Origin of the sequence: Sulfitobacter sp. THAF37 (assembly GCF_009363555.1) — a bacterium.
GTDB lineage: Bacteria > Pseudomonadota > Alphaproteobacteria > Rhodobacterales > Rhodobacteraceae > Sulfitobacter.
Map to the genome: position 1 here is coordinate 2,681,254 of NZ_CP045372.1, position 112,189 is coordinate 2,793,442.

At 65.5% G+C, this 112,189-nt stretch carries 104 protein-coding genes and 1 tRNA gene (2 of these 105 running past the window's edge); 57 read left to right on the forward strand and 48 right to left on the reverse strand.

Features of this window, described 5'->3' with window-relative positions; all coding sequences use genetic code 11:
- From ureC to FIU94_RS13185, 7 genes are all read left to right on the forward strand, one after another.
- Positions 1-17: the 3' portion of an urease subunit alpha gene (gene ureC, locus FIU94_RS13155; protein WP_152466220.1), read on the forward strand. The gene continues 1,693 nt to the left of window position 1, outside the view; only the last 17 of its 1,710 coding nucleotides appear in the window; the start codon falls outside the window, past its left edge; the stop codon is at positions 15-17.
- A 15-nt stretch (positions 18-32) separates the two neighbouring features.
- The gene (locus FIU94_RS13160; protein ID WP_152466221.1) at positions 33-527 is read left to right on the forward strand and encodes an urease accessory protein UreE; all 495 of its coding nucleotides are present in this window, start codon (positions 33-35) and stop codon (positions 525-527) included.
- The gene (locus FIU94_RS13165; RefSeq protein WP_152466222.1) at positions 517-1,164 is read left to right on the forward strand and encodes an urease accessory protein UreF; all 648 of its coding nucleotides are present in this window, start codon (positions 517-519) and stop codon (positions 1,162-1,164) included. Before FIU94_RS13160 ends, FIU94_RS13165 begins: the two co-directional genes overlap by 11 nt.
- Positions 1,161-1,802, forward strand: a complete 642-nt coding sequence (gene ureG / locus FIU94_RS13170; RefSeq protein ID WP_152466223.1) for an urease accessory protein UreG — start codon at positions 1,161-1,163, stop codon at positions 1,800-1,802. Before FIU94_RS13165 ends, ureG begins: the two co-directional genes overlap by 4 nt.
- Before the next feature lie 170 nt (positions 1,803-1,972).
- Positions 1,973-2,674, forward strand: a complete 702-nt coding sequence (locus tag FIU94_RS13175; RefSeq protein ID WP_152466224.1) for a VIT family protein — start codon at positions 1,973-1,975, stop codon at positions 2,672-2,674.
- 186 nt (positions 2,675-2,860) lie between these two features.
- Complete coding sequence (locus FIU94_RS13180; protein WP_152466225.1) at positions 2,861-3,799, forward strand: pirin family protein; 939 nt, start codon at positions 2,861-2,863, stop codon at positions 3,797-3,799.
- 242 nt (positions 3,800-4,041) lie between these two features.
- Positions 4,042-4,118, forward strand: a tRNA-Asp gene (locus FIU94_RS13185).
- A 46-nt stretch (positions 4,119-4,164) separates the two neighbouring features.
- Here the strand turns inward: FIU94_RS13185 and FIU94_RS13190 are convergent.
- Entirely contained in the window at positions 4,165-5,073 is a 909-nt protein-coding gene (locus FIU94_RS13190; RefSeq protein ID WP_152466226.1) for an alpha/beta fold hydrolase, read from the reverse strand.
- 70 nt (positions 5,074-5,143) lie between these two features.
- Between FIU94_RS13190 and FIU94_RS13195 the strand changes: the two genes are divergently transcribed.
- Positions 5,144-6,100: a DMT family transporter gene (locus tag FIU94_RS13195; RefSeq protein ID WP_152466227.1), complete on the forward strand. Its 957-nt coding sequence runs from the start codon at positions 5,144-5,146 to the stop codon at positions 6,098-6,100.
- Here FIU94_RS13195 and FIU94_RS13200 read toward each other — a convergent pair.
- Positions 6,083-7,003, reverse strand: a complete 921-nt coding sequence (locus tag FIU94_RS13200) for a LysR family transcriptional regulator (protein WP_152466228.1) — start codon at positions 7,001-7,003, stop codon at positions 6,083-6,085. The genes FIU94_RS13195 and FIU94_RS13200 overlap by 18 nt on opposite strands.
- 137 nt (positions 7,004-7,140) lie before the next feature.
- Here FIU94_RS13200 and FIU94_RS13205 point away from each other — a divergent pair, with 137 nt between their 5' ends.
- Entirely contained in the window at positions 7,141-7,371 is a 231-nt protein-coding gene (locus FIU94_RS13205; protein ID WP_152466229.1) for a DUF1127 domain-containing protein, read from the forward strand.
- Positions 7,364-7,618 carry a DUF1127 domain-containing protein gene (locus FIU94_RS13210; protein WP_152466230.1) on the forward strand — a complete coding sequence of 85 codons (255 nt, stop codon included), beginning with the start codon at positions 7,364-7,366 and terminating at the stop codon, positions 7,616-7,618. Before FIU94_RS13205 ends, FIU94_RS13210 begins: the two co-directional genes overlap by 8 nt.
- A gap of 214 nt (positions 7,619-7,832) precedes the next feature.
- Here FIU94_RS13210 and FIU94_RS13215 read toward each other — a convergent pair whose 3' ends face one another.
- Positions 7,833-9,203, reverse strand: coding sequence for a M20/M25/M40 family metallo-hydrolase (locus FIU94_RS13215; protein WP_152466231.1), 1,371 nt, complete (start codon positions 9,201-9,203; stop codon positions 7,833-7,835).
- Positions 9,204-9,272: 69 nt separating this feature from the next.
- The gene (locus FIU94_RS13220; RefSeq protein WP_152466232.1) at positions 9,273-10,469 is read right to left on the reverse strand and encodes a multidrug effflux MFS transporter; all 1,197 of its coding nucleotides are present in this window, start codon (positions 10,467-10,469) and stop codon (positions 9,273-9,275) included.
- Between the two features lie 213 nt (positions 10,470-10,682).
- Here FIU94_RS13220 and hemA point away from each other — a divergent pair, with 213 nt between their 5' ends.
- From hemA to ispG, 3 genes are all read left to right on the forward strand, one after another.
- Positions 10,683-11,906 carry a 5-aminolevulinate synthase gene (hemA, locus tag FIU94_RS13225; RefSeq protein WP_152466233.1) on the forward strand — a complete coding sequence of 408 codons (1,224 nt, stop codon included), beginning with the start codon at positions 10,683-10,685 and terminating at the stop codon, positions 11,904-11,906.
- A gap of 122 nt (positions 11,907-12,028) precedes the next feature.
- Entirely contained in the window at positions 12,029-13,318 is a 1,290-nt protein-coding gene (locus tag FIU94_RS13230; protein WP_152466234.1) for a helix-turn-helix domain-containing protein, read from the forward strand.
- Positions 13,319-13,395: 77 nt separating this feature from the next.
- Complete coding sequence (ispG, locus tag FIU94_RS13235; protein ID WP_152466235.1) at positions 13,396-14,529, forward strand: flavodoxin-dependent (E)-4-hydroxy-3-methylbut-2-enyl-diphosphate synthase; 1,134 nt, start codon at positions 13,396-13,398, stop codon at positions 14,527-14,529.
- On the opposite strand, the gene FIU94_RS13240 is transcribed toward ispG, so the two are convergent.
- Positions 14,530-15,015 carry a disulfide bond formation protein DsbA gene (locus tag FIU94_RS13240; protein WP_254702540.1) on the reverse strand — a complete coding sequence of 162 codons (486 nt, stop codon included), beginning with the start codon at positions 15,013-15,015 and terminating at the stop codon, positions 14,530-14,532. It abuts the gene before it with no gap.
- Positions 15,016-15,018: 3 nt separating this feature from the next.
- A complete protein-coding gene (locus tag FIU94_RS13245) occupies positions 15,019-15,762 on the reverse strand; it encodes a DsbA family protein (RefSeq protein ID WP_152466236.1) in 744 nt (247 codons plus the stop codon).
- 78 nt (positions 15,763-15,840) lie between these two features.
- Here FIU94_RS13245 and FIU94_RS13250 point away from each other — a divergent pair, with 78 nt between their 5' ends.
- From FIU94_RS13250 to FIU94_RS13270, 5 genes are all read left to right on the forward strand, one after another.
- Entirely contained in the window at positions 15,841-16,983 is a 1,143-nt protein-coding gene (locus tag FIU94_RS13250) for a pyridoxal phosphate-dependent aminotransferase (protein ID WP_152466237.1), read from the forward strand.
- A 62-nt stretch (positions 16,984-17,045) separates the two neighbouring features.
- Positions 17,046-18,260 carry an N-acetylmuramoyl-L-alanine amidase gene (locus tag FIU94_RS13255; protein WP_152466238.1) on the forward strand — a complete coding sequence of 405 codons (1,215 nt, stop codon included), beginning with the start codon at positions 17,046-17,048 and terminating at the stop codon, positions 18,258-18,260.
- Between the two features lie 126 nt (positions 18,261-18,386).
- The gene (locus tag FIU94_RS13260) at positions 18,387-20,939 is read left to right on the forward strand and encodes a penicillin-binding protein 1A (RefSeq protein WP_152466239.1); all 2,553 of its coding nucleotides are present in this window, start codon (positions 18,387-18,389) and stop codon (positions 20,937-20,939) included.
- A 104-nt stretch (positions 20,940-21,043) separates the two neighbouring features.
- Entirely contained in the window at positions 21,044-22,168 is a 1,125-nt protein-coding gene (prfB, locus tag FIU94_RS13265) for a peptide chain release factor 2 (RefSeq protein WP_152466240.1), read from the forward strand.
- 95 nt (positions 22,169-22,263) lie between these two features.
- Positions 22,264-23,673: an amidase gene (locus FIU94_RS13270; RefSeq protein WP_152466241.1), complete on the forward strand. Its 1,410-nt coding sequence runs from the start codon at positions 22,264-22,266 to the stop codon at positions 23,671-23,673.
- Here the strand turns inward: FIU94_RS13270 and FIU94_RS13275 are convergent.
- The 3 genes from FIU94_RS13275 to FIU94_RS13285 all read right to left on the reverse strand — a co-directional run bounded on the left by FIU94_RS13275 (position 23,666) and on the right by FIU94_RS13285 (position 25,986).
- On the reverse strand, positions 23,666-23,908 hold the full coding sequence (locus FIU94_RS13275; RefSeq protein ID WP_172975904.1) for a hypothetical protein: 243 nt from the start codon (positions 23,906-23,908) through the stop codon (positions 23,666-23,668). The genes FIU94_RS13270 and FIU94_RS13275 overlap by 8 nt on opposite strands.
- On the reverse strand, positions 23,905-25,065 hold the full coding sequence (locus FIU94_RS13280) for an aromatic ring-hydroxylating dioxygenase subunit alpha (protein ID WP_152466242.1): 1,161 nt from the start codon (positions 25,063-25,065) through the stop codon (positions 23,905-23,907). The genes FIU94_RS13275 and FIU94_RS13280 overlap by 4 nt, the downstream gene beginning before the upstream one ends.
- Before the next feature lie 123 nt (positions 25,066-25,188).
- Positions 25,189-25,986, reverse strand: a complete 798-nt coding sequence (locus tag FIU94_RS13285) for a helix-turn-helix domain-containing protein (RefSeq protein WP_152466243.1) — start codon at positions 25,984-25,986, stop codon at positions 25,189-25,191.
- 247 nt (positions 25,987-26,233) lie between these two features.
- Here FIU94_RS13285 and FIU94_RS13290 point away from each other — a divergent pair, with 247 nt between their 5' ends.
- Positions 26,234-26,587, forward strand: a complete 354-nt coding sequence (locus FIU94_RS13290; RefSeq protein ID WP_254702660.1) for a hypothetical protein — start codon at positions 26,234-26,236, stop codon at positions 26,585-26,587.
- Between the two features lie 45 nt (positions 26,588-26,632).
- Here the strand turns inward: FIU94_RS13290 and ilvN are convergent, their stop codons facing one another.
- Together ilvN and FIU94_RS13300 are read right to left on the reverse strand one after the other, a co-directional pair.
- Entirely contained in the window at positions 26,633-27,193 is a 561-nt protein-coding gene (gene ilvN, locus FIU94_RS13295) for an acetolactate synthase small subunit (protein WP_152466245.1), read from the reverse strand.
- A 78-nt stretch (positions 27,194-27,271) separates the two neighbouring features.
- Entirely contained in the window at positions 27,272-29,026 is a 1,755-nt protein-coding gene (locus tag FIU94_RS13300; protein ID WP_152466246.1) for an acetolactate synthase 3 large subunit, read from the reverse strand.
- A 653-nt stretch (positions 29,027-29,679) separates the two neighbouring features.
- Between FIU94_RS13300 and FIU94_RS13305 the strand changes: the two genes are divergently transcribed.
- From FIU94_RS13305 to FIU94_RS13320, 4 genes are all read left to right on the forward strand, one after another.
- The gene (locus FIU94_RS13305; RefSeq protein ID WP_152466247.1) at positions 29,680-30,771 is read left to right on the forward strand and encodes a TRAP transporter substrate-binding protein; all 1,092 of its coding nucleotides are present in this window, start codon (positions 29,680-29,682) and stop codon (positions 30,769-30,771) included.
- A gap of 129 nt (positions 30,772-30,900) precedes the next feature.
- Entirely contained in the window at positions 30,901-31,791 is an 891-nt protein-coding gene (locus FIU94_RS13310) for a TRAP transporter small permease subunit (protein WP_152466248.1), read from the forward strand.
- A gap of 27 nt (positions 31,792-31,818) precedes the next feature.
- Positions 31,819-34,173 (forward strand): TRAP transporter large permease subunit, encoded by a 2,355-nt coding sequence (locus FIU94_RS13315; RefSeq protein ID WP_152466249.1) that lies wholly within the window; start codon positions 31,819-31,821, stop codon positions 34,171-34,173.
- Between the two features lie 180 nt (positions 34,174-34,353).
- The gene (locus FIU94_RS13320; RefSeq protein ID WP_152466250.1) at positions 34,354-35,346 is read left to right on the forward strand and encodes an LLM class flavin-dependent oxidoreductase; all 993 of its coding nucleotides are present in this window, start codon (positions 34,354-34,356) and stop codon (positions 35,344-35,346) included.
- 7 nt (positions 35,347-35,353) lie between these two features.
- On the opposite strand, the gene FIU94_RS13325 is transcribed toward FIU94_RS13320, so the two are convergent.
- The 5 genes from FIU94_RS13325 to metA are packed head-to-tail and all read right to left on the reverse strand — an operon-like array spanning position 35,354 to position 39,139.
- Positions 35,354-35,725, reverse strand: coding sequence for a hypothetical protein (locus FIU94_RS13325; protein ID WP_152466251.1), 372 nt, complete (start codon positions 35,723-35,725; stop codon positions 35,354-35,356).
- A complete protein-coding gene (locus tag FIU94_RS13330; protein ID WP_152466252.1) occupies positions 35,718-36,335 on the reverse strand; it encodes a TetR/AcrR family transcriptional regulator in 618 nt (205 codons plus the stop codon). Before FIU94_RS13330 ends, FIU94_RS13325 begins: the two co-directional genes overlap by 8 nt.
- Positions 36,328-37,197: a polyphosphate kinase 2 gene (gene ppk2, locus FIU94_RS13335; protein ID WP_152466253.1), complete on the reverse strand. Its 870-nt coding sequence runs from the start codon at positions 37,195-37,197 to the stop codon at positions 36,328-36,330. Before ppk2 ends, FIU94_RS13330 begins: the two co-directional genes overlap by 8 nt.
- A 48-nt stretch (positions 37,198-37,245) precedes the next feature.
- On the reverse strand, positions 37,246-38,217 hold the full coding sequence (locus tag FIU94_RS13340; RefSeq protein WP_172975905.1) for an alpha/beta fold hydrolase: 972 nt from the start codon (positions 38,215-38,217) through the stop codon (positions 37,246-37,248).
- Between the two features lie 4 nt (positions 38,218-38,221).
- The gene (metA, locus tag FIU94_RS13345) at positions 38,222-39,139 is read right to left on the reverse strand and encodes a homoserine O-succinyltransferase (RefSeq protein WP_152466254.1); all 918 of its coding nucleotides are present in this window, start codon (positions 39,137-39,139) and stop codon (positions 38,222-38,224) included.
- Between the two features lie 152 nt (positions 39,140-39,291).
- Between metA and FIU94_RS13350 the strand changes: the two genes are divergently transcribed.
- Positions 39,292-39,867: a hypothetical protein gene (locus FIU94_RS13350; protein ID WP_152466255.1), complete on the forward strand. Its 576-nt coding sequence runs from the start codon at positions 39,292-39,294 to the stop codon at positions 39,865-39,867.
- A gap of 6 nt (positions 39,868-39,873) precedes the next feature.
- Here FIU94_RS13350 and FIU94_RS13355 read toward each other — a convergent pair whose 3' ends face one another.
- Genes FIU94_RS13355 through guaA form a run of 4 tightly spaced genes read right to left on the reverse strand, consistent with a single transcriptional unit; the run spans position 39,874 to position 44,204 of the window.
- Positions 39,874-40,725: an ATPase gene (locus tag FIU94_RS13355; RefSeq protein WP_152466256.1), complete on the reverse strand. Its 852-nt coding sequence runs from the start codon at positions 40,723-40,725 to the stop codon at positions 39,874-39,876.
- 12 nt (positions 40,726-40,737) lie between these two features.
- Positions 40,738-41,670, reverse strand: coding sequence for a DMT family transporter (locus FIU94_RS13360; RefSeq protein WP_152466257.1), 933 nt, complete (start codon positions 41,668-41,670; stop codon positions 40,738-40,740).
- A gap of 41 nt (positions 41,671-41,711) precedes the next feature.
- Complete coding sequence (locus FIU94_RS13365; RefSeq protein WP_254702541.1) at positions 41,712-42,605, reverse strand: DMT family transporter; 894 nt, start codon at positions 42,603-42,605, stop codon at positions 41,712-41,714.
- A gap of 24 nt (positions 42,606-42,629) precedes the next feature.
- Positions 42,630-44,204, reverse strand: coding sequence for a glutamine-hydrolyzing GMP synthase (gene guaA / locus FIU94_RS13370; protein ID WP_172975906.1), 1,575 nt, complete (start codon positions 44,202-44,204; stop codon positions 42,630-42,632).
- Between the two features lie 198 nt (positions 44,205-44,402).
- Here guaA and FIU94_RS13375 point away from each other — a divergent pair, with 198 nt between their 5' ends.
- Positions 44,403-45,947 carry a trimethylamine methyltransferase family protein gene (locus tag FIU94_RS13375; RefSeq protein WP_152466258.1) on the forward strand — a complete coding sequence of 515 codons (1,545 nt, stop codon included), beginning with the start codon at positions 44,403-44,405 and terminating at the stop codon, positions 45,945-45,947.
- A 50-nt stretch (positions 45,948-45,997) separates the two neighbouring features.
- On the opposite strand, the gene FIU94_RS13380 is transcribed toward FIU94_RS13375, so the two are convergent.
- Positions 45,998-46,303 carry a DUF6477 family protein gene (locus FIU94_RS13380; RefSeq protein ID WP_152466259.1) on the reverse strand — a complete coding sequence of 102 codons (306 nt, stop codon included), beginning with the start codon at positions 46,301-46,303 and terminating at the stop codon, positions 45,998-46,000.
- A 290-nt stretch (positions 46,304-46,593) separates the two neighbouring features.
- On the opposite strand from FIU94_RS13380, the gene FIU94_RS13385 reads away from it, so the two are divergent.
- From FIU94_RS13385 to FIU94_RS13400, 4 genes are all read left to right on the forward strand, one after another.
- The gene (locus FIU94_RS13385) at positions 46,594-47,694 is read left to right on the forward strand and encodes a DUF6456 domain-containing protein (protein WP_152466260.1); all 1,101 of its coding nucleotides are present in this window, start codon (positions 46,594-46,596) and stop codon (positions 47,692-47,694) included.
- A gap of 134 nt (positions 47,695-47,828) precedes the next feature.
- The gene (locus FIU94_RS13390; RefSeq protein ID WP_152466261.1) at positions 47,829-48,302 is read left to right on the forward strand and encodes a cytochrome c; all 474 of its coding nucleotides are present in this window, start codon (positions 47,829-47,831) and stop codon (positions 48,300-48,302) included.
- 16 nt (positions 48,303-48,318) lie between these two features.
- Positions 48,319-49,191 carry a cytochrome c gene (locus FIU94_RS13395; protein WP_152466262.1) on the forward strand — a complete coding sequence of 291 codons (873 nt, stop codon included), beginning with the start codon at positions 48,319-48,321 and terminating at the stop codon, positions 49,189-49,191.
- A gap of 142 nt (positions 49,192-49,333) precedes the next feature.
- Entirely contained in the window at positions 49,334-50,386 is a 1,053-nt protein-coding gene (locus FIU94_RS13400; RefSeq protein WP_172975907.1) for an NAD(P)/FAD-dependent oxidoreductase, read from the forward strand.
- A 5-nt stretch (positions 50,387-50,391) separates the two neighbouring features.
- Here FIU94_RS13400 and lipA read toward each other — a convergent pair whose 3' ends face one another.
- From lipA to hpt, 3 genes are all read right to left on the reverse strand, one after another.
- The gene (lipA, locus tag FIU94_RS13405) at positions 50,392-51,345 is read right to left on the reverse strand and encodes a lipoyl synthase (RefSeq protein ID WP_152466264.1); all 954 of its coding nucleotides are present in this window, start codon (positions 51,343-51,345) and stop codon (positions 50,392-50,394) included.
- Between the two features lie 103 nt (positions 51,346-51,448).
- A complete protein-coding gene (locus FIU94_RS20900; RefSeq protein WP_172975908.1) occupies positions 51,449-51,622 on the reverse strand; it encodes a hypothetical protein in 174 nt (57 codons plus the stop codon).
- Positions 51,619-52,155: a hypoxanthine phosphoribosyltransferase gene (hpt, locus tag FIU94_RS13410; protein WP_152466265.1), complete on the reverse strand. Its 537-nt coding sequence runs from the start codon at positions 52,153-52,155 to the stop codon at positions 51,619-51,621. Before hpt ends, FIU94_RS20900 begins: the two co-directional genes overlap by 4 nt.
- 69 nt (positions 52,156-52,224) lie before the next feature.
- On the opposite strand from hpt, the gene FIU94_RS13415 reads away from it, so the two are divergent.
- Both FIU94_RS13415 and FIU94_RS13420 read left to right on the forward strand, forming a co-directional pair.
- Positions 52,225-52,674 (forward strand): type II toxin-antitoxin system RatA family toxin, encoded by a 450-nt coding sequence (locus FIU94_RS13415; RefSeq protein ID WP_152466266.1) that lies wholly within the window; start codon positions 52,225-52,227, stop codon positions 52,672-52,674.
- Positions 52,674-53,951, forward strand: a complete 1,278-nt coding sequence (locus FIU94_RS13420) for an MmgE/PrpD family protein (protein WP_152466267.1) — start codon at positions 52,674-52,676, stop codon at positions 53,949-53,951. The genes FIU94_RS13415 and FIU94_RS13420 overlap by 1 nt, the downstream gene beginning before the upstream one ends.
- On the opposite strand, the gene FIU94_RS13425 is transcribed toward FIU94_RS13420, so the two are convergent.
- The 4 genes from FIU94_RS13425 to FIU94_RS13440 all read right to left on the reverse strand — a co-directional run bounded on the left by FIU94_RS13425 (position 53,933) and on the right by FIU94_RS13440 (position 57,348).
- Positions 53,933-55,114 (reverse strand): ammonium transporter, encoded by a 1,182-nt coding sequence (locus FIU94_RS13425; protein WP_152466268.1) that lies wholly within the window; start codon positions 55,112-55,114, stop codon positions 53,933-53,935. The two genes, FIU94_RS13420 and FIU94_RS13425, sit on opposite strands and share 19 nt — an antisense overlap.
- Positions 55,115-55,253: 139 nt before the next feature.
- Entirely contained in the window at positions 55,254-55,730 is a 477-nt protein-coding gene (locus FIU94_RS13430) for a CinA family protein (RefSeq protein ID WP_152466269.1), read from the reverse strand.
- Positions 55,727-56,221, reverse strand: coding sequence for a phosphatidylglycerophosphatase A (locus tag FIU94_RS13435; protein ID WP_152466270.1), 495 nt, complete (start codon positions 56,219-56,221; stop codon positions 55,727-55,729). The genes FIU94_RS13430 and FIU94_RS13435 overlap by 4 nt, the downstream gene beginning before the upstream one ends.
- Entirely contained in the window at positions 56,218-57,348 is a 1,131-nt protein-coding gene (locus tag FIU94_RS13440) for a bifunctional 2-C-methyl-D-erythritol 4-phosphate cytidylyltransferase/2-C-methyl-D-erythritol 2,4-cyclodiphosphate synthase (protein WP_152466271.1), read from the reverse strand. Before FIU94_RS13440 ends, FIU94_RS13435 begins: the two co-directional genes overlap by 4 nt.
- 178 nt (positions 57,349-57,526) lie before the next feature.
- Between FIU94_RS13440 and dusB the strand changes: the two genes are divergently transcribed.
- From dusB to FIU94_RS13465, 5 genes are all read left to right on the forward strand, one after another.
- Positions 57,527-58,513: a tRNA dihydrouridine synthase DusB gene (gene dusB / locus FIU94_RS13445; protein ID WP_152466272.1), complete on the forward strand. Its 987-nt coding sequence runs from the start codon at positions 57,527-57,529 to the stop codon at positions 58,511-58,513.
- Entirely contained in the window at positions 58,510-59,583 is a 1,074-nt protein-coding gene (locus FIU94_RS13450) for a nitrogen regulation protein NR(II) (protein WP_152466273.1), read from the forward strand. Before dusB ends, FIU94_RS13450 begins: the two co-directional genes overlap by 4 nt.
- Before the next feature lie 3 nt (positions 59,584-59,586).
- Entirely contained in the window at positions 59,587-60,960 is a 1,374-nt protein-coding gene (locus tag FIU94_RS13455; RefSeq protein WP_152466274.1) for a response regulator, read from the forward strand.
- Between the two features lie 139 nt (positions 60,961-61,099).
- Positions 61,100-63,319, forward strand: coding sequence for a PAS domain-containing sensor histidine kinase (locus FIU94_RS13460; RefSeq protein WP_152467058.1), 2,220 nt, complete (start codon positions 61,100-61,102; stop codon positions 63,317-63,319).
- Positions 63,316-64,728, forward strand: coding sequence for a sigma-54 dependent transcriptional regulator (locus tag FIU94_RS13465; RefSeq protein WP_152466275.1), 1,413 nt, complete (start codon positions 63,316-63,318; stop codon positions 64,726-64,728). The genes FIU94_RS13460 and FIU94_RS13465 overlap by 4 nt, the downstream gene beginning before the upstream one ends.
- 694 nt (positions 64,729-65,422) lie before the next feature.
- On the opposite strand, the gene FIU94_RS13470 is transcribed toward FIU94_RS13465, so the two are convergent.
- Complete coding sequence (locus FIU94_RS13470) at positions 65,423-65,896, reverse strand: hypothetical protein (RefSeq protein WP_152466276.1); 474 nt, start codon at positions 65,894-65,896, stop codon at positions 65,423-65,425.
- 124 nt (positions 65,897-66,020) lie between these two features.
- Between FIU94_RS13470 and trkA the strand changes: the two genes are divergently transcribed.
- The 5 genes from trkA to FIU94_RS13495 all read left to right on the forward strand — a co-directional run bounded on the left by trkA (position 66,021) and on the right by FIU94_RS13495 (position 71,120).
- Entirely contained in the window at positions 66,021-67,406 is a 1,386-nt protein-coding gene (gene trkA, locus FIU94_RS13475) for a Trk system potassium transporter TrkA (RefSeq protein ID WP_152466277.1), read from the forward strand.
- A gap of 3 nt (positions 67,407-67,409) precedes the next feature.
- Positions 67,410-68,960, forward strand: a complete 1,551-nt coding sequence (locus FIU94_RS13480) for a TrkH family potassium uptake protein (protein ID WP_152466278.1) — start codon at positions 67,410-67,412, stop codon at positions 68,958-68,960.
- A gap of 130 nt (positions 68,961-69,090) precedes the next feature.
- On the forward strand, positions 69,091-69,330 hold the full coding sequence (gene hfq, locus FIU94_RS13485; protein ID WP_007119530.1) for an RNA chaperone Hfq: 240 nt from the start codon (positions 69,091-69,093) through the stop codon (positions 69,328-69,330).
- Positions 69,327-70,625, forward strand: coding sequence for a GTPase HflX (gene hflX, locus FIU94_RS13490; RefSeq protein ID WP_152466279.1), 1,299 nt, complete (start codon positions 69,327-69,329; stop codon positions 70,623-70,625). Before hfq ends, hflX begins: the two co-directional genes overlap by 4 nt.
- 93 nt (positions 70,626-70,718) lie before the next feature.
- The gene (locus FIU94_RS13495; RefSeq protein ID WP_152466280.1) at positions 70,719-71,120 is read left to right on the forward strand and encodes a DUF2177 family protein; all 402 of its coding nucleotides are present in this window, start codon (positions 70,719-70,721) and stop codon (positions 71,118-71,120) included.
- A 278-nt stretch (positions 71,121-71,398) separates the two neighbouring features.
- Here FIU94_RS13495 and FIU94_RS13500 read toward each other — a convergent pair whose 3' ends face one another.
- Positions 71,399-71,962: a pseudouridine synthase gene (locus FIU94_RS13500; protein WP_152466281.1), complete on the reverse strand. Its 564-nt coding sequence runs from the start codon at positions 71,960-71,962 to the stop codon at positions 71,399-71,401.
- Positions 71,959-74,427 (reverse strand): penicillin acylase family protein, encoded by a 2,469-nt coding sequence (locus FIU94_RS13505; RefSeq protein WP_152466282.1) that lies wholly within the window; start codon positions 74,425-74,427, stop codon positions 71,959-71,961. The genes FIU94_RS13500 and FIU94_RS13505 overlap by 4 nt, the downstream gene beginning before the upstream one ends.
- 92 nt (positions 74,428-74,519) lie before the next feature.
- On the opposite strand from FIU94_RS13505, the gene FIU94_RS13510 reads away from it, so the two are divergent.
- A complete protein-coding gene (locus FIU94_RS13510; protein ID WP_152466283.1) occupies positions 74,520-75,392 on the forward strand; it encodes an NAD(P)-dependent oxidoreductase in 873 nt (290 codons plus the stop codon).
- A 99-nt stretch (positions 75,393-75,491) separates the two neighbouring features.
- A complete protein-coding gene (locus tag FIU94_RS13515; protein WP_152466284.1) occupies positions 75,492-76,148 on the forward strand; it encodes a glutathione S-transferase family protein in 657 nt (218 codons plus the stop codon).
- Positions 76,149-76,266: 118 nt separating this feature from the next.
- On the opposite strand, the gene FIU94_RS13520 is transcribed toward FIU94_RS13515, so the two are convergent.
- From FIU94_RS13520 to hemB, 3 genes are all read right to left on the reverse strand, one after another.
- Positions 76,267-76,833 (reverse strand): YSC84-related protein, encoded by a 567-nt coding sequence (locus tag FIU94_RS13520; RefSeq protein ID WP_152466285.1) that lies wholly within the window; start codon positions 76,831-76,833, stop codon positions 76,267-76,269.
- A gap of 103 nt (positions 76,834-76,936) precedes the next feature.
- Positions 76,937-78,439: an ATP-binding protein gene (locus FIU94_RS13525; RefSeq protein ID WP_152466286.1), complete on the reverse strand. Its 1,503-nt coding sequence runs from the start codon at positions 78,437-78,439 to the stop codon at positions 76,937-76,939.
- A 222-nt stretch (positions 78,440-78,661) separates the two neighbouring features.
- The gene (gene hemB / locus FIU94_RS13530; protein WP_152466287.1) at positions 78,662-79,663 is read right to left on the reverse strand and encodes a porphobilinogen synthase; all 1,002 of its coding nucleotides are present in this window, start codon (positions 79,661-79,663) and stop codon (positions 78,662-78,664) included.
- A gap of 119 nt (positions 79,664-79,782) precedes the next feature.
- On the opposite strand from hemB, the gene FIU94_RS13535 reads away from it, so the two are divergent.
- Both FIU94_RS13535 and mfd read left to right on the forward strand, forming a co-directional pair.
- Positions 79,783-80,310, forward strand: coding sequence for a component of SufBCD complex (locus FIU94_RS13535; protein ID WP_152466288.1), 528 nt, complete (start codon positions 79,783-79,785; stop codon positions 80,308-80,310).
- 31 nt (positions 80,311-80,341) lie between these two features.
- On the forward strand, positions 80,342-83,833 hold the full coding sequence (gene mfd / locus FIU94_RS13540) for a transcription-repair coupling factor (protein ID WP_152466289.1): 3,492 nt from the start codon (positions 80,342-80,344) through the stop codon (positions 83,831-83,833).
- Positions 83,834-83,858: 25 nt separating this feature from the next.
- Here mfd and FIU94_RS13545 read toward each other — a convergent pair whose 3' ends face one another.
- The 5 genes from FIU94_RS13545 to FIU94_RS13565 form a co-directional block, all read right to left on the reverse strand.
- Entirely contained in the window at positions 83,859-85,061 is a 1,203-nt protein-coding gene (locus FIU94_RS13545) for an MFS transporter (RefSeq protein WP_152467059.1), read from the reverse strand.
- Positions 85,062-85,201: 140 nt separating this feature from the next.
- Complete coding sequence (locus FIU94_RS13550; RefSeq protein ID WP_152466290.1) at positions 85,202-85,609, reverse strand: glycerol-3-phosphate cytidylyltransferase; 408 nt, start codon at positions 85,607-85,609, stop codon at positions 85,202-85,204.
- Positions 85,606-85,791 (reverse strand): hypothetical protein, encoded by a 186-nt coding sequence (locus FIU94_RS13555; protein ID WP_152466291.1) that lies wholly within the window; start codon positions 85,789-85,791, stop codon positions 85,606-85,608. Before FIU94_RS13555 ends, FIU94_RS13550 begins: the two co-directional genes overlap by 4 nt.
- Positions 85,792-85,922: 131 nt before the next feature.
- Positions 85,923-86,564 carry a DsbA family protein gene (locus FIU94_RS13560; protein WP_152466292.1) on the reverse strand — a complete coding sequence of 214 codons (642 nt, stop codon included), beginning with the start codon at positions 86,562-86,564 and terminating at the stop codon, positions 85,923-85,925.
- Positions 86,542-88,059 (reverse strand): class I adenylate-forming enzyme family protein, encoded by a 1,518-nt coding sequence (locus FIU94_RS13565; RefSeq protein WP_152466293.1) that lies wholly within the window; start codon positions 88,057-88,059, stop codon positions 86,542-86,544. Before FIU94_RS13565 ends, FIU94_RS13560 begins: the two co-directional genes overlap by 23 nt.
- A 64-nt stretch (positions 88,060-88,123) precedes the next feature.
- Between FIU94_RS13565 and FIU94_RS13570 the strand changes: the two genes are divergently transcribed.
- Positions 88,124-88,741 carry a helix-turn-helix domain-containing protein gene (locus FIU94_RS13570; RefSeq protein WP_152466294.1) on the forward strand — a complete coding sequence of 206 codons (618 nt, stop codon included), beginning with the start codon at positions 88,124-88,126 and terminating at the stop codon, positions 88,739-88,741.
- A gap of 87 nt (positions 88,742-88,828) precedes the next feature.
- On the opposite strand, the gene FIU94_RS13575 is transcribed toward FIU94_RS13570, so the two are convergent.
- Complete coding sequence (locus FIU94_RS13575) at positions 88,829-90,562, reverse strand: extracellular solute-binding protein (RefSeq protein WP_152466295.1); 1,734 nt, start codon at positions 90,560-90,562, stop codon at positions 88,829-88,831.
- Positions 90,563-91,025: 463 nt separating this feature from the next.
- Between FIU94_RS13575 and FIU94_RS13580 the strand changes: the two genes are divergently transcribed.
- The gene (locus FIU94_RS13580; protein WP_152466296.1) at positions 91,026-91,811 is read left to right on the forward strand and encodes a 3-hydroxybutyrate dehydrogenase; all 786 of its coding nucleotides are present in this window, start codon (positions 91,026-91,028) and stop codon (positions 91,809-91,811) included.
- A complete protein-coding gene (locus FIU94_RS13585) occupies positions 91,811-92,857 on the forward strand; it encodes a patatin-like phospholipase family protein (protein WP_152467060.1) in 1,047 nt (348 codons plus the stop codon). The genes FIU94_RS13580 and FIU94_RS13585 overlap by 1 nt, the downstream gene beginning before the upstream one ends.
- A gap of 17 nt (positions 92,858-92,874) precedes the next feature.
- Here FIU94_RS13585 and FIU94_RS13590 read toward each other — a convergent pair whose 3' ends face one another.
- From FIU94_RS13590 to FIU94_RS13605, 4 genes are all read right to left on the reverse strand, one after another.
- Positions 92,875-93,612, reverse strand: coding sequence for a DUF502 domain-containing protein (locus tag FIU94_RS13590; protein ID WP_152466297.1), 738 nt, complete (start codon positions 93,610-93,612; stop codon positions 92,875-92,877).
- A 101-nt stretch (positions 93,613-93,713) separates the two neighbouring features.
- A complete protein-coding gene (locus FIU94_RS13595) occupies positions 93,714-94,631 on the reverse strand; it encodes a pseudouridine-5'-phosphate glycosidase (RefSeq protein WP_152466298.1) in 918 nt (305 codons plus the stop codon).
- Entirely contained in the window at positions 94,628-95,518 is an 891-nt protein-coding gene (locus tag FIU94_RS13600) for a PfkB family carbohydrate kinase (protein WP_152466299.1), read from the reverse strand. Before FIU94_RS13600 ends, FIU94_RS13595 begins: the two co-directional genes overlap by 4 nt.
- 51 nt (positions 95,519-95,569) lie before the next feature.
- Positions 95,570-96,388, reverse strand: a complete 819-nt coding sequence (locus FIU94_RS13605; protein ID WP_152466300.1) for a DUF4198 domain-containing protein — start codon at positions 96,386-96,388, stop codon at positions 95,570-95,572.
- Between FIU94_RS13605 and FIU94_RS13610 the strand changes: the two genes are divergently transcribed.
- Complete coding sequence (locus FIU94_RS13610; protein WP_152466301.1) at positions 96,387-97,577, forward strand: HupE/UreJ family protein; 1,191 nt, start codon at positions 96,387-96,389, stop codon at positions 97,575-97,577. The two genes, FIU94_RS13605 and FIU94_RS13610, sit on opposite strands and share 2 nt — an antisense overlap.
- A gap of 25 nt (positions 97,578-97,602) precedes the next feature.
- Here FIU94_RS13610 and FIU94_RS13615 read toward each other — a convergent pair whose 3' ends face one another.
- On the reverse strand, positions 97,603-98,223 hold the full coding sequence (locus FIU94_RS13615) for a thiamine phosphate synthase (RefSeq protein ID WP_152466302.1): 621 nt from the start codon (positions 98,221-98,223) through the stop codon (positions 97,603-97,605).
- Between the two features lie 101 nt (positions 98,224-98,324).
- On the opposite strand from FIU94_RS13615, the gene FIU94_RS13620 reads away from it, so the two are divergent.
- From FIU94_RS13620 to FIU94_RS13635, 4 genes are all read left to right on the forward strand, one after another.
- Entirely contained in the window at positions 98,325-99,080 is a 756-nt protein-coding gene (locus tag FIU94_RS13620) for an RNA methyltransferase (RefSeq protein WP_152466303.1), read from the forward strand.
- A gap of 740 nt (positions 99,081-99,820) precedes the next feature.
- Positions 99,821-100,975, forward strand: a complete 1,155-nt coding sequence (gene ctaA / locus FIU94_RS13625; protein WP_152466304.1) for a heme A synthase — start codon at positions 99,821-99,823, stop codon at positions 100,973-100,975.
- On the forward strand, positions 100,972-102,447 hold the full coding sequence (locus FIU94_RS13630) for a carboxypeptidase M32 (protein WP_152466305.1): 1,476 nt from the start codon (positions 100,972-100,974) through the stop codon (positions 102,445-102,447). The genes ctaA and FIU94_RS13630 overlap by 4 nt, the downstream gene beginning before the upstream one ends.
- Before the next feature lie 161 nt (positions 102,448-102,608).
- The gene (locus tag FIU94_RS13635) at positions 102,609-102,950 is read left to right on the forward strand and encodes a hypothetical protein (RefSeq protein WP_152466306.1); all 342 of its coding nucleotides are present in this window, start codon (positions 102,609-102,611) and stop codon (positions 102,948-102,950) included.
- A 258-nt stretch (positions 102,951-103,208) separates the two neighbouring features.
- Here FIU94_RS13635 and gyrA read toward each other — a convergent pair whose 3' ends face one another.
- Entirely contained in the window at positions 103,209-105,971 is a 2,763-nt protein-coding gene (gyrA, locus tag FIU94_RS13640) for a DNA gyrase subunit A (protein ID WP_152466307.1), read from the reverse strand.
- Positions 105,972-106,164: 193 nt separating this feature from the next.
- Between gyrA and FIU94_RS13645 the strand changes: the two genes are divergently transcribed.
- Positions 106,165-106,446 (forward strand): usg protein, encoded by a 282-nt coding sequence (locus tag FIU94_RS13645; protein WP_152466308.1) that lies wholly within the window; start codon positions 106,165-106,167, stop codon positions 106,444-106,446.
- A gap of 178 nt (positions 106,447-106,624) precedes the next feature.
- Here the strand turns inward: FIU94_RS13645 and FIU94_RS13650 are convergent, their stop codons facing one another.
- Entirely contained in the window at positions 106,625-107,584 is a 960-nt protein-coding gene (locus FIU94_RS13650) for a radical SAM protein (RefSeq protein ID WP_152466309.1), read from the reverse strand.
- Between the two features lie 232 nt (positions 107,585-107,816).
- Here FIU94_RS13650 and zwf point away from each other — a divergent pair, with 232 nt between their 5' ends.
- Genes zwf through pgi form a run of 3 tightly spaced genes read left to right on the forward strand, consistent with a single transcriptional unit; the run spans position 107,817 to position 111,540 of the window.
- Entirely contained in the window at positions 107,817-109,283 is a 1,467-nt protein-coding gene (zwf, locus tag FIU94_RS13655; protein WP_152467061.1) for a glucose-6-phosphate dehydrogenase, read from the forward strand.
- Positions 109,280-109,951 carry a 6-phosphogluconolactonase gene (pgl, locus tag FIU94_RS13660; RefSeq protein ID WP_152466310.1) on the forward strand — a complete coding sequence of 224 codons (672 nt, stop codon included), beginning with the start codon at positions 109,280-109,282 and terminating at the stop codon, positions 109,949-109,951. The genes zwf and pgl overlap by 4 nt, the downstream gene beginning before the upstream one ends.
- The gene (gene pgi, locus FIU94_RS13665; protein ID WP_152466311.1) at positions 109,948-111,540 is read left to right on the forward strand and encodes a glucose-6-phosphate isomerase; all 1,593 of its coding nucleotides are present in this window, start codon (positions 109,948-109,950) and stop codon (positions 111,538-111,540) included. Before pgl ends, pgi begins: the two co-directional genes overlap by 4 nt.
- An 89-nt stretch (positions 111,541-111,629) precedes the next feature.
- On the opposite strand, the gene FIU94_RS13670 is transcribed toward pgi, so the two are convergent.
- Positions 111,630-112,189, reverse strand: the 3' portion of a protein-coding gene (locus FIU94_RS13670) for a sodium:proton antiporter (RefSeq protein WP_152466312.1). Its footprint extends 694 nt past the window's final position; only the last 560 of its 1,254 coding nucleotides appear in the window; its start codon lies off the right edge, out of view; it ends in the stop codon at positions 111,630-111,632.

The following is a 112,189-nucleotide window of genomic DNA, read 5'->3' on the forward strand; positions in this document are numbered from 1 at the left end:
GCTATTTCATGTTCTGAGAAAGGACGTCTACGATGACACAGACCGCTGACAGACCCAGAACGCTGCCCGTGGCACAGACCCATCTCGGGGCGGGTCACTGGTCCGGGCCCGCCGACATCTGCCTGCTGGATTACGAGGCGCGATTCCTGCGCCGCAAACGGCTGGAAACGGTGGAGGGGCGGCCTTTTGTCGTTGATCTGCCGCAGACGACCTCGCTGGACGATGGCGACGCACTGGTGCTGGAGGACGGGACGCATATCCTTGTCCGTGCGGCAGAAGAGGCGCTGTTGCGTGTCACCGGGCCGGACCTGGTGCGGTTGGCCTGGCATATCGGCAACCGGCACACACCCTGCCAGATCGCGGCGGATCACCTGCTGATCCGGAACGATCCCGTGATCGGTCACATGCTGGAACACCTGGGCGCGACCCTGACCGGGGTCACGGCCCCCTTCACCCCCGAGGGCGGCGCCTATGGCCACGGGCGAACCCACAGCCACGCGCACGGGCACACGGCCCATGACCACTGACAGCGATCTGCTGACCCTCGCGCAATGGTTTTCGCCCAGCTATCCGCTGGGGTCCTTTGCCTATTCGCATGGGCTGGAGATGGCCATTGCGACGGGCCGGATCGACAGTGCCGAAAGCCTGCAGGCCTGGCTGGAGGATGTGCTGGCCCATGGCACCGGGCGCAACGATTGCATCCTGATCTGCGCGGCCCATGCCTGTGAAGATCTGGACGCGGTGGCCGCAGTGGACGCCGAGGCCCGCGCCTTTGCCAGCAGTGCCGAACGGCTGGCGGAAACGCAGGTGCAGGGCGGGGCCTTTGCCCGGACCACCGCCGCCATCTGGGGCGGGACGCTGCCGCAGCTGACCCATCCCGTCGCGGTGGGCTATGCCGCCGGACGGATGTCGCTGCCGCTGGAGCTGACGGCACAGATGTACCTTCAGGCCTTTGCCAGCAATCTGGTCTCGGCGGCGGTGCGGCTGGTGCCGCTGGGCCAGACCGAGGGGCAGGTCTGTCTCGCCGCTCTCGCTCCGGTGGTGGAACAGGTCGTGGCAAAGAGCAGGGGCCAAAACCTGGACGATCTGGCCAGCAGCGCCTTTCTGTCCGATGTGGCCGCGATGCGGCACGAAACGCTTGAACACAGGATATTCCGATCATGACCAGAATGAACGGCCCCTTGCGCATCGGGATCGGCGGCCCGGTTGGCGCGGGCAAGACCACGCTGACCGCCGCACTGGCGCGCGTCTTTCACCCGGCGCTGTCGATCGGGGTGATCACCAACGACATCTACACGCAGGAAGACGCGGAGGCGCTGATGCGCATGCAGATCCTGCCGCAGGACCGGGTGATCGGGGTGGAAACCGGCGGCTGCCCGCATACCGCGATCCGCGAGGATGCCTCGATCAACCTTGCGGCCATCGCCGAGATGCGCGCACGCCACGCGGATCTCGATCTGGTGCTGATCGAAAGCGGCGGCGACAACCTCTCTGCCACTTTCAGCCCGGAGCTGGCGGATGTGACGATCTATGTGATCGACGTGGCCGCGGGCGAGGAAATCCCCCGCAAGGGCGGCCCGGCGATCACCAAGTCGGACCTGCTGGTGATCAACAAGACCGATCTGGCCCCCCATGTGGGTGCATCGCTCGACGTGATGACGCGGGACGCGGCGCGGATGCGCGGGGACCGACCCTTCGTGTTCTGCGCGCTGCGCCACGGGCAGGGGACAGATGAGGTGGTCCGTCAGCTGCTGTCCATCGGCGGGCTGGACATGCCCACGGCAGAGCCCGCGCAGGCCTGACGCACCAGACCGCCCCGCGGTCCCCGCCTTGTGCACCTGACCCGGTCGCCGTCATCCCACGTCGCTACCGGCACGGGCCGTGCGCGGCAGAGGGACTGGAACGGCGGCGGCAGTTCGCCTAACAGGGCAGGGCGGGTCCGCGTTTCCGGCCCACACCAAAAGAGGCTGCCATGACCTACTCTGCCCATCCCGAAAGCCATCTCGTCCATCGCATCGGCTGGCTGCGGGCCGCTGTGCTGGGGGCGAACGACGGGCTGGTCTCCACCGCCAGCCTCGTGGTCGGCGTGGCGGCGGCAGGCTCCGGGCGGCCCGAGGTCCTGATCGCGGGGCTTGCGGGCCTGGTCGCGGGCGCCATGTCCATGGCGGCAGGCGAATACGTCTCGGTCAGTTCGCAATCCGACACCGAAAACGCCGACATCGCCCGCGAACGCGCAGAGCTTGAGGCCGCGCCGGAGGCGGAACTGGACGAGCTGACCCAGATCTATGTGCAGCGCGGCCTCGATCCCGGTCTGGCGCGGCAGGTCGCGGTTCAGCTGACGGAAAAGGACGCGCTGGCAGCGCACCTTCGGGATGAACTGGGCATCCAGGATACCGCATCGGCGCGGCCCGTGCAGGCCGCGCTTGTCTCTGCCGCCACCTTTGCCGCGGGCGCCGTGGTGCCGCTGATCGTTGCGGCCCTTGCAGGGCAGGCGCAGATCGTCCTTTTCGTGGCGCTGACGACCCTTCTCGCCCTTGCGGTTCTCGGCGGCCTGGGGGCCGTCGTCGGCGGCGCCGGTGTGCTGCGCGGCGCCGGTCGGGTGATGTTCTGGGGCGCGCTGGCAATGGCCGCGACCGCGGGCGTCGGCATGATCTTTGGCGTCGGCCTGGGCTGAACCCTCTGGCGGGTCCTGGCCTGACCCCGGCTTCTTTATGCCAAAAATACTCTAACACAACGCTGAAACCCGCGCGCCATTCGCCTGAGGGCGGCACGGCTGCCGCACAGAAACTGTGCGCAGGCTAAAGCTATGCAAAGCCGCGCGCCGCGCTTACCTTCGGGCAAAGCAAGACAGGAGCCCGACATGAGCTGGAACCCCGCCCTCGACCCCGATTGCCCCACAGGCGACGCCGTGGATGCCATTGAAACCGTGATTGTCCCGCGCGCCCGCGACCTCGGCGGGTTCGAGGTGCGCCGCGCCTTGCCCGCGCCCAAGAGGCAGATGGTCGGCCCCTTCATCTTTTTCGACCAGATGGGACCGGCGGAGTTCCTGACCGGCAAGGGGATCGACGTGCGCCCGCATCCGCATATCGGCCTGGCGACAGTGACCTACCTCTACAAGGGCAAGATCCACCACCGCGATTCGCTGGGCACCGATCAGTGGATCGAACCGGGGGCGGTCAACTGGATGGTGGCGGGGCACGGCATCACCCATTCCGAACGGGCCGACGGAGACATGATCAAGGCCCCGCACAGCCTGTTCGGGCTGCAGACCTGGGTCGCGCTGCCGCAGAAAGACGAGGACCGCGCCGCCGATTTCCAGCATGCGGCAAAGGACGACCTGCCGCTGCTGGAGGGCGAGGGCAAGCAGGTGCGCCTGATCCTTGGCGACGCCTATGGCGAGACCGCCCCGGTCAAGGTCTTCTCCGAGACCTTCTATGCCGATGCCCTGCTGGAGGCGGGGGCCTCCATCCCGATGCCCGACAACCACGAGGATCGCGGGCTCTACGTCGTGTCCGGCTCTGTCACGGTCAGCGGGCAGGTGTTTGACGCGGGCCAGATGCTGGTGTTCCGTCCCGGCGACCGGATCAGCGCACGCGCCGGCGAAGAGGGCGCGCGGATCATGCTGCTGGGCGGTGCGACGATGGACGGGCCGCGCCACATCTGGTGGAATTTCGTCGCCTCGTCGAAAGACCGCATCAACGCGGCAAAGGAAGCCTGGCGCGCGGGCGACTGGGCGCATGGCCGTTTCAAGCTGCCGCCGGGCGACGATGCGGAATTCATCCCCGCACCGTCGCGCTAAGGCGTTTCAGGATAAACCTGCAACATGCCCCATCCCTTTTCGAGTGCGACCGAAGGCAGAGGCAGCGCACACCTGATTCAGGTAAATCCCGAAACGCGCCAGAGATCGGGATCGGGCCTGCGGGGGCTGGCCGCGGGCGTTCGGAATATTTCTGAATTTTCCTCCGGTTTGCGTCTTGACGGCTCCGGCCTACGCTCATATTACCACCAAACGCTTCGGGGCCAGCCTCGAAGCCGCAGTGGGCGGTTGTAGCTCAGTTGGTTAGAGTACCGGCCTGTCACGCCGGGGGTCGCGGGTTCGAGCCCCGTCAACCGCGCCACCGCTGCTTAAAAGGCCCCCGTCAGGGGGTCTTTTTGCGTTCCGGGTCAGGGGGTTGGCCTGGTTTTCGCTTCCCCTCCATCCACCGACAGCAGGAACGCAAGCAGCGCCGCGCTGGTTTCGGCGGGGTGTTCGTCGACAAAGAAATGTCCGCCGGACATCGGCGCGGTCCGCTGGGTTTCCAGCCGGTCGGCCCAGGTGGCGGCAAGGTCGTAGCGGCGGGCCATCACGCCGTCCTTGCCCCACATCACCAGTGCCGGACAGGTCACGCGGCGGCCCAGATCGGCGGCGTCGAGATCCATGTCGATTTCCAGCGCGGCGCGGTAGTCGGCGCACATGCCGCGAATGGTGTCGGGATCGCGCCAGGCGGCGCGGTAGGCGGCCAGCGCCTGGGGGTCGTAGACCGACAGATCCGTTGCCCCCCAGCCGGTGAGCGCGGTTTCGAAATAGCCGTCCGGGTCATGGCCGATCAGGGATTCGGGCAGCGGCGCGGGCTGCGCCAGGAAGAACCAGTGATAATAGTCGCGGGCGACCTTGTGGCTGAGGGTGTCGAGCAGCAGATGAGTCGGCACGATGTCCATCACTGTCAGGCTGCGGACCGCTTCCGGCGCATCCAGCGCCATGCGGTGGGCGGTGCGCCCGCCGCGGTCGTGGCCCACCAGGTGAAACCGGTCGAACCCCAGATCGCGCATCAGCGCCAGCGGATCGGCGGCCATCTCGCGAAAGCTGTAGGGCGCGGTGCCCTCGGGCTTGGCGCTGTCGCCGTAGCCGCGCAGGTCGGGGGCGATGACGGTGAAATGCTCGGCCAGCGCGGGACCCACGGCGTGCCACATGGCGTGGGTCTGCGGAAATCCGTGCAACAGCAGAACCGGCGGACCGTCGCCACCGCGCGCATAGGCCACCCGCTGGCCGTTCGCCTGTGCCACATGGGCGTCAAAGCCCTTGATGATGCTCATCTTCCTACCCTTTCCATGTTTCGTCTGATTGTAGCCTAACAATCCCATGCCAGCACATGTAAGAGGGGGCATGAACGTCGCCGCGATACCACAGGCCCGGATGGGCATCTTTTGCATGCTGGCGGGGATGTTCCTGATCTCGGTCAACGACATGCTGATCAAATCGCTTTCGGGCGGCTATCCGCTGCATCAGCTTGTGTTGCTGCGGTCCTGCGTGGGGCTGGTCTTTACCCTGTTCCTGCTGCGGCTGGAGGGCGGCTGGAGCCTGCTGCGCACGGGCAGGCCGCTCTTGCACATGCTGCGCGCGATGCTGATCGTCTTTGCCAATTCGATGATCTATGCCGCCATCGTGGCGATGCCCCTGGCCACGGCCAATGCGCTGTATTTCGTGGCGCCGCTGTTCGTCACCCTTCTGTCGATCCCGATCCTGGGCGAACATGTCGGCCCGCGCCGCTTTGGCGCCATCGGGCTGGGCTTTGCCGGTGTCTTGCTGATGATGGCCCCGCAGCTGGCGGGCGGCGAGGACGCGCTGGGGTGGGTTGTGGTCCTGCCGGTGCTGGCGGCGGCCGGCTATGCGACGATGTCGGTGCTGACGCGCAAGCTGGGCGCGACCAGCCGTGCCTCGGCGCTGGCATTGCACATGCAGATCGCCTTTATCCTGGTCAGTGTCACCATGTTCCTGGTGGCGGGCGACGGGCGCTTTGCCGAAGGCACGCAGAACGAAAGCATCCGTTTCCTGTTGCGGGCCTGGACCTGGCCCCCGGCGGCGGATGCCCTGCCCATCGCGATGCTGGGGCTGGTTGCGGCCGCCGTCGGGTATCTGATGTCGCAGGCCTACCGGCTGAGCCCCGCATCGGCGGTCGCGCCTTTCGAGTATTCGCTGCTGATCTATGCGCTGTTCTGGGGCTGGACGATTTTCGGCGAATGGCCCGCGCCGATGGTCTTTCTGGGCGCGGCGGTGGTGATCGGGTCGGGCATCTACGTCTTTCTGCGCGAGGGACAGCGCAAATCACCCCGCCGCGTGTAGCGACGGCCTGCGCTGGGGGCGGTCGAAGCGGTCCACCAGAAAATCGACGAATGCGCGGATGGCCGGTGACAGGTTGCGCTTCTGCGCGTAGCTGACGGCGACATCCGCGTGGTCCTGCGTATACTCCGGGAAGAGGCGGACCAGTTCGCCCGACGCGATCTTGTGCGCGACCAGGTAGGTCGACAGGCGCGCAATCCCCAACCCCGACATCGCCGCGATGAACACCGCATCGGCACTGTTGCCCTCGAAATTGCCATCGGCCTCCACCGCGTAGTTCACACCGTCAAGTGTCGCCTGCCAGGCATTCCGCCCGCGCGCATTCGACGTGCGCAGGCAGTTGTACCGGGCCAGATCGGCAAAACTCTCGGGCATCCCGTGGCGTTCGATGAAGGACGGCGCCGCACAAAGGATGCGTTCGTTGCGCATGATGCGTCGCACGATCACGTTGGGATCGGTCTCCTGCTCGGCAAAGCTGATGGCCGCGTCAAAGCTTTCCTCTTCGATCTCGATGGTCCGGTCCGTAAGTTCGAGCGAGAACCTGATCTCGGGGTAGGTGGCCAGAAATTCGGGCAGGACGTGGATCAGCTGTGCCTTGCCGAAGGCCACGCTTGAGGCCACGCGCAGCTGGCCCGAGGGGGCATCGCTGAAGCTGCTGATGTAGTCCTCAGCCTCGATGAATTTCTCGGCCATGGCGCGGCATTTCTCGTAATACCGCGCGCCTTCATGGGTCAGCGACACGCCCGCGCGGGTGCGCCGCAACAGCCGATGGCCCACGTGGTCTTCCAGGTGGCCGATCTGCTTGCTGACCGCCGACGGCGTCTGGCCGCTGGCCCGCGACGCGGCCGATATGCTGCCCGTCTCGACCACGCGGACAAAGGCCAGCATCTGTGATGATACGTCCATGACGTTCGGTGCCTTTCCATTTCGGCATAGCCCCTATGCACGAACAACGGGTTGGATCGGGCGGGGGGAGCCGCTATCTCTGCATTGCAGCATATATATACTGCACCGCAGCAGAGACAATGAAAGGAGTGGTCGTCATGGCAACCGCAACGCATCACAACCAATCCACCGCTTATCAATTGGGCAACCGGTTCGAGCAACTGCGCGAGACCCTGGCGCTGTTCCGCAAGCGCCGCGCGATCTATCGGCGCACCTTCAACGAACTCGCCGCCCTCGGCGATCGCGACCTTGCCGACATCGGCATCCACCGGTCGCATATCCGGCGCGCGGCCCGCGAAACCGCAGATATGGAGACACAACATGGCTGATCAAGGCACCCTTCACGGACAGAACGCAGTACACGGCATCCTCGCTGGTATCCAGGGGGCGGCGTCGGGCTTCTTTCGCGGGGCAGCCCGTACCATCGATACGGTCGTCAGGGCGATGCAGTACAGCCGCATGGTCTCTGTGCTGAACGCCCGAAGCGACCGGCAGCTCGAAGAGATGGGCATCACCCGCGGGGACATCCCGCAGCATGCAGCCTATCTGCTTGACTACGAATACGACGGTCTCTGACCCGTCGGAACGAACATCGCGCGGACCGCCGCGCAACAGCATCAATGGCGCGCGTCAATCGCAGGCGTCATTGCCAGGCAACCGGCCTCGCTCCTCCCAGAGACCGCCGGGTGCCGACTTTTACGGTGCTTCCTCCCAGAAGCCGTTATGCAGACCGGCACGTTCACTCCTCCTCCCGAACGTGCCGGTCGCCGTTTCCCAGACCCGCCCCCGATCAGGTCAGCGCATCCAGTATCCGCGCCCAGGACCGGATCCCCTTGTGGAAGCTTTCCATGTCGTATTTCTCGTTCGGGGAATGCAGGGCGTCGTCGTCCTTGCCAAAGCCGATCAGCATCGGCTCGGTGCCCAGGATCCGCTGGAAATGCCCCGCGATGGGGATCGAGCCGCCGCAGCCGATGTAGGCGGCGGGAACGTTCCATTCGTCCGACAACGCCTGACGCGCCTGTTCGAACATCGGGCCCGATATGTCGGCGCCCGAAGCCCCGCTGGCGCCGTGGGCGTGGAACGTGACCTCGCAATCGGCGGGCAGGGCATCCTGCACCATTGCGCGGAAGTTCTCGCGGATGGCCAGCGGGTCCTGTGATCCGACCAGCCGGAACGAAATCTTGGCATGGGCCATGGACGGCAGCACCGTCTTGAACCCGTCACCGGTATAGCCGCCCCAGATGCCGTTGACCTCGCAGGTGGGGCGCGACCAGATCATCTCCAGCGGGGTGCGGTCCTGCTCGCCCGCCGGAACGGACAGGCCCACGTCGCCCAGGAATGCTTCGTGGTCAAAGGCAAGACCCTGCCACTGGGCCTCCAGTTCGTCGGGCAGTTCCGGCACGCCGTCGTAAAAGCCGGGGATCGTGACGCGCCCGGTCTCGTCATGCAGCCCCGCGACCACCTTGCTCAGCGCGCGGATGGGGTTCATGGCGATGCCGCCGTACATCCCGGAATGCAGGTCCTTGCTGGCCGCTTTCACGGTCAGTTCCTCGCCCAGAAGGCCGCGCAGCATGGTCACGATGGCGGGCGTCTTGGATTCGAAGAGCCCGGTGTCGCAGATCAGCGCCACATCGGTTTTCAGCTCTTCCGCGTTCTCTTTCATGAAGGGCACCAGCGACGGCGACCCCGATTCCTCTTCGCCCTCCAGGAAAAAGGTGATGCGGCAGGGCCAGTCGCCCTTGACCTCTTTCCACGCGCGCAGCGCCTCGACAAAGGTCATCAGCTGGCCCTTGTCGTCGGAGGACCCGCGCCCGCGGATGACCTTGCCCTTGGGTGTGTCCTGCACCTCGGGGTCGAAGGGGTCGCGGTCCCACAGATTCAGGGGATCGACCGGCTGCACGTCGTAGTGGCCGTAAAACAGCAGGTGCGGGCCGCTGTCGCCCAGATGACCCACGACCATCGGGTGGCCCGGCGTCGCGCGTTTGCCGGCGTCGATGCCCATCGCCGTCAGCTGCGCCACCAGCCAGTCGGCGGCGCGGTCGCAGTCGGCCTTGTAGGCCGGATCGGTCGAGATCGAGGGAATGCGCAGCAGGTCAAGCAGGCGTTCGGTGGCGGCGGGCAGATCGTCGTCGATCCGGCTCAGGACGGCGTCAAGGGACATGGAATGCTCCGTTTCGAGGGTGTCGGTGCGACCGTACCAGCCAGACCGGCAGTGTCCAGAGAGCTGATCCTACCTGCGGTTGATGAGCCAGCCCAGCACCAGGCAGACCGTTGCCGAGGTCGCGAAGGCGAGCGTCAGCAGCGCCAGGTTGCCAGTGTAGTTTTCGCTGATCAGGGTCCCGACGGGAATCGCGATACCGGTGGACAGGGCCCCCACCACGGCCGCGCCCAGCCCCGCGATATGGCCCAGCGGCTCCATCGCCAGCGCGTTGAGATTGCCGAACAGCAGGCCCATGAAAAAGAAATTGCAGATGAGCCACAGCATGAACAGCCCGAAAGGCGGCAGCCCGTCGGTGGCCAGCGCCAGCGCGCCGAAAGCGGTGCCGCCCAGCACCGCACCGCCCAGTGCCAGGTTTGACAGGAACCGCATGCCCAGACGTTCCACCAGCGCGGAGTTCACGATCGCCGCCACCCCGATGGACAGCGCCCCGGCGGCGAACCACAGGGTAAAGTTCAGCCCGGTGTCGTAGGTCCGCTGGAAAATCTGCTGCGCCAGGCTGAGATAGGCGATGAACGGGCCAAAGATCAGCCCGGTGCAGACGGTATAGCCAATCGCGGCAGGGGTGGTCAGGATCTCGCGGATGCCCGCCAGCAGGTTGCGCGCTGACAGCGGGCGGCGGGCCTCTTTCGGCAGGGTTTCGACCTGCCGCAGGGCAAACCAGCCCCAGGTGACGCAGGCCATGACCAGCAGCAGTGTAAAGGTGGCGCGCCAGTCGGAAAAGGCGATCAGCACCTGTCCCAGGCTGGGGGCCACGGCGGGCACTAGGATGAAGACCGCCATCACGAAGGACATGATGCGCGCCATGCGGCGCCCCGCGTGCCGATCACGGACGATGGCGACCGCGATGATGCGCGGCCCCGACATGCCCAGGCCCTGCAACAGCCGCCCGGCGAGCATCAGCTCGAAACTGCGCGTCAGCAGGCACAGAAGCGTGCCGGCGCAGAACACGACATAGCTGGCGTGGACGACGGGTTTGCGCCCGTAGCTGTCCGATAAGGGCCCCACCAGAAGCTGGCCCACCGCGAAGCCCGCGAACATGACCGAAATGATCAGGTGCCCCTCCAGCGGGTCGGGATGCCCCAGGTCGGTCGCGATGACGTCGAGCGCGGGCAGCATGATGTCCGTGGTCAGCGCCACGAGCGAGATCATCAGGGCGGTCAGGACGATGAATTCAACGAGGGAGGGAGCGGGCTTGGGTGATTGCATGCGTCCCTTTCGCCCAAAGCCCGCGGCGGTGCAATGGCTTTCGGCCGGTGCCCCGACAAAGCGGGGGTGGGGTATTCCGGACTGTGCCCCCCTGCGACACCCTGTACACTCCTGAGAAGTTGATTGTCGCAGCTCGTTTCTGTATTCGTTCTAAAAAATACGCGGCTACGGGTGCCTTGCCGAACGCCGTGACTGCCAGAATTGGAGAGGCGCATGGATTATTCCGCGAAGCTAGATGATGCCATTGCGCGTCTGCACGAGGAAGGGCGCTACCGCACATTCATCGACATCGAACGCCGCAACGGGCAATTTCCCCATGCGGTCTGGACCCGTCCCGACGGGTCCGAGCGGGACATCACCGTCTGGTGCGGCAACGACTATCTGGGCATGGGGCAAAGCCCCGTCGTGCTCGCCGCGATGCAAGAGGCGCTGCAGGCCACCGGTGCCGGGTCCGGGGGCACGCGCAACATCTCGGGCACGACCGTCTATCACAAGCGGCTGGAGGCCGAGCTGGCCGATCTGCACGGCAAGGAGGGGGCGCTGCTGTTCACCTCCGCCTACATCGCCAACGACGCCACGCTGTCCACGCTGCCCAAGCTGTTTCCCGGTCTGATCATCTATTCCGACGCGCTCAACCATGCGTCCATGATCGAAGGCGTGCGCCGCAACGGCGGGGCAAAGCGGATCTTCCGGCACAATGATGTGGCGCATCTGCGCCAGCTGCTGGAGGCCGACGACCCGGCCGCGCCCAAGCTGATCGCCTTTGAATCCATCTATTCGATGGACGGCGATTTCGGCCCGATCGCGGCGATCTGCGACCTGGCAGAGGAATTCGGCGCCTTGACCTACCTCGACGAGGTTCACGCGGTGGGCATGTACGGCCCGCGCGGGGCAGGGATTGCGGAGCGTGACCGGCTGATGCACCGGGTTGACATCATCAACGGCACGTTGGCCAAGGCGTTTGGCGTCATGGGAGGCTACATCGCCGCCTCGGACAAGATGTGCGACGCGATCCGCTCCTATGCGCCGGGCTTTATCTTTACCACGTCGCTGCCGCCCGCCGTGGCGGCGGGTGCGGCGGCTTCTGTCGCCTATCTGAAGCGCGCGCCGGAGTTGCGCGAAAAGCATCAGGAGCAGGCCAAGATACTGAAATTGCGGCTGAAAGGGCTGGGGCTGCCGATCATCGACCACGGCAGCCACATCGTGCCGGTCATGGTCGGGAACCCCGTCCACACCAAGCTGCTGTCGGACATGCTGCTGGAAGACCACGGCATCTACGTGCAGCCCATCAACTTCCCCACCGTGCCCCGCGGCACCGAACGGCTGCGCTTTACACCGTCGCCGGTCCACGGTCCGAAGGAGATGGACGCGCTGGTGCGCGCGATGGACAGTTTGTGGTCGCATTGTGCGCTGAATCGTGCCGAAGCCGCTGGGTAAGCAGCAAAAACTCGTATTGCGCGTTGCCTTGTGTTAGGTTTGGATTAACAAAAGGCCAGACTCGAATCGGCTGCTGAACATCGGGTCAAGGCTGCAGGCAATGAATATACGGGGCATGGCATATGATCGGGCGTTGGTCCTCCAAGGTCATAGAAGAGGATACAGTTGAACCCAAAGGGTTCGACGCCTTTGAACTGCGCCTCGGGGATGTCATGCGCGGCGAACGCGCCACGATGGGCAAATCCCTGCTGGACGTTCAGCGCGAATTGCGGATCAAGGCCTCCTACATCGCCGCCATCGAAAACGCCGACCCCGATGCCTTTGACACCCCCGGTTTCATCGCGGGCTATGTGCGGTCCTATGCGCGCTATCTGAACATGGACCCGGACAAGGCGTTCGCGTCCTTCTGTGCCGAATCCGGTTTCGCTGTCGCCCACGGCATGTCCGCCGAAGCGTCGGTAATCAAGAAACCCAGCTTTGAAGAGCGCAGGATGCGCCCGCAGGAGGCGGATCTTTTTGCACGTCCCAACACCCCCTTTACGCCGGTGGCCGACAGCATCCTCAGCCGGATCGAACCCTCTGCCATCGGGTCGATGCTGGTGCTGGTCGTCCTGATCGGCGCCATCGGTTTCGGCGGCTGGAGCGTCCTGCAGGAAGTCCAGCGCGTGCAGGTCGCCCCGGTGGACCAGACGCCGGTTGTCCTGTCCGATCTCGACCCGCTCGACGGGGCGCTGTCTGCCGCGCCGGAAACCGGCGGGTCGCCCGATGCGCCCGAAGCTCTGGACACGCCCCGCGCCGACGCGCTGGACCGGCTGTATCGCCCGCAGGCGCTGGACGTTCCCGTGCTGGTGGCCCGCGACGCCCCGATCTCGACCATCGACCCGCGCTCGCTGGGCAACTTCGCCGATACCGTCGATGGCCGCGCGACCCCGGGCATCCAGACCGCGGAGCTTGACCTTGAGGGGCTGCCGGGCGATCCGGATCAGTCCGCAACGGTCGCAGCCGCCGGCGGCCCGGTGCCGCAGGTCGTCGAGGGGCTTGCCGACACCGTCCGCATGGTCGCGGCTTATCCCTCGTGGGTGCGGGTGACGGCGGCGGATGGCACTGTCATCTTTGAAAAGGTGATGAACAAGGGCGAGACCTACGAGATTCCGGCAACCGAAGAGCCTGCGACCCTGCGCACCGGTGAATCCGGCGCGCTCTACTTTGCGCTGGCGGACGATTGTGTCGGCCCGGTGGGCGCGCGTGGCGCCATCACGTCGAACCTGCCCCTGCATCAGGAGGCGCTGGCCGAGCTTTACGCGCCGGTCGATCCGACCCAGGAACAATCGCTGAGCCGCATGTTCGCGGACCTCGCAGGGTCCGATATCGACCCCGCGGTGCTGGCGGCGATGCCCTGCCAGACACGGTAAGGTCCCGCCCGACCCATTGCGAAGGGGCCGGTGAGGGTCTAGGTACCTGTTGAACGCGCAACCCTCAGGGAGCCGCAATGTCGCTCAATCACATTCGTCCGTGGCGCGATATATACCGCCGCGAAAGCCGTCAGATCATGGTGGGCAATGTCCCCGTGGGGGGCGGCGCACCGATCTCGGTGCAGACCATGACCAACACGCTGACCACCGACGTCAAAGGGACGATCGCCCAGATTCAGGCGGCGGCGGATGCGGGGGCGGATATCGTCCGCGTCTCCGTCCCGGACGAGGCATCGTCGAAGGCCTTGCGCCAGATCGTGCCGGAAGTGTCGGTGCCCCTCGTGGCGGACATCCATTTCCACTACAAACGCGGCATCGAAGCGGCAGAGGCGGGCGCGGCCTGCCTGCGGATCAACCCCGGCAACATCGGTGACGAAAAGCGCGTGCGCGAAGTCATCAAGGCTGCGCGCGATCACAATTGTTCCATCCGCATCGGGGTCAACGCCGGTTCGCTTGAACGCCATCTGCTGGAAAAATATGGCGAACCATGCCCCGACGCGATGGTGGAAAGCGGGCTGGACCATATCAAGATCCTGGAAGACAACGATTTTCACGAATTCAAGATCAGCTGCAAGGCCTCCGACGTGTTCATGGCGGCGGCGGCCTATCAGAAGCTGGCCGAAGCGACGGATGCGCCGATTCACCTCGGCATCACGGAAGCCGGTGGCCTGATGTCCGGCACCATCAAATCCGCCATCGGGCTGGGCAACCTGCTGTGGATGGGCATCGGCGACACGGTCCGTGTCAGCCTCTCTGCCGATCCGGTGGAAGAGGTCAAGGTCGGATACGAGATCCTGAAATCGCTGGGCCTGCGGCATCGTGGCGTGAACATCATCTCCTGCCCCTCCTGCGCGCGTCAGGGCTTCGACGTGATCAAGACGGTAGAGACGCTTGAAAAACGTCTGGAACACATCAAGACGCCCATGAGCCTCAGCATCATCGGCTGCGTGGTCAACGGCCCCGGCGAGGCGCTGATGACCGATGTGGGCTTTACCGGCGGCGGCGCGGGGTCCGGCATGGTCTACCTGGCGGGCAAGCAGAGCCACAAGCTGGGCAATGAAGGCATGATCGACCACATCGTCGAACAGGTGGAAGAACGCGCCGCACTGATCGAGGCGGAGGCCGAGGCGGCCCAGGACGCGGCGGAGTAATCAGTCCAGATACCGTGGCAGGACCACCTTCGGGATATGTCCGCGCAGGATCATGCCCGGCAGCACATAGAACGGCAGGTCGGTCATGCCCAGCCGGTCGGCGAGCCGTGCAGCGGCGGTATCGCCGGTGTCATGCAGGATAAAGGTCGCGCCGTATTCCCTTGATAACGCGGCAAGTTCCTCGGCGGCGCGGGCGCAGGTGCCGCAGTCCGCCCCGATGAAAAGCGCGATCCGATTGCCGTTCAGGATCTCCGGCTCCAGCGCCGCCAGCAGCGCCTTGTCGTCCGCGATCCTTTGCTGCGTTTCCTGCGCGACCGGGCTGGGAGGGTTCAGCGCCTGCGCCACGATTTCAGGCTCTTCCAGCAGCAGGGCGCGGATTTCGCTGCGCAAGGCCGCGCGTTCGGCTGATGTCAGGTCAAGGATGTCCGTCTCGGCCCAGCCGGGACCGGCCGCCACAAGGGCGGCGGCCAGCGCCGCGCGGCGCAAGGATCAGCCCCGTTTTTCTTCCACGATCGCCTGCATCTGGTCGTAAGGCAGGTAGCCGCGCAGCAATTCGTCCTCCATCACGAAGGTCGGCGTGCCGGAAATCTGCAGTTTCTGCGCCAGCGCGCGGGTCCGGGCGATTTCGGCGGTAACTTCTTCGCTGTCCATTCGTGCCTCGATGGCATCCGCGTCCAGATCGAAGGTTTCGGCCATGCGGCGCAGGGCAGCCGGTGTGATCGACCCGTTGAACGCCATCAGCGCATCGCTCAGGGCCTTGTAGGCGTCGTCGCCCGCCACCTGCTTGGCCGCGATGGCAAAGCGCGATGCCAGCAGCGATTCCTCGCCCAGGATCGGCAGTTCCTTGACGATCATGCGGATGTCGCCGTCGGTTTCCAGCAGCTTCGCCACCTCGCCGTGGGCCCGTTTGCAATAGCCGCAGCGGTAATCCAGGAACTCGACCAGCGTGATGTCGCCCTCGGGGTTGCCGCCGACCCAGGAATATCCATCGTCGAAGATCGCATCCGCATTGTCCGACACCAGGTTCACGTCCGCCTGCGCCTGCGCTTCGGCCTCTCGGGTCTGCAGCAGTTCGACCGCTTCCATGATCACCTCGGGATTGTCCATCAGGTAGGACCGCACCTCGGCCCGGAACTGGGCGCGTTCCGCATCCGACAGTTCGGTCAGGTCCATCGCGGCAGCGGGCAGGGCCAGTGCGGCAGCAAGGACGGGGGCGGTGAGGCGAAACATCATGGCAAATCTTTCCTTGTGGCGCGGGTTGACGGCGCACCGGTGCGGGGGGACAAGTTGCCCAACATTAGGAGCAAGCCCATGCGAAGTTCAACCCGGTCGGCTGTCGATCCCTTTATTGTGATGGATGTGATGCAGGCGGCTTCGGCGGCCGAGGCGGCGGGCCGTCACATCATCCACATGGAGGTCGGCCAGCCCGGCACCGGCGCGCCCCGGGGCGCGGTCGAGGCGCTGGGGCAGGCGATGGCGCAGGGGCCGCTTGGCTATACCGTGGCGCTGGGGCTGCCCGCCCTGCGCGCCCGGATCGCGCAGATGTACGGCGACTGGTACAACGTGGATCTGAACCCGGCGCGGGTGGTCATCACGCCCGGCTCGTCGGGGGCGTTCATCCTGGCCTTCACCGCGCTGTTCGATACCGGCGACCGGGTCGGCATCGGCGCGCCCGGCTATCCCAGCTACCGCCAGATCCTCAAGGCGCTGGCGTTGGACCCGGTGGACCTGCCCACGGCGCCCGAGAACCGCTATCAGCCTGTTCCGGCCGATGTCGCCGACATGGATCTGGCGGGGCTGATGGTTGCGTCACCCGCCAATCCCACTGGGACGATGCTGGACCGCGATGCGATGGCCGCCTTGGTCGGGGCCTGCGACGCGGCGGGCACGTCCTTTATCTCGGACGAGATCTATCACGGCATCGAATACGACAAGAAGGCGGTCACGGCGCTGGAGGTGACGGACGACTGCTATGTCATCAATTCGTTTTCCAAGTATTTCTCCATGACCGGCTGGCGGGTCGGATGGATGGTGGTGCCCGAGGATCACGTGCGCGTGGTCGAAAGGATCGCGCAGAACATGTTCATCTGCGCCCCTCATGCCAGCCAGATCGCCGCGCTGGCGGCGATGGACTGCGATGCGGAACTGCAGGGCAACATGGATGTCTACCGCGCCAACCGCGCCCTGATGTCTCAGGGGCTGGTCGAGGCCGGGTTCACCCGGATCGCCCCGCCGGACGGGGCGTTCTACGTCTATGCCGATGTGTCCGATCTGACCGACGACAGCCGCGCCTTTGCCGCCGAAGTCCTTGAAAAGGCGGGCGTGGCCGTCACACCGGGGCTGGATTTCGACCCGGCGCGCGGCCTGTCGACGCTGCGGTTTTCCTATGCCCGCAGCACGGCGGATATCGCCGAGGGTCTGGCCCGGCTCAAAGCCTTCATGGCGGCGCGCTGAGGCTGGCGGCAGGGCGGCAATGGTGCTACCCTGCCGCCAACAACAGCGTAAAGCGGTGGCAGATGCGGGCGGTTCTTTCGACATTTCTGGCTTTGATCCTGTGGGCCTTGCCTGTGGCGGCGCAGGACCTGACCGCGCTGGCGCGGGTGGACGGTGCGCGCAGCGGCATCACCGATGGCTGGTTCGGGCGGACAGACATCCGGCTGGGCCTCAGCCAGGGGGTGCCGTTCCGGGTGTTCCTGCTGGATGATCCGGCGCGTCTCGTCGTCGATTTCCGCGAGGCCGACTGGGCGGGGATCGCACCCGACATGCTGCTGGCCGAACCGGGGCGGGTGTCCGCCGTGCGCTTCGGCGCGTTCCAGCCCGGCTGGTCGCGGCTGGTGGCCGACCTTTCGGTGCCGATGGTCCCGGTCGAGATCGGCCTGCCGGTAGACGAGGCCAGCGGCAACGCCACGCTGGAGATCGCGCTGAAAGAGGCCACGCCCGAGGAATACGCCGCCGCCGCCGGTGCGCCGGTGGACCCGTCCTGGACGCAGGCGCTGGTTGCCCCTTCCAAGCCACGGCAGCCAAAGGACGACCGCTTTGTCGTGGTGCTTGATCCGGGCCACGGCGGCATCGACCCCGGTGCCGAAGCAGGCGGCGTGACGGAAAAGGACCTGATGCTCAGCTTTGCCCGCGCCCTGCAGGATACATTGCGGCGCGCGGGCGTTGACGCGGTGCTGACCCGCGACGACGACATCTTCGTGGCGCTGGAACACCGGGTTGCCATCGCCCACCATCAAAACGCGGACCTGTTCATCTCCCTTCATGCGGACAGCCTGCGCCAGGGGGGGGCAAAGGGCGCAACCGTCTATACCCTGTCGGACGACGCAAGCGACACCGCCACGGAACACCTGGCGGCACGGCACAACCGCGCCGACATCATCGCCGGGGCCGACCTCACGGGGTCGGACGACCAGGTGGCGGGCATCCTGCTGGATCTGGCCCGGCAAGAGACCGAACCGCGGTCCGCGGCGCTGGCCACGACCCTGATCGAGGGGATGAAACAGGCAGGCGGCCCCCTGAACCGGCGCCCCCTGCGCCGCGCCGGATTTTCGGTGCTGAAATCCGCCGACATCCCTTCGGTCCTGATCGAGGTCGGCTTTCTCAGCAACGAGAGAGATCTCAAGAACCTGCGCGATCCGGTCTGGCGGTCAGTCATGGTCAGCGGCATCGCGGATGCGATTCTGGAATGGCGCGATGCCGATGCCGCCCGCGCGCCGCTGGTGCGGCAGTAACGCCGCGATCACAAAGCGTTTTGTGGGCGGGAAACGGCCCAAAACAACAGCTTTGGCATTTTGACCATTCCGGCCCCAACCGCTATAACCGGCAGAGTTTTCCCGTGACCAGAAGGGCCCAGCGCCGTGTTCCGATTCATTCTGTCATTCTTTGGCGGCATCTTTACGACCCTGACGATGAGCATCGGCATGGTGGCACTGACCATTGGTGCGATTTTCTGGATGTACGGGCGCGATCTGCCCAGCCACGAGAGCCTTGCGCAATACACGCCGCCCACGATCAGCCGCATCTACTCGGGTCAGGGCCGGCTGATCGACGAATTCGCCAAGGAGCGGCGCCTGTTCGCGCCCGCCGACACGATCCCGGATCTGGTCAAGCAGGCGTTCATCTCTGCCGAGGACAAGAATTTCTATACCCACGAAGGCTATGACCTGCGCGGCATCGCGGCGGCGGGGATCGACGCGGTGAAATCCCGCGGGCGCGAGGTGCGCGGTGCATCAACCATCACCCAGCAGGTGATGAAGAACTTTCTGCTGTCCGGCGACCGCCGGGCGGAGCGCAAGATCAAGGAAATCATCCTGGCCGCGCGGCTGGAGGAATCGCTGCCCAAGGAAAAGATCCTTGAGCTCTACCTGAACGAGATCTTTCTCGGGCAGAACTCCTACGGTGTGGCGGCGGCCAGCCAGACCTACTTCAACAAGACGCTTGCCGAACTGGCCCCGCACGAGGCGGCGTTTCTCGCGTCGCTGCCCAAGGCCCCGTCGGATTATCACCCGGTCCGGCGCAAGGACCGCCTGATTGCGCGCCGCAACTACGTTCTGCGCGAGATGAAGGAAAACGGCTACATCACCAATGCGGTCTACGAACAGGAGCGGGCGCAGCCGCTGCGGTCGGTCCAGAACGGCGACTACGAGAGCTTCAAGGCCGACCTGCCGCCGCGCGACTATTTCACCGACGAAATCCGCCGCCAGCTGTCCGACGACTTTGGCGAGGGCGAATTCTTTACCGGCGGTCTGACGGTGCGCGCCACCATCGACAACGAAATGCAGCCCATCGCCGCCAACGCCCTGCGCGAGCAGCTTGAGCAATACGACCGGGGCCGTGGCGTCTGGCGCGGCACCGGCAAGACCATCGCCGCCGAGGCGCTGCGGTCCGAGGAAGACTGGCGTGCCGCGCTGGCGGATCTGCGGGTGCCCCGCGACATCGACCTGGAAAATCAATGGTATCCGGCGGTGGTCCTGGAAATCGGCGACAGCGACGCGCGCATCGGCATCGAAGGCGTGGAGGAAGACGCGGACGGTCACTGGATACCGGCCAAGGACGTGCAATGGGCCCGCAAACGCCTGGACGATGGCAAGCTGGCGGCAAAAGCCAACGTGGCCGGAGACCTGGTAGAGGTCGGCGATGTGGTGCTGGTGCGCCGGATGACGTCCGATTCCGACGGCTCCTTCATCCGCTGGACGCTGCGGCAGGTGCCGGAAGTGCAGGGCGCCTTCGTGGCGATGGACGTGAACACCGGGCGGGTGATCGCCATGCAGGGCGGGTTCTCCTATCAGGATTCGGTGTTCAACCGTGCAACCCAGGCACAGCGCCAGCCCGGTTCGTCCTTCAAGCCCTTCGTCTATGCCTCGGCGCTTGATTCCGGCTATTCGCCCGCGACCATCGTCGTGGACGCCCCGATCGAGATCAACACACCGCAGGGGGTCTGGCGGCCCAAGAACGCCTCCAACCGCTACTACGGGCCGACCCCGCTGCGGACGGGCATCGAACAGTCGCGCAACCTGATGACCATTCGCCTGGCGCAAGAGGTGGGCATGGATGTGGTGGGCAGCTACGCCGAACGCTTTGGCGTCTATGACGACCTTGCCCCGGTGCTGGCAAACGCGCTCGGCAGTCAGGAAACCACGCTCTACCAGATGGTCAGCGCCTATGCGATGTTCGCCAATGGCGGCGAGCGGGTCCAGCCGACGCTGGTCGACCGGGTGCAGGACCGCTATGGCCGCACCGTCTACAAACACGACGAGCGGCTGTGCAACGACTGCCAGGTCGCGAGCCTGCCTGCGGGCACCGCCCCGCGCATCATCTCGAACCGAGAGCGGGTGATGGACCCGGTCACGGCCTACCAGCTGACGTCGATGATGCGCGGCGTGGTGGAGCGGGGCACGGCGCGGTCCGCCGTCAACCTGCCGGTGCCGACCGCGGGCAAGACCGGCACGACCAACGATGAAAAGGACGCGTGGTTTGTCGGCTTCACGTCGAACATCGTGGCGGGCTGCTACATCGGTTATGACCAGCCCCGCCCGATGGGTCGGGGCGCCGGTGGCGGGCGGCTTTGCGCGCCGGTGTTCCAGCGTTTCATGACCGAGGCGGTCAAGAAGTACGGCGGCGGCGACTTCAAGGTGCCGGAGCTGTGCAATTTCATCAAGATCGACCGCTTTTCCGGCGCGCGCCTGAGTGACAGCGCATCGGGCCCGAACGTGGTTTCCGAATGTTTCCGCGAGGGCGAGGAGCCGATTTTCGGCATCACCTTCGACGGCGGCTTTGCCATGGGGGCCGATCTGCCCCTGGTAGAGGAGCTGGGCCAGTCCGCGCGGCAGGTCACGACCTCGACCGGCCGCAAGGCGACCGTCGGCCCCAAGGCGAGCTTTGGCACCCTGTCGTCGGGCGGGCTGTACTGAAACCGGGGGGCGCGCCGATGGCACGGGGCTTTCGCGTCGCGGACGGCTTGTCCCTGTGCCGGTGCTGGTCTATCTCGTGAGAACCCAATCAAAGGCAGGCACAGATGCGCGCAGAGGTTCAGAACACCGTCGATGAAATCAGCAAGTCGCTGGAGTTGCTGGCGCAGCGGCTGAACGTGGACACGGCCCAGCACCGGCTTGAGGAATTCAACGCGCGGGTGGAGGACCCGAACCTCTGGGACGACCCGGAGGCGGCGCAGAAGCTGATGCGCGACCGGCAGGCGCTGGTGGATGCCATCGACACCTACGAGGGCATCAAGCAGGACCTGGCCGACAACATCGAACTGATCGAACTGGGCGAGATGGAGGATGACGCCGAAGTCGTCGCCGACGCGGAGCGCGCGCTCAAGGCGCTGGCAGAGACGGCGGCGCAGAAGGAACTGGAGGCGCTGCTGGACGGCGAGGCGGACGGCAACGACACGTTCCTCGAAATCAACTCGGGCGCGGGCGGCACCGAAAGCTGCGACTGGGCCCAGATGCTGGCGCGGATGTATGTCCGCTGGGCCGAAAAGAAGGGCTACAAGGTCGAGCTGCAGGCCGAGAGCGCGGGCGAAGAGGCGGGGATCAAATCCGCGACCTACAAGATCGCCGGGCACAACGCCTATGGCTGGCTGAAATCGGAAAGCGGCGTGCACCGGCTGGTGCGGATCAGCCCGTTCGATTCGGCGGCGAAACGGCATACCTCCTTTACCTCGGTGAAGGTCTACCCGGTGGTGGACGACAACATCGAGATCGAGGTGAACCCGGCGGACATCCGCATTGATACCTACCGGTCCTCGGGGGCGGGCGGCCAGCACGTGAACACCACCGATTCCGCGGTGCGGATCACCCACCACCCCACGGGGATCGTCGTGACCTCGTCCGAGAAATCCCAGCACCAGAACCGCGACATCGCCATGAAGGCGCTGAAATCACGGCTTTATCAGATGGAGTTGGACAAACGGTCGGCCCTGGTCAACGAGGCGCATGAAAGCGCCGGGGATGCGGGCTGGGGCAACCAGATCCGGTCTTACGTGTTGCAGCCCTACCAGATGGTCAAGGACCTGCGCACCAATTACGAGACGTCCGACACCAAGGGTGTTCTGGACGGTGATCTCGATGGTCTGATGGGGGCGACGCTGGCGCTGGCCGTGTCGGGCAAGAGCCGGGCCGAGGCGCAGGGCGGCTGATCGCCGGGGGCTTTGCCCCCGGACCCCCAGAGGTATTTTCCTGCATAAAGAAGCAGGGGATTGCGCCCCGCAGCGAAGCGATGTTCTGTGGCGTCATGGATATTCTGGACATGGATGCGCGCGCCCAGTCGGCGGCACTGGCGGCGGGGGACTTCAGCGCGGCGGAGCTGATGGAAGCCACGCTGGCCCGGATTGCCGAAGTGAATGGCAGGGTGAACGCGGTGGTGGCCCTGCGCGACGCCGACAGCCTGATGGCGGAGGCGCGGGCGGCGGATGCGGCACCGCGCAAGGGCTGGCTGCACGGCATCCCGATGGCGGTAAAGGACCTGGCGAATGTGGCGGGGCTTGTCACGACGCGCGGATCGCCGCTGTTCGAGCGGGCGGTCGCGCCGAAGGACGACCCGATTGTCAGCCGCCTGCGCGCTGCCGGGGCGGTGATCATCGGCAAGACCAACACGCCGGAGTTCGGCCTGGGGAGCCATACGTTCAACCCGGTCCATGGTGCCACCACGAACCCCTATGACGCGCGCCTCTCGGCGGGCGGGTCCTCGGGCGGGGCGGCGGCGGCGCTGGCCGCACGGATGCTGAGCGTCGCGGACGGATCGGACATGATGGGATCGTTGCGCAACCCGGCGGGGTGGAACAACGTCTACGGCATGCGCCCGACCTGGGGCACCGTGCCGGGAGAGCCGGACCGCGAGTTGTTCCTGCACCAGCTGTCCACCCTCGGTCCCATGGCGCGCAGCCCCGCGGACCTGTCGGCCCTTCTGGACACGATGACCGGCGCCGATCCGAAGCAGCCGCACGGACAAAGCCCGGCGGACACGCTGCCGGGCCTGTTCGACGCGCCGGGCCGGTTGCGGATCGGGTGGCTCGGGGACTGGGGCGGTGCCTTGCCCTTCGACGCGGGTATCCTGCCCGCGAGCGAGGTGGCGCTGCGCCGGTTGGCCGGTCTGGGCCATGATGTGACGCCTGTTGCGCCGCCATTCTCTGCCGATGCCATGTGGGATGCCTGGATCACCCTGCGGTCCTTTTCCGTGGCGACCGGGCTGGCGGACATCTACCTGAACCCCGAAACCCGCGAGGCCCTGAAGGAGGCCGCGCAATGGGAGGTGGGCCGCGGGCTGGCGATGGACGCGATGACGGTGCACCGCGCCAGCGAGGTACGGTCGGACTGGTTCAGACGCGCCGCAGACCTGTTTGACGACATCGATGTGCTGGTGCTGCCCTCGGCGCAGGTCTGGCCGTTTGACGTCACACAGACCTATCCGACCGAGGTGGCGGGGCAGGTGATGGACACCTACCACCGCTGGATGCAGGTGGTGGTCCCGGCCAGCCTGATCGGGCTGCCGGTGGTGAATATCCCCGCCGGTTTCGGCGAGAACGGGCTGCCGCTGGGCCTGCAGCTGATCGGGGCGCGCGGCAGCGACGGGCTGCTCTTGCGATTGGCGCAGCAGTGGCACGCGGCGACGGAATGGCCGCAGGCGCGGCCGCCGGTCATCTGAAGGGCGCGCGCGGCGGGGGCAGGGTGCTCTCGCGGCCCTGTGCCACCAGCTGCTGACGCAGGGCCGGGGCATCGGGATGGCCCGTCTCCAGCGCGAAGACATGGGCATGGGTCAGGTAGAAGGCCGCGCCTTCCGCTCCGTCGGCCTGGGCCGCCGCCTGTTGGTAGAGCGTGACGAGCGCGCCGAGGTCGCCCGCCGCATGGGCCGCCAGCAGATCGCGGTCCAGCCCGATCATTCCGCCGCCTTTGGCACGCCGCGGTGCCGTTCCAGCTGTGCCGCAACCCAGTCGTGAAAGAGATGCGTCGGCCCGTCCATCGCGGGCGAAAAACGGCCCCCGTCGAAGGTCAGCGCGTGCCGCCCGCGTTGCATCCCCTCGACGACGAAGACGTCTTCGGCAAAGACGTCCTTCCACTGCGCCGTGTTGCGCGCCCTCAGGGCCGGGTCGGTGTCGGGTCTGGCATAGTAGAGATGTATGTGTTCCACGGTATGTTCCGGCGCTTCGGGAACCAGCACGATGGCAAAGCTGTGGTCGCGGTGCACGCCGAGCAGTACATTCGGATAGACGGTGATGTATTCCGCGGCGGTGTCCCATTTGTCGCTGAGGCCGTTGAAGTCCGGGAAGCTGTTGCCGTCCTCATCCTTGAGCTGGCGATAGACCAGCGTGCCCTGGCCGGAGTACCGCCCCGGTTTCTCGATATGATAGTGATCTTCCAGTCGGGAATAGCTGTTCAGGCCCGGGTGGACCCAGGGCAGGTGGTAGCTTTCGCAATAGTTTTCCACCGCCAGTTTCCAGTTGCAGGCGACGGCCAGCTGAAAGCGGCTGTCCTCGCCGCCGTGATACAGCGGCTTGTCGAATTCCGCCCAGCGGGCCAGCAGGTCGGCGTGGGCATCGGCAAAGGGCGCGGCGTTGCCGGAGACGTTGATGAAGATCACCCCCATCCAGATGTGGCTGCGGATCTCGACAAGGCCTAGCAGGTCACGGTCGATGCCTGCGTGGGTGTTCTGGCCGGGGCCGCCCACATGCGGGGTACTGACCAGCCGCCCGTCGGTGGCATAGCACCAGCTGTGATAGGGGCAGCGGATCGCGCCCTCGATCCTGCGGGGCTCTTCCACCAGGATCATACCCCGGTGACGGCAGGTGTTCTGGAACACGCGCACCTCGCCCTGGCGGTCGCGGACGATCAGCAGCGGCATCCCCAGGAAAGTCGTCGGGACCGCATCGCCGATCTCGGGCACATCGGCGTCCACCGCCAATCCCGCCCAGTTGTCGAAGAGCACCGCCTGACGCTCCTCCGCAAAGACATCGGGGTCCGTGTAATGCGGGTTGGGCAGGCCATTGGCCTGATCTATGGGGCGTCTGACGTTGCTGAGGTCGGTGGGAAAACGGGTCATGCTGCTCTCCTGGTGTCGAACCCAGTGCTAGGAGAGGCGCAGGCTTCGCGCATTTCCGCGAGCGACCCGTTTTTATCAGGGGCGACACGGGCGGGGCGGGCCGCCGTGGCCCGGGCGATGCGATCAGGAAAAGGGGATTTCAGGGCGCAGCAGACGCCTGTGAAACGGCTGCAGCCCGTCCGCCTGGCAAAAACCGGCGGCGCGGGCCGTTGGCAGGGCATCCGCAATGCCCGGGCCAAGGTATTCAAAGACCTGCCGCGTGACCCGCAAGTTCCCCGTCGCCTCGGATACTGTTCGGGCCGAGTATCCCACCCAGAAATTGCTTTCGAACGACGCCACGCGGGTCAGAAAGTTGAAGGACGCGGTCATGGCGTTGTAGCGGGCGGTCAGGAAGCTGATGCCATCATCCTGTCGGAACACCGCGCCCCGGAATTCGCGCGATCTCGCGTTGGCGGGAAGGTTCTGCAGCTGCAATGCCTCGCGCACCTCATACCCCCGCAACCGCGTGTTGGCGCCGCTGCGCGTCACCAGGGCCAGCGAAACGATAAAGCGATCAGGTTCAACGAAGCTGCGGCGCGAAAACCGGTAAAAGCCGTTCGGGAAGCTCTCTTCCGGCACGTTCCGCGCGCCCGCGCCGACATAATCCCGCAGGAAGGCGCCCGACAACAGATCGGGCACCTGCTCGATCTCTTCCACGGGTTCGAGCAACACACGCGCGTCAACACCGAAGAACGCGCAGATCCGTGCAAGGATGTCCGGGCGCGGAAAACTCTCGCCCGCCAGGTAGCGGTTGAACTGCGTGCGATTGATGTCCAGCTGCCGCGACAACTCGGAAATCGAGGGGTAGCCTTGGGCGAGTTTGCGCAGATTGTCGCCGAACATGCTGCGCAGATCTGCCGGAGATCGGTTGTGTCGTTTCATAACCTCTGAAATGGCGAAAAATTGCCATATTTGTGAGTAGGTTGACGGAAAAGGTTACGGCAGTCTAAAACCGAAACTCTTTTGCGTCAATGCTGACACGAACTGTGCCGGACGCGGAACGTGTGACACATTTTATTGCGTCTCACTCCGAATTTTTTCATGGGCCATTCGATGGTCTTATAGTTAGATACGTTTATGAGCTTGGTGAGTTAGGTACGATCATGGGCTTGGTCAGGTAGTGTGTGTGATGATGGGCGTGGTACTCTGGAGTGATCCGGTCGAACGCAAGGCAGTGTTCTGGTGCGAAGATCAAGGCGATCTCGCGTTTTATCAGGCCGACTGGAATCTGGTGGACGGCGCCAGCTTTCTGGAAGCAGGGGACATGGTCACCTTCAAGACCGAAACATGCGGACGGCTTCGCCGGGCGCGCGACGTCACCACCATCGAGGAAGATGTCTGCAAGGACCTGCCAGTGCGTCTGCGCGACACGTCTTCACCTTCGGCGCGTCACCCCCAGAGAGGCAGTAACATCATTGCTTTCGGCGGGGGCGGGTTCGACCCGGCGACGCAGGCCCCCGGCCCCCGCAAGCGCAAGGTCTGACGCATCGGGTCAGCCGGGGTCAGCCCCCGGCGCGACAGTGTGTATTCAGTCGCCGCGCGACAGGGCCGCCACACCCGTGCGTGCCACTTCGGTCAGGCCCAGGGGCCGCATCAGGTCGGCGAAGGCGTCGATCTTTTCCGGTGCGCCGGTGATCTCGAAGATGAAGCTTTCCAGGGTGCTGTCGACCACGCTGGCGCGGAAGATATCAGCCAGACGCAGCGCCTCGACCCGGTGGTCGCCCTTGCCGGCGACCTTGAACATGGCCAGCTCGCGCTCCACGCTCTTGCCTTCCACCGTCAGGTCGTGCACGTCGTGCACCGGCACGATCCGGCCCAGCTGCGCCTTGATCTGTTCGATGACCTGCGGTGTCCCCGAGGTCACGATGGTGATGCGGCTCAAATGGCCGGTCTGGTCCACCTCGGCCACGGTCAGGCTGTCGATGTTGTAACCGCGCCCCGAGAACAACCCGATGACACGGGCCAGAACACCCGGTTCGTTTTCCACCAGCACGGCCAGCGTGTGGCGTTCGATCACGTCCGAGAAATTGGGGCGCAGGTTATAGGCGGAGTGGCTGGTCGCGCCTTTCTTGATTTTTAGTGCTGACATGGGTTCAGTTCCTTTGCGTTGTCGTCCGGGTACCGGAGTTTTCGAAAACTCCGGTCCGATTTTTTCGAAAAAATCGTGTCACACCAGAACCGACCCCTTCGCATCAATGACACCCTGGGTCTCGTGATCGCCCGGCAACAGCATTTCATTGTGCGCCTTGCCGCTCGGGATCATGGGAAAGCAGTTCTCGTGCTTTTCCACCAGGCAGTCAAAGATCACCGGCCCGTCGTGGTTCAGCATTTCCATGATCGCATCGTCAAGGTCCGCCGGGTCCTTGCACAGGATGCCCTTGGCGCCAAAGGCTTCGGCCAGTTTGACGAAATCGGGCAGCGCCTCGGACCAGCTTTGCGAATAGCGTTCGCCGTGCAGCAGTTCCTGCCACTGGCGCACCATGCCAAGCCGCTCGTTGTTGAGGATGAACTGCTTGACCGGCAGGTTGTACTGCACCGCCGTGCCCATCTCCTGCATGTTCATCAGCCACGATGCCTCGCCCGCGACGTTGATCACCAGACTGTCGGGATGCGCCATCTGCACGCCGATCGACGCGGGGAACCCGTAGCCCATGGTGCCAAGCCCGCCGGAGGTCATCCACCGGTTCGGCGCCTCGAACCCGAGATACTGCGCCGCCCACATCTGATGCTGGCCGACTTCGGTGCAGATATAGCGGTCGTGGTCCTTGGTCAGTGCCTCCAGCCGCTCCAGCGCATACTGCGGCTTGATCGTCTTGCCGGATTGCTTGAACTTCAGGCAGTCCACGCTGCGCCATTCCTCGATCTGCTTCCACCACTTTTCAAGCGCCTCGCCGTTGGTCTTGCGGCCGCGGGATTTCCAGACCTTCAGCAGGTCTTCCAGCACATGGCCCACGTCGCCCATGATCGGAATGTCCACCCGGATCACCTTGTTGATGGAGGACGGGTCGATGTCGATATGCGCCTTTTTCGATTTCGGGCTGAAGTCGGGGATCGTGCCGGTGATGCGGTCATCGAAACGCGCCCCGATGTTGATCATCAGGTCGCAGCCGTGCATCGCCATGTTGGCTTCGTAAAGCCCGTGCATCCCCAGCATCCCCAGCCACCTGTCGCCGGAGGCGGGATAGGCGCCAAGACCCATCAGGGTCGAGGTGATGGGAAAGCCCGTGGCATCCACCAGTTCGCGCAGCAGCTGGCTGGCGCCGGGGCCCGAGTTGATCACGCCGCCGCCGGTGTAGAACACCGGGCGCTTGGCCTTTTCGATGGCGGCGGCCAGTTCGGTGATCGCCTCCATGTCGCCCTTGACCTGCGGCTGATAATGCGAGGTCGACGGCTTGCGCGGGGCATAGGTGCCGGTGGCGAACTGGACGTCCTTGGGGATGTCCACCAGCACCGGACCCGGCCGGCCCGAGGTCGCGACATGAAATGCCTCGTGCAGGATGCCGGGCAGGTTGTCGGTCTCCTTCACCAACCAGTTGTGTTTGGTGCAGGGGCGGGTGATGCCCACGGTGTCGGCCTCCTGAAAGGCGTCCGACCCGATCATGAAGGTCGGGACCTGTCCGGTCAGAACCACGATGGGAATGGAATCGAGCAAGGCATCGGTCAGACCGGTCACTGCATTGGTGGCACCGGGACCCGACGTCACCAGCACGACGCCCGGTTTCCCGGTCGACCGCGCATAGCCTTCGGCGGCATGCACCGCGCCCTGTTCATGGCGCACCAGAATGTGCCGGATCGAATTTTGCTGGAACACCTCGTCATAGATCGGCAGGACCGCGCCGCCGGGATACCCAAATACGGTATCGACACCCTGATCTATCAGGGCTTGAACGATCATCTTCGCTCCGGTCATCTGGCGTGTCATCTGCTTTACTCCGTTGCAGCAGGTTAAATCGGCGCAAAAAAAAGCCCCCGTTCTGGCGGGGGCGCATGGATCAGATTATGGTCTACCGTTACCGGCCCATGCGCGTGTGTCCTACGATGACGACTAGCGTGATCATGCCGTGAGGCTCCTTTAAGCGTGCGGGGACATTATGTGCCTCGGTCCGGAGCGTCAACCGTCAATTGACGATGAAAATGTCGCCGTGAGTCGATTTTGCGACATATCCTTTCGTTTCAGGGTGCTCCGGGGTAATTATTCTCGTCCCCCGGCGGGAGATTTGCCGTCCCGGCACAGCATACCGGCGGCGCCGCAGCAGGGCAGGCGCGGGGCGACGCCGCTACCGGTAACATTTCGACATTAATGTAGAAACATTTCGTTAGATTCGTGCGCCAAGTGACTGATTCGGAGCACTATTTGCAGATGCCGCCCGGTGCCGCCGTGAATCATGTTTCGCAGGCCTGCGAGAGCACGAAAAACCCCTTCGAAACACAATTATTCCGCGAATTTCTCCAACTTCTGGCAGTCAAGCGCGAAGTAGGTGTTCCAAATTGCCGGTACGACGCTAGAGTGCGGTCATTCGAAACGATCCGTGGCCAACAAGGCAACACGGGCATCTATCCGGGAGGAAACTACCTATGGACCGTCGTTCATTTCTGAAGACGTCTGCACTCGGTGGCAGCGCCGCCGCAGCGACCACTCTGGCCGCACCCGCCTATGCACAGGGCAAACGTACACTGACAATGGTCACCACCTGGCCCCGCGGCCTCGCCGGTGTCTGGGATTCGGTCGAACGTGTCGTGCAGAACGTCTCTGACATCACGGACGGCCAGATCACCATCGACCCCAAGGGCGCGGGCGAACTCGTCGGCGCGTTCGAGGTTTTCGATGCCGTGACCTCCGGCCAGGCTGACATGTATCATGGCGCCGACTATTATTTCACCGGCCAGCACCCGGCATTCGCCTATTTCACCGCCGTGCCGATGGGCATGACCGCGCCCGAGATCATGACCTGGTACTACGGTCAGGACGGCAAGGCGCTGCACCACGAGCTGGGCGAAGTGTTCGGTATCCGGTCGTTCATCGCGGGCCAGACCGGCGCGCAGGGGGGCGGCTGGTTCCGCAAGGAAATGAAGACGGCTGCCGATTTCAACGGTCTCAAGTTCCGCATGCCGGGCCTTGGCGGTCAGGCGCTGTCCAAGCTGGGCGCGTCGGTTCAGGTTCTGCCGGGCGGTGAAATCTATCAGGCCCTGTCCACCGGTGCGCTGGACGGGACCGAGTGGATCGGCCCCTGGTCGGACGAAAAGCTGGGCCTGCAGGAGGTCTGCGACTACTACTACCCCGCCGGCTTCCACGAGCCCGGTGCGGCGCTGTCGGTTGCAACCAACCTCGACGTGTTCGAAGGTCTGACCCCCTCGCAGCAGCGCGCCATCGAAGTGGCCTGTGCCGACGCGCACCAGCACAACTACTCGGTCTTCATCGCCAACAACGGTCCCGCGCTGGAGCGTCTGAAATCCGGCGGCACGCAGGTTCTCGAGTTCTCCGGTGAGATCTGGGATGCCTTCGGCCAGGCGTCGGTCGAGGTTCTGGAGGAGTTCACCAGCGACGACCTGTTCAAGAAGATCCATGACTCGGCCCAGAAGTCGATGCGCGAATCCGGCCAGTGGCTGTCGGTGTCCGACGGCAAATACTCGTCAGAGCGGAACCGCGTTCTGGCGGCGCTGCAGTAATCCAGGGCAGCCCCCGCTTCGGGGGCTGCTCGATGCTTCGGCTTGGCACGGGCTGCGGTTCCCCCTGGGGGTTCCGCAGCCCTGTTGGTGCATTGAATCTGGTCGCGCAATCAAAAGGGGTCCGTCGAGATGCTTGAAGGCATATGGTGGTTCTTTTCCAACATCGGAATGGCGTTCTACAACTTCGGCTATGCCGTGACCCATCCCGGGCTCTGGCTGGACTGGAGCGACAGCCAGGCGATCATGCGGTTCGTCTATTACGGCGCGTCGGTCGAGCTGTTCTTTGTCATCTTCAACGCGCTGGTGATCCTGACGGTCATCTGCATGTTGCGGCCGAACCTGATGTGGGGGGTCGTGCGCGGGCTGGAATGGTTCTCCAACACGCTGGGCCGGTTCTTTGCCTGGGCGGGTCTGCTGATGGTGGTGCAACAGATCATCATCGTCTTCATGCAGCGCATCTTCGCGCGGCCCGACATCGTCTTCGGCTTCGGGGTGCCGCTGCAATACGACATTTCGTGGTACGCGGAAGAGCTCAAGCTCTACAACGCGCTCATCATCGTCTTCTGCGTGGCCTACACCTTTGTTCAGGGCGGGCACGTGCGGGTGGACCTGATCTATGCGGGGGTAAAGTTCCGCACCAAGAAGATCCTGGACATGTTCGGCGCGCTGTTCTTCATGATCCCCTTCGCCGTGCTGACCTGGCTCTACGGCTGGTACTTCATGTGGCGGCACCTGATCGTGCCGAACCCCTCGGCGTCGGACACGCTGGACCGGCTGCTGGCCAAGTCCCGCGCCCTGCGCTGGAACGTGGAAACCACGGGGTTCAGCCCCAGCGGGTTCAACGGCTACTTCCTGTTCAAGGTTCTGCTCTGCCTGTTCTGCGTCATGGTCTTCCTGCAGGCGATCACCGTGCTTTACCGGTCGTGGCGTGAATTCCGCGAAGGCCCGGAAAGCGAAGGCCGCTATCTCGACCGCGATACGCTCGGCGAAGGTGAAGAAGCCTTCGAGGGCACCCATTAATTTCGGCTAGTAATCAGGGGAAATCCCATGCTGTTTGGTCTGGACGGGGTCGAAGTTGGCCTGCTTATCGTCTTCATCTGCCTGTTTGGCGGCATCCTGTCGGGCTTTCCGGTGGCCTTTGCCATCGGCGGCGCGGGGATCATCTCCTTCGGGATCATCGCGGCGATGGATTCAGCCGGTCTGCTGATCCACCAGGCCATCGACACCTCGTCGGACGCCTACCGCGAACTGGTGAATTCGGGGGTGAAGACCGATGTGATCTCGATCTTCCGATACCCCGAACTGCCACGGGTCGCCGAATCCGTCTTTCCGCAAGGCTGGGAAGTCGCGCTGGACCGGAATGTCAGCTTCATCGTCAACCGGATGAACGAACGTGTCCTGGCGGGGCAAAGCATCGAGACACTGCTGGCGGTGCTGATGTTCGTTCTGATGGGCATCACGCTGGAGCGGTCCAAGATCGCCAATGACCTGCTGACAACGATGGCCCGCGTCTTTGGCCCGCTGCCGGGCGGGCTGGCGGTGTCGATCGTGGTCGTCGGGGCCTTTCTTGCCGCGTCTACCGGCATCGTCGGCGCCACGGTGGTCACGATGGGCCTGCTGGCGCTGCCGACCATGCTGCGCAGCGGCTATTCGCCCGAACTCGCCACCGGGGTCATCGCCGCCTCCGGAACGCTGGGCCAGATCATTCCGCCGTCCATCGTGATCGTGCTTCTGGGCACCCTGGCGGGGGATCTCTATTCCGCCGCGCAAGAGGCGCGGGCGACCTCGGCAGGCTGTACCGACGCGCTGACCTTCCTGGGGGAACCGGCGGTGGTGTCGGTGGGCACCCTGTTCCAGGCGGCCCTGCTGCCCGGCATTCTGCTGGCCTTGCTCTATGCGCTCTATGCGTTCTGCTACGCGCTGCTGAACCCTTCCAAGGCACCGGCGGTCGAACTGGGCACCACCAACAGCGAGCCGATCACCAGGCGCGAAGCCTTTACCTGGTTCGCCGGTGCGCCGATCCTGCTGATCGTCGGCACCATCCTGCTGGGCAACATCGGCGCCGTGGGCAGCCAGTCCACCGTGGTCTCCGCCTTTTCCGAAAGCGGTGCGACGGCGAGCCTGCGCACCAATGTCGGCGAAGAGTGCAAGGCCGCGATGATCGACCTGCACGGCCAGCAGGCGTGGGACCGCGCCGTCGCGGAACAGGCGGCAATCGACGAGGCCGGCGGGGTCCAGACCAGCGAGCGGCTGACCGAGGACCAACTGGCCGAAAACCGCGCCGCCAAGATCGCCGCGGCGGCGCCCATCGGCACCGGGGTCGCGATCATCGTGGTGTTGCTGGGCCTGATCCTGACGACCGCACGCGGCGTATCGCCCTCCGCCGATGGCAGGCCGCTGATCCTCGGGGCCATCGGTCTGGTACTGATGGTGCTGGTGGATGTTCTTCTGGTCGGGCCCGTCACCTCGCCGGGGGTCATGGTGATCCTGATGGCACTGCCCTTCGTCCTCGCGATGTACGGGGTCATATATGCCACCAGGCTTTGCGCCGGGAACGAGCTGATCCGCGTGGTCTTTCCGCCGCTGATGCTGATCGTCGCGGTGCTGGGGTCGATCCTGGGCGGGATCACCAATCCGACCCCAGCGGCGGCGCTGGGGGCGGGAGGTGCGATCATGCTCGCCGCCTATCGCAAGCTCAAGGACGAGGACCGCAGCCCCAAGATCATCATCTGGTCGACCCTTGCCATCATCGTGTGCATCCTCGTGGGCGTGAATTTCGATCTGCGGATCAATCAGGACGGCGTGAGCTTTGAAAGCTGGGTTGCCTTCTTTGTGGCCTATGGCGCTTATATCTACGCGGTGTTCGGGCTGCTGTTTGCCTGCTGGGTGCTCTATACCTCTGGCGTGCTGACACCGGTGGTGCGTGAAACGGCCAAGGTTACTTCGATGGTCTTTACCATCCTGATCGGCTCGCAGCTGCTGAACCTCGTGGTGATCAGCTTTGGCGGGGAACATTACATCCAGCAGTTCCTGCGGTCCTTCGACAACGAACTGACGGTGTTCCTGCTGGTGATGCTGGTGCTCTTCGTGCTGGGCTTCGTGCTCGACTTTCTCGAAATCATCTACATCGTCGTGCCGATTGTCGGCCCGGTGATCTACGGTGGCACCTTTGATCCCAAATGGGTGACGATCATGATCGCCGTGAACCTGCAGACCTCGTTCCTGACGCCGCCTTTCGGTTTCGCGCTGTTCTACCTGCGCGGGGTCGCCCCGGCCAGTGTCACGACCCAGCACATCTACCGGGGCATCGTGCCCTTCGTGCTGATCCAGGTGGCCGGTCTGGCGATCCTGTGGTTCTTCCCGTCGATCGTGACCATCGTGCCCGAGCTGATACCGAACTGACCGGCTGACGCGGCAGACCCGAGGACGTGAAAGGCCGCGCCAAAGGGTGCGGCCTTTGCGGTTGCGGGACCGCAAAGGCGGTCTTTGTGCCGATCCGCCGGGATTTTTCATCACCGAAAAACCGGGCCGGGGGTGCGGTTTGCGATCCGTGCCCCTAGATATCAGGGAAAGGAGACATTCATGCAGTATTCCCTTCTCGATCTTTGCCCGGTGCCCGAGGGCAGCGATGCAGCACAGGCCATGCGCAACACCACCGAACTTGCCCAGCGGGCCGAGGCGCTGGGATATCACCGCTACTGGATGGCGGAGCATCACAACATGCCCGGCATCGCCTCTGCCGCGACATCCGTGCTGATCGGTCATGTCGCCAGCGTGACGCGGAAAATGCGGGTCGGGGCAGGGGGCATCATGCTGCCCAACCACGCGCCGCTCGCCATCGCAGAGCAGTTCGGCACGCTGGCCACGCTATACGGCGACAGGATCGATTTGGGGCTGGGCCGCGCACCCGGTGGCGATCAGGCGGTCTATCACGCGCTGCGCCGCGCGGGCAGCGACGATTTCGTGGCCGACGTGGCAGAGCTGCAGGGCTACCTGGGCGATCCGCGCCCCGGCGCCCCGGTGCGCTCCCTGCCGGGAGAGGGCACGCATGTCCCGCTGTGGATCCTCGGCTCGTCGCTGTATGGCGCGCAGGTGGCGGCGCATTTCGGGCTGCCCTATGCCTTTGCTTCGCATTTCGCCCCCGATGCGCTGGAACAGGCGGTTGCGGTCTACCGGCATCAATTTCAGCCCTCCGCCCAGCTGGAAAAGCCCCATTTCATGCTGGCGGTCAATGTCTTTGCCGCCGACACCGACGCCGAAGGCGCCTATCTGCGGACCTCGATGCAGCAGGCCTTTGCCCGGATGCGGACCGGCCAGCGCGGCAAACTGCCGGCGCCGGTGAAGGACATCGACGCCGAAATCGGCGCGGCGGTGCGCCGCGGCGTGGATCAGGCGTTGCGGGTGACGGCGGTGGGCAGCCGCGAGACGGTGCGCGACCAGCTCGATGCGCTGCGCGCCGAATACCGGCCCGACGAGATGATCCTGACCGGGCAGATCCACGACCATGCGGCGCGGCTGAGGTCGTTCGAGATCGCGGCGGAGGTCATGCAGGGCCTCGACGCCGTGGCGGCCTGATGCGGCGTTATTGCGCGCATTCACCGGGCGCTGCGAGGCGGTAGAAGCGGCGCCCGTTGCTGCGCTTGCGTTCCTCGACACAGGCGGTGTCGATCAGCCACTGGGCCTGATGGATGCTGCGCGCGCGGATGGTTGCGAGCGCGCCCGTGGGCAGGCGTACCGTTGCGCGCACATCGTAAACCATGTCGTCGGAAACATCGAAGGTCGATAGGACCTCAGCATGGTAAAAGCCGCCGCTTTCATGCGGGCCGAGCGACGCCTGATAGATCAGGAGCGCGATGCCCAGCACCGCCACGCTTGCTCCGATCCACAGCAACGCGCCCCATTCCTGCAGGAAGATCTGCACGTTGACGGGCAGGAACCGGGTGAACCTAGTCATCCGGGCGGACCAGCCCCAGACCCCGCAGGTAGATGCCGATGCCGGTTTCCAGCAGGTCGTCGGGCGGAAACGGCGAGGCGCGGCCGGGGGAATTGCGGGCGAAAAGCTCGACCACGCCGTGGCTCATCGCCCAGATATGGGCCGAGAACATGGACGCAGGCGGGCGGCGGTCCTCGGGGATGTGTTTGCTGAGGTCCGTGGCGGCGCGTTCCAGCACGGCATTGGCACGGCCCGCCACGGCGGCCAGATCCGGCGTGCGGTTCACCGAGATGCCGCTTTCGAACATGGCGATGTAGTGGCCGGGGTATTTCCGCGCAAACGCCAGGTAGGCCCGGCCCGTCGCCTCGAACGCTTTCAGCGCCGAGGGCTGGCCGGACTGGTAGGCAAAGTCCATCAGATCCGCAAAAATCTCGTAGCCCTGCCGGGCGGCTTCGGCGATCAGATCCTCGCGCCCGTCGAAATGGCGATAGACCGCCGCCGGGGTCACGCCCGCCTGTTTCGCCGCCTCCGACAGGGTAAAACCCGTCGGCCCCCGCGCCTCGATCAGTTCGAGCGCCGCATCCACCAGGGCCTGACGCAGGTTGCCGTGGTGGTAGCCCCGTTTAGGCATCCCAGATGTCCGGGCCGCCGCAGATCAGCGGGTCGATCTGGCCGATGGCGCGGCTGTCCTTCTGGGGGTAATCGAAGGCATGGCACACCACCCGCATGGCATTCAGCCGCGCCCGCCGCTTGTCGTCAGAGCGGATGACGGTCCAGGGCGCGTGTTCGGTATGGCTGCGCGCCAGCGTGTCCTTGATCGCGGCGGAATAGGCATCCCATTTCGCCAGCCCCTGAACGTCGATACTGCTGAGCTTCCACTGCTTCAGCGGGTCGCTTTCGCGCGCCAGCATACGGCGCAGTTGTTCGCCGCGCCCCACGTTCAGCCAGAACTTGAACAGGTGAATGCCGTCATCCACCAGCATCCTTTCGAAATCGGGCACCTGGTTGAAGAAATGGCGGTTCTGCTCGGGTGTGCAGAACCCGAAGACCGGTTCGACCACGCCACGGTTGTACCAGGATCGGTCGTAGAACACGATTTCGCCCGCGGTGGGCAGATGGCTGACGTAGCGTTGGAAATACCATTGGCCGCGCTCTGCCTCGGTCGGCTTGGGCAGGGCGACCACGCGGGCGGCGCGCGGGTTGAGGTTGTCGCGCAGCCGGTTGATCGTACCGCCCTTGCCAGCGGCATCGCGCCCCTCAAAGACCATGACGATGCGCGTGCCGCTGTCGCGGACCCAGGACTGCAGCTTGACCAGCTCGATCTGCAACCGGTCGTATTCGCGGTCGTACTGCTTGCCGCCCAGGCGTTCGGAATGCGGGTAGCTTTCGGTGATCACGTCGTCCTTGTCCGCGCGCCGGATCGCGTTGCGGATGTTTTCGGGCGCTTCGTTCTCGAAGAAGGCGCTGATCGCGCCGTCAAAGGGCAGCTTCATGCGGCCTCCTGTCATGCTCTTTCGTGTCAATATGGGATGTTAAGGCGATTAACGCAAACCTGCACGTTCCGCCGCCCGGTCTATGGCGGCGATGACCGCGTCGGGCGCGGTGTGCTGCACCATATGGCCCTGACCGGGCAGAAGATCCAGCGCCCCGTTCGGGACGTCGCCCATCAACACCTCGGCGTGGATATGGGCGGGCACGATGGTATCGGCATCGCCGTGCACCGCCTCTATGGGCATGGTCAGGGCGGCATATTCCTTTTGCATCTCGACCACATGCGGGCGCAGCGCGTTGACCTGCTGGGCATTGGCACGCAGCGACGTCCGGCGCAGGGTCAGCCCGGTGCCCAGATGGTCGCCATATCCCCGCGGCGCATCCTGAGGTTCAAAGATGCTGCCGATGCTGGTCTCGACGTAGGATTCAGGAACAAAGGCCGAAACCATCGGCACGAACAGCGCGCCACCCAGGCGCGAGCCATTGACCGTATAGGTCCAGCCCAGCCCGCCGGGCCAGGGTTCGGACACGGCGCTGGCCAGCACCAGCGCAGCCGTGTCGTCAGGCCGCGAGAGGCCCCAGGCGATGGCCACGATCCCGCCAAAGGAATGGCCCAGCACGATGGGGGTGCGCACCTCCAGCCGGTCCGCGGCCTTTTGCAGCAGCGCCGCCTGCGCCATCGGCGTTTCCTCGGCCGTGTTCCACGCGCCGCCCGACCCCGGCAGGCGCCCGGTGTAGCCCATGCCGGGACGGTCGAACAGGATCACGCGGTAGCGTTCCGCCAGCCGTTGGGCAAAACCCATCGTGAAGTCCCGCAGATTGCCGCTGGCCCCGTGGATCAGCACCAGATCGGGGCCGCTGCCCATGACCAGCGCATGAACCGGCACGCCGTCGACGTCCATGATGCGGCCCACCGGGGGGGTGTCGGCCTCTGCCGCGGCCTCGCGCGTGGCGGCACGCCACTGGACCACGCCGATCAGAACGGCCAGCAGGATCAGGAACAGGATCAGGGCGGTGCGCATCCGCTCAGGTGCCGATCTTGGAGATGTCGTAGGGACAGCTCTGGTAGATTTCGTTGATCCAGTTGCCGTAGAGCAGATGCGCATGGCTGCGCCAGCGGTTCATCGGCGCGCGCGACGGGTCGTCGCCGGGGTAGTAGTTGCAGGGCACGTTGATCGGCGTGCCGGCGGCCACGTCGCGGTCGTATTCCTGTTTCAGCGTATCGCTGTCGTATTCGAAGTGGTTGAAGACATAGAGCGCACGGTGGTCTGCGTCTTCGATCAGGCAGGGCCCGACCTCGTCGCTGGCCAGCAGGGTCGTCAGCTTGGGATGGGCATCGACCTCGTCCTGGCGCATCTCGGTCCAGCGCGAGACAGGCACGACACAATCGTCCGAAAACCCCCGCAGATAGGGCGAGGCGGGCGCAAGGTTGCTGTGGCGGAAACAGCCAAAGGCCTTTTCCTCAAGAATGTGCTTCCTGACCCCGTGAAAATGGTTGATCATCGCCATGCCGCCCCAGCAGACGCCAAAGGTGGAATGCACGTTTGTCTGGGTCCAGTCCATGACGCGGCGCAGTTCGTCCCAATAGGTGACTTCTTCGAAGTCCATGTGTTCGATCGGCGCGCCGGTGATGATCAGCCCGTCGAACTTCTCGTCCCAGACATCGCTCACCGGGCGGTAGAAGCTTTCCATATGGGCTGCGGCGGTGTTGCGCGTGCGGTGGTCCGACATGCGCAGCAGGCTGAATTCGATCTGCAGGGGCGTGGCCCCGATCAGCCGGGCGAACTGGTTCTCGGTCTGGATCTTCTTGGGCATCAGGTTCAGCAGCGCGATCTTCAGCGGGCGGATGTCCTGATGATCGGCCAGTTCATCGTCCAGCAGCATCACACCCTCGCGGCTCAGCACGTCGTAGGCGGGCAGGGTGGCGGGAATCTTGATGGGCATGGGCGTGGCGATCCGTGTATTGAAGGGCTTAGATAGACCGGGCAGGCTGCGCTGCCAAGGGGGCCGAGGCGGCAGCGCCCGCCGGTGTGACATTGCATTTTTCCCGCGCAGCGGCATCATGGCGTTCTGTCCAGCCCCGCGCGGAGGTGTCCATGCGTCTGATCCTGCTTCTTCTGTGTCTTGCCTGCCCGCTGTCCGCCGCCGCGCAGCAGGGCGATCCGATGGATGTCCAACGCTGCATCTGGCGCTGCCTTGCCGCGTCATCCGGTCCGGCCAGTTCTGAATACAATCAATGCGTTGTGCGCCTTTGTTCAGGTGATCCCGTAGCGTCGCCCAGTCCGGCTGTGCCGCCACCGGCACCGCTGGCGTGGCGCGCGGGGCTGGCCAGTGACGGGGTGCACCGCTTTGCCGGTGCGGATGCCGAACAGGGATACGGGTTCTATTATTTCTGCACCCCGCAGGCCAGTTTCTTTGCGCTGACGGCGCTGCCGATGGCGGCAGGGCAATACCGTTTCGTGATCGGTGACGTTGCCTATCTGGTGCCGCTGGACCGCAGCCGGGGCGATCTGAGCGTAAACATCCCGCCGGGTGATACCTTCATGCAGGGGGTGCAGGCGGGGTCCTGGCTCCGGGTGGAGGCGCTGGATGGCACGTCGCTGATCCAGTTTTCTCTGTCCGGTGCGGGTGAGAGCACCCGCAGCGCGGTAGAGGGATGCTTTGGCCGGTAAACCGCGTTAGGGCAGACAGTCCGCGATCAGCTCCACGAAATCCGCTTCGGTCTTCAACGCGCCGATCTGGTCAGGGGTGATCGTCACCCCCCATTTCGCCATCGCCTCATAGCGGGGCTGGCGGTGCGACAGCGCCTGCGCATAGGTCCATCGGACGAAGGCATCAGGATCAACTTTGTCCTCTGACACGTTGTTTTCACTCAGATAATCCTGCCACACCCGCTCCAGGAACGCAGGTTGATAGGCCATCGGCTTCGGCGCGCGGTCAAAGCGGCGGATCAGCTCCTGGGTGTGGGCCTCATCGCCCTTGATCCAGACCAGCAGACATTCCTCTGACAGGGTTTTCAGCAGCGGATCCTCGGGGTTCGCCGGGTCCACCCATTCACAGATCGACCCGCCCGTGTCGCAGATGAAATGGTCATAGCCGTAAAGCGCCTTGGCGCGGTTGGCGAAATGCGGCGTGTCGTTCAGCGCCGCGATCTCGGCCAGGCGGAAGGCCTCCTGCCTCGTGGCGTATTCGGCCATCGGCAGGCCGCCCTTGTGGGGCGATCCGGGCTTGCCCAGCCAGGTGGCCACCGGGCTGAGGTTCTCGAAGGTGATGTTTGAGGCGATGTAGATGCTGTCGGTCATCAGCAGGTCGCGCAGAAACGGAACCTTCATCGCCTCGGCCTTGGCGTTGTCGACAATCGCTTCGCCGAGGTAGCGGGTGCCGATGCGGTAGTCGATGGAGTAGTGGAACCAGCCGCCCGAGGCGCGCAAAAGCCCGCTCAGATGCGTCTTGCCCAGCCCCGACATGCCAAAGACAAGCACTTTGCGGCGCGGGGCGGCGCGCCAGTCTCGGGCGGTGGGATAGAGCATGGGGCAGGTCCGTCAGATAGATGTCCGCCCCTCTTTAGCCGAGCGGTGGCGCGGACGCCAGATGCGGCCGTTCAGGATCAGCAGGCCCACCGCCAGCAGGGCAAAACCCGCATAGGCCGCGGGGCGCAGCGCCTCGTTCAGCAGCACCGCGCCCAGCACGATCGCAAAGGGCGGGATCAGCAGCGTGACCAGCATCAGGTTGCCGCTGCCCGCCATGCCCAGAACCCGGTAGTACAGCAGATAGGCCAGCGCCGTCCCCAGCAGCGCGTAATGCGCGATGGCGGCCCAGGTGCGGGGGGCGAGCGTCAGATCGACCGGCCCTTCGACGATCCAGGCGGCGGGCAGCATGATCAGGGTCGCACCCGTCACCATGCCCGCCGCGGCGACCTGTGGCGGTTGCTCCGACAACATCTTGCGCGCCCAGACAGAGGCGAGCGCATAGGACACCGTGCCCCCGATCACCGCCAGTTGGGCCAGCGACCGCAGGTCAAGGCGGGCCAGGTTCTCCAGCCCGATGGCGGTGGCGACCCCGGCAAAGCCCGTCATCACGCCGACGGCCTTGCGCAGGGTGATCCGTTCATCCGCGAAAAATACCGCCGCCGCGATGACGCCGAAGATCGCCGTGGCGGCATTGAGAATCGAGGTAAGGCCGCTTTCGATGTGCAACTGGCCCCAAGCCATCAGGCCGAACGGCACCACGTTGTTCAGCACGCCCATCACCAGAAAGGCCCCCCAGACGCGCGGATCGCGCGGCAGCTTCAGGCGCATCAGCCACACCGCACCCCAAAGCGCAAGCATGGCCCAGCCCACCCTGTGCGCCACGGCCCAGAGCGGCCCGATTTCATCAAGTGAAACGCGGGTGGACACAAAGGACGCGCCCCAGATCGCCGCCAGCAGCAGCATTTCGGTCCAGGCGCGGGGCGGGATGGATTTTTGCGGGCTCATGGCAGTGGATTATGGGACCGGGTCGCGCAACGCGACCCGGATCATGCGGGTTTTCTGCGCGTCTCGACCCAGATGTTCAGGTAATTGCCGGCAAAAATGATGATCCCGCCCACGTAAACCCAGACGTCCACCGTTTCGCCATAGATCAGCATGGCGAGGATGGCGATCACCGGCAGGCGGGCAAAGTCGATGGGCGACACCACTGCCGCCGGGGCCAGCCTCAGCGCATTGGTGATGCAGAAATGCGCCAGCAGACCGCAGACCCCCACCAGCGCCAGCAGCGGCGTGCTGGCCAGTGTGGGCAGGGCGATATCCCCGTCATATCCGGCGGTGATCAGCCCGAAGATCAGTTGCAGCAGCGTCAGATAGAACATGATCCCGGTAATACTTTGCCGGGCGGTCAGTTTCTTTGTGGTGATGAACGTCAGCGCAAAGAAGACGGCGCAGCCCGCCGCCGCCAGGACGCCCGAATTCAGCCCCGCGACCGAGGGCCGCGCCACGATCAGGATACCGACGAATCCCATGAACGCCGCGATGGTCCGCACCCGCGTTAGCCGTTCGCCCAGAAGGATCGGCGACAGCACGATGACCCAGAGCGGGGTGGTGAATTCAAAGGCAAAAACCTGCGCCAGCGGTATCGCGGTGACGGCATAGAACCACAGGTTCTGCCCCGAGAAATGCACCAGGTTGCGCAACACCTGCAACCCCAGCGCATCGCGGTTGATCTCGTGCAGGGTGCCGACGTGGCGGGCCACCGCCATCACGATCACGAAGCCGACGACAGACCGGTAGAACATGATCTCGAAGGTGTCGTAATCCGCCCCCAGCGACCGCCCCGCCAGCGCCATCGCGGTGAAGGACCCGATGGCACCCAACATCCAGAACGCCGCCTTCAGCGTCTGGTTGATCGGCGGAATGATCGCGTCATCGGTCATGGGCGCGCCCCGGTCATCGCGGGGTTACTCCCACTCGATCGTGCCCGGAGGTTTGCTGGTGATGTCGTAGGTCACGCGGTTGATCCCGGGCACCTCGTTGATGATGCGGGTGGCGGTTTCGCCCAGAAACTCGTGGCTGAACGGATAGTAATCCGCCGTCATGCCGTCCACCGACGTCACCGCGCGCAGGGCGCAGGCGAAATCGTAGGTGCGCCCGTCGCCCATGACGCCCACGGTGCGCACCGGCAGGATCGCGACAAAAGCCTGCCAGATGTCATCATACAGCCCGTGCTTGCGGATCTGGTCGATATAGACGGCGTCCGCCTCGCGCAGGATATCGAGCTTCTGGCGCGTGATCTCGCCGGGGCAGCGGATTGCGAGGCCGGGACCGGGAAAGGGGTGGCGGCCGATGAAATGCGCGGGCAGGCCCAGTTCGGCCCCCAGCGCGCGAACCTCGTCCTTGAACAGTTCGCGCAGCGGCTCCACCAGTTTCAGGCCCATTTTCTCGGGCAGGCCGCCGACGTTGTGGTGGCTCTTGATCGTGACAGAGGGGCCGCCGGAAAAAGATACGGATTCAATCACATCGGGGTAAAGCGTCCCCTGCGCCAGGAATTCGGCCCCCTCGATCTGATTGGCGTATTTCTGGAACACGTCGATGAAGAGCCGCCCGATGATCTTGCGCTTTGTCTCGGGGTCGCTGACGCCGTCCAGCTCGCCCAGGAACAGGTCCACCTCGTCCGCATGGATGACATGCAGGTTCATGTGGTCGCGGAACATGCCCACCACCTCTTCGGCCTCGTTCTTGCGCAGCAGCCCGTGATCCACGAAGACGCAAGTAAGCTGGTCGCCCACCGCCTCGTGGATCAGCGCCGCCGCGACCGAGGAATCGACCCCGCCGGAGAGGGCGCAGATGACCTTCTTGTCGCCGACCTGTTCGCGGATCGCCGCCACCGCTTCCTCGCGGTAGGCGCGCATGGTCCAGTCGCCCTTGAACCCCGCCAGCCGCACGAAATTCTCGTACAGCCGTGCGCCGTTCGGCGTGTGATGCACCTCGGGATGGAACTGGACGGCGTAGAAATGCCGCGCCGCGTCCGCGGTGATGGCAAAGGGCGCATGGGGCGAGGTGCCGAAAACCTCGAACCCCGGCGCGATCTTGCTGACGTGGTCGCCGTGGCTCATCCAGACCTGCTCGCGGTCGGTGGCGAACCAGCCCTCCAGCAGGTCCAGCGACTGCCCCGTGGGGGTGACAAAGGCGCGGCCGAATTCGGCGGTGCCATGCCCGCGTTCCACATGACCGCCAAGGCAGTGCATCATCACCTGCTGGCCATAGCAGATGCCCAGCACCGGCACGCCCAGCTCGAAGACAGAGGCGGGCGGCATCGGCGCGCCCTCGGCAAAGACGGAAGACGGGCCGCCCGACAGGATCACCGCCTTGGGGGCGAACTCCTTCAGAAAGGCGTCGTCCACGGTGTTGAAGGGGTGAATCTCGCAAAAAACGCTGAGCTCGCGCAGGCGGCGGGCGATCAACTGCGTGACCTGGCTGCCGAAGTCGATGATCAGCAGGCGGTCGTGGGCGGCGGGAGAGATGAGTTCTGTCATGGGCATTGATTAGGCAGGGTTTGGCACGGTGGCAAGTGGCGTCCTGAGGCGCTGTCCCGGAGCTTGGGAAAATTTTTGCCAAAAAGAGCATCGGCGGATCGGGACGATGTCGTTTTTTTCCCCCCGGCGGCGGAAATCGCGCGAGCCAGGGCAGGGGGATACGTTAGGAGAAGGAAATTTTTGAGCAAGGGTCGAAGCATGGCGGAATCAGCACGGCGCGGACGGACACGTGGGGGCGGCGGCGCGGCACGCCGCGCGGAGCGCACGGCGGTCTCTTTCGAGACGGCGCGTTACATCGAACGCAACATCCCCAACTTCGAGGTTCTGAACGAAGAGGCGCTCGAGATCATCGAACGCAACGCCGAAACCATTCTGGAAGAGGTGGGCGTCAATTTCCCCGATAACCCCGAAGCCCTGCAGAAATGGCGCGACGCGGGTGCGGATGTCCAGGGCGAGCGGGTGCACATCCCCCGCGGCCTTGCGCGCAAGCTGTGCGCCACCGCGCCGTCAACCTTCACCCAGCACGCCCGCAACCCTGCCCGCAATGTCGAAGTGGGTGGCAGAAACCTGGTGCTGGCCCCCGTCTATGGCCCGCCCTTCGTGCGCGACGCCGCCGGCGGGCGGCGCTATGCCACGATGGCGGATTTCAACAAGTTCGTGAAACTGGCCTACATGTCCAAATGGCTGCACCACTCCGGCGGGACGGTCTGCGAACCGACGGATATTCCGGTGAACAAGCGGCACCTGGACATGCTGCATGCCCATATGACCCTCAGCGACAAACCCTTCATGGGATCGGTGACAGAGCCGAGCCGTGCACAGGATTCGGTCGATATGTGCGGGCTGCTCTTCGGAGAGGACTTCGTTCAGGCGAACACGGTGATGACCTCGCTCATCAACATCAACTCGCCGATGACCTTCGACGAGGTCATGATGGGCGCGCTCAAGGTCTATGCGGAGAACAATCAGGCCTGCATCATCTCGCCCTTTATCGTGGGGGGCGCGATGGCGCCGACCACGGTGGCAGGGACACTGACCCAGGTGCTGGCGGAAACCCTGGCCGGGGTTGCCTACAGCCAGCTCTGCCGCGCCGGTGCGCCGATCGTCATGGGGGCTTTCGTGACCTCGATCGACATGAACTCGGGCGCGCCCACCTTCGGGACGCCGGAAGCCTCGCATATCACCTACGGTGCCGGGCAACTCGCGCGGCGGATGGGGCTGCCCTACCGCTCCGCCGGGTCGTTCTGCGGTTCCAAGCTGCCGGATGCGCAGGCCGCCTATGAGACGGCAAACAGCCTGAACATGGGGCTGCTGGCCGGCGTGAACTTCATGCTGCACTCCTGCGGCTGGCTGGAAGGCGGGCTTGTGTCGTCCTTCGAGAAATTCGTGATGGATGCGGACCAACTGGGCGCGCTGCACCACTTTGCCAAGGGCGTCGATATGGGCGAGAACGGCCAGGCGATGGACGCCATCCGCGAGGTCGGCCCCGGCGGGCATTACCTTGGCTGCGCGCATACGCAGGCCAACTTCAAATCCGCCTTCTGGAAGTCCGACCTGCTGGACTACAAGCCCTTCGAGACCTGGGAAGACGAAGGCGCGCGCGACACGACGCAGCTGGCGAGCCTCAGGGTCGAGAAGCTGCTGGGCGAATACCAGCAGCCCCCGATGGACGAGGCGATCCGCGAATCCCTGGATGCCTTTGTTGCACGCAAAAAGGCAGAGGTTCCCGACAGCTTTATGTAAGTAGCTGTTCCTGAACAAAATGATCACCCGTCGCCCCACCGGGCGGCGGGTTATTGCGTTGCGGCGGACCCTTTGCGGGTCGCGCGCAGCACCCGCGCTTCGCCCACCAGGGCAATCAGCACGTCGATGTGGCGCAGCATGCTGTAGCCCGCATCGGCGTTTTGCCGTTCGTCCTCCAGCACCGCTTCGATCTCCATCAGCCGAAGCAGGGCCGCACCGTGGCCGGGCAGCGCCCCGTAGCCCAGTAAACGGGGCAGGTGGCTGGACCGGCGGTAATTCTCCGCACCGATGCGCGCGGTACGCATCATGAGGCGGGGACGGTGCAGGGCATTCAGCATCGACAGGATATCTTGCATTGGGTTGTTCCTCCGGTGACGCGCTCCCGTCATGGGAGAATCGCTGCCCTAACCCTGACACAACTCACGCGGGTGTTGCGCAGGGTCCCCGAGGCACGTTCGGCGCTTTCACCACTGTTTAGAATTTGGAAACAATGATTGAAAAACGACTTAAATTTTAACGATCAGGTAACTAATGCAGTTCAACTATTCAGTCTGTTCACCTGTGGATAACTCCCCAAGTTACGGAAACGAAACCAGAAAATGGAGCCGTATACGTTTTGACCTTCAACAGTGTTCATCAACCGTTAATGCTGCCGGACTGGGTGCCGGAAGGCGCGCTTCACTATCTCGCCCATACGGAACTGGGACAGCCCATGCGGGAACTCGCGCGCAGCGCGGGCTGCCATGCCTCGACCATCATGCGCCAGATCCGGCGGATCGAGACCCGGCGCGACGACCCGCTGGTCGATGCCGCGCTGAAGCGGCTCGGCGCGGCGCGGGGCGCGAAACCGGTCGCCAAAACCTCTGCAAAGGGAGATTTGCCAATGGCTCAGACGCAACTTGACGCCGTGCCCGACAAGGACACGCTGAAACAGGAGGCGCTGCGCATCCTGCCGCGGCTGTGTGAAACCGGGGCGGTGCTGGCCATTGCAGCAGATATGGCCAAGGCCGTGGTGGTGCGCGAAACGGCATCGGGCGGCACCACCCGCACGGCGGTCGTGGACACCGAAGTCGCCCAGGCGATGGCGCTGAACGACTGGATTGCCCCGACCAATGGCGGGCGCATCATCCGCTATCACATCACCGCCGCCGGACGGGGCGCCTTGGCGGAGATGATCGACTCGCAGGGGGACAGGCGGCGCGGGCAGGGCGGCTTTGCCGAGGCGCAGACCGCCTTTGACGGCGCCGCCCCCGACTGGGAAGACGACAACGACCCCGCCCCCGACGGCCGCCGCCAGCGGATGCGCTATTCGGTGGCGGAAAGCCCGCTGATCGCCCTGTCCCGGCGGCGCGACAAGACCGGCAAGCCGTTCCTGTCCGATGCGCTGGTCCACGCGGGCGAACGCCTGCGCGAGGATTTCGAACTGGCCCAGATGAACAGCCCGGTCACCCAGAACTGGCAGGGGTTCCTGACGGCCGGCACCAGCCCCGGCGCGCAGGGCGGCTGCGGCACGGCGGACCACGCACAGGCCGCGCAGGCACGGGTCACGGCGGCGCTCAGCCATCTGGGGCCGGGGCTGTCGGACGTGGCGCTGCGCTGCTGTTGCTACCTCGAAGGGCTGGAAACCACCGAAAAGCGGCTTGGCTGGTCGGCCCGGTCGGGCAAGATCGTGCTGCGCATCGCGCTGATGCGGCTCAAGCGGCATTATGACGACACCATCGGTCCGGGCGGGCCGATGATCGGCTGACCCGGCAGGGGCGGCGCCCCCGGTCTTTTTCGACGGATCACGAAAATGTTTTTGGTGCCGGGGGCGGCGCGTGGCATGGTGGTGGAAGAACTTGTTTCAAGTATCTTTTTCATTGTCCCGAGGGAGAACACCACATGCTGAAGACACTCACGTCCAAGACCGTCGCCGTCCTGACCTGCGGCATGGTCGCCACCGCCGGTTTCGCGGCAAGCCATGGCGGCGGCGAAAACAAGAGCGTCGAGGCGCGCCATCACCAGATGCAGATGATCGCCTATCACACCGGCATCCTGGGCGGGATCGCCAAGGGCGAAATGGAGTACGATTCGGCCATGGTCGATGCGGCGGCAGGCAACATCGCCGCCCTGGCCGCCATGCAGCGCGCGACCCTGTGGATTGAAGGCACCGAACAGGGCGCCGCCGCCGATTCTCGCGCCAAGCCCGAAATCTGGAGCGATGCGGAAGGTTTCTCCGCTGCTTTCGAAGATCTCGAAACCGCCGCCAGCGCATTGGTCGGCGCGGGCGATGCCGCCGCGGTGGGCGCGGGCATGGGCGACCTTGGCGGCGCCTGCAAGGCCTGCCACGAGGAATACCGCGGCCCCGAGAACTGATACCGGGGCCTGAGCCTTGCGCCGTTTTCTGATCGCCATCTGCCTGCTTGCCGTGATCGGCCTCGGGGCGTTCTGGGTGCTGACGCGCCCGGCCCCCCTCAGGGCCGATGTCGCGGCCGGTCACACGGCGGATCCAGACAACGGCGCGCGGGTCTTTCACGCGGGCGGCTGCGCGTCCTGCCATGCGGCGCCGGACAGCGAAGACAAGCTGACCCTCGCGGGGGGAGAGGCCTTTGCCAGCCCCTTCGGCACCTTCCATGCGCCCAATATCTCGCCCGGGGCCCAGGGCATCGGCGGCTGGGATCTGCCCGCCTTCGCCCGCGCGGTCACGCGCGGCGTCTCGCCCGAGGGGCGCCATTACTACCCGGCCTTTCCCTACACGGCATATGTGCACATGACCGATACGGATGTGGCCGACCTTTTCGCCTATATGCAGACGCTGCCGGTGTCCGACACGCCCAGCAAACCGCACGAGGTGGGCTTTCCCTTCAACATCCGGCGCGGCCTTGGGCTTTGGAAGCTGCTCTATGTCCACGAGGACTACGTGATGGCGGGCGATCCGGACGGTGAACTGGCGCGCGGTCGCTACCTGGTCGAGGCGCTTGGCCACTGCGGCGAATGCCATACCCCGCGCGGCCCGCTGGGCGGGCTCGATCGGTCGGCCTGGCTGACCGGCGCCCCCAATCCGTCGGGCAAGGGGCAGATCCCCGACATCTCACCCGGCGGTCTGGACTGGTCGGCGGGCGACATCGCCTATTACCTGCAAAGCGGCCTGACCCCGGACTACGACAGCGTCGGCGGGTCGATGGCGTCGGTCGTGCAGAACCTGTCGCAGCTGCCTGAAAGCGACCGCACGGCGATTGCCGCCTATCTCAAGGCGCTGCCCTGAGAGCGTCCGGCCCGGGAACCGCGATGTTTCGTGACAGACAGAACTATGTCCCTCGTCCTGCCAGGTCGGCCATTTCTGGCCTGCGCCGTTTTGCCGTCCGGACGGGCGTTGCTATCTGATAAGCAACAGTAAGGAGGCGATCGTGAACATTCTGATCGTGGGGGCCGGACCGACCGGCCTGACGGCAGCCGTGGAACTGGCGCGCCGAGGCGTGATACCGCGTGTCATCGACAAAAGGTCCGGCCCCTCGGAACTCAGCCGGGCCGTCGGCATCCAGCAACGGTCGATGGACATTCTGACCCCCTCCGGCGTGGCGGACGACATCCGGGCCGAGGCCGTCCGCTTTGACGGTATCGCCTTTCACATCGGCGCGCGCAGGATCGCGAAATTTGCCCTGAACTACGACGAAACCTCCCGGCTCTATGGGCTTCCGCAGGACCGGACGGAACATTTCCTTGCCCGCGCCTTTGCCCGGTATGGCGGCAAGATCGAGTATGACACGCCTTTCGAGGGGCTGACCCAGGACGACACCACCCTGCGCGTGCGCCTGGGCGGGACAGAAGCGGCGTTCGACCATGTGATCGGCGCGGACGGCGCGCACAGCGACGTGCGCGCGGCGCTGGGGCTGGATTTTCCCGGTTTCGATCTGCCGGAGGAATGGTCCATCGCCGATGTGGAAAGCCCGGACTGGCGTGATCCCGAGACCTTTCAGGGCTTTCTGCTGCCGCACGGCGACATCTGCATCGTGGCCCCGTTGGAGCAAGCGCGGTTCAGGGTGATCGCAAGCCAGCCTGACGCGCTTGCCGCACTGCCGGTGCCGATGAACGTGACCCGGATACGCCGCAGCGGTGCCTTCACCATATCGGTGCGGCAGGTCACGGCGTATGCGGTGGGCCGGGTCTATCTTGCCGGGGATGCCGCGCATTGCCATTCACCGGCGGGCGGTCGGGGCATGAACCTCGGCATCGCGGATGCCGCCGACCTCGCGGGGCGTCTGATCGACGGAGACATCGGCGGCTATCACGCCGCGCGCCATGCCGAAGGCGCCCATGTGCTGTCCTTCAGCGAAGGGTTGCGCAAGGCGGTCCAATCGAAAAGCCCGCTGCGCAGGGCTGTCATGTCCCGGGTGATGAAGCTGATCGCGGCGGTCCCGCCGCTCCGGCGCGCGGCGGTACGTTATTTCGTCAGCGGATAGGGATATCAGGCCAGCCCCAGCTTGCGGTTGCGCGCCTCGCGCAGACGGGCAAAGTCGTCGCCCGCGTGATAGCTCGACCGCGTCAGCGGCGTGGCCGACACCATCAGGAATCCCTTGCCATAGGCCGACTTTTCGTAGGCGGCGAATTCATCGGGGTGGACGAAACGGTCCACCCGGTGATGCTTGGGCGTCGGTTGCAGGTACTGGCCGATGGTCAGGAAGTCGATGTCGGCGGCGCGCATGTCCTCCATCACCTGTATCACCTGCTGGCGGTCCTCACCCAGACCGACCATGATGCCCGATTTGGTGAACATCGACGGATCCAGTTCCTTGACCCGCTGAAGCAGGCGCAGCGAGTGGAAATAGCGCGCACCGGGCCGCACCTCGGGGTAGAGCCCCGGCACGGTTTCGAGGTTGTGATTGAACACATCCGGTTTCGCGGCGACCACGATCTCCAGCGATCCGGGCGTGGCGCGGATGAAATCCGGTGTGAGAATTTCAATCGTGGTTTCCGGCGACCGCTTGCGGATGGCACGGATGGTCTGGGCGAAATGTTCGGCCCCGCCATCTTCCACGTCGTCGCGGTCGACGCTGGTGATGACCACATGGTTCAGCCCCAGCTTCGCCACGGCATCCGCCACGCGCCCCGGCTCGAACACGTCCAGCGCCTCGGGCGGCTTGCCGGTGGCGATGTTGCAGAAGGTACAGGCGCGGGTGCAGACCTCGCCCATGATCATCATGGTGGCATGGCCCTGGGACCAGCATTCGCCCACGTTCGGGCATCCGGCCTCTTCGCAGACGGTGGTCAGCTTGTGCTCGCGCATGATCTTTGCGGTGTCGGCATACCCCTTGCCGCCGGGGGCCTTGACCCGGATCCAGTCCGGTTTCTTGGGCTGGGCGTTGTCGGGTTTGCGTGCCTTTTCGGGGTGACGCTGTTCGGGGATTTTCAGATCGCGCATGGGGACCTCGTGTTGCATGCCTTGTGTTTAACACAGATGCCGCGCAGCGAAAGCCCGTCCGGCGCATTGCCGCCTTGCATTCGGCGAGGGGGCAGGGCCGGCATCAGAACCGGCGCGGCACCCGTTCGGCGGTGGCCCAGTCCGGCCACCAGCCCATCCACTCGATCCCGATGATCAGCAGCGCCAGAACGACAGCCCCCAGAACCAGCTTGACCCGCGCCGCGGACGGCGGGTTGCGCGCCCATTTCGCCATCCGCATCAGCCAGATCGGATTCATGTGAACCGGACCTTTCCGATATAGGGCAGGTTCCGGTCGCGCTGGCCATAGTCGATGCCATAGCCCACCACGAATTCGTCCGGGATCTCGAAGCCGGTCCAGTCCGCCTTCATGTCCACCTCGCGGCGGCTGGGCTTGTCCAGCAGCGCGATGGTTTTCAGCCGGGCGGGCCCGCGCGATTTCAGCAGGTTGGTGACATGATGCAGCGTGTGCCCGGTGTCCACGATGTCCTCGACCACCAGCACGTCGCGGCCCTCGATCGCACCGCGCAGGTCCTTGAGGATCCGCACCTCGCGGCTGCTTTCCATGCCGTCGCCATAACTGGAGGCCTCAAGGAAATCGACCTCGATCGGCAGCTTCAGCTCGCGCACCAGATCGGCGATGAACACGAAGGATCCGCGCAGCAGCCCCACCACCACCAGCTTGTCCGTGCCGTCGAATTCGTCGTGTATCGCGCGGCACAGCGCCTCGATCCGGGCGGCAATCGCCTTGGCCGAGATCATTTCATCAATCACGTAGCGACGATCCGTCATGACTATTGGCCCTTGAATTCATGGCGTTTAGCGGTGACATAGGGCTAGCCCGAGCAGACCCGGAACGCAATGCCGACCCATTCAGAGACCAGAGAACTGCCCTATACCCCGCAACAGATGTACGATCTGGTGGCGGACGTGGGCAAATACCCCGAATTCCTGCCCTGGACCGCCGCCGCGCGGATTCGCAGTGACGAACAGGTGGACGATCACCGCGTGATGGACGCGGACCTGGTGATCAGCTTCAAGGTGTTCCGCGAACGGTTCACCAGCCGGGTGACGCTCTGGCCCGACCAGATGAAGATCGACACCGAATATCTCGACGGCCCGTTCAAATACATGCTGTCGAACTGGCAGTTCGAAGAGGCCCCGCAGGGCTGCAAGGTGCATTTCCACGTCGATTTCGAATTCCGCAACCGGATCCTTCAGGGCATCATCGGCGTCGTGTTCAACGATGCCATGCAGCGCGTGGTGCGCGCCTTTGAACAGCGCGCGGCGGACCTCTACGGGCCAGCCTGATGAAGACCGTCACCGATCAGCTCATCCGCTTTCGCAAGGCGGCGGTCCCGGCCGAGGCCGCCGTGATGATGCGCCTGTCGCTGTTCGACTGGGCCGCCTGCGGCATCGCCGGGGCGCAGGCCGGGGACTTTGACGATTTCGCCGCCGCGCAGCGGGCCATGGGCACGGGCCAGGCGCAGATATTCGGCGGCGGCAGCGCCACCGCACCCGGCGCCGCGCTGGTCAACGGCACGCTGTCCCATGCGCTGGACTATGACGATACGCATTTCGCCCACATCGGGCATCCGTCGGTCGCCGTGCTGCCTGCCGTGCTCGCCCTGGCCGAAGAACTGACCGCGCCGCTGGACGAAGTGGTGGAGGCGGCGACGCTGGGCGTCGAATCCTCGATCCTCGTGGGTCTCTGGCTGGGGCGCAGCCACTATCAGGTCGGATACCACCAGACCGCCACCGCCGGGGCCTTTGGCGCCGTCATGGGCTGTGCGCGGCTGCTGGGTCTCGACAAAAGCCAGCTGCGCGCGGCGCTCGGGCTCTGCGCCAGCATGGCCTCGGGGCTGAAGTCGCAGTTCGGCACGATGGCCAAACCGCTCAACGCCGGACTTGCCGCCCGCACCGGGGTCGAGGCCACGCTCTGGGCGCAGGCGGGGATGACCGCGGCAGAGGACGGGCTGGCCGGGCCGCTGGGCTTTGGCGCCACCCACCACGGCGAGGCGGCAGAGATCGCCCTGCCGCGCGGCAGCTGGCGCATCACCGACATCAGCCACAAGTTCCACGCCTGCTGCCACGGGTTGCACGCGATGCTCGAAGCGGTGCGCGCGGCCGACCTGGACCTCGATGCGGTTGAAACCATTCACATCCGCACCAACCCGCGCTGGATGAGCGTCTGCAACATCGACGCGCCCACCACGGGCCTCGGGGCCAAGTTCAGCTACACCCAGACCTGTGCAATGGCGCTCCTGGGCCATGATACGGGCGCGATTGCCAGTTTCACCGACGACATCACGCAAGACCCGGACATCACCGCCCTGCGCGCAAAAATCCGCGTCACCGAAGAGGCGCGGCTGTCCGAAACCCAGTCCGAGATTGCCGTGTCCTTTGCCGGTGGCGCGATGCGGCGGCTGAAGCATGACCTGTCGGCACCGATGACGCTGGAAACCCGCGCGGCCCGGCTGCAGGACAAGGCGGTGGCCCTGCTGGGCGAGGACCGCGCCGAGGCGCTGTGGCAGGCCGCCCAGGGCGACGGCCTGAGGGCTCTGACGGATCAGCTCGTCAGGTCGTAGGCGCGTTCACCGTGGCTGGACAGGTCCAGCCCGTCCGACTCGGCCTCCGCATCCACGCGCATCGGCACGAAAGCCCGGCAGGCGTAGGCGATGACCAGTGTCACGACCGTGGTAAAGACACCCACGATCACCAGCGATCCCAGTTGCGCGGCCCAGCTGCCCGCCCCCAGCGCCGCGATCATCACGGTGCCGAAGATACCGCCGACGCCATGCACGGCGAAAACATCCAGCGTGTCGTCCACCCGCAGCTTGTTGCGGATCAGCACGACCGCCTCCTGACACAGGATGCCCGCGACCCCGCCGATCAGCAGCGCCGCCCAGGGCCCGACGAACCCCGACGCCGGGGTGATCGACGCCAGCCCTGCGATCGTGCCCGTCACCAGACCCACCAGCGACGATTTGCCGAACTTGATCTTCTCCCACAGCGCCCAGCTCAGCGAGGCGGTCGCGGCAGAGATATGGGTCACGGTGATCGCCATGGCCGCGCCGCCATCGGCGGCCAGCTGCGAGCCGCCGTTGAAGCCGAACCACCCGACCCAGAGCATCGCCGCCCCGACCATCACCAGCCCCGGACTGTGCGGCGGCTTGGTGTTGTCGCGCCGCGCGCCCAGCATCAGCGCCAGGATCAGCGCCGCGATGCCCGCGGTTTCATGCACCACGATGCCCCCCGCGAAATCGCGCACCCCGGTCTCGCCAAAGATGCCGCCATCGGCCAGCATCCCGCCGCCCCAGACCCAATGGACCACGGGCGCATAGCACAGCAGCATCCACAGGCCCGAGAACAGCAGCAGGAAGGCAAAGTTCACCCGCTCCACATAGGCGCCTACGATCAGGGCGGGGGTGATGATGGCGAATGTCATCTGAAAGGCAAAGAACAGCACCTCGGGCAGGGTGCCGCTGAGGCTGTCCACGTTCACCCCGCTCAGCCCCGCCTTGGCCAACCCGCCCCAGATGCCGCCCGTGCCGGGACCGAAGGCGATGGAATACCCGGCCAGGAACCACAGGACCGACATCAGGCAGGCAAGCGCGTAGCAGTGCATGAACACGCTCAGCACGTTGCGGGCGCGCACCAGCCCGCCATAGAACAGGGCAAGCCCCGGCAATGTCATGAAAAGGACCAGCGCGGTGGCGGTCATGATCCAGGCGGAATCGGCGGCGTTCATCGTTGGGTCTCCCGGTCGGCATCAAGGTTGCCGCACCTTGACCAAGTGCCGCGCCCGGAAAAGTCCCGGCCTGCCTGTTTTTGCGTCTTTTGTGAAAATGCCCGCTTGTTCACCGCAAATATGCCGGTTGCGCCCGGAATCAGGGCAAAGTGTGAAGGCCCTCCAGCAGCAGCGTCAGCGCATGATCACGGGCCGCGGCGCGGACACGGCTGCGCCCCAGCGCGCCGAACTCCTGCGTGACGCTCCGGACCTCATGGCCCGACGCGAGGCCGAAACAGACCCGGCCCTCGGGCTTTTCCCCGGACCCGCCGGGACCGGCGATACCGGTGATCGACACGGCCAGCCCCGCGTCGGACCCGGCCAGCGCGCCCGCCGCCATTTCCCGCGCGACCTCTTCGGACACCGCGCCGTGCATCCGCAGCGTGCCGGGTTTCACCCCAAGAAGTGCAGTCTTGGCCGCATTGGAATAGGTCACGAACCCGCGGTCGAACATCACCGACGATCCCGGCAATTCGGTCAGCGCAGCAGCGACCAGCCCGCCGGTACAGCTTTCGGCGCAGGCGATCATGACGCCTTTTTCCTCAGAGATTTCGATGATTTGAGCCGCAATGCTCATGTCATCACCCCGTGATAAAGCCCCGCCAGCGCCATCACCCCCACCGCCGCGAAGATGCCCGCGATCACGTCGTCCAGCATCACGCCGAGCGCATCGCCGCGGGCGTCGGCCCATCCCACCAGCCAGGGTTTCCAGATGTCGAAGAGGCGAAACAGGACAAAGGCCGCGATCCAGCCCGGCCACATCGCCGTCACATCCATACCCCGCGTCCAGGCCGCATAGGACAGGGGCAACAGCGCGATCCACTGGCCCGCGACCTCGTCGATGACGATGTGGGACGGATCGTGATCGTCACTGCCCGCGGTCATCCGCGCCGTGGCCCACCAGCCGCCGAAGAACGCGGCGACGATGCCCAGCACCAGCAGCGGCAGCCCCCCCAGCACATGCAGCAGCCAGCCCCAGGGCAGCGCCACCAGCGATCCCCAGGTGCCCGACGCGGGCCGGATATGACCGACCCCAAGGACCGTGCCAATCAGCGCGGCGGCTCTCATGACTTCACCAGCGTTGCCGTGGCCATGCAGGCAATCCCTTCTTCGCGCCCGGTAAAGCCCAGCCGCTCCGACGTGGTGGCCTTGACCGAAACCCGGTCTTCGTCGATCCCCAGAAGCCCCGCCATCACGCGGCGCATTTCCGGGGCATGAGGCCCGATCTTGGGCGCCTCGCAGATCAGCGTGCAATCCACATGGGTCAGGGTGAACCCCGCTTCCGCCGCCAGGCCCGCCGCGTGGCGCAGGAAAATCTCGCTCGCAGCGCCTTTCCATTGCGGGTCCGAGGGGGGGAAATGCTGGCCGATGTCGCCCCGCGCCAGCGCGCCGTAGATCGCGTCGGTCACGGTGTGCATGCCCACGTCCGCATCCGAATGGCCCACCAGCCCGTGGCTGTGCGCGATGTCCACGCCGCACAGCGTGACGTGGTCGCCGGGGCCAAAGGCATGCACGTCGAATCCGTTGCCCGTTCTGATGTCCATCCTGTCCTCCAGTAGGCGCGCCGCGCGGGCGAAATCGCCGGGGGTCGTGATCTTGATGTTATCTGCGTCGCCCGGGGTAATGACAACCGCATGACCGGCGGCGCGCGCCACGGCCACGTCATCCGCCGCCGGGCCGTCATAGGCCGCATGGGCCGCGCGGATCAGCGCCAGGTCGAACCCCTGCGGCGTCTGGGCCGCGAACAGGCCCTTGCGGTCCTGGGTGCCTGTGACCTCGCGCCCGTCGCCGCGCCACAGCGCATCCGTCACCGCCAGTCCGGGCGCCGCCGCATCGCATCCCTCCAGCGCCGCGATCACCCCCGCGATCACCGCCTGCGGCACACAGCAGCGCGCCGCGTCGTGGATCAGCACCTTGCCCGTGTCCGGCAGCACCGCCAGCCCCGCGCGCACCGACGCCGCCCGGTCCGCGCCGCCACTGGCGACAAGGATGCCCCGCGCCCGGAACCCTGCGGCCCGGTCCATGTCGTCGGGGTGCAGCACCAGCGCGATGCGATCGACCCGAGGCGCGGCACGGAAGGCGGCGATGGTATGCTCCAGCACGCTGCGCCCCGCGACCCGCTGCCACTGCTTGGGCAGGTCGCCTCCGGCACGGGTGCCGCGCCCCGCCGCCACCACGAGGGCGCAAATGGTCATGAGGTGCTCCGATCACGCATGACGACTGTCTAGGCAAACCGGGGGGGCGGCGCAATCGGCATGGCTGTTGCCCAAAAAATGGGCAATCCCCTGCAGGACGGGTGCAAAAAGGGCGATACCGCGTTGAGGTCTCACCTGTGCCGGAGTAGACCGAGGTCATCGCCCAAGGATTAAGCACGTGACCGTGACCCGCCTGCCAATCGACCTGTCCCCGCCGGTGTTCCTGGCCCCCATGGCCGGAATCACCGATCTTCCCTACCGCAGCCTGGTCGCGCGCTTTGGCGCGGGGCTAGTGGTGTCGGAAATGGTGGCAAGCCAGGAACTGCTGAGCCGCCGCCCCGGCACCCGCGAAAAGGCGGAGCTGGGCCTTGGCATCGAAGGCACCGCCGTGCAGATCGCGGGCCGCGAGGCCGCGCCGATGGCAGAGGCCGCGCGCATGATCGCGGGGCAGGGCGCGCGGATCATCGACATCAACATGGGCTGCCCGGCCAAGAAAGTGACCCAGGGTGCCTCCGGCTCCGCCCTGATGAAGACCCCCGACCACGCCCTGCGCCTGATCGAGGCTGTGGTGGCGGCGGTGGATGTGCCCGTCACCCTCAAGACCCGGCTTGGCTGGGACGACGGGATGCTCAACGCCCCGGATATCGCCCGGCGGGCCGAAGCGGCGGGCATTCGCATGATCACCATCCACGGCCGCACCCGCTGCCATTTCTACAAGGGGCGTGCCAACTGGCGCGCGATCGCCCGTGTCAAGGACGCGGTCGGCATCCCGGTCATCGCCAACGGCGACATCACCGGCCCCCGTGCCGCGCGCACGGCGCTCGACCATTCCGGCGCGGACGGCGTGATGATCGGGCGCGGCGCACAGGGGCGGCCCTGGCTGCTGGCCGAGATATCCCATGCGCTTTACGACACGCCCGCGCCACAGGTGCCAACCGGACGCGCCTTTGCCGACATGGTCGAAGACCACTACGACGCCATGCTGGCTTTCTACGGGGCCGACCTGGGCGCTCGGGTCGCCCGCAAGCACCTGGGCTGGTACATGGATACCGTCGACACGCCGGGCGACCTGCGCCGCGCGCTGCTGACCGCCCCGTCCCCCGCAGAGGTGCGCAGGCTGATCCGCACCGCCATGCTGCCCGACGCCGCCCGGGTGGCCGCATGAGCATGGACCTCCAGATCTGGGCCTCGCTGCCGATCCCCAGCTTCGTGATCGCGCCCGACAACAGCATTGAATCCGTGAACCCCGCCGCCGAAGGCTTTCTCAACGCCTCGGCCAAACATGTGACCGGCGCGCCCGTCTGGGACATGGTGGCGGTCGACGACCCCCTGGAAGAAGCCTTCGTGCGCGCCCGCGAGACCGGCACACCGCTCTTTGTCAATGACATCGACGTGGGGTCCGGCCAGCGCCCGCCGCTGAAATCCTCGCTCCAGATCGCGCCGCTGTCGGGGCGGCCCGGTTACATGCTGATGATGATCAGCCCGCGCGAACTGGCGGGCCGCATGACGCAAAGCCATTCGGTCAAATCCGCCGCCAAATCCGCCATCGGCATGGCCGAGATGCTGGTGCACGAGATCAAGAACCCGCTGGCGGGCATCACCGGCGCGGCGCAGCTGCTGTCGATGAACCTCAGCGCGGACGAACTGGAACTGACGGATCTCATCGTCGCGGAAAGTCGCCGCATCGTGAAGCTGCTGGAACAGGTGGAGCAATTCGGCAACCTGACCGCGCCGGTGCGCAAACCCGTCAATCTGCACGACGTGCTGGACCGCGCGCGGCGCTCCGCCTTGCTGGGGTTCGGCGCGCAGATGAAGATCATCGAGGATTACGACCCCTCGCTGCCGCCCGCCCTGGGCGACAAGGACCAGCTGCTGCAGGTGGTGCTGAACCTGCTCAAGAACGCCGCCGAAGCCGCCGGAGAAGGCGGCGGCACGATCCGCCTGCACACCTACTTTGAACATTCCTTCCGCCTGCGCCGGGCCGATGGCACCGGTCAGTCGCTGCCGCTGCAGATCGAGGTGATCGACGACGGTCCGGGCCTGCCCGAACACATCAAACCGGTGATCTTCGATCCCTTCGTGTCGGGGCGCGAGAACGGCACCGGGCTGGGGCTGGCGCTGGTCAGCAAGATCATTTCCGAACACGACGGCTGGATCTCGGTGGACAGCACACCGGGCCGGACCGTCTTTCGCATATCGTTGTCCCGCGCCACGGCGCAGCAAGAGGAGACCTAATTCATGGATGGCACCGTTCTTGTCGCCGATGACGACCGCACGATCCGCACCGTCCTGACCCAGGCGCTGACCCGCGCGGGCTGCAAGGTGCATGCCACCTCCAGCCTGACCACGCTGATGCGCTGGGTGGGCGAGGGCAAGGGCGACGTGGTCATAACCGATGTTGCCATGCCCGATGGCAACGGTCTGGAAATGCTGCCGAAAATCTCGCTCGACCGGCCCGACATGCCGGTGATCGTGATCTCGGCCCAGAACACCATCATGACCGCGATCAAGGCCGCCGAGGCCGAAGCCTTTGACTATCTGCCCAAACCGTTCGACCTGCCGGACCTGATGAAGCGGACCGCCCGCGCGCTTGACCGAAAGGGCGCACCGCGCGCGGCACCCGCCAGCCGAACCGCATCGGACGAACGTGACGACCTGCCGCTGGTGGGCCGCACCCCGGTCATGCAGGCGCTCTACCGGCTGGTGGCGCGGGTCATGAACACCGATCTGCCGGTGCTGATCTGGGGCGAAAGCGGCACCGGAAAATCGCTGATCGGGCGCGCGATCCACGACTTCTCCGACCGCCGTTCGCTGCCCTTCGTGACCGTGACCGGGGCCGAACTGCAGGACCTCGAAGGACCCGCACGGGTGCTGGCGCGGGTGCGCGGCGGCACGCTGCTGATCGACGAAATCGCCGACATCGACAAGGAAGTGCAGGCCCGGATCGCGCGGATGATGGACGCACCGGGCGAATATGCGCCGCGCTTTCTGGCGGCCAGCCAGTCCGACCTTGCCGCCGCGATGAAGGCCGGAACCCTGCGCCGCGATCTTTATTACCGGCTGTCGGGCGCCACCCTGCATGTGCCCGCCCTGCGCGACCGGGTGGAGGACATCGACCTCCTGGCCGCGCATTTTCTGGAAAAGGCCGAAGGCACCGGGACCACCGGCCCCCGCCACCTGTCCGAAGGCGCGTCCAAGGTCTTTGCCAATTACCCCTGGCCGGGCAACGTGCGACAGCTCGAACACGCGATGCGCCAGCTTGCCCTGACCAGCCGCGCGGCGGAAATCTCGCAGGCCGAGGCCGAGCAGGTGCTGGGCGCGCAGCCCTCGCCCGAACCGCTGAGCACCCAGGCCAATACCGAACGTCTGGGCCAGAGCGTTGAGCGCCACCTGCGCCGCTACTTCGACCAGCATGGTGCGGTGCTGCCGCCGCCGGGTCTTTATGCGCAGATCCTGCGCGAAGTGGAGGCCCCGCTGATCGAGATCGCGCTTGGCGCGACCTCGGGGAATCAGGCCAAATGCGCCGATCTTCTGGGCATCAACCGGAACACGCTGCGCAAGAAAATCACCGATCTCGATATTGAGGTGACACGGGGCCGCAAAATGATGTAAAACCGCCACATAACCGTGGCCATCGTGTCTCAGCCAAAGGCGGAGTGCGGTCAGGACCACATAATATGGCGGTTGATGCCCCGGTGCATCACATCATCAGGCGAGGTAGCGGGTGGCATCCCGGTCACGCAGGATCACGTTGGAGAAACTGGGCCGCCTGCGGCGCGTCAAACGCGTGCGCAATCTGTCCACGCTGGGCCTGGTCGTGCTGGGGCCGGTGCTGGCCATGGCGACCTATCTCATTCTCGGGCCGCTGGGGCAGGGTGCCAACACGCCCAGCCTGCGGCTGATCCTTCTGACCGACCTTGTCTATGTCCTGCTGGTCGCGGCGCTGGTGTTGTCGCAGGTGGCGCGGCTGGTCGCGGCGCGCCGCGCGAAATCCGCCGGGTCGCGTCTGCACCTGCGGCTGACCGGGGTGTTCGCGCTGATGGCGCTGATCCCCACCATCAGCGTCGCGGTCTTTGCGGGGCTGACCGTCAACGTCGGCCTGGAGGGCTGGTTTTCCGACCGCGTCCGCTCGGTGGTGGAAAGTTCCCTGACCGCCGCGCAGGCCTATGAGGCCGAACAGCGCGAGGGCCTGCGCGAGGATGCGGCGGCTCTGGCCCGGTTCATCGACCAGAACACCGGGCCGGGGCGTGTGCTGACCGACCGGCAATTGCTGACCGAAGGTCAGGGCCAGATCCAGCGCGGCCTGCGCGAGGCCTATCTGATCGACGGCACCGGCCAGATCCGGGCGCGCGGGGCGCGGTCGTATCTGTTCAACTTCGAGCAACCGACCGAACAGCAGATCGCCGACTCGCGCGACGCCGACATCCTGGTGATCGAGGATTGGGCCAACAACGAATTCCGCGCGCTGGTGCCGCTTCGGGAGGTGGTGGACCGCTATCTCTACGTGAGCCGCGATGTGGACGGCGATATCCTGTCGCTGCTTGATGAAACCCAGGAAACCGCGCGGCTCTATCAGCAGCTTGAAGCCGACCGGGGGCGGCTGCTGTTCGAATTCGGCCTGCTCTACGTCGGCTTTGCGGTGATCCTGATCCTGGCCGCCGTCTGGCTTGGCCTGTGGTTCGCCGAACGGCTTTCGGGGCCGGTGGGGCGGCTGACCGGGGCGGCGCAGCAGGTCGGCGCGGGCGATCTGGAGGTGCAGGTCCGGGAAGAGGACGGCGACGACGAGATCGCGATGCTGGGGCGCTACTTCAACCAGATGACCACCCAGCTGCGCGGTCAGCGCGAGGCGCTCCTGGACAACAACCGCCAGATCGAACGCCGCCGCAGGCTTTTCGATTCGGTGCTGACATCGGTGACCTCCGGGGTGGTGGGGCTGGATCCCGAGGGGCGCGTGACCTTCGTCAACCGGTCCGCCATGCGGCTGCTGGACTGGTCAGAGGACCAGCAGTCGCTGGCGCTGAGCGTGGCGGTGCCCGAGTTCGGCCCGCTCTTCGACACCCTCTCCGGGACCGGGGCGGAGGCGACCACGGGCGAGGTCAAGGTGTCGCGCCAGGGCACGATGGAGAACCTGCTGGTGCGCATGGCGACCCGGCGCAGCGACAATGGCAGGCTTGAGGGCTACGTGGTCGCCTTTGACGATGTGACGGACCTGGTCAGCGCCCAGCGGATGGCCGCCTGGGGCGACGTGGCGCGCCGCATCGCGCATGAGATCAAGAACCCGCTGACCCCGATCCAGCTGTCGGCAGAGCGGATCAAGCGCAAGTTCGGCGCGCAGCTGCAGGGCGAAGACGCCGAGCGGCTGGACCAGATGACCAGCGTGATCATCCGCCAGACCGGCGATCTGCGCCGTATCGTCGACGAATTCTCCAAGTTCGCCCGGATGCCCGAGCCCGAGACCGCGCAGGAGGATCTTGGCCAGCTCCTGCGCGACGCGGTGCTGCTGCAACGGGCGGGCCAGCCCGGCGTGCGCATCCGCGACAGCCTGCCCGACGCGCCGGTGCTGGGGCAGGTGGATGCCGCGATGATTTCCCAGGCGCTGACCAACCTGATCAAGAACGCCGGGGAAGCCATTGAAAGCCTGCAAGAAAAAGGCGCTCCCGACGATCTGGTGCCGCAGATCAGGGTGGCATTGATACCGGACGGGACCACCGCGCGGATCACCATCGCCGACAACGGCATCGGCCTGCCCGAGGACCGGGCACGGCTGTTCGAGCCCTATGTGACGACCCGCAGCGAAGGCACCGGCCTTGGCCTGCCGATCGTCAAGAAGATCATCGAGGAACATGGCGGCAGCCTGACCCTTGAAAACGCCCCCGTGTTCGAGGGGCAAACCCACTTTGGCGCGATGGCGGTGATCACCCTGCCGATCGTCCCAGCCCAGACCCCAGCCCAGATGGAGGAAACCGCATGAGTGATATTCTGATTGTTGACGACGAAAGAGACATCCGCGAGTTGATTTCGGACATCTTGGAAGACGAGGGATTCGCGACACGGCTGGCGGGCGGCTCGGACGAGGCGATGGCCGCGATCAACACCGAACCGCCCGGGCTGATGATCCTCGATATCTGGCTCAAGGACAGCCGGATGGACGGCATCGACATCCTCAAGGCGGTCAAGCGCGACAACCCGGACGTGCCGGTGGTCATCATCTCGGGCCACGGGAACATCGAAATCGCGGTGGCGGCGATCAAACAGGGTGCCTACGATTTCATCGAAAAGCCGTTCAACATCGACCAGCTTCTGGTGGTGATCCGCCGCGCCATGGAAACCTCGCGCCTGCGCCGCGAGAACCAGACGCTCAAGCGCAAGGACGTCGCGTCCTCGGACATGCTGGGCAGTTCGGCCGCCTTCCGGTCGCTGCTGGGCCAGCTCGACAAGGTGACGAAATCAAACGGGCGCGTGATGCTGAGCGGCCCGGCCGGATCGGGCAAGGAAATTGCGGCGCGCTATATCCACGCCCATTCCAACCGGGCGCAGGCCCCCTTCGTCACCGTGAACTGCGCAGGCGTCGCCCCGGACCGGATGGAAGAAGTCCTGTTTGGCCGCGAAACCGCCGAGCGGGGAGTGGAATCCGGCGTGCTGGAACAGGCCCACGGCGGGGTGATCTACTTTGACGAGGTGGCGGATATGCCGCTGGGCACCCAGTCCAAGATCCTGCGGGTGCTGGTGGACCAGCAATTCACCCGCGTCGGCGGCAACGACAAGGTCAGGGTGGATCTGCGGGTGATCTCTTCGACCAACCGTGACCTGGAAGCCGAGATCCGGGCCGGGACCTTTCGCCAGGAGCTGTATCACCGGCTGAATGTCGTGCCGATTGCGGTGCCGTCGCTGGAGGAACGCCGCGAGGACATTCCGCTGCTTGCCGAACATTTCATCGCGGAATTCAACCGCAGCCAGGGGTTGCCGCAGCGCGCCCTCAGCGACGATGCGATTGCGCTGATGCAGACCATGGTCTGGCCCGGCAATGTGCGCCAGCTCAAGAACCTGGTGGAGCGCGTGCTGATCCTGGGCGAGGGGACCGGCCCGATCGAGGCGCGCGAACTGCCCGGCGAAGAGGACCGCGGCGAAGACGACGGCCGGGTGGTGCTGTCCGGTGCTCTGGCGACCCTGCCGCTGCGCGAGGCCCGCGAGGCGTTCGAGCGGGAGTACCTGCTGACCCAGATCAACCGTTTCGGCGGCAATATCTCCCGCACGGCGAACTTTGTCGGCATGGAGCGTTCGGCGCTGCACCGCAAGCTGAAGTCGCTGGGGGTCGTGACCTCGGCCAAGGCGGGGGTGCGGGTGGCCCATGTGGACGAGGAACAGGCGGCGGCGGAGTGAACCGGGGGGCCGTCGGCGTTGGGCGATCCGGGATCGCCCGACATGAGATAGCCGGGGGTCGCTCGATATGAGCCAACCCGGGATCACGCGACATGAGATAACCGGGATCGGTCGACATGAGACAACCCGGGCTCGCCCGACATGAGATAACCGGGGGTCGCTCGACATGAGATGACCCGGGATCACGCGACGACACTACCCGGGATTGCTCGACATGCCCACGCTCTCCTGCACAAGGTTTCTTGGAAATCTCCCCTGCACTAATGAAGACATGTCAAAAATGACATGTCTTCATCTGCAGTGAGCCGGAGAGCGCACTGAACAAGGGCCCCTGGGACGACATGTCAAATATGACATGTCTTCATCTGCAGTGAGCCGGAGGGCGGACTGCGCAAGGGCCCCGGGGACGACATGTCATATATGACATGTCTTCATTTGCAGTGGGCCGGAGGGCGCACTGGGCAAGCGCACCGGGGCCGACCTGTCAAAAATGACATGTCTTCATCTGCAGTAAGCCGGAGAGCGCACTGGGCAAGGGCACCGGGGCCGAAGCTGTGCCTCGCCCCGCACAGGGGCGCGCCGCGGTGATCCGAAACGCCCGCATCCAGCCTGCGCCCTGGCATTCGATACGCCACAACGCCCCGTGTTCGACCGGGGCAGATCAGACCGCTGATTTCTCGGAACGCCGCGCCGCTCAGCCGCGGTTGACGATCTGAAAGCTGCCACCGCGGTTGCGGATCACGCAGGCCTGCGGGCCCAGCGCGGGCAGCACGCGCGTGGCGGCGGGCGGCGCGGCACGGGCCACAGTGTCGGGGCAGGGCGGGATCGACACCGGTGCGTACCCCCTGTCGGCCATGCACTGCCGCTCCACCCTCTTGCGCAGCCCGTCATTGGGATCGAAGCTGACGGTTTCGCCGGGGATGTAATAGCCGGGGACCACCGTGCAATTTCCGGCCGAATCGCAGCGCCGGCGCGGCGGCACGAATTCGGGGGGCGTCCGCCGCACCTGGGTACTGGCCGGCACGTCGCGCAGGGCCGCAACCTGACAGGCAGTGGTGTCGCGGTTGAGCCGCTCGACCGAGGCGCCGGGTTTGTAATAGGTGGTCAGCGGTGCACATGCCGCCACCGAAAGAAGCGCGAGAATCGCGGCCATCGACATCTGTTTCATACCGCCATCCTGCCCCCTGTCCGCCGCGAAGGCAATCGCCGCCCCTTGCCAAGCGGGGCGTCATGTCTTCTAACCGGGGCAGGGCGCGCAGGGCGGTGCGGCTTGGGAAACACGGGGTTCCACCATGAAGGTCATCATTTGCGGTGCGGGTCAGGTTGGCTGGCAGATTGCCCGCCACCTCAGCGGCGAAAGGAACGACGTCACCGTGGTGGACAGCAACGTCGACCTGATCCGGCGGGCTACCGACACGCTGGACGTGCAGGGCATCGCGGGCTTCGCGAGCTATCCTGACGTGCTCGACCGCGCGGGCGCCCGCGATGCCGAGATGATCATCGCCGCCACCCATTCCGACGAGGTCAACATGGTGACATGCCAGGTCGCCCATTCGGTCTTCGGCATCAACCGCAAGATCGCGCGCCTGCGGTCGCAAAGCTATCTGGATGCGATCTATTCCGACCTCTACCGGCGCGACCACATGCCCATCGACGTGGTGATCAGCCCGGAAAAGGAAGTCGCCGCCGCCGCGCTGCAGCGCCTGTCGGCCCCCGCCGCCTTTGACACGGAGGTGTTCATGGACGGGCAGGCGCATCTTCTGGGCATCACCATCGACCAGGACTGCCCGGTGGTGAACACGCCACTGCGCCAGCTGACGGATCTGTTCTCCACGCTGCGGGCGGTGGTGGTCGGCGTGCGCCGGGACGGGACCCTGTTTGCGCCGGAATCCGCCGATCAGCTTTTCGTGGGGGACGATACCTACGTCTTCTGTCATCACGAGGACATCCCCCGCACGATGGAAATCTTCGGCAAGCGGACCTCCAAACAGGAGCGCATCGTGCTCGTGGGCGGGGGCAACGTGGGGCTGACCGTGGCCCTGCATCTGGAAACCGGCGCCAGCCGGATGCGGACCAAGATGATCGAAAAGAACCGCAAATGCGCCGAACGCGCCGCCGAGGCGCTGGAGCGGACCATCGTGCTGAACGGCGACGGGCTGGACGCGGCGCTGCTGGCCGAAGCCGGCATCAGCCGCGCCGATGCGATGCTGGCTGTCACCGACGACGACAAGACCAACATGCTGTCCTGCGTGCGCGCCAAGGCCGAGGGCTGCCCCTTTACCATCGCGCTGATCAACGATCCCACCCTGGTCCCGCTGATGACGCCGCTGGGCATTGATGCCTACATCAACCCGCGGGCCACCACCGTCAGCTCGATCCTGCGGCACATGCGCCACGGGCGGGTGCGCGCGGTCTATTCCATCGGCGACGCCGAAGCCGAAGTGATCGAGGCCGAGGTGCTGTCGACCTCGCCCATCGCGGGGCGGATGATCTCGGAGATCGAATTTCCCGAAGGCGTGCTGGTGGGGATGCTGCGCAAGGGCGGCAAGGACGGCAAGATCGTGCGACCCCTGTCCAAGACCCGCATCGACGAGGGCGACACCATCGTGGTTTTTGCGCTGACGGGCGACGTGGCCAAGGTGGAACAGCTTCTGCAAGTTTCCATCGACTTCTTCTGAGCCATGACCGCGCCGCGCACCAGGACCGACAAGACCCTCGGAAGCAGCTTCCTGGAACTGCCGCTGTTCCTGCTCATCTTCGGCATCGCCTGCGCCTCGATGCTGGTGCCGGCGTTCCACGGCCTGGTGGTGGACAACCACAGCGCCGCACAGGCGTTTCTCTATGCCGGGGTGCTGGGCCTGGTGGCCTTCTCCCTCGTGGCCATTGCCCACGCGGGGCGCGCGCCCCGGCACGGCGCGCTCGGGCCGTTGATGTCGCTGCTCTCGGCCTTCGTGTTCCTGCCGGTGATGCTGGCCATCCCCTTTGTCGAGGCGCTGCCCACGACCCGCTTCGTCAACGCCTATTTCGAAATGGTCAGCGCCATCACCACCACCGGCGCCCCGATGTTTCAGGACCCCGACCGGCTGAGCGCCACGCTGCACCTGTGGCGTGCTCAGGTGGGCTGGATGGGCGGTCTGCTGATGTGGGTCGCGGCCTCGGCGATCCTGGCGCCGCTGCACCTGGGGGGGTTCGAAGTCACCGCGCAGGCCGAACCGGGGCGGCGCGATACGTCCTCGGCGCGGATGGCGCCGATGCCCCCGCGGGCGCGGCTGGTCCGGGTGACGCGCGCCTTGCTGCCGATCTACGCGGGGCTGACGCTGCTGCTTTGGCTGCTGCTGCTGGCCGAGGGCCAGCGCCCGCTGGTGGCGCTGTGCCACGCCATGTCGGTCATGGCGACCTCGGGGATTTCGCCGGTGGGCGGGGTGCAGAACACCGGCATCGGCCTGTCCGGAGAAGCGGTGATGGCGCTGTTCATGCTGTTCGCCCTGTCGCGGCTGACCTTTTCCAAGGATACGGTGACGGCGACGCAGGGCGGGCTGCGCACCGACCCCGAATTCCGCATTGGCCTGTTCATCACGCTGGCGGTGCCGCTGGTGCTGTTTGGCCGCCATTTCCTCGGGGCCTACGATGTCTCTGCGATGGAACAGCTGGGCCAGGCGGTGCGCGCGCTCTGGGGGGCGCTGTTCACCGTGCTGTCGTTCCTGACCACCACCGGTTTCGTGTCGGTCCACTGGATCGAAGCGCAGAACTGGTCCGGGCTGCCGACACCGGGGCTGATCCTGATGGGGCTGGCGCTGATCGGCGGCGGGGTGGCCACCACCGCGGGCGGGGTCAAGCTGCTGCGGGTCTTCGCGCTCTATCAGAACGGCACGCGGGAGATGGAGCGGCTGGTGCATCCTTCCTCTGTCAGCGGCGCGGGGGTCGCGGGACGGCGGCTGCAATCGAATGGCGCCTTCATCGCCTGGATCTTCTTCATGCTGTTCGCCCTGTCGCTGACAGCCGTGATCCTGCTGCTGACGCTGACCGGCGTGCGGTTCGACAATGCGGTGGTGCTGTCGGTGGCCTCGCTCTCCACCACCGGTCCGCTGGTGGAATACGCCACCGACAGCCCGATCCGGCTGATCGAGCTGACGGTCTGGGCCAAGGCGATCCTGTGCGGCGCGATGGTGCTGGGGCGGCTTGAAACGCTGGCGATCATCGCACTGCTGACACCGGACCTGTGGCGCGGCTGACACTGGCAGGGGGCAAAACCCGTGGCGCGGCCCAGATTGGGGGTGGAAACTCCCCCACGCTGCCTTCATAGTTGCGGAAATTGGGGGGCCCGGTCCGCGGGTGCCAGCAAGAACAAAAGCGAGAAGTCCAATGGCGTCTGACAGACAGAACCTTCAGGATGCGTTCCTGAATCACGTACGCAAGACCAAGGTACCGGTCACCATTTTCCTGATCAACGGTGTGAAATTGCAAGGTGTGATCACCTGGTTCGATAATTTCTGCGTCCTGCTGCGCCGCGACGGACAGTCGCAGCTTGTCTACAAGCACGCCATCTCGACCATCATGCCCAGCCAGCCGATCAGCCTGTACGAGGGCGAAGACGCTTCTTGAGCAAAGCGGCCTTTCAGATCAACAATACCGACGGGCCGCGCGTGACGCGGGCCTGGGTGCTGCATCCCGAGATCAGGTCCGATCCCGACCGCCGCACGCCCCAGCCCGCGCTGGAAGAAGCCGTGTCGCTGGCCCGCGCGCTGCCGCAGCTCGACGTCGTGGGCGCCGAGGTCGTGCCGCTGCGGACCGTCGATGCCGGCAAGCTTTTCGGCAAGGGCAAGATCGACGAGCTGCACGACCGCCTGGAAGAGGCGGAGGTCGAACTGGTCCTGGTGGACGGCCCCGTCAGCCCCGTGCAGCAGCGCAACCTGGAAAAGGCCTGGGGCGTCAAGCTGCTGGACCGGACCGGGCTGATCCTGGAAATCTTCTCCGACCGCGCCGCGACCCGAGAGGGCGTGCTGCAGGTGGAAATGGCCGCGCTGAACTACCAGCGTACCCGGCTGGTGCGGGCCTGGACCCACCTGGAGCGGCAGCGCGGCGGGCTCGGCTTTGTCGGCGGTCCGGGCGAAACCCAGATCGAGGCGGACAGACGCGCCATCGACGAACAGCTGGTGCGTCTGCGCCGCCAGCTCGACAAGGTCGTCAAGACCCGCGCCCTGCACCGCGCCGCCCGGGCCAAGGTGCCCTATCCGATCGTCGCGCTGGTGGGATACACCAACGCGGGCAAATCCACGCTCTTCAACCGGCTGACCGGGGCGGATGTCATGGTCAAGGACATGCTCTTTGCCACGCTGGACCCGACGATGCGCAGCCTGGTGCTGCCCGACGGGCCGGAGGTGATCCTCAGCGATACGGTGGGCTTCATCTCGGACCTGCCGACGGAACTGGTCGCCGCCTTCCGCGCCACGCTGGAAGAGGTGCTGGCGGCCGATATCGTGCTGCATGTGCGCGACATCAGCCACGCGGAGACCGAGGAACAGGCCCGCGATGTGCGCGAGATCCTGACATCGCTGGGGGTGGACAAGGACACCCGCACCTTCGAGATCTGGAACAAGCTGGATCTGATGGCACCGGACACCGCCGAGGCGATGCGCCAGCGCGCCGACCGCGACCCCGATGTGATCGCGATTTCGGCGCTCAGGGGGGACGGGCTGGACCACCTGCAGGCCGCGGTGGCGGAAGCCCTGCAAGGTGCCGTGCGCGCGGCGGAACTGCATCTGGGTTTTGCCGAAGGGCGCAAGCGCGCCTGGCTCTTCGAACAGGACGTGGTCGAGGAGGAACGCCAGACCGAAGAGGGCTTTACGCTGAAGGTGCGTTGGTCGGCCCGGCAGGAAGCGCAGTTCCAACAGCTTTGAGCGGGAAAATTCTTTGAAGAATTTTGCCCGGAAAATTCGAATTTTCCGGCCCGCGCCTCACATTCTGGGTCAACCCTGTATCGGAGCCTCCGCATGACCCTTGCCGTCCTTTATCTGTCGACTTTCATTCTGTTCCTCGGGCTCGATTATGTCGGGCTGACCAATATCGTCAAACCCGTCTTCGAACGCGACATCGGCCCCTTGCTGCTTGAGAATTTCCGCCTCGGCCCGGCGGTGGTGTTCTACGCCTTCTATGTCGGCGTGCTGCTGTGGTTCGTGTCCTGGCCCGCCATCACCCAGGACAGGAGCCTGTTGTGGGTGCTGGGCAACGCGGCGCTGATCGGGGCCATGGGCTATGGCACCTACGAATTCACCTCGCTTGCGGTGATGAAGGACTGGACCTGGCAGATGACGCTGACGGATGTCACCTGGGGCACCTGCCTGACGGCGATTGCGGCCACCGGCGGCGTCTGGGTGGCGCGGCTGGTGGGGTAGTGGTTCGATGCACCGTGGCAAAAATCGGGTCTGATCCCCTGCGACCCTTCGTTCTAAACACCCCGGCACGGAATCGAGGCCGCCCGGGGCGGCCGCCGTGCCAGCGGCGGACCGGCCCCATGGGCCGGCGCTTTGGCTGAGCTTGGTGCATAGCCTAGGGCGCAGAGGTACGTGGCTGCGATAAAGTGCATGAGATCGAATGGCGGAGGCGCCGTCCCCCGGTCCGGCGATGGCACAATGGGGCAACGTCCGCCCGGTCCCGCAAACCGGTCGTCCCCTCACGCCCCGGTTTCCGAAGCCCAGCGCCAGGCTCCGGGGGCAAGGTCGTTCAGCTGCCAGGTCCCGATGCCCCACCGGATCAGCCGCAGGGTCGGCAGGCCCACATGCGCCGTCATCCGGCGCACCTGGCGGTTGCGGCCTTCGCGGATCGTGATCCGCAGCCAGGCGTCCGGCACGGTCTTGCGAAAGCGCACCGGCGGGTCGCGGTCCCACAGGCCCTCCGGCGTGTCGATCTGGGCGATCTCGGCGGGTTTCGTCGGCCCGTCCTTCAGCGTCACGCCCCGGCGCAGCGCATCGAGTGCTGCGGCATCGGGGCGGCCTTCGACCTGCACCAGGTAGGTCTTGGGGTGCTTGTATTTCGGATGGGCGATCCGGGCCTGCAACGCCCCGTTGTCGGTCAGCACCATCAGCCCCTCGCTGTCGCGGTCCAGCCGTCCGGCGGGGTAGAACCCCGGCTGGTCGATAAAGGCCGACAGCGTGGGCCGGGTCGAGCCTTCGGTGCCCTTGTCGGTGAACTGCGACAGCACGCCGAAAGGCTTGTTGAACAGGATCACGCGGTTCACGGGCGCGCGGGCCGCAAGGTGGTGATCCCGACCGAGGCGGCCCGGGCCAGATCCTCGTCCAGCGACATCGGGATGTATTCGCCCCGCCGCCAGAGCTGCGCCAGGTCGTCGTAGTGGCGCGACAGGAAATGCCCCGATTGCCCGGTCGAGGTGATAAAGACCGAGGAATTGGGGTCGGCAAAGTCGTAGACCCCGCGATAGCCCGCCCCATGCACGTTATCGAAGGGGTCGGGCAGGCTGCCCTTGGTGCGGCCCCGCTGCAGGGTGTTGTCCCCGCCCGAGGTGGATTGCCGGATGTTCACGAAATAGCGCAGCACCGGCACCGTGCCCAGCACCGGGTGGTCGTGGGTGGCCTGATGCGCATCGCCCCAGCGCAGGGATTCCAGCTGCGACCCCCAGTTTTCGTTGATCCACAGCAGCGCGTCGTCCAGCGCCAGCCGGGCCATGTCGGGGCAGGTCTCCACCGGGGCGGACTGGCGCACGTCGCACCAGTCCGACGCCCCGTCCACATCGCGGAACACCCGTTCGATGAAGAGCGGCTCCACATGGGTGAACTCGGCGGCGAGCGGGCCCAGGTCGTCCTGGATCAGCCGCGCCTGAAGCGCCCTGAGCCAGGCGGCATAGATCAGCGGCTCGGGCAGGTGTTCGTTCATCTCGCCCGACCATTCCGCCAGCAGGTTCAGCGCCCGCTGGCGCTGCCGCTCGGCGGTGCCGTCGGGGGCGGCGCCTTCGGTAAACCACAGGTCCGCGCCGATCAGCGGCAGCAGCGACCGGGCGGTAAAGCTCACGGTGTCGAGCTGCGCCTCGATAAAGCTGTCGCGGGTGTGCACCTGCCGCCCCTGCATCAGACGCCGCCACCGCTGGATGCGCTGGGTGTCGCCCCACAGGTACGAGACATGGTTGGGAAAGGGCCGGTCCACCGTCTTGTTGTTGGTATTGCCCAGAATGCCCCCCGCAGGCGCGACGAAGGCGGGGTTGGCGGTAAACGGCATGACCCCCTGCCAGCGGTTCGCGGCGATCCAGCCGGGCGAGGGCAGCCGCCCCTTGGACTGATGCGCCGGGTCCCGGCGGGGCAGCGCGCCGATGGTCTTCATCGCGATCTGCTGGCGGTCCACCAGCGTCAGGTTCTGGGCCGGTGCGATATAGCGTTCCGACGCGCGGATCGCTTCGGCGATGGATTTGGCCTCCATCAGGTCCATCGCCGCGGCAATCGAGGTGTCCTTGGCGCTGAGCACCGTCCAGCTGACCGAGGCGACATGCCCCGGCGGGGTGATGCTGGCCAGGTTGTAATGGCTGCCGGGCAGGACGGGACCGTTGTCGGTCCAGCGCAGGGTGACGGTGACGGGGTCGGCATCCTTGACCGTGATGATGGAGGACCGGGTGACAAAGTCCTTGAACCCTTCGGGCGTGCGGTATTGTTCGCCGTCATCGGGGTTCAGCGCCTCGATATGCACGTCCTGATCGTCCACATAGGCCGAGGTCAGCCCCCAGCCCAGCGTGGCGGAGCGGCCCGTCAGCACCGTGGGGATGCCCGGAATGGTGCCGCCGATCACCCCGCCCGAGGCCAGCTCCATCCGGGCCAGATACCAGATCGACGGGGCGGTGAAGCCCAGATGCGGATCGTTGGCCAGCAAAGTCCCCCCCGAGGCCGAGCGCGAGGGTGCTGCGGCCCAGGCGTTGGAGGCCCCGGCAAAGGCGATGTCCTTGAACGGCGACAGCGGATGCGGATCGAGCGGGATGTTCTCGGCAAAGCGCGGCACGCCCGGCACGAGGGCGGCGTATTCCGGCAGCGCGGCCACGCCGGGGCCCGGCACGTCGGGCAGGATGTCATGGATGCGCTCCTGCTCGGGCAGGGCCAGCGACACCCGCGCGCGCAGCACCTCCGCCTGAAGGTGGCCCGACAGCTGCAGGCCCATCAGCTTGGTAATGGCGATGGAATCGGCAGGCCGCCAGGGCGCCATCGGGGCGTTGAACAGCATCATCTCGGGCGCGCCACGGCCCAGCGCCTCTGTGTTGATCTGGGTGATGCGCGCGTTCACCCCGGCGGCATAGGCTTCCAGCTTGGCCCGGGTCGCCGCGTCCAGCGCATCGACCGACTGGACCGAAAGCCGGTAGATGTCAAAGCGCCGCAGCAGGCGGTCGGTGTTCAGCGTCCTTGCCCCGAACACTTCGCTCAACCGGCCCTGCGCGGTGCGGCGCAGGGTGATCATCTGCCACATGCGGTCCTGCGCATGGGCAAACCCGAGGCCAAAGAACACATCCAGATCGTCGTCGCCGAAGATATGCGGCACATTGGCGTTGTCGCGCACGATCTCGACCGGGGCGGTCAGCCCCGCCACCTCGACGGTGTCGTTGTAATCGGGCAGGGACCGTGACGCCAGCCAGTAGACCAGCCCCACGGTCACGACGCTGAGCACGATCAGTGCTGCGGTGATCCTCACGAGCCAGCGAAAGACAGTGACCATTGAACGCTCCGCGGGAGAGGCGCGATTGACCAACGCGCACAGGGTGATAGGTAAACCTCTGACTAGCGCAACTGATGGACAAGGAAAAGCAGATGGCGAAACTCGCATTCTTGGGACTGGGGGTCATGGGCGCGCCGATGGCGGGGCATCTGCAGAAGGCGGGGCATGACGTGACCGTCTATAACCGCACCGCCGCCAAGGCCGAGGATTGGGTCAAGGCCCATGGCGGCGCGATGGCACGCACCCCGCGCGACGCGGTCAAGGATGCCGAGCTGGTCATGGCCTGCGTCGGCAACGACGACGACCTGCGGTCGGTCTGTCTGGGCGATGACGGCGCCTTTGCCGGGATGACGGCGGGGGCGGTCTTTGTCGATCATACGACCGTTTCTGCGGCGGTCACGCGCGAGCTTTACAAGACCGCCGACGCGACGCAGATCAGCTTTGTCGACGCGCCGATTTCCGGCGGCCAGGCGGGGGCCGAAAACGGTGCCCTTTCGATCATGTGCGGCGGCGATGCGGGGGCCTTCGACCGGGCGTTGCCGGTGATCGAGGTCTATGCCAAGATCTGCCGCCGGATTGGTGAGAGCGGCGCGGGCCAGATGACCAAGATGTGCAACCAGATCGCGATTGCGGGTCTGGTGCAGGGGCTGTCCGAGGCGCTGCATTTCGCCGAAAAGGCAGGACTCGACGGCCGCGCGGTGGTCGAGGTGATCAGCCAGGGCGCCGCCGGGTCCTGGCAGATGGAAAACCGCTATGAAACCATGCTGGACGACAGGTTCGACCACGGTTTCGCGGTGGACTGGATGCGCAAGGACCTCGGGATCTGCCTGGACGCGGGCGACGAAGTGGGCGCGAGCCTGCCCGTGACCGCGCTGGTCGATCAGTTCTACAAGGATGTGCAGAAGCAGGGCGGCGGGCGCTGGGACACGTCGAGCCTGATCAAGCGCCTGCGCGCCGCGGGCTAGGACCTGTCCCCGCGGGGACATGAATTTAACCTTGCATTAACCCCGTGTTATCAAGGGTTTGCGTTGACAAGTTAATGTAATCACGTTCGGTGATCGAAAATGGCTGATAGTGTCGTTATCTGGACTCTGGACTGGGTCCCGATGCCGGATGGTCCGGCTGGCTTTGTCCGCGACCTGCGGCTGCGATGGGCTTGTGAAGAAGCGGGCGTGTCTTACAAGGTCCGCACAATTCCATTTGAAGGCCGCGAGACCAACCACCTTGACCGGCAACCTTTCGGACAAGTGCCCTACCTGGACGACGGTGAGATCAGAATGTTCGAAAGCGGCGCCTGCCTGCTTCATCTCGCCCGGAAAAGCGAGGTCCTGATGCCCCGCGACCCGGTGGACGAAGCCCAGGCCCTGCAATGGACCATTGCCGCGCTGAACTCGGTGGAAATGGTATCGGTCCCCTGGTGGTTTCTGGACATCACAGGTGCGCAGGAAAACGGCTTGACCGGCTGGCTCGAAAGTCGGCTGTCGCATATCGAACGTGTCCTGAGTGCGCGCGAATGGCTGGCGGCGGATCGTTTTACGGTCGCTGACCTCGCGATGGCCGATGTGCTTCGTGTCACAAAAGTCAGGGCTTTCGGAAACCGCCCTGCGACAGAAGCCTATGTCAGCCGTGTTACGGATCGACCGGCCTTCAAAAAGGCTTACGCCGATCAAATGGCCCATTTTGAGGCGGCGAACGCGAAGACAGCCCGCGCCCAGGAGTGAGCGGCGGGATTGTCCGCATTCGGCAATTCGGCTGGGGACGGTTTTCCTGACCACCAGCGCCCAACTCGCGTCAGTGCACTGGCAGGGCTGGGCAATGTCGGCTCGGCCCCGACCCGGATCAGGGAATGATGCGGGTGTATTTGGTGCCTTCCAGCGTCGCGCCCAGCCGCAGGCCCGCCCGGCCGAATACGGCGGCCAGAACCGGGGCCAGAACGGTCGTGGTATCCGCCGACACGCTGTCCCCCTTGTCCGAAATCACGTATTCCACATCCGCACCGGCGGCCCAGCCGGGGGAGCGGCGGAAATCGGTCAGCGCGGCGGGGGTCATGAAGAACAGCACATGCGCGTATTGCTGCGCGCCGATCTGCAGGCCGCCGGACCCTTTGACGACGGAATAGTAATCCACCGTGACGTCGTCGATCAGCAGCGCGCCCCGCCCGTAGGCACCGCCAAGACCGAGGCCCGCCTCGGTCACAAGTGGCATCACCAGCATGCCGTTGGCCTTGTCCGCCAGGTTGCGGGTGTTGGGGTAGAGGCGATACATCTCGTCCAGCGTGGTGCGCACGCGGGCGTCGATCATCGCACTGCCCCGCGACCCCAGGCCGTTGCCGCATGCTGCCAGTACAGGGGTGGCGGCCAGCGCCCCGAGGGTGAAGGCCCGCCGCGAAAGCATAGATTTGTTCATGTTGTTCTGCCCGTAGAAGTTGCCTGTTGCCGGTTGCTCCGACTTGTCGGCAACTTTAAGCATAATTCGGGCCGGTGTCATGCCTTTTGGCCCTTTGGGCGAATTATTGCCCGGAGTTCCGCCCGGTCGATGCCAGCGGCACGGTGAACCAGAATTCGGTAAAGCCGCCGGGGGTGCTGTCGTAGCCGATGTCACCGCCGAGGTTTTCGACGATCTGCTTGCAGATGCTCAACCCCAGCCCGGTGCCGCCGTGGTCGCGCGTGAGGGCGCTGGCAGCCTGGGCGAAAGGTTTGAAGATGGATTCGCGGAAATCTTCGGCGATGCCCTTGCCGGTGTTGCGCACAACCACGCGGGCGCGGTCGTTGTCGCGGGTCAGCGTGACCAGAACCTCGCTGCCACGGTCCGAGAACTTTGCCGCGTTCGACAGCAGGTTGTCCATGAGCTGTGCAAAGCGTTCGGCATCGACAGGGGCGGTCAGGGCGGTGTCGGGCAGGCGCGTCGCCACCGTGACGTCATGCGGATCGGCGATGCGGCGGATGTCGGTCGCGGCCCTGTCGATCAGCGGGCGCAGATCCTGCGCCGAAATCTCAAGGCCCAGATCGCCCCTTGAGAATTTCTCGAAATCCAGGATGTCGCCGACCAGCAGGGCAAGCCGGTCACAGTTCTGCAACGCGATCTGCAGCAGGCGGCGTGCCGGTGCGGACAGGTCGTGGTCGGCGGTCTGGGCGTTGAACAGCTTGAGCGCGCCCTGGATCGAGGTGAGCGGTGTGCGCAGTTCGTGGCTCACGCTGCTGACGAATTCGCTTTTCAGGTCCTGAAGCCGGCGCTGTTCGGTCACATCGACCACCTGAACCACGAATTGCCTAACCTCTTCGTTTTCGTCGCGCACGGCGGCGATGCTGAGGTCGCCCCATATCTCATGGCCGCTTTGATGCAGGAACCGGCGCTCGGCGGATTGGCCGGTCCACGCGCCGCCGCGTTGCCGCCGCAGGTCCTGCAGCGTGGCCTCCAGATCATCGGGGTGCAGAATGGCGTCCAGTCCCGCGCCGATCAGATCGTCCCTGTTGCGGCCCAGAAGCGCGCAGAAGGCCGGGTTGATCGCTAGCAGCATGCCGTCCGGATCAAGAATTGCCTTGCCGATGGTGGCATGATCGAAGGCGGACCGGATTTCCACGGCGCTGTCGTCCGGGGCGGGGTCAGGCCAGCCGTGATCGGTGATATCAGTCTTCGCGCGCAGCACGAGGGTATGCCGGGCAGGGGCATAGTCGTTCTGCCAGGCGGTGATCTGAACGTTAAGGTCGATGGGCTGGTCGTCACGACCACGGCCCGCGACCGCGCCAAGCGTGGTTGAGGGTGCAGGCGCGGGGACATGGCTGTCGAGCAACGCGCTGTCGTACCCCGGCAGAAACGCCGAGACGGAGCGCCCGGTCAGCTGCCCGGTGTCGTATCCCAAAAGCGTATCGGCGGCCGGGGTGCTCTGAAGCACGGTGCCATCATGGTCGAGCACGAGGATGGCCAGGCCCAGACCTGCGACGGCCTGTCCCAACAGGTCAGGCTCTGCCGCCCCGTCCGGCCCGTCGATCGCAATGCTGGACAACAGAGCCATACGCCTCACGCTTTACACACCCGAACTGGCAGCCGACCGAACCTATCCGGGAGCCCGCTACCCCTGAAGTTGAGTAAGGACACAGATCATGTTCAAATGTGGACGGGTTTGCGGCAGATTGGTGTTTTCTTGCCCGGGCGGAATGACGACCGGACGACATCCGCATCGCAGTCCTGCCGTGCGGCAGGGCAAGCGGCGGCGTCTGACCCTTCGGGCGGGCGCTTATGCGCCGTTCAGCAATCGGGCGGCGGCGGGGGCAAAATAGCTCAGCACGCCGTCGCAGCCCGCGCGTTTGAAACCCATCAGGCTTTCCATCATCACGCGTTCTTCGTCGATCCAGCCATTCTGCGCCGCCGCCTTGATCATCGCGAATTCGCCCGAGACCTGATAGGCGAAGGTGGGGGCGCCAAAGCTGTCCTTTACCCTGCGGCAGATGTCCAGATAGGGCTGGCCGGGTTTGACCATGACCATGTCCGCGCCCTCGGCCAGGTCGCGGGCCACCAGCCGCAGCGCCTCGTCCGCGTTGCTGGGGTCCATCTGGTAGGTCTTCTTGTCGCCGGTCAGCGCACCCGACGCGCCCACCGCGTCGCGGAAGGGGCCGTAATAGGCGGAGGCGTATTTGGCGGCGTAGCTGAGGATCATCACGTCGGAATGCCCGCCCGATTCCAGGCCGGCGCGGATGGCGCCGATGCGCCCGTCCATCATGTCGGAGGGGCCGATGATGTCGGCGCCCGCCTCGGCCTGGGCCAGGGCCATCCTGACCAGCGCCTCCACCGTGCGGTCGTTGACGATGATCCCGTCCTCGACGAAACCGTCGTGGCCGTTGATGTTGTAGGTATCCAGCGCCACGTCGGTCATCACGGCGAGGTCGGGAAATTTCGACTTGATCGCGCGGATCGCGCGGTTGGCGTGGTTGTCGGGGTCCCAGGCCCCGGTGCAATCCTCGGTCCGTTCCTCGATGCCCGTGTAGGGAAAGATGCACATGGCCCCGATCCCCAGCGCGTCGGCCTCTGCCGCGGCCTCGACGATCTTGTCGACGGAGCGGCGCATGACACCGGGCATGGAGGGCACGGGTTCCTCTATGCCGTCGCCCGCGCGGACGAAGACCGGCCAGATCAGGTCGCCGACCTCAAGCGCGTTTTCACGGACCAGGGCGCGTACGGCGGGGCTGACGCGGGTCCGGCGCAGACGGGCAGCGGGGAAGGGGGCGACGACGGGGTTCATGCAAAAATACCTCAGTTGGCCTATGCACGTGCTTGGCATGAAAAAATCGCGCTCTCAAGGGTAGGAATTGCCCGGTGGCTTGGGTATGACCTGCGCACTTGTGAACCAGAGGTCAAGCGTTGGACTGGTACCAAACCCTTTTCGAACTCATCGACATGCGGTCCTTTTCGAACCTGTGGTTCTGGATCGTGCTTGCCGTGACCTGGTCGACCGCGAGTCACTGGGTGCTGGGCGTGCCCTTTGACATGGTGCTGCGCGCGCGTCGGCAGGGCGGGCAGGCCGAGGTCGATCTGGAAGACATGGTGCGGATCAACGTGAACCGGCTGCTGTTCATCGCGCAGGTCTCGGGGCTGTGGATCCTCGGCTTTGGCTGTTTCGGGCTGACCATGCTGGTGCTGCTTGGGTTCGTCTACGGGATGGAATTCGCGCAGGCGGTGTTCCTGCTGGCCTTTCCGCTGTCGCTGGTGGGGCTTCTCAGCCTGTCCACCGCGCGGCTGATCGTGGCCGAGGACGCAGGCGGTGAGCGGTTGCGCAAACGGCTGACGCGGCACAGGCTCTACACCCAGATCATCGGCATGCTGTCGATCTTTGTCACCGCGATCTGGGGCATGTATCAAAACGTGGCGCTGGGGCCCCTGGGCGCTTGACAGCGCCCCGCGCGGGGCCAATTGGGACGACATGACGGAGCAGAGCAAAATCACGCTGTCGGGCGTGCCCGAAGGTTTCGATGCCCGCGCGGTGCTGGACGAGGTCGCCAAAGGCGGGCCGGTGCTGCATGTGGCGCGCGACGACAAGCGGATGGCGGCGATGCGGGCGGCGCTGGCGTTTCACGCGCCGGAGATGCCGGTCATCCTTTTTCCGGGGTGGGATTGCCTGCCCTATGACCGGGTTTCGCCCCATGCGGACATCTGCGCGCAACGCATGGCGACGCTGGCGGCCCTGGTCCACGGCATGCCCGAGAGCTTTGTGCTGCTGACCACCATCAACGCCGCCACCCAGCGCATTCCCGCGCGATCGGTGCTGCGCGAGGCCGCGTTTTCCGCCCGCGTCGGCAGCCGCATCGACGAGGCGGGGCTGCGCGCCTTTCTGGTGCGCATGGGGTTCGTGCAAAGCCCCACGGTGACGGAACCGGGGGACTACGCGATCCGGGGCGGGATCATCGACATCTATCCGCCGGGCGATCTGGGGCCGGTGCGGCTGGATCTGTTCGGCGACGTTCTGGACGGCGCGCGCCGCTTTGACGCGGCGACCCAGCGCACGACGGACACGTTGGAGGTGGTCGAACTGGCCCCGGTGAGCGAGGTGATCCTGGACGAGGCCGCGATCACGCGGTTCCGGCAGAATTACCGCATCGAGTTCGGCGCGGCGGGCACGGACGACCCGCTCTACGAGGCGATCAGCGCGGGCCGCAAGCATCAGGGGGCCGAGCATTGGCTGCCGTTCTTCCATGACGGGCTGGAGACCCTGTTCGACTATCTGCCGGGGGCCACGGTGACGCTGGACGATCAGGTGACACCGGCACGGCTGGCGCGCTGGGACAGCATCGCGGACCAGTACGAGACCCGGCGCATCGCCATGTCGAACCGGTCGAAGATGGACAGCGTCTACAAGCCCGCGCCGCCCGAGGGGCTGTACCTGGACGATGACGCCTGGCTGATGGCGACGCAGGACCACCGGGTGATCCAGTTCATGCCGCTGCCGCAGCCCACGGGGCCGGGAGTGCTGGACGCGGGCGCGCGCATCGGGCGCAGCTTCTCGCCCGAGCGGCAGCAGGAATCGGTCAGCCTGTTCGGCGCGCTGGCCGATCACATCCGCCGCAAGCTGGACGAGGGGCCGGTGCTGGTCGCCAGCTATTCCGAAGGCGCGCGGGAACGTCTGACGGGCCTGATCGAGGACGAGGGACTGGCCGAGGCGATCCCGGTCGGCAACGCCACCCGCATCGGCAAGCGCGGTCTGCACCTGGCGGTCTGGGCGCTGGAGGCGGGGTTCGAAGCCCCGTGGGCGGCGGCGGGGCCGAAGGGCCGGATCACGGTGATTTCCGAACAGGATGTGCTGGGCGACCGGCTGATCCGCGCGCCGCGCCGCAAGCGCCGGGCCGAAAACTTCCTGACCGAGGCGCAAAGCCTCAGCCCCGGCGACCTGATCGTGCATGTGGACCACGGCATCGGGCGCTATCACGGGATGGAGGTGATCACCGCCGCCGGGGCGGCGCATGAATGCCTGCTGCTGGAATATGCCGAAGGGTCCAAGCTGTATCTGCCGGTCGAGAACATCGAACTGCTGTCGAGATACGGCCACGAGGAAGGGCTGCTGGACAAGCTGGGCGGCGGTGCCTGGCAGTCCAAGAAGGCCAGGCTGAAGGAACGCATCCGCGAGATGGCCGACCGGCTGATCCGCATCGCGGCGGAGCGCGCCCTGCGCAAGGCCCCGGTGCTGGAGCCGCCGGTGGGTGCCTGGGACGCATTCGCGGCACGCTTTCCCTATACCGAAACGGACGACCAGCTGCGTGCCATCGGCGATGTGGTGGACGATCTGACCAGCGGCAATCCGATGGACCGGCTGGTCTGCGGCGACGTCGGCTTCGGCAAGACGGAAGTGGCGATGCGCGCGGCCTTTGTCGCGGCGATGTCGGGCGTTCAGGTGGCGGTGATCGCGCCCACGACGCTGCTGGCGCGGCAGCATTACAAATCCTTTGCCGAACGGTTTCGCGGTTTTCCGGTGCAGGTCCGGACCCTCAGCCGGTTTGTCTCGGCCAAGGAGGCGGCGCTGACCCGCGACGGCATGGCCAAGGGCACCTGCGACATCGTCATCGGCACCCATGCGCTGCTGGCCAAGGGGATAAAGTTCAAGAACCTCGGGCTGCTGATCATCGACGAGGAACAGCATTTCGGCGTGACCCACAAGGAGCGGCTGAAGGCGCTGCGCACGGACATCCATGTGCTGACCCTGACCGCCACGCCGATCCCGCGCACGCTGCAGCTGTCGCTGACGGGGGTGCGCGACCTGTCGATCATCGGCACGCCGCCGGTGGACCGGCTGGCGATCCGCACCTATGTCAGCGAATTCGACGCTGTCACCCTGCGCGAGGCGCTGCTGCGCGAACATTACCGCGGGGGACAGTCGTTCTACGTGGTGCCCAGGGTGTCCGACCTGGCGGAGATCGAGAATTTCCTCAAGGACCAGCTGCCGGAGCTGACCTATGTCGTGGCCCACGGCCAGATGGCGGCGGGCGAACTGGACGACCGGATGAACGCCTTTTACGACGGCAAGTTCGACATCCTGCTGGCCACGACCATCGTGGAATCCGGCCTCGACATCCCCACCGCCAACACGATGATCGTGCACCGGGCCGATATGTTCGGTCTGGCGCAGCTTTATCAGATCCGGGGGCGCGTGGGCCGGTCCAAGACGCGGGCCTATGCCTATCTGACGACAAAACCGCGCGCCAGGCTCACGGCGACGGCGGAAAAGCGTCTGCGGGTGCTGGGCAGCCTGGATTCCCTGGGCGCGGGGTTCACGCTGGCCAGCCAGGATCTGGACATTCGCGGCGCGGGCAACCTTCTGGGCGAGGAACAGTCGGGCCAGATGCGGGATGTGGGGTTCGAACTCTATCAGTCGATGCTGGAAGAGGCGATTGCCAAGATCCGCGCGGGCGAGATGGAGGGGCTGTCGGAGGCGGACGAGCAATGGGCGCCGCAGATCAACCTCGGGGTGCCGGTGCTGATCCCCGAAGAGTATGTGCCCGATCTCGACGTGCGGCTGGGGCTGTACCGCCGCCTGTCGGAGCTGACGACGAAAGTGGAGCTGGAAGGCTTTGCGGCGGAACTGATCGACCGGTTCGGCAAGCTGCCGCGCGAGGTCAATACGCTGATGCTGGTGGTGCGGATCAAGGCGATGTGCAAGCGCGCGGGCATCGCCAAGCTCGACGGCGGGCCGAAGGGGGCGACAATCCAGTTCCACAACGACAAGTTCGCCTCGCCCGAGGGGCTGGTGGCCTTTATCAAGGACCAGCGCGGGCTGGCCAAGGTCAAGGACAACAAGATCGTGGTGCGGCGCGACTGGAAGAACGACGCGGACAAGATCAAGGGGGCCTTTGCCATTGCCCGCGACCTGGCCGAACATGTGATCGCCAAGGAAAAGCAGAAGTCGGGAAAGCCCAAAGCGTCCTGACCTGCCGCGGTGGTGCGTTCGGTCGCTATTTGGCGATGGCCACGCCGCTTTCGCTGCGCGACAGCAGCAGCATCAGGGCCGAGGCGGCACAGGCCATGACAAAGATCGCGCCGAACAGCAGCGACGCATCGCCCTGGAACATCATTGCCACCGGCGAGGCGATGAGCGCCGCAAGCACGGTCGAGACCGAGCCGATGATCGACGCCGCCATGCCCGCCATATGGCCCATCGGCTCCATCGCGATGGCGTTGAGGTTGCCCAGCGTCAGCCCCGCCTGGGCAAACAGGCACAGCTGCCAGAACAGGAACAGCCCGAACCCCATGGGGTTGGCCGGGTCGGCCAGACCCGAGAAGAACAACGCCGATGACAACACAACCTGGCCGGCCAGGGTGATGCCGACCAACCGCCGCATGCCCAGACGTTCGACCAGCAGCGCGTTGAGGATGCTGGAGCCGCCCGCCACCAGTGCGATGGCGCCGAACCAGTAGGGAAAATTCTCGGCCCTGTCATAGAACTGGGCATAGACCGGCTGGATCAGCATCAGCGTGGCAAAGAGCATGGCCATCGCCAGCGATTGCACCAGCACCGATAGCCGGACGGTCCGGTGGCTGGCGATCTCGCGCACGGCGGCAACCATCAGGCGCATCCGCAGAGGGCGGCGGTATCGGCTCGGCAGGGTTTCGGGCAGGCGCAGGGCCATCCATATTACACTGACGGCAGAGAAGGCGACGAAAGCCAGGTAGATGCTGCGCCAGTCCGACAGGTCGATGATCAACTGCCCCATCGCCGGGGCAAAGGCTGGCACCAGGGTAAAGATCAGCATGATGAAAGACACGATCTTGGCCATTTCACGCCCGGTGAACAGATCGCGCACCACCGCGATGGCCACCACGCGCGGCCCCGCGGCGCCCAACCCCTGAAAGACGCGGGCCACCAGCATCAGCTCAAGCGAATTGCTGGCCCAGGCGACGATGGTGGCCAGGATGTAGAGCGCGACGCCGCCGAAGATCACAGGCCGTCGGCCAAAGGCATCCGACAGCGGGCCGGTCACGAAGGTACCGACGCCCATGCCTAGGACGAAGGCGGCCAGGATCAGGGGCGCGCGGTGCGCCAGCTCCGGCGCCAGTTCATGGGCGATTTCCGGCAGTGCCGGCAGCATGGCATCAATCGAAAAGGCGATTGTCGCGAACATCATGGCGATCAGGGCGACGAATTCCGCCCGGTGCATCGGCAGTTCTTGTGTCTGCTCTTCCACGCATTGCTCCGAAAACCGCGCCGGATCAATATCTGACGCCAAATAGCGTCTTGATAACTCATGGTTGCAGTTGCGACAATCCTCAATTGAATTGTGGCACGAATTTACGGCTTTCAGGACGCAAGACGGGCATCCGTGTCCACATAAGGTGCAACCCGCCCTGGCAGCGGCAGCAGCTGTACGATGTCGGCAAGGCTGCCAAGGTCAACCCCGGCGGGCACCGTGCCAAGGGCGAGGGCACTGACATTGTAGTTCACGATATCCGTGCGCAGCTGGTCCCAGCAGTCCTGGCCGATCACGCGTGAGACGTAGCGCGTGCGTTCCAGCCGCATGCGCCGCACCGCGTAGGGTGTGGTCACGGGTCGGCCCATGCGCCGACACAACGCATCGGTGGCGCAGCCGACGATCAGTTCGCGGCCCAATCCGCTCAACCGGCGCAGCCGCGCGGTGCTGTCCGGCCCGAGGTCGTCGAAAACGCCGTAGGTCAGCAGGACGCGGTGCGGGATCGAGGTCACAATCATGCCTCGGTCCGCCCGACCGGCCCGGATTCCTTGAGCCAGATCGCCTGAACCGGCGAGCGGCGGGGCCGGAACACCGGTTGATGGGCAGGCGCGCCGCCCGACGGCGGCGGGGGAAGGATGATGAAAGCCCGTCCGGTATACCAGACGGTATCCCCGTCAGGCGTTGCCTCTTTATCTGCCATTGAACCCGCTCGATCTGTTGTGTGCGGGGTCTTTGCCCCGTTATGACCCGAGGTTAGGCGAGGGGCGGGGCACTGGCAAAGGTCTGTTGCGACAAGGCCGCGCGCTGTGGCCGTTCTGCCATAGTCGGGGGTCAGGAGGCCTCGGTCAGCTCGGCGATGACCCTGGCCCACAGCTCGGGCGGCTGGGCGCCGGGCACGGCGTGCCGGTTGCCCACGATGAAGGTGGGAACGGAATCGATGCCCATCTTGCGGCTGTGGGCGTCCCGGTCGATGATCGCCTGCCGGTCCTCGTCCGTCCGCAGCAGCCGGGCGACGACCGCCGCGTCCATCTCGATGCTGTCGGCGATATCGGCCAGCACCTCGGGATCGCCGATGTCGCGCGCCTCTACGAAATAGGCATTGAACAATGCCGACACGGCGGCGGTCTGACGCCCCTCGATCCCCGCCCAGTGGATCAGGCGGTGGGCATCCAGCGTGTTCGGCGTGCGCCGCATGGCTTCGAAATTGATGCTCAGCCCCGCGTTCTGCGCGTGCTCCACCACCGGCGCATAGGCTTTCACCGCCCCTTCCTTGCCGCCGAACTTGCGCTCCAGGTACGTCCGCCGGTCCATGCCTTCTGCCGGCATGTCCGGGTTCAGCTGAAACGGATGCCATTCGATCGCGAAGGGATGGTCGGGGTGATCCTGCAAAGCGCGGTCCAGACGCGTCTTGCCGATGTAGCACCAGGGGCAGATCGGGTCCGACATGATATCAAGCTTGATTGGGTCCGGCATCTTTCCTCGCCTGGTAATCCGCGCGCAGCTGGCGCCGCTGAAGCTTGCCATTGGCGCCCGTGGGCAGCGCGGCAAGGTGAATGTAGAGGCGCGGCTGCTTGTAGCGCGCCAGCCTGCCTTCGGCATAACGGGCCAGCGCCGCATCGTCCAGTGGGCTGGCGGCGGTATAAAAGGCGGCGATCACGCTGACGCCGGGCTTGACCTCGACCTCCGCCGCGCCGACGCCGGTCACGCCGGGTGCCTCGGCCAGCGCCGCCTCAACCTCCAGCGGCGAGACGCGGAAGCCGCCCGCGTTCATCATGTCGTCGCCCCGGCCAAGGTAGGTGATCTGCCCGTCACCGTCCATCACCCCCTGATCGCCGGTCAGGAACCAGTCGCCCCGGTACCGAAGGGCGGTCTGGTCCGGTGCGCCGAGGTAGCCCAGCATCAGCCCCGGGTCGCTGCGGTGGATGGCGATGGTGCCGGGGGTGCCGGACGGGGCCATGCCGCCGTCCTCCGCCAGGATCGCCACGCGGCGGCCCGGCTGCGGGCGGCCCAGCGCGCCGGGGGCCGCCGGGTGATCCGGGCAGCCCGAGATGAAGGTCGAACATTCCGACATGCCGAAAGCCTCGAACACGGGCGTGCCGGTCGCGCGTTCCCAGTCGGCGCGCACCGCGGGGCTCAGCTTTTCCCCCGCGCTCAGCCCGTGGCGCAGACGGGGCAGATCAATGGTGTCGCGATCCTTGAGCATCTGGCGGTAAACCCCCGGAGCCGCTGCAAAAAGCGTCGCGCCATGCTCAGCCAGCAGTCCCGGCAGGTCGCGCGCCGGCGTGCCGGGGGCCGGGATCAGCGCGGTCGCGCCAAGCGTCCAGGGGTCCATCAGCCCGGTGCCCAGCGTATAGGTCCAGTTGAAAGCCCCCGCGTGCAGCATCCGGTCGTCGGCGCGCAGCCCGTACCAGCCGTCGAACATCATCCGCCGCGCCAGGATCGCGCGATGCGCATGCACGACGGCGGTGGGCCGCCCCGACGTGCCGGAGGTATAGATGACATAGCCCGGCCGCTCCGCGTCCCCCAGGTGCCAGTCCACCGGTGGCAGGTCGCGCATGGCCCGCAGCCCGTCCAGGTCGATCCGCCCGGGGTGCGGCGGACAGGGGACCGATGGGTCGTGCAGCACCGCGGCGGGCGCGAGCCCCGGCAGCAGCTTTGCCACTTCCGCCTCGGTCAGCGCCGCCGCCGTGGGCACCGGCACCAGCCCCGCCGCCAGCGCCCCCAGGTAGGCGATGGGGAAATCCGGCGTATTGCCCAGCCGCAGCAGCACCACGTCGCCCGGCGCCAGACCTGCCCGCAGCAGCCCCGTGCCGGTGCCCCGCACCGCCGCGCGCAGCCGGGCAAAGCGCCAGTCCTCGCGGCCCTCAGGCCCCAGCAGCGACAGCGCGACCTTGTCGGGCGTGTCGCGTCCGGCGCGCAGCACGTAGCGCGCGAGGTTGAACCGGTCTTTCTGGGTTTCCTCCGTCATGCCATGGCGCTAGCCCAGCACGTCGCGCGTTGCAAGCACCATGGAACGGCGCTAATGCAAGGAGATGAACCGCAACGCCAGCCTGATCGAGATTGCCCGCGCCAGCGGAGAACCCGACGTGACCCCGCCGCTCGACCTGGGCGCACGGGTCCGCGACCTGCGCAAGGCGCGGGGCTGGACGCTGGAACAGGCGGCGAAACAGGCGGGGCTGGCCCGCTCGACCCTGTCAAAGATCGAGAACGGCCAGATGTCGCCCACCTACGAGGCGCTCAAGAAGCTGGCGACGGGGCTCGAAATCTCGGTGCCGCAGCTTTTCACCCCGCCCGCGGCGGAAAAGATCAACGGGCGCATGGCGGTCACGCGAACCGGCGAAGGCACCGCCAAGGCCACCGCCACCTACGAACACGACCTTCTGGCCGAGACGCTGCGCAAGAAGCACATGCTGCCCTACCGCGCGCGCATCCGGGCCCGCAGCATGTCGGAATTCGAGGGCTGGGTGCGTCACGATGGCGAAGAGTTCCTCTACGTCCTGACCGGGGTGATCAAACTCTACACCGAATTCTACGAACCGGTCGAGATGCGCCGCGGCGACAGCGCCTACTACGACGCCACCATGGGGCACAACGTAATCTCCACCTCCGCCGAGGATGCGACCATCCTCTGGGTGACGTCGCTGTCGTGATCTTCTTTATGCCCCCAAATACCTCCGGGGTTTGGGGCAGAGCCCCAAGTCATCGGGAATCGAATGCGGCGCAGCCGCCCCTTCGGGTCACTTCGCCGCTGGCGCCCACCACCACACCTCGGGCATGAAGTTCGGCCCGTCCCCGTAGAGCGGGATGTGGTCGGGATAGGTCATCTCGGCCCGGTGGGCGATCAACCCTTCGTCGAACTGCCAGAACGGGATCACGTAGCGCCCGGCGGTCAGCACACGGTCCAGCCCGCGCACCGCATTGGTGAATTCATCCGCTTCGCGGGCGGTCAGCATGGTGTCGATCATCGCGTCCACCGCCGGGCTTTCGATCCCCATCAGGTTGCCCGATCCGGGCTGGGATGCGGCCTGCGTCCCCCAGTAGTACCGCTGCTCGGTGCCGGGGCTGAGCGACAGGGCGCGGCGGAAGGTGGTCATGTCGAAATCGAAGGTCTCCAGCCGTTTGGTCATCTGCGCGGGATCCACCACCTCGACCCGGGCCTTGATGCCCAGCCGTTCCAGCGCCTGGACATAGAGATCGGCGATCTTCTCGGACCCGCCCACGTCCAGACGGCTGCCCTTGGACAGGGTGATCTCCACCTCCAGCGGTCTGCCGCCCGCGTCGCGCATCACGCCGTCCGCAGCGGAATATCCCGCCGCCTGAAGCTGCTTCATGGCCTGGCGGATGCCCGCGCGGTTGCGGACCGACCCGTCGCCCTGTGGCAGCGCGTAGCCGGTCAGCGCACCCTCGGGCAGCGTGGCCTCGAAGGGCGTCAGCAGCGCCGCCACGGGGGCCGGGGCGGGGCCGGGGCGCATCGCCAGATCGGAGTTCGAGAAATACGAAGTGATGCGCGGCAAGGCACCGCCGGTGAGCGTTTCGTTGATATACTCGAAATTGAACGCCCAGATCATCGCGTCGCGCACCCGCCAGTCGTCAAAGGGCGGTCGGCGGGTATTCATCACAAAGCCGGTCATCCCCGACGGCTTGGCGTGGGGAAAGGTGGATTTCACGATCTCGCCGCGCTGGATGGCGGGAAAATCGTATTGCGTGGCCCAGGTTTCGGCGTTGAATTCGCGCACCGCCGAAATCTCGCCCGCCTTGAACGCCTCGAAGACCACATTCGCGTCACCGTAGAAATCCAGCCGGATCTCGTCGAAATTGTTGGTGCCGCGCCGGAACGGGATATCGGCGCCCCAGTAGTCGGGGTTGCGTTCCAGCGTGATGGAGCGGCTGGCGGCGTAATCGGTGATCACGTAAGGGCCGCTGCCCAGCGGCACCTCCTGCAGGGGCGCATTGGCGAAATCCTTGTCCTCCCACTGCGCCTTGCTGAGAATCGGGCGCATCCCCGCCAGCAACGCCAGTTCGCGGTTGTCCGTGTTGAAGGTGATGCGCAGCGACCGGGGGCCGGTCTGTTCGATGGTCTCGATCTGGTTCCACAGTCCGGCGTAGCGCGGGTGCCCTTCGGTGCCGAGCAACTCGTAGGAAAAGATCACGTCCGCCACCGTCAGGGGGCTGCCATCGGAAAACCGGGTCCCCTCGCGCAGGGTGAATTCGACCCAGGACCGGTCCTCGGGCACCTCGACCGATTCGGCCAGCAGACCGTAAAGCGCGAAGGGTTCGTCCCAGGATCGGCCCATCAGCGTCTCGTGGGTGAAAAAGGGCAGCTGCCAGGGAACCGTGCCTTTGCGGACGTATGGGTTGAGGCTGTCGAACCCGCCGGAGTTGCCCAGCACGATCCGCCCGCCCTTGGGGGCTTCCGGGTTCACATAGGGCAGGGACACAAAATCGGGTGGCAGCGCGGGGTCGCCGTACATAGATATCCCGTGCCGTGGCTCCGCCCCGGCGACGGCGGCGCAGAGAATCAGTGAAGAAAACGCCGCAACCGCCGATGGTATCTGGAAAAAATGAGTCAGCATTTTTGCAACAATCCCGCACTGCCCTTGTTTTGTTGGGCCTTGAATAACTGGGGTTCGAGGGCACTTCAAACTTTATGCTTGGCGTAAGGCACGAGATTGCTTATACATAAGTCACTGCTCGATAGGTTTCTTGCCTGTATGAAACCTGCCTCAATAACTTAACGCCAGCTTCGTGCTGGCGTTTTTTTTTGGCCTTGCGGGTGCCGGCGGCGGGGCGGGCGGGCTGACAGCGCGCTCCGAGGTTTGTGATCCGTCGCCGCCGCGCTATGCAGGGTGAAACATTCCGGCGCGCCGTGCGTTTCCTTTGCAGTTGCAGCATGTCAGGATGCGGCGCAGCATTCCATCAACAGGAGCTTTCATCATGCCTTATACCATCGACCTTTCGGGCAAGACCGCCGTCATCAGCGGGTCCAACTCCGGCATCGGGCTGGGAATCGCCTGGGAACTGGCGCGGGCGGGGGCGGATGTGGTCCTGAATTCCTTTACCGACCGGGACGAAGACCACGATCTGGCCCGCGAGATCGCCAAGGAGACCGGCGTGACGGCGCGCTACATCAAGGCGGACATGTCCAAGGGCGACGCGTGCCGCAAGCTGATCGCCGACGCGGGGCGGTGCGATATTCTGGTCAACAATGCGGGGATACAGCATGTGGCCCCGATCCCGGATTTCCCGGTGGAGAAATGGGATGCGATCATTGCCATCAACCTCAGCTCGGCCTTCCATACCTCTGCCGCGGCCCTGCCGCTGATGCGCAAGGCGGGCTGGGGCCGGGTGATCAACATCGCCTCGGCCCACGGGCTGACGGCGTCGCCGTTCAAGTCGGCGTATATCGCGGCCAAGCACGGGATCGTCGGCCTGACCAAGACCACCGCGCTGGAAACGGCGGAAGAGCCGATCACCGCCAACACCATCTGTCCGGGCTATGTGCTGACACCGCTGGTGGAAGCGCAGATTCCCGACACGATGAAGGAATACGACATGTCCCGCGACGACGTGATCAAGAACGTGATGCTGAAACGCCAGCCCAGCAAGGAGTTCGCGACCGTTGAACAACTGGGCGGCACGGCGACCTTCCTGTGTTCGGACGCGGCGGCACAGATCACCGGCACGGCGATCAGCGTGGATGGCGGCTGGACCGCGCTTTGATGGCGCAGGGCAGCGGCAAGAAGAAGCGGATCAACCTTGCGCTTCAGGGCGGCGGCGCGCATGGCGCCTTTACCTGGGGCGTGCTTGAGCGGTTCCTGCAGGACCCGGAGCTGGAAATCTGCGGCATCTCCGGCACCTCGGCGGGGGCGCTGAACGGCGCCGCGCTGAAGGCCGGTTATGTCGCGGGCGGGGTGGAGGGGGCCCGCGAAAACCTTGCCTGGCTGTGGCAGCAGGTTTCAGGCATGGCGGACCTGCGGCTGCAATCCTGGATGGCGCCTTTTGGCATCGGGGCGGTAAGCCAGGCGCTGGAATATTCCTGGCCCGTGGCCGTTGGCGATGCGGTGTCGAACATCACCTCGCCTTACGTGTATGGACCGTTCTATCGCAATCCGCTGACCGACATCGTGGCCAAGATGGATTATGACAACGTCTGCAACGGGGTGGCGCCGTTGCTGTACATCTGTGCAACGCGGGTGCGCAATGGCAAGATCCGGGTGTTTTCGGGCGATGAGATCGGGCCGGAGGCGATCATGGCGTCGGCCTGCCTGCCGACCGTGTTTCAGGCGGTCGAGATGTACGACGCCGAGACCGGGCAGGTGGAGGCGTTCTGGGACGGGGGATACACTGGAAACCCCGCGCTTTTCCCGTTGTTTGACAAGGGCTTGCCCGACGATATTGTGGTGATCAACATCAACCCGCTGGAGCGTCACGACCTGCCGCGCACGCCCAAGCAGATCCAGAACCGGATCAATGAAATCAGCTTCAACTCCAGCCTGCTGCGGGAACTGCGCGCCATCGAGTTCGTGCAGCGCCTGATTGACAGTGGCCGGGTCCCCGAAGGCGCCATGAGCCGGGTCCGGGTGCACATGGTGGCGGATGACGACCTGATGGAGAAGCTGTCTGTGGCGACCAAACTGGTGCCGCTGCCGTCGGTCATCGCGACCCTGTATGCGGCCGGCCAGGAGGCGGCGGACCGCTTTCTGGCGGCACACCGCGACAAGATCGGGGTAGAGAGCAGCATCAATCTGCCCGAGATGTTCGGCTGAGGGTCGGGGCTGTCCGGTCAGCTACGGGCGTCCGGAAAGGCGTCGGGCAGGGCGGATTTTTCGGACCGGTCGGGCGGATAGACCAGACCGGCGGAAATCACCAGTTTCGCGGCGTCTTCGACCGACATGTCCAGTTCGATCACGTCTCTCTTTGGAAAGAACAGCAAAAAGCCCGACGTCGGGTTCGGCGTCGTGGGCACGAAGACGCTGACCATTTCGCCGGAAGAGTCCGATTTTGCTGCAACTTCGCCTTTGGCCATGGTCGAGATGAAGCCAAGCGCCCAGATCCCCTTGCGGGGGTATTCGATCAGGCAGGCGGTTTCGAAGCTGCGTTCGGACTGGGCAAAGATCGTCTCGGAAATCTGTTTGATCCCGGAATAGACAGTGCGCACCACCGGTGTCCGCTCGACCAGGCTTTCGGCAAAACGGATCAGCGACCGGCCGATGATGCCCTTGGCCATCCAGCCGACGATGATCGTGAAGATCAGGAAGATGACAACGCCCAGGCCGCGCACGTTGATCTGCAGGTCGGGGTCCAGCCCCAGAAAGTCCTGAAGCATCCGGTCGGGGTGATAGGCCTGGGGGACCAGCGGCAGCACGAAGCCGTCGATCCATCCCACCACGGACCAGATCAGCCAGATGGTCAGGCCCACGGGCGCGATCACCACGAGACCGGTCAGAAAGGACGCGCGCAGGCGTGCGACCAGTCCGGGACGGCGGGGTTCAGATGTATTGATGTCGAATGGCGTATTCATGAAAGGCCCCGGCAGGATCGCGCCATAGCTAAGGTGTTTGCAAGGCTGCGACAATGCCGGACGCGCGTTTTCCGCGCAGATTAGGTCCTGTCGCCCAGACTTTATGCGGGCGGCTGGTTGATCCTGGTGGCGATGCGGGCCGCCAGACGGGCATTGTTGCGCACGAGTGCGATGTTCGCGGTCAGCGACCGGCCTTCCGTCAGCTCGAAGATGCGTTGCAGCAGGTAGGGGGTGACGGATTTGCCGCTGATTCCATGCGCGGTGGCGTCGGCCTGGGCCTGGGCGATGACCGGGGCCATTTCGGCGGCGGGTATCTCGTCCGCAAGGGGGATCGGGTTGGCCACCAGTTGCCCGCCCGGCAGGCCGAGGGCTGCGCGCATCTCGTGGGCACGGGCAATCCCGGCGGGGTCGTCCATGCGCAGCGGTGCCTTGAGCGGCGATGACGCCGACCAGAAGGCGGGGAAACTGTCCTGGCCGAAGGCGATTACCGGCACGCCCTGGGTTTCCAGCACCTCCAGCGTCTTGGCCACGTCGAGAATCGCCTTGGCCCCGGCCGCGACCACGGTGACGGGGGTCTGGGCCAGTTCCATCAGGTCTGCGGAGATGTCAAAGCTGTTTTCGGCGCCCTTGTGCACGCCGCCGATCCCGCCGGTGGCAAAGACGGCAATCCCCGCCAGATGTGCTGCGATCATGGTGGCGGCGACGGTGGTGGCCCCGGTGCCGCCGCGGGCGATGCAGACGGCCAGGTCGGCGCGGCTGAGCTTGGCGACATTGCGCGCCTGTGCCAGGGCGTCGAGCTGGCCGGGGTTCAACCCGATGTGCAGCTGTCCCTCCAGCACCGCGATGGTGGCCGGGACCGCCCCGGCGGCGCGGATGTCGCTTTCGACCTGGCGGGCCACCTCGATGTTCTGGGGATGGGGCATGCCGTGGGTGATGATGGTGCTTTCCAGCGCCACGACCGGCGTGCCCGCCGCGCGGGCCTCGGCCACTTCGGTACTGTAGGTCAGGGGCAGGGTCATATGCGGGTCTCTCCGGAAACGTAAAGGGCGGTGGCGGCAAGCGCCTGGTGCAGCGCCGCGTCGGCAAGCACGCCGCCGCGTTCTGCCGCGATATGGGCGGCCATGAAGGTATCGCCCGCGCCGGTCACGCGGGCCACCTGCACGGACGGCGGTGTCTGGGTCAGCATGCTGTCCGGGTCGGCCACCGTGGCGGGGTTGCCGCCGTCCGTGACCACGGCACGGGCCGCCCCGCGCGCCAGCAGCCCCGCCGCCGCCGCGCGGGAATCGCTGAATTCGGCCTGGCACAGCAGACCCGCTTCTTCGAGGTTGACATAAAGCGTTCCGCGTCCCGCCTTGACGAAGGGCCCCAGGCGCAGCGCCTTGCCGGGCGAGGCCGGGGCGACGCGCAGATCGGCATGGGCCAGCAGCGGGCTGTCGGCCATGCGGTCGAGCAGGTCGATGGTCAGGTTGCCGTCAAGCGCCACCGCCCCGGTATAGGGCTGCGGCAGGCGTCCGTCGGACAGCGGCCCGAGGATCTTGTCGCCGGCCGCTTCGAGGGAATGGGCATCGGCGATGGCGGCGATCAGCCCGTTGGCCGCTTCGACGGCCATGTAGCGGTCGGTGGGCAGGTCGTCCGAGCGGTAGATCAGGTCGGTGATCAGCCCGCGGGCCGCGCAGGCGGCGATCAGCTCATCGCCCTCGGGGTCGCGGCCCACTGCCGACAGCAGCGCGGGCGCAAGTCCGAAGCGCGACAGGGCCATGCCGATGTTCAGCGCCACCCCGCCGGGCAGGCGGCTGATCCGCCCCGGCATGTCAAAGCCCTGTCGCATGGGCTTGTCGCAGCGGCCGATGATGTCCCACAGGACCGAGCCGATGCACAGAATGTCGGGAGAATGCGATGCCGTCATGGCATCGGTTTACCCGCGCTCCGGCGGCGGGCGCAAGACGTTATGCCGCCGTCATTGCGGCACTTCGAAGCTCAGCGCCGCCCAGAGCGTTTCCCAGACCGGCGCATCTTCGGTTTCGCCCGCGTCCGGGGCCTCGCGCAGGACCACGGCGTCAAAGAGATATTCGTGACCGGGGGTGACGGGAATCCGGGCGATGCCTTGCGCGTCGGTGCGGTGCAGGGTGATGCTGACGCTGTCGTCGGGCGCGCGGTCAAAGACCTCGACCTGCGCGTCGGGGCGGGGGGCGCCGCCGTAGGTCAGCTTGACCTCCATCGGGCCCTGGAACTCTGCATCATAGGGGTTGGTCAGCGCCGTGAATTCGGTCGCAAGGCCCACCGTCTGGTCGGCGCCAGCACCGGTTCCCACCCCGATGAGCGCCTTGACGTGGCGGGTATAGCGTTCGCGCACGCGCTCCTTGCTCCAGCCGTTGGCTTCGTGCGTGGCCAGGGCGTCCGCGAAACCCTTGTGCTCGGTGAAGCGGACGAACTTCTCCCACTCCCGGTAGGTCACGTATTGCGGTGTCGATTCGTAGACCACGGCCACCAGCGCATCGTCGACCGGGGCCTCCACGTTCAGCGCGGGGCGGTCGCCCGCCCGGGGCTTGAGCCGGGTGCCCACGCCATCCGCGACCATCACGTAAAGATGGGTGCTTTTGTTGAAATGGGAGAGCGTGTTGCCGATGAATTCCTCACCATTCTTGAAATCGCCCTGTATGGTGCCGCCATTCTCGACTTGATAGTCGAGCGGTTCGATCCAGAATTCATGGGACAGGGCCGGTGCCAGAGGCAGGGCACAGAGGGCGGCGGGCAGAAGAAGTCGGGACAGGTACATGCAACACACTTTCACTAGGATGCTTTCAAAGCTGGCAGCGACACTGCTTTTGTCAAGTGCGCTGATAGTGCTGGCGCTGCGCGCGCAGGCGCATGAGCTGCAACCGACGATTGCGGATCTCACGGTGAACGGCGACACGGCCGAGCTGGTGCTGCGCATCAATCCGGATGCCTTTCTGGCGGGCATCGACCTGGACGGCATGGACGATACCGACAACGCGGAGAATGCCGAAAGCTATGACACCCTGCGGGCCCTGCCGCCCGAACAGATCGTCACCCGGCTGCCGGCGCTGCTGGAGCGGTGGAACGCGCTGCCGCTGCTGAGCGCCGACGGCGCGCCGGTGCCATTGCGCAGCGCGCGGATCCGGATGGACGAGGACATCGGCCCCGAATTCGCGCGGCTGGCGGACTGGACATTGCGCGGCACGGTGGACCCGAGGGCCGAGGTGGTGCAGGTCAGCTGGCCGGACGGGGGCGGGGCGCTGGTGTTGCGCCAGCAGGGGGTCGACGAACCCTTTACCGGCTATCTCGACGGGGGCGACAGCAGCCCCGAGATCGCGCTGCAAGGCGGTGCCGAGCAGAGCGGGCTGAGCACCTTCATCGGCTACATCCGGGTAGGGTTCGATCACATCCTGCCCAAGGGGCTGGATCATATCCTGTTCGTGCTGGGGCTGTTCCTGTTGTCGACGCAGCTGCGGCCGCTGGTCTGGCAGGTGTCGGCATTCACCCTGGCGCATACGGTGACGCTGGCATTGGGGGCGCTGGGGCTGGTGCGGGTCCCGGCCGAGATCGTGGAGCCGCTGATCGCCGCCTCGATCGTCTATGTCGCCGTCGAGAACATCTTTTTCCACCGGCTGAGCCGGTGGCGGCCCCTGGTGATTTTCGGCTTCGGCCTGCTGCACGGGCTGGGGTTTGCGTCGGTGCTGGGAGAGTTCGGGCTGCCGCCCGGCCAGTTCGTCCCGGCGCTCATCGGGTTCAACCTGGGCGTGGAGCTGGGTCAGCTGGCCGTCATTGCCCTCGCCGCGCTGTTGCTGTGGGGGGCGGTTCTGGCGGCGCGGCGGGCGCAGCTGGAAGGGCAGGAAGAGCTGGTCACGGAATACCCGGTGATGTTCCGTGCCGTTTCGGTAACGGGGTCGTTGCTCATCGCGCTGATCGGGGCGTATTGGGTGGTGGAGCGCGTGTTGCTGTAGCGCGCCCCCGCGGTCCTGCGGTGTTTCAGCCCATGTCGGCGATAAACCCGCCCAGGGCCGCGACGGGATCCTCCGCCTTCCAGATTTCGTCACCGATGCCGAAGAAATCGGTAAAGGGCGCCAGGGTCCGCACCATCTGCGCGTCAAGCGCGCCTTCGGCCACCACCGGCACTTCGATCACTTCGGACCACCATTGGAAAAGGGCGGTTTCCGCATGGCTGCCGTCGCCCAGCGCCGAGGGCTGCACGGGGCCGAAGCTGATGTAATCGGCGCCCGCTTCGCCGGCGGCCATGCCTTCGTGCTTGGAGGGGCCGCAGAAGCTGCCGACGATGGCGTCCTCGCCCAGTTCCTTGCGGGCGTGGCGCACGCTGCGGGCGGCGTCGTTCAGGTGGACGCCGTCCAGCCCCAGCCGTTCGACCATCAGCAGGTGGTCCGAGATCACCAGCGCCACGTCGCGGGTATGGGTCACGTCGCGCAGGGCGTCGGCGGCGCGGGACAGGCGGTCTTCGTCGCGGGTGGACAGGGCCAGCCGGACACAGGCCACCGGATGCGCATCGAGCACCGAGGCAAGGCGGTCGGGGAAGGTGCCCAGTTCGATTTCAGGCGGGGTGATCAGGTAGATCTGCGGCTTTTCCGGGGTGTCCATCGCGGCGGTCCTTTGCGGTCTCTGGCGGTCTGGGTACCCCAAGCCGCAGGGAAATGAAAACCTTTCTTGCGGGGCGGCGGAGGCGCCGGTAAGAGGCCCGCATGAGCCAGCCCGTCAGCCCCCCGTCCATCCCGGCCTTTGTGCTGGTGCGCCCCCAGATGGGCGAGAACATCGGCGCCGCCGCGCGGGCGATGTGGAACTTCGGGCTGGATCACATGCGGGTCGTGGCACCGCGGGACGGCTGGCCGAACCCTTCGGCGGTGGCGATGGCCTCGGGCGCGGGGCGGCTGCTGGACGCGGCGCGGCTGTGCCCGGATCTGCCCGATGCGCTGGCCGACTGCGATTTCGTGCTGGCCACCACCGCGCGGGGGCGCGACATGACCAAGCCGGTATACGCCCCCGAGGCGGCGATGTCCGAAGCCGCGCGCCGCATTTCCGAAGGCCAGCGGGTCGCGGTGATGTTCGGGCCGGAGCGCGCGGGGCTTGAGAACGAGGACGTGGCGCGGGCCAATGCCATCGTGTCGGTGCCGGTGAACCCTGCGTTCCCCTCGCTCAACCTTGCGCAATGCGTCTTGCTGATGGGATACGAATGGCGGCGTGCCACGGCGGAGGTCGCGGCGGTGACGACCGAAATGGCGGGCACCGACTGGGCCAGCGGGCAGGAGGTCGAGCACCTGGCGGCGCATTACGAGGACCGGCTGGAGGAGGCTGGTTTCTTCTTTCCGGCGCACAAGGTCGGTTCGATGAAGCTGAACCTGCGCAACATGTGGTCGCGGATGCCGATGACGCGGGCCGACGTGCAGATGCTGCACGGGATGATGCGCCAGATGGTGCGCTGGAAGGAGCGGGGGGAGTAGGCCGGACCGGGTCGGGCGATGCCGTGCCGGGAGGATGCGGCGGCGGTTTCGATCTCCATCGGGCCAGCCGGGGCGAACTGCCGTCAGCGAGGATACTACAGTCTGTACCGATGACGTCGCGTACAACGATGATGTCGCGTTCAACGATGACGCCGCATGCAACGATGACGTCGCGTGCAACGACGGCGTCGCATGCACCGATGACGCCGCGTGCAACGATGACGTCGCGTGCAACGATGACGTCGCGTGCGGGATCACATGTCCATGAAGACATGTCAAAAATGACATGTCTTCATGGACATGTGTCTGTCCGACATGTGTCTGTCCGGCATGTGTCTGTCCGGCATGTGTCTGTCCGGCATGTGTCTGTCCGGCATGTGTCTGTCCGGCCTGTGTCTGTTCGGCATGCGTCTGTTCGCGACAGGTGGCGTGGCTGTTCTCGCGCTGTTGCGACGATCGCACACATTCATTTCGGACAGTAATTTCGCACCGCAACGCCCCGGGCACCCTGACGATCAGAATGCGTCCCTGCGGCCCCTGCGCCGCGTTGGGTTCCATGTGCAGCGTCGCGCCCCTTCGGGTTGTGGATGATCCGCCCGGCCTCACTGCCCGTATACCGCCACGGGTCACATCCCGTTCCCAAGGGTGCGACACCGGACCCCGCCGCGAAACGCCGTGCCGCACTGGACCTTGCCCGCTGCGTGACCTACCAAGACACCAACCAGCAACCGAGGCGGAATATGGCTGAAAAACGCAAGTTGTTTGAAGACGTGGCCGAAACCGGTCCGACACGGCCCGTGGTCCAGACCGGGGTCATCGACAGGGGCAGGGGCGCCGGCCGCCGTGCGATGCGGATCTGGCTGATGGTCCTCTTTGCCCTCGTCTTTGTCATGATCGCGGTGGGCGGCATGACCCGGCTGACCGATTCAGGCCTGTCGATCACCGAATGGCGGCCCGTGACCGGGGCGCTGCCGCCCCTGAGCGAGGCGCACTGGCAGTCGGAGTTCGAGAAATACCAGGCCATCGACGAATTCCAGGTTCAGAACTCCTGGATGGAACTGTCTGATTTCAAAAGGATCTACTGGTGGGAATGGGGGCACAGGCAGCTGGGCCGCGTGATCGGGCTGGTCTGGGCGCTGGGATACGGCTGGTTCGCCCTGCGCCGACAGGTCCCGGCAGGCTGGCACGGGCGTCTGTTGTTGCTCGGGGCGCTGGGGGGCGCGCAGGGGGCCATCGGCTGGTGGATGGTGTCATCGGGTGTGACCAGCGGCGAAGGCGTGACCGACGTCGCCAGCTACCGGTTGGCGACGCACCTTGGCCTTGCCTTTGTCATCATGGGTTTCATCACCTGGTACATCCTGATGCTGGGCCGGTCCGAGCGCGACCTGATCCAGGCCCGCCGCGCCAAGGAACCGAAACAGTTCGGCATGGCGACGGGGCTGCTGCATCTGGCGTTTCTGCAGATTCTGCTGGGGGCGCTGGTGGCGGGAATCGACGCGGGCCGCTATTTTATCGACTGGCCGCTGATGCAGGGGCAGGTCTTTCCGCCGGACGCCTTCAACCTCACGCCCGCATGGCGCAACTTCTTTGAAAATCCGGGGCTGGTGCAGTTCATCCACCGCGTGACCGGCTACCTTCTGCTGGTGTTCGGCATTGTCGTCTGGTTGCGCGGGCGGCGGTCGGCACATGCGACCACCCGGTTCGCCTTCAACGCCGTGATGGCGGCGCTGGCCCTGCAGATCGTGCTGGGCATCACCACGGTGCTTTATGCCGCCCCGGTTCACATCGCGCTGCCGCATCAGGCGCTGGCTGTCGTGCTCTGGGTGCTGATCCTGCGGGCGCGCTTTCTGTCGGCCTATCCTGTTGCAACATCCCTGAGAGGTAATCGCCCATGACCGCCTATGACGACCTGATGGCCCATCAGCGCGAGACCGAAGCCCTGGCACAGGTGGCCGGGCGTCTGGGCTGGGACCAGGAAACCATGATGCCGCGGGGCGCGGCGGCCCAGCGGGCGGAAGAGATGGCAGCGATGGAATCGGTGTTGCACGCACGCCGGGTGGACCCGCGCGTTGCGGATTGGCTGGCCGGGATCGACGACAGCACACTCGATCCCGTGGGCCGTGCCAACCTGCGCCACATCCGCCGGGACCATGAGCGTGCCACCAAGGTGCCGGCGCAGCTGGCGGCGCGGATTGCCCGTGTCACCTCGGAGGCGCAGGGCATCTGGGCCGAAGCGCGGGCGGCGGATGATTTCTCTGCCTTCGTGCCGACGCTGACCGAGGTGATCGCGCTGAAACGCGAGGAAGGTCAGGCGCTGGCCACGGCGGGCGATGTCTATGACGCGATGTTGCAGGACTACGAGCCGGGCACCACCGGCGACCAGATCGCGGCGATGTTCGACGCATTGCGCCCCGAGCTGAGCGAGTTGCGCGCCGCGGTCCGGGCCGCTGAGGCACCGCCGAAGCTGGAAGGTCTGTTCGACGAAGCCGCGCAGATGAAGCTGACCCGGCATCTGGCCAAGACCTTTGGCTACGATATGTCGATGGGCCGGGTGGACAAGGCGGTGCATCCGTTCTCCTCGGGCTCGGGGCTGGACGTGCGGATCACCACCAGGACCAACCCCGCGGACCCGTTCAACTGCTTTTATTCCACCATCCACGAGGTCGGCCACGCGGCCTACGAGCAGGGAATCGACCGGGCCTTTCTGCTGACCCCGCTGGGCCGGGGCGTGTCCATGGGCGTGCACGAAAGCCAGAGCCGGATCTACGAAAACCAGATCGGCCGCAGCCGCGCCTTCACCGGGTGGCTGTTCGGGCAGATGACGGAGGCCTTCGGCGACTTCGGCATCCCCGACGCCGACACGTTCTACAGGGTCGTGAACCGGGTCAGCGACGGGTACATCCGGACCGAAGCGGACGAATTGCAGTACAATCTGCATGTCATGCTGCGCTTTGACCTGGAACGCGCCCTGGTCTCGCACGATCTGCAGGTGTCCGACCTTGAGGCGGCGTGGAACGACCGGTTCGAAGCCGATTTCGGCTATCCGGTGGACAGACCCTCGAACGGGGTCCTGCAGGATGTGCATTGGTCGGTGGGCCTGTTGGGCTACTTCCCGACCTATTCGCTGGGGAATGTCTATGCCGGATGCCTGCACGAGGCGATGCGCGCGGCACTGCCCAATCTCGATGCCGAACTCGCGCGGGGCGAGACGGGCAGCGCCACCGGCTGGCTGCGCGCGGCGGTCCAGACCCACGGCGGGCTGATGGAACCGCGCGAGGTGATCGAACAGGCCACCGGGCATCCGCCGTCCGAGTCGCCGCTGCTGGGCTATCTGCGCAGGAAATTCTCTGGAATTTATGGCCTGTAGGTCCCGATGAGCATTTTTTCGCCAAGTATGTCCTAATAAATGTGCGGCAATTCGGTATCAGCAGGTGCAATCGGCCGTTGAATTGAATACAGGACTTTCAGTGCCTTTTGATACATGCCATAAGGGCTGTGAACAGAAATACTCTTGGGAGTTTGGTCCAGATGAAGAAGATTTTCGCACTCACCGCAGCTGTCGCGATGACCGTCGCCGCAGGTGCCTCCGCACAAACCACCACTCAGGCCGCAGTTCTGGGTAACTCCGGCGTTGAGGGCTACCCCACCAACGTTCAGGGTACCAATGGCCAGATCTACGCCTGCACGGCACCCACAACCATCGACGGCGTACTTGCGCGTCGTTGCATCCAGCCTAGCGGTGGGTCGCTCTTTGATGCCGGTGCCGGCCTTGGCACTGGTGCTGCTGTCGCAGGCGCAGCTCTGGCGCTGATCGTCCTGGCCGCCAATGACGGCAGCTCGGGCACGACCACGACAACGACCGTAGACTAATAAGTCAGCCGCCGCCCCAAGCGGGGCGCGCGCGCGAAGCAGATGAAACCCCCGCGCAGATGAGTGCGGGGGTTTTTTCGTGCCGATTCAGGGGTTTCAGCCGTTTTACTTTTCAGCCGTCTTACGGCGTGACCGTTTGCCGATCAGCCGCCGCGCCCAAACAGACGCAGACAAAAAAGCGCCCCCGACCGGGACCGGAGGCGCGTTTTTCTGCTGTCCGGGTGATCCGCCGACGCTTGCCGCCGGACCCCGCAAGGATCAATCGACCGGTGTTTCGGTGCCGTCGTCGTCAACATCCGCATCGCCCTGGTCCGCGATCCATGCGACGCTGACGACCTCTTCGCCCTTGCCGGTGTTGAATACCTTTACCCCCCCGGCGGAGCGGGACCGGAAGGAGATGCCATCGACGGGGACCCGGATCGACTGCCCCTTGGAGGTGGCCAACATGATCTGGTCGTCCATCTCGACAGGGAAGGAGGCGACGATGTCGCCGGTCTGCATCCGCTTGTCCCAGGCTGTGACACCCATGCCGCCCCGGCCGCGCAGCGGATAATCGTGGGACGAGCTGAGTTTGCCCGCGCCCCCGGCGGTGATGGTCAGGATCAGGTTCTCGGCCTCGGACATCTCCACGTACCGCTCCATCGGGAGGATCGCGTTTGCGTTGCCTTCGTCTTCATCCTCGATCTCGGCGTCGTCGGCAATGCCAGCCATGGCGCGGCGCATCTTGAGATAGGCGGCGCGTTCGTCCGAGGTCGCGTCGAAATGGCGGATCACCGACATCGACACGACGCGGTCGTTGCCCGCAAGCTTGACCCCGCGTACCCCGGTCGACGCGCGGGAGTTGAAGACGCGCACGTCATCGGCGCGGAACCGGATCGCCCGCCCGGAATTGGTGGTCAGCATCACGTTGTCGTCGTTCGACGCGATGCGGGCATTGATCAGCTTCCAGCCCTCGCTTTCGCCCTCGAACTTCATCGCGATCTTGCCGTTCGATTTGACGTTGGTGAAATCGGAAAGCTTGTTGCGCCGGACGGTGCCGTGGTCGGTGGCAAAGACGACCTGAAGATCGTCCCATTCGTCCTCGTCCCGGTCCACCGGCATGATCGCCGCGATGGAGACCCCCGTGGGGATGGGCAGGATATTGACGATCGCCTTGCCCTTGGAGGTGCGGCTGCCCTGCGGCAGGCGCCAGGTCTTGAGCTTGTAGACCATGCCTTCGGTTGTGAAGAACAGCAATTGCGTATGGGTGTTGGCCACAAAGAGCGTGGTGACAACGTCATCCTCTTTCAGCCCGCCGCCCGACAGCCCCTTGCCGCCGCGGCGCTGGCTGCGGAAATCGGCCAGCGGGGTCCGCTTGATATAGCCGCCCGACGTCACGGTCACGACCATGTCTTCGCGTGCGATCAGGTCCTCGTCCTCCATGTCGCCGGACCAGTCCACGATCTCGGTGCGGCGGGGGACGGCGAAGAGGTCTTTCACCTCGCGCAGCTCGTCGGCGATGATGCCCATGATCCGCTCGCGCGAGCCGAGAATCTCAAGGTATTCCTTGATCTTGCCAGCCAGTTCTTCCAGTTCGTCGGTGACTTCCTTCACGCCGATCTGGGTCAGGCGCTGCAGCCGCAGTTCCAGAATCGCCCGCGCCTGCGCTTCGCTGAGGTTATAGGTGCCGTCGTCGTTGGCGGTATGGGTCGGATCGTCGATCAGCGCGATATAGGGCAGGATGTCCTGCGCAGGCCAGCGCCGGGTCATCAGCTTTTCGCGCGCCTCGGCGGCGTCGGCGGAGCTGCGGATGGTGGCGACCACCTCGTCGATGTTGGTCACTGCCACGGCCAGACCGCACAGGATATGGCTGCGGTCGCGCGCCTTGCGCAGCAGGTAGGCGGTGCGCCGCGCCACCACGTCTTCGCGGAAGTCGATAAAGCAGGTGAGGAAGCGGCGCAGCGTGAGGGTTTCGGGCCGTCCGCCGTTCAGCGCCAGCATGTTGCAGCCAAAGGACGTCTGCATCGGCGTGAACCGGTACAGCTGGTTCATCACCACCTCGGCGGTCGCGTCGCGTTTGAGTTCGATCACCACGCGCACACCGTTGCGGTCGGATTCGTCCTGAACGTGGGCAATCCCCTCGATCCGCTTTTCACGGGCCTGTTCCGCGATGCGTTCGATCATCGTGGCCTTGTTCACCTGATAGGGGATTTCGTCGATGACGATGGCCCAGCGGTCCTTGCGCAGCTCTTCGACGCGGGTTTTCGACCGCACGATCACGCTGCCGCGCCCTTCCAGATAGGCCTTTCGCGCACCGGACCGGCCCAGCATGATGCCCCCCGTCGGAAAATCCGGGCCGGGCACATAGTCGATCAGCTGCTCGGAGGTCAGATCCGGGTCTTCGATCAGGGCAAGACAGGCGTCGATCACCTCGCCCAGATTGTGCGGCGGGATGTTCGTGGCCATGCCGACCGCGATGCCCCCCGCGCCGTTGACCAGCATGTTCGGGAAACGGGCGGGCAGGACCGAGGGTTCCTGCTGCTTGCCATCGTAGTTGTCCTGAAAATCGACGGTTTCCTTGTCGATGTCGGCCAGAAGATAGGCTGCGGGCTTGTCCATCCGCACCTCGGTATAGCGCATGGCCGCGGGGTTGTCCCCGTCCATGGAGCCGAAGTTGCCCTGACCGTCGAGCAGCGGCAGCGACATGGAGAAATCCTGCGCCATGCGCACCAGGGCGTCGTAGATCGCGCTGTCGCCGTGCGGGTGGTACTGGCCCATGACGTCGCCCACCGGACGGGCAGACTTGCGGTAGGATTTGTCGTGGGTGTTTCCGGTCTCGTGCATGGCGTAGAGGATGCGCCGGTGCACGGGTTTGAGCCCGTCGCGCAGGTCCGGGATGGCGCGGCTGACGATGACCGACATGGCGTAATCCAGATAGGACGTGCGCATCTCGTCTTCGATGGTCACGGACGGGCCGTCGAATTCGGGCCGCTCTGGCGGCATTTCGTCTTCGTTTTCAGGGGTTTCCGGCGTGTCGTTCACGTTGTCTGCTCTGCTTCTGATGGCGATCTAAATGTTGTGATTTTTTATAGCAGATGGGGCATATCAGGTGCAATGCGGGATACCCCGCGATCTCTGGCAGCCATTGAGACGGAGTGCCAACACACTGTTTTTGTTGAAAAGTAATTCATTCCCGGCATGATCGTTGCAGTGCAGCAGCAAGGAGAGGTCCCAGATGGCCCAGACGCCCAGTCCCAGCGAAACCGAAATGATGCTCAAAGGATACGGATTGACGACGGCGGAGTTCTTTTACCGGATGCCGGATTACACCCATGTTCTGAACTCCTACATCTGGCAGGATTACGACCTGGCGCCGGATCATCCCAAGTTGTTCGGTTTCGTCGAATTCTGGCAGGAAAAGATCGACGGCGCGCTGCATTCGGTGCGTTTTACCCATCGCAAGCTGATCGGCCCCGGTGAGTGGCGCAATCAGGTGGGGGAATTCATCCTTCATTAGCGTATCGCCAGGCGACGTTGTGTCGGTGGGGGCCGGGCGAAATCGAGAAGCGGATCACGGCGGCCCGGAAATGCCTCGCGGCAGGGGGGGGCGACTGGATGACCGTCCGGGCGCATGAAGGCCCCAGCGCCGCGCCGACCCGCGCGGCGGGCATGTCATCCGTCTCTGAATGTCTGAGCTAGGCCGAGCAGCTGGCCCCGCCCAGCACGCAGAACTTGGCGCAATGGGGGTGGTTCAGGGACACGTCGCCTTCGGCCTCGGCCAGGGTGGTGCCCAGTTCGAATTCGGGGGAATAGGGCAGCAGGGTGCAGGCCAGCACGGCAGGTTTCTCGGCGCCCTTGCGCTTGACCACCATGCGGGATGACGCACACATGACCGCGTCGGGCGACTTGTCCAATATGCCCCAGCAGGCGGTGGTGATCTCGGGCACGTCGATGCGTTCGTCCATTTCGGGAAACAGCACCGTCATGCCGGGGTCATGCGCGTCGATGTCGAAGCCGTGCTCGGCAAAGAAGGCCGCATAGCCCGCGCGGCTCTGCGCTTCGCTGTCCGCAAAGACCGAGCGCCCGGCGATGGCCATGCGAATGCCGTTGTCCCGCAGCCATTTCATGCCGGTGAGGGTCTTGGCAAAGGAGCCTTCGCCGCGCTCGGCGTCATGCAGCGCCGGATCGTGGTGATCGACAGAGATCCGCAGCGTCAGCTTGCCGGGATGTGCCGCGTTCAAACGCTTGATGCCCTCCTGCATGGTCTTGCGCATCATCGGGCGCATGGCGTTTGTCAGGATCAGCACGTCATAGCCGCGCGCCAGCGCCGCTTCGGTCATCTCGATCATCTGGGGATTCATGAAGGGTTCGCCGCCGGTAAAGGCGATTTCGCGCACGCGCCAGTCCCGCGCCTCAAGCTGATCGAGATAGTCGCGGACCTCGTCCGCGGTGATGTAGACCAGCGCGTCGTTCGTGGGCGAGGAGTCGATATAGCAGTTCGCGCATTCGATATTGCAAAGCGTCCCGGTGTTGAACCACAGCGTTTGCGGGTGCGTCAGCGCGACCCGCGCGCGCGGCTCGCCCTTGGCGGTCACTGCAGGATCGCTGAACTTGCCCTGGTTCGCCCGCCCCTTGGCGGGGGCCATATCTTTCATGATAGGTCCTTGTCTGATCGTTACGGATGCTGTTCCCTGTGCTAAGCGATCGGGCAGGACATGAAAAGTCTTGTCCGTGGGCGGTGCACGACCTTGTGATGCCCGGATTTACGAGTATGGTAGCGCTAACAATGCCGTTAGGAAGAACAGCGTCAGGAACAGTGGCGCGTAGAACAGTAGCTGACAAACCGCGGGGGGCACCATGACCCAGACCAGAGACAGGCTGCCGAATATGGTCAGCCGGGTGATTCCCGTCGATCCGTTCGACCTTGTCATTTTCGGCGGTACCGGCGATCTTGCGCAGCGCAAGATCCTGCCGGGCCTCTTTCGCCGCTTCGTTGCGGGGCAGATGCCGGCGGAATCGCGCGTCATCGGGGCGGCACGGACCGACCTGGACCGGGACGGCTACCGCGAGATGGTGGCAGGGGCGATCAAGGAGTTCGGCGGCGATTTCCAGTACACCGCGCAGTCCCTGAAGGATTTTCTGGACCGGATCGAATACACCCCCATCGACGCGCTGGGGGATGCGGGCTGGGCCGAGCTGCAGGAGATGATGAAGGGCAAGGGCCGGACAGAGGCCTATTATTTCTCGGTGTCGCCCACGCTGTTCGGGGAACTGGCCGAACGGCTTCAGCACTGGGGCATGGCCGACAAGGATGCCCGCATCGTCGTGGAAAAACCGTTCGGCCGCGATCTGGAAAGCGCCCATGCGCTGAACGCCACGCTGGCGACCTATTTCAACGAGGACCAGATCTACCGGATCGACCATTATCTGGGCAAGGAGACGGTACAGAACCTGATGGCGGTCCGGTTCGGCAACATGCTGTTCGAGCCGTTGTGGAACGCCCAGTTCATCGACCATATCCAGATCACGGTGGCCGAAACCGTCGGTGTCGGGGGCAGGGGCGAATACTATGACAAGGCGGGCGCCATGCGGGACATGGTCCAGAACCACCTGATGCAGCTGCTGTGCCTGATCGCGATGGAACCGCCCGCGCGGTTCGCCCCCGACGCGGTGCGCGACGAAAAGCTCAAGGTGATCCGCGCGCTCGACCCGGTGCTGCCGCACCATATCGTGCGCGGTCAGTACCTGGCCGAGGAAGGCAATGAACAAAAGATGCCCTCCTACCGCGAGGCCGTCGATGCGCCCCGGTCGCGCACCGAAAGCTTCGTGGCGCTCAAGACCCATATCAGCAACTGGCGGTGGGCCGGGACGCCCTTCTATCTGCGCACGGGCAAGCGGTTGTCTGCGCGGTCGTCCGAGATCACGGTGGTGTTCAAGGAAACCCCGCATTCGATCTTTGGCGAGGATGCGGGCCGGCACCGCAACGTGCTGTCGATCCGCCTGCAGCCGAACGAAGGGATTACACTGGGCGTGACCATCAAGGAGCCGGGGCCGGGCGGCATGCGGCTGATCGACGTGCCGCTGGACATGAGCTTTGCCGAGGCCCTGGGCGAGGACGCGGATCAGGTGGACGCCTACGAGCGGCTGATCATGGACGTGATGCGCGGCAACCAGACCCTGTTCATGCGCGGCGACGAGGTCGAAGCCGCCTGGGCCTGGACCGACCCGATCATTCAGGGGTGGGAGTCGCGCAACGATGTGCCCAAACCCTATGACAGCGGGTCCGCGGGGCCGGATTATGCCAATGAACTGATGCGGCGCGATGGCCGCGAATGGCGGGAGGTAACCCCATGAACCTGATCGAATATCCCGACCGGGAAATCCTGGCGATGAAGGTGGCGAACCGGCTGGCGGGCGAGCTGAAGAAATGCCTGATGACCCATGAGCTCGCCTCCTTCGCGGTGCCCGGCGGGACCACGCCGGGGCCGATCTTTGACATGCTCAGCGGTACCGCGCTGGATTGGGACCGCGTGCATGTGATGCTGACCGACGAACGCTGGGTGTCCGAAAACGACGACCGGTCCAACGGCGCGCTGGTGCGGGACCGGCTGATGACAGGCCACGCCGGGGCGGCGCGCTTCATCCCCTTTTTCCAGCCCGGCATGGACGCCGAAACCGGCGCGGCGGCGCTGGCGCCCACGCTGGACGCCGAACTGCCCCTGTCGCTGCTGGTGCTGGGCATGGGCGAGGACATGCACACCGCCTCGCTGTTTCCGGGGGCCGACGGGGTGGCGGCCGCGATGGCCAGCGGGGCACCCAACCTTTGCCCCGTGCATGTGGCAGGGCAGGATATCGCCCGCGTCACCTTGCCGGCGCATGTGTTGCGCGGGGCCATGTCGACCCATGTGGTGATTTTCGGCGATGCCAAGCGCGCGGCGCTGGAACGGGCCGAAAACCTGCCCCCCGAAGAGGCGCCGATCGCCACCGTTCTCAACAGCGCAGAGGTACATTGGGCCGCATGACACCGATCTGGGACAAACTGAACCGCCGCGCCGGGGCCGCGGCAGACCGCCCGCTGCTGACATTGTTCGAAGACGCGGGCAGGGCGCGGGATTTCTCCGTCACGCTGGAGAACCTGCATTTCGACTATGCAAAGACCAACATCGACACCGACACCCGCGCCGATCTGATCGCGCTGGCAGAGGCGGCCGGCGTGGCCGCGCGGCGCGACGCGATGTTCGCGGGCGAGACGATCAACTGGACCGAGGGCCGCGCGGTGCTGCATACCGCCCTGCGCAACCTCGATGGCGGGCCGGTGATGGTGGACGGGCAGGACGTGATGCCCGGCGTGCGCGACACTCTGGCCAGAATGCGCGACTACGCCGACGCGGTGCGCGGCAGCGACATCACCGACGTGGTGAACATCGGCATCGGCGGCTCCGACCTCGGCCCCGCGATGGCGGTGGCGGCGCTGGCCCCTTACCACGACGGGCCGCGCTGCCATTTCGTGTCGAACGTGGACGGCGCGCATATCGCCGACACCCTGCGCGGGCTGGATGCAAGGACAACGCTGGTGATCGTGGCCTCCAAGACCTTCACCACCATCGAGACCATGACAAACGCCCGCACCGCCAAGGCCTGGATGACCGACCACGGCGGCGACCCCGCCCGGCAGTTCGCAGCACTCAGCACCGCCGGGGACAAGACCGCGCAGTTCGGCATCGACCCGGCGCGGGTCTTCGGCTTCGAGGACTGGGTCGGGGGGCGCTATTCCATGTGGGGGCCGATCGGGCTGTCCCTGATGATCGCGATCGGGCCCGGGGCCTTCGACGCGTTCCTGCGCGGCGGACAGGCGATGGACCGGCATTTCCGCGCCGCCGACCCGCAGGAAAACATGCCCATGCTGCTGGCGCTGGTGGGGATCTGGCACAACCAGGTGCTGGGCCACGCCACCCGCGCCGTGCTGCCCTACGATCAGCGGCTGCGTATGCTGCCCGACTATCTTCAGCAGCTGGAGATGGAGAGTAACGGCAAATCGGTCCGCATGGACGGCACGGATGCCGCGCACCACACCGGCCCGGTGGTCTGGGGGGCGGCAGGCACCAACGGCCAGCACGCCTTCTACCAGCTCATTCATCAGGGCACCCGGGTCGTGCCCTGCGAATTCCTGGTCGCAGCCAACGGTCACGAGCCGGACCTGGCCCATCATCACCAGCTATTGCTGTCCAATTGCCTTGCACAGTCCGAGGCGCTGATGCGGGGCCGGTCCCTCGACGAGGCCCGGCAGAGGATGGCGGCCAAAGGGCTTGACGGAGAAGAACTGGAACGCCAGGCCCGGCACCGGGTGTTCCCCGGCAACCGGCCCTCCACCACGCTGATCTACCCGCTGCTCGACCCCTTCACGCTGGGCCAGATCATCGCGCTCTACGAACACCGCGTCTTCGTCGAAGGGGTGATCCTGGACATCAACTCCTACGATCAATGGGGGGTGGAACTGGGCAAGGAACTGGCCACCTCGCTGCAACCCATCGTGGAAGGCAATGAGCCCCCAAGTGACAAGGACGGCTCCACCGCCGCCCTGGTGGACTACATCCTGAAACACCGGAGCTGACCCGGCTTCTTTATGCCCCAAATACCTCCGGGGTTTGGGGCAGCGCCCCAAAAATCGGGCATCGAATGCGGCGCAGCCGCACCGTCGGGTCACACCAGGTCCGGCGCGCGCCCCATCCGGTTGGCAAGCCGCCCCACCGTCAGCCCCTGCACGACGATGGAAAAGACGACCACCACGTAGGTGCAGGTCAGGATCAGCGATTTCCATTCGCTCTCCGGCAGCGACAGCGCCAATGCCACGGAAATCCCGCCCTTCAGCCCGCCCCAGGTCATGATCGGCGTGACCCCGGCCGAAAAGCTCCGGAAGGGGCGCAGCATGGCAATGGGCACCGCCACCGCGGCCAGCCGCGCCAGCAGGGCCAGCAGGACCGTCGCCGCCGCCGTCATCAGCACCTCCCCGCCAAAGGCGATGGCAAAGACCTCGAACCCGATCATCAGAAACAGCACCGCGTTCAGGATCTCGTCGATCAGTTTCCAGAACGCTTCAACGTATTTCCGGGTCTCTTCCGACATGCCGCGTGCGGTCCCCACATCGCCGATCAGCAGCCCCGCGCAGACCGCCATGATCGGGGCCGAGACATGCAGCCAGACCGCCAGTTCGTAGCCGCCGAACGCGAGACCGAGGGTCAGCAGCACCTCCAGCGAATAAT

What these genes read in the sequence shown, in the direction of transcription:
- FIU94_RS13315 (WP_152466249.1), top strand. Translation starts at nt 31,819, where the DNA reads ATGCTGTTTGGTCTGGACGGGGTCGAAGTTGGCCTGCTTATCGTCTTC.
- hemB (WP_152466287.1), bottom strand. Translation starts at nt 79,663, where the DNA reads ATGAACCCCGTCGTCGCCCCCTTCCCCGCTGCCCGTCTGCGCCGGACC.
- FIU94_RS13415 (WP_152466266.1), top strand. Translation starts at nt 52,225, where the DNA reads ATGCCGACCCATTCAGAGACCAGAGAACTGCCCTATACCCCGCAACAG.
- FIU94_RS13205 (WP_152466229.1), top strand. Translation starts at nt 7,141, where the DNA reads ATGGCAACCGCAACGCATCACAACCAATCCACCGCTTATCAATTGGGC.
- FIU94_RS13645 (WP_152466308.1), top strand. Translation starts at nt 106,165, where the DNA reads ATGGCCCAGACGCCCAGTCCCAGCGAAACCGAAATGATGCTCAAAGGA.
- FIU94_RS20900 (WP_172975908.1), bottom strand. Translation starts at nt 51,622, where the DNA reads ATGAATCCGATCTGGCTGATGCGGATGGCGAAATGGGCGCGCAACCCG.
- ispG (WP_152466235.1), top strand. Translation starts at nt 13,396, where the DNA reads ATGTCGCTCAATCACATTCGTCCGTGGCGCGATATATACCGCCGCGAA.
- FIU94_RS13190 (WP_152466226.1), bottom strand. Translation starts at nt 5,073, where the DNA reads ATGAGCATCATCAAGGGCTTTGACGCCCATGTGGCACAGGCGAACGGC.
- FIU94_RS13215 (WP_152466231.1), bottom strand. Translation starts at nt 9,203, where the DNA reads ATGTCCCTTGACGCCGTCCTGAGCCGGATCGACGACGATCTGCCCGCC.
- mfd (WP_152466289.1), top strand. Translation starts at nt 80,342, where the DNA reads ATGACGGAGCAGAGCAAAATCACGCTGTCGGGCGTGCCCGAAGGTTTC.
- FIU94_RS13650 (WP_152466309.1), bottom strand. Translation starts at nt 107,584, where the DNA reads ATGAAAGATATGGCCCCCGCCAAGGGGCGGGCGAACCAGGGCAAGTTC.
- FIU94_RS13385 (WP_152466260.1), top strand. Translation starts at nt 46,594, where the DNA reads ATGCTGCCGGACTGGGTGCCGGAAGGCGCGCTTCACTATCTCGCCCAT.
- FIU94_RS13570 (WP_152466294.1), top strand. Translation starts at nt 88,124, where the DNA reads ATGAACCGCAACGCCAGCCTGATCGAGATTGCCCGCGCCAGCGGAGAA.
- FIU94_RS13220 (WP_152466232.1), bottom strand. Translation starts at nt 10,469, where the DNA reads ATGCAATCACCCAAGCCCGCTCCCTCCCTCGTTGAATTCATCGTCCTG.
- guaA (WP_172975906.1), bottom strand. Translation starts at nt 44,204, where the DNA reads ATGACAGAACTCATCTCTCCCGCCGCCCACGACCGCCTGCTGATCATC.
- FIU94_RS13610 (WP_152466301.1), top strand. Translation starts at nt 96,387, where the DNA reads ATGCAACACACTTTCACTAGGATGCTTTCAAAGCTGGCAGCGACACTG.
- FIU94_RS13320 (WP_152466250.1), top strand. Translation starts at nt 34,354, where the DNA reads ATGCAGTATTCCCTTCTCGATCTTTGCCCGGTGCCCGAGGGCAGCGAT.
- FIU94_RS13280 (WP_152466242.1), bottom strand. Translation starts at nt 25,065, where the DNA reads ATGACCCGTTTTCCCACCGACCTCAGCAACGTCAGACGCCCCATAGAT.
- FIU94_RS13250 (WP_152466237.1), top strand. Translation starts at nt 15,841, where the DNA reads ATGCGAAGTTCAACCCGGTCGGCTGTCGATCCCTTTATTGTGATGGAT.
- FIU94_RS13560 (WP_152466292.1), bottom strand. Translation starts at nt 86,564, where the DNA reads ATGCCGGACCCAATCAAGCTTGATATCATGTCGGACCCGATCTGCCCC.
- FIU94_RS13275 (WP_172975904.1), bottom strand. Translation starts at nt 23,908, where the DNA reads ATGATCGGGCTGGACCGCGATCTGCTGGCGGCCCATGCGGCGGGCGAC.
- FIU94_RS13200 (WP_152466228.1), bottom strand. Translation starts at nt 7,003, where the DNA reads ATGGACGTATCATCACAGATGCTGGCCTTTGTCCGCGTGGTCGAGACG.
- ilvN (WP_152466245.1), bottom strand. Translation starts at nt 27,193, where the DNA reads ATGTCAGCACTAAAAATCAAGAAAGGCGCGACCAGCCACTCCGCCTAT.
- FIU94_RS13600 (WP_152466299.1), bottom strand. Translation starts at nt 95,518, where the DNA reads ATGACGGCATCGCATTCTCCCGACATTCTGTGCATCGGCTCGGTCCTG.
- FIU94_RS13255 (WP_152466238.1), top strand. Translation starts at nt 17,046, where the DNA reads ATGCGGGCGGTTCTTTCGACATTTCTGGCTTTGATCCTGTGGGCCTTG.
- FIU94_RS13440 (WP_152466271.1), bottom strand. Translation starts at nt 57,348, where the DNA reads ATGACCATTTGCGCCCTCGTGGTGGCGGCGGGGCGCGGCACCCGTGCC.
- ctaA (WP_152466304.1), top strand. Translation starts at nt 99,821, where the DNA reads ATGGCTGAAAAACGCAAGTTGTTTGAAGACGTGGCCGAAACCGGTCCG.
- FIU94_RS13230 (WP_152466234.1), top strand. Translation starts at nt 12,029, where the DNA reads ATGATCGGGCGTTGGTCCTCCAAGGTCATAGAAGAGGATACAGTTGAA.
- FIU94_RS13620 (WP_152466303.1), top strand. Translation starts at nt 98,325, where the DNA reads ATGAGCCAGCCCGTCAGCCCCCCGTCCATCCCGGCCTTTGTGCTGGTG.
- FIU94_RS13360 (WP_152466257.1), bottom strand. Translation starts at nt 41,670, where the DNA reads ATGAGCCCGCAAAAATCCATCCCGCCCCGCGCCTGGACCGAAATGCTG.
- FIU94_RS13510 (WP_152466283.1), top strand. Translation starts at nt 74,520, where the DNA reads ATGGCGAAACTCGCATTCTTGGGACTGGGGGTCATGGGCGCGCCGATG.
- FIU94_RS13365 (WP_254702541.1), bottom strand. Translation starts at nt 42,605, where the DNA reads ATGACCGATGACGCGATCATTCCGCCGATCAACCAGACGCTGAAGGCG.
- FIU94_RS13390 (WP_152466261.1), top strand. Translation starts at nt 47,829, where the DNA reads ATGCTGAAGACACTCACGTCCAAGACCGTCGCCGTCCTGACCTGCGGC.
- pgl (WP_152466310.1), top strand. Translation starts at nt 109,280, where the DNA reads ATGAACCTGATCGAATATCCCGACCGGGAAATCCTGGCGATGAAGGTG.
- FIU94_RS13635 (WP_152466306.1), top strand. Translation starts at nt 102,609, where the DNA reads ATGAAGAAGATTTTCGCACTCACCGCAGCTGTCGCGATGACCGTCGCC.
- FIU94_RS13425 (WP_152466268.1), bottom strand. Translation starts at nt 55,114, where the DNA reads ATGAACGCCGCCGATTCCGCCTGGATCATGACCGCCACCGCGCTGGTC.
- FIU94_RS13495 (WP_152466280.1), top strand. Translation starts at nt 70,719, where the DNA reads ATGACCCTTGCCGTCCTTTATCTGTCGACTTTCATTCTGTTCCTCGGG.
- FIU94_RS13270 (WP_152466241.1), top strand. Translation starts at nt 22,264, where the DNA reads ATGGATATTCTGGACATGGATGCGCGCGCCCAGTCGGCGGCACTGGCG.
- FIU94_RS13350 (WP_152466255.1), top strand. Translation starts at nt 39,292, where the DNA reads ATGCGTCTGATCCTGCTTCTTCTGTGTCTTGCCTGCCCGCTGTCCGCC.
- trkA (WP_152466277.1), top strand. Translation starts at nt 66,021, where the DNA reads ATGAAGGTCATCATTTGCGGTGCGGGTCAGGTTGGCTGGCAGATTGCC.
- FIU94_RS13330 (WP_152466252.1), bottom strand. Translation starts at nt 36,335, where the DNA reads ATGCCTAAACGGGGCTACCACCACGGCAACCTGCGTCAGGCCCTGGTG.
- FIU94_RS13575 (WP_152466295.1), bottom strand. Translation starts at nt 90,562, where the DNA reads ATGTACGGCGACCCCGCGCTGCCACCCGATTTTGTGTCCCTGCCCTAT.
- FIU94_RS13165 (WP_152466222.1), top strand. Translation starts at nt 517, where the DNA reads ATGACCACTGACAGCGATCTGCTGACCCTCGCGCAATGGTTTTCGCCC.
- FIU94_RS13375 (WP_152466258.1), top strand. Translation starts at nt 44,403, where the DNA reads ATGGCGGAATCAGCACGGCGCGGACGGACACGTGGGGGCGGCGGCGCG.
- FIU94_RS13310 (WP_152466248.1), top strand. Translation starts at nt 30,901, where the DNA reads ATGCTTGAAGGCATATGGTGGTTCTTTTCCAACATCGGAATGGCGTTC.
- FIU94_RS13555 (WP_152466291.1), bottom strand. Translation starts at nt 85,791, where the DNA reads ATGGCAGATAAAGAGGCAACGCCTGACGGGGATACCGTCTGGTATACC.
- ureG (WP_152466223.1), top strand. Translation starts at nt 1,161, where the DNA reads ATGACCAGAATGAACGGCCCCTTGCGCATCGGGATCGGCGGCCCGGTT.
- FIU94_RS13290 (WP_254702660.1), top strand. Translation starts at nt 26,234, where the DNA reads ATGATGGGCGTGGTACTCTGGAGTGATCCGGTCGAACGCAAGGCAGTG.
- prfB (WP_152466240.1), top strand. Translation starts at nt 21,044, where the DNA reads ATGCGCGCAGAGGTTCAGAACACCGTCGATGAAATCAGCAAGTCGCTG.
- FIU94_RS13515 (WP_152466284.1), top strand. Translation starts at nt 75,492, where the DNA reads ATGGCTGATAGTGTCGTTATCTGGACTCTGGACTGGGTCCCGATGCCG.
- FIU94_RS13175 (WP_152466224.1), top strand. Translation starts at nt 1,973, where the DNA reads ATGACCTACTCTGCCCATCCCGAAAGCCATCTCGTCCATCGCATCGGC.
- FIU94_RS13430 (WP_152466269.1), bottom strand. Translation starts at nt 55,730, where the DNA reads ATGAGCATTGCGGCTCAAATCATCGAAATCTCTGAGGAAAAAGGCGTC.
- FIU94_RS13380 (WP_152466259.1), bottom strand. Translation starts at nt 46,303, where the DNA reads ATGCAAGATATCCTGTCGATGCTGAATGCCCTGCACCGTCCCCGCCTC.
- FIU94_RS13435 (WP_152466270.1), bottom strand. Translation starts at nt 56,221, where the DNA reads ATGAGAGCCGCCGCGCTGATTGGCACGGTCCTTGGGGTCGGTCATATC.
- FIU94_RS13285 (WP_152466243.1), bottom strand. Translation starts at nt 25,986, where the DNA reads ATGAAACGACACAACCGATCTCCGGCAGATCTGCGCAGCATGTTCGGC.
- ppk2 (WP_152466253.1), bottom strand. Translation starts at nt 37,197, where the DNA reads ATGAAGCTGCCCTTTGACGGCGCGATCAGCGCCTTCTTCGAGAACGAA.
- FIU94_RS13480 (WP_152466278.1), top strand. Translation starts at nt 67,410, where the DNA reads ATGACCGCGCCGCGCACCAGGACCGACAAGACCCTCGGAAGCAGCTTC.
- metA (WP_152466254.1), bottom strand. Translation starts at nt 39,139, where the DNA reads ATGCCCATCAAGATTCCCGCCACCCTGCCCGCCTACGACGTGCTGAGC.
- FIU94_RS13180 (WP_152466225.1), top strand. Translation starts at nt 2,861, where the DNA reads ATGAGCTGGAACCCCGCCCTCGACCCCGATTGCCCCACAGGCGACGCC.
- FIU94_RS13595 (WP_152466298.1), bottom strand. Translation starts at nt 94,631, where the DNA reads ATGACCCTGCCCCTGACCTACAGTACCGAAGTGGCCGAGGCCCGCGCG.
- hpt (WP_152466265.1), bottom strand. Translation starts at nt 52,155, where the DNA reads ATGACGGATCGTCGCTACGTGATTGATGAAATGATCTCGGCCAAGGCG.
- FIU94_RS13545 (WP_152467059.1), bottom strand. Translation starts at nt 85,061, where the DNA reads ATGCACCGGGCGGAATTCGTCGCCCTGATCGCCATGATGTTCGCGACA.
- FIU94_RS13340 (WP_172975905.1), bottom strand. Translation starts at nt 38,217, where the DNA reads ATGCGCACCGCCCTGATCCTGTTCCTGATCCTGCTGGCCGTTCTGATC.
- zwf (WP_152467061.1), top strand. Translation starts at nt 107,817, where the DNA reads ATGGTCAGCCGGGTGATTCCCGTCGATCCGTTCGACCTTGTCATTTTC.
- hemA (WP_152466233.1), top strand. Translation starts at nt 10,683, where the DNA reads ATGGATTATTCCGCGAAGCTAGATGATGCCATTGCGCGTCTGCACGAG.
- FIU94_RS13565 (WP_152466293.1), bottom strand. Translation starts at nt 88,059, where the DNA reads ATGACGGAGGAAACCCAGAAAGACCGGTTCAACCTCGCGCGCTACGTG.
- FIU94_RS13195 (WP_152466227.1), top strand. Translation starts at nt 5,144, where the DNA reads ATGAACGTCGCCGCGATACCACAGGCCCGGATGGGCATCTTTTGCATG.
- FIU94_RS13505 (WP_152466282.1), bottom strand. Translation starts at nt 74,427, where the DNA reads ATGGTCACTGTCTTTCGCTGGCTCGTGAGGATCACCGCAGCACTGATC.
- FIU94_RS13525 (WP_152466286.1), bottom strand. Translation starts at nt 78,439, where the DNA reads ATGGCTCTGTTGTCCAGCATTGCGATCGACGGGCCGGACGGGGCGGCA.
- FIU94_RS13630 (WP_152466305.1), top strand. Translation starts at nt 100,972, where the DNA reads ATGACCGCCTATGACGACCTGATGGCCCATCAGCGCGAGACCGAAGCC.
- FIU94_RS13210 (WP_152466230.1), top strand. Translation starts at nt 7,364, where the DNA reads ATGGCTGATCAAGGCACCCTTCACGGACAGAACGCAGTACACGGCATC.
- hfq (WP_007119530.1), top strand. Translation starts at nt 69,091, where the DNA reads ATGGCGTCTGACAGACAGAACCTTCAGGATGCGTTCCTGAATCACGTA.
- FIU94_RS13305 (WP_152466247.1), top strand. Translation starts at nt 29,680, where the DNA reads ATGGACCGTCGTTCATTTCTGAAGACGTCTGCACTCGGTGGCAGCGCC.
- FIU94_RS13160 (WP_152466221.1), top strand. Translation starts at nt 33, where the DNA reads ATGACACAGACCGCTGACAGACCCAGAACGCTGCCCGTGGCACAGACC.
- FIU94_RS13605 (WP_152466300.1), bottom strand. Translation starts at nt 96,388, where the DNA reads ATGTACCTGTCCCGACTTCTTCTGCCCGCCGCCCTCTGTGCCCTGCCT.
- FIU94_RS13580 (WP_152466296.1), top strand. Translation starts at nt 91,026, where the DNA reads ATGCCTTATACCATCGACCTTTCGGGCAAGACCGCCGTCATCAGCGGG.
- FIU94_RS13615 (WP_152466302.1), bottom strand. Translation starts at nt 98,223, where the DNA reads ATGGACACCCCGGAAAAGCCGCAGATCTACCTGATCACCCCGCCTGAA.
- FIU94_RS13465 (WP_152466275.1), top strand. Translation starts at nt 63,316, where the DNA reads ATGAGTGATATTCTGATTGTTGACGACGAAAGAGACATCCGCGAGTTG.
- FIU94_RS13550 (WP_152466290.1), bottom strand. Translation starts at nt 85,609, where the DNA reads ATGATTGTGACCTCGATCCCGCACCGCGTCCTGCTGACCTACGGCGTT.
- FIU94_RS13325 (WP_152466251.1), bottom strand. Translation starts at nt 35,725, where the DNA reads ATGACTAGGTTCACCCGGTTCCTGCCCGTCAACGTGCAGATCTTCCTG.
- lipA (WP_152466264.1), bottom strand. Translation starts at nt 51,345, where the DNA reads ATGCGCGATCTGAAAATCCCCGAACAGCGTCACCCCGAAAAGGCACGC.
- FIU94_RS13300 (WP_152466246.1), bottom strand. Translation starts at nt 29,026, where the DNA reads ATGACACGCCAGATGACCGGAGCGAAGATGATCGTTCAAGCCCTGATA.
- FIU94_RS13450 (WP_152466273.1), top strand. Translation starts at nt 58,510, where the DNA reads ATGAGCATGGACCTCCAGATCTGGGCCTCGCTGCCGATCCCCAGCTTC.
- FIU94_RS13590 (WP_152466297.1), bottom strand. Translation starts at nt 93,612, where the DNA reads ATGAATACGCCATTCGACATCAATACATCTGAACCCCGCCGTCCCGGA.
- FIU94_RS13520 (WP_152466285.1), bottom strand. Translation starts at nt 76,833, where the DNA reads ATGAACAAATCTATGCTTTCGCGGCGGGCCTTCACCCTCGGGGCGCTG.
- FIU94_RS13585 (WP_152467060.1), top strand. Translation starts at nt 91,811, where the DNA reads ATGGCGCAGGGCAGCGGCAAGAAGAAGCGGATCAACCTTGCGCTTCAG.
- FIU94_RS13420 (WP_152466267.1), top strand. Translation starts at nt 52,674, where the DNA reads ATGAAGACCGTCACCGATCAGCTCATCCGCTTTCGCAAGGCGGCGGTC.
- FIU94_RS13455 (WP_152466274.1), top strand. Translation starts at nt 59,587, where the DNA reads ATGGATGGCACCGTTCTTGTCGCCGATGACGACCGCACGATCCGCACC.
- FIU94_RS13470 (WP_152466276.1), bottom strand. Translation starts at nt 65,896, where the DNA reads ATGAAACAGATGTCGATGGCCGCGATTCTCGCGCTTCTTTCGGTGGCG.
- FIU94_RS13245 (WP_152466236.1), bottom strand. Translation starts at nt 15,762, where the DNA reads ATGATGTTTCGCCTCACCGCCCCCGTCCTTGCTGCCGCACTGGCCCTG.
- FIU94_RS13355 (WP_152466256.1), bottom strand. Translation starts at nt 40,725, where the DNA reads ATGCTCTATCCCACCGCCCGAGACTGGCGCGCCGCCCCGCGCCGCAAA.
- pgi (WP_152466311.1), top strand. Translation starts at nt 109,948, where the DNA reads ATGACACCGATCTGGGACAAACTGAACCGCCGCGCCGGGGCCGCGGCA.